General features: G+C 36.6%; 98 protein-coding genes, 3 pseudogenes and 1 riboswitch (1 of these 102 running past the window's edge). Of the genes and pseudogenes, 36 read left to right on the top strand and 65 right to left on the bottom strand.

Translation table 11 applies throughout. The features are described 5' to 3' along the window. From hutI to hutH, 3 genes are all read right to left on the bottom strand, one after another. Positions 1-1,268, bottom strand: partial view of an imidazolonepropionase gene (gene hutI / locus EW028_RS20765; RefSeq protein ID WP_131522202.1) — the 5' portion only. 10 nt of this gene lie to the left of the window's left edge; the window shows 1,268 of its 1,278 coding nt (coding positions 1-1,268); its start codon is at positions 1,266-1,268; its stop codon lies beyond the left edge, outside the window. Beyond that, positions 1,265-2,935 carry a urocanate hydratase gene (hutU, locus tag EW028_RS20760; RefSeq protein ID WP_131522201.1) on the bottom strand — a complete coding sequence of 557 codons (1,671 nt, stop codon included), beginning with the start codon at positions 2,933-2,935 and terminating at the stop codon, positions 1,265-1,267. The genes hutI and hutU overlap by 4 nt, the downstream gene beginning before the upstream one ends. 157 nt (positions 2,936-3,092) lie before the next feature. Next, a complete protein-coding gene (hutH, locus tag EW028_RS20755; protein WP_193767424.1) occupies positions 3,093-4,598 on the bottom strand; it encodes a histidine ammonia-lyase in 1,506 nt (501 codons plus the stop codon). Positions 4,599-4,888: 290 nt separating this feature from the next. Between hutH and EW028_RS20750 the strand changes: the two genes are divergently transcribed. Then, the gene (locus EW028_RS20750; RefSeq protein ID WP_131522199.1) at positions 4,889-6,343 is read left to right on the top strand and encodes a helix-turn-helix domain-containing protein; all 1,455 of its coding nucleotides are present in this window, start codon (positions 4,889-4,891) and stop codon (positions 6,341-6,343) included. A gap of 297 nt (positions 6,344-6,640) precedes the next feature. After that, the gene (locus tag EW028_RS20745; protein ID WP_131522198.1) at positions 6,641-8,146 is read left to right on the top strand and encodes a catalase; all 1,506 of its coding nucleotides are present in this window, start codon (positions 6,641-6,643) and stop codon (positions 8,144-8,146) included. Between the two features lie 123 nt (positions 8,147-8,269). Here EW028_RS20745 and thiC read toward each other — a convergent pair whose 3' ends face one another. The 3 genes from thiC to EW028_RS20730 form a co-directional block, all read right to left on the bottom strand. After that, entirely contained in the window at positions 8,270-10,048 is a 1,779-nt protein-coding gene (gene thiC / locus EW028_RS20740; protein WP_048390718.1) for a phosphomethylpyrimidine synthase ThiC, read from the bottom strand. A gap of 139 nt (positions 10,049-10,187) precedes the next feature. Further along, a riboswitch (TPP riboswitch) is annotated at positions 10,188-10,302 on the bottom strand. Positions 10,303-10,362: 60 nt separating this feature from the next. Beyond that, entirely contained in the window at positions 10,363-11,292 is a 930-nt protein-coding gene (locus EW028_RS20735; RefSeq protein WP_131522197.1) for an AEC family transporter, read from the bottom strand. Between the two features lie 110 nt (positions 11,293-11,402). Continuing rightward, positions 11,403-13,502 carry a methyl-accepting chemotaxis protein gene (locus tag EW028_RS20730; RefSeq protein ID WP_131522196.1) on the bottom strand — a complete coding sequence of 700 codons (2,100 nt, stop codon included), beginning with the start codon at positions 13,500-13,502 and terminating at the stop codon, positions 11,403-11,405. A gap of 254 nt (positions 13,503-13,756) precedes the next feature. On the opposite strand from EW028_RS20730, the gene EW028_RS20725 reads away from it, so the two are divergent. Then, positions 13,757-15,400 (top strand): S-layer protein, encoded by a 1,644-nt coding sequence (locus EW028_RS20725; protein WP_131522195.1) that lies wholly within the window; start codon positions 13,757-13,759, stop codon positions 15,398-15,400. A 40-nt stretch (positions 15,401-15,440) separates the two neighbouring features. Here EW028_RS20725 and EW028_RS20720 read toward each other — a convergent pair whose 3' ends face one another. Further along, the gene (locus EW028_RS20720; protein WP_227744992.1) at positions 15,441-15,611 is read right to left on the bottom strand and encodes a bacterial transcriptional activator domain-containing protein; all 171 of its coding nucleotides are present in this window, start codon (positions 15,609-15,611) and stop codon (positions 15,441-15,443) included. A gap of 407 nt (positions 15,612-16,018) precedes the next feature. Here EW028_RS20720 and EW028_RS20715 point away from each other — a divergent pair, with 407 nt between their 5' ends. After that, on the top strand, positions 16,019-17,296 hold the full coding sequence (locus tag EW028_RS20715; protein ID WP_131522194.1) for a hypothetical protein: 1,278 nt from the start codon (positions 16,019-16,021) through the stop codon (positions 17,294-17,296). Between the two features lie 189 nt (positions 17,297-17,485). On the opposite strand, the gene EW028_RS20710 is transcribed toward EW028_RS20715, so the two are convergent. Beyond that, a complete protein-coding gene (locus EW028_RS20710; protein WP_131522193.1) occupies positions 17,486-19,408 on the bottom strand; it encodes an ABC transporter substrate-binding protein in 1,923 nt (640 codons plus the stop codon). 328 nt (positions 19,409-19,736) lie between these two features. Then, positions 19,737-19,916 (bottom strand): annotated as a pseudogene (locus EW028_RS25700) (hypothetical protein); the annotation flags it as partial. Positions 19,917-20,119: 203 nt separating this feature from the next. Here EW028_RS25700 and EW028_RS20700 point away from each other — a divergent pair. The 5 genes from EW028_RS20700 (at position 20,120) to EW028_RS20680 (ending at position 25,866) form a co-directional block, all read left to right on the top strand. Then, entirely contained in the window at positions 20,120-21,076 is a 957-nt protein-coding gene (locus EW028_RS20700) for an ABC transporter substrate-binding protein (protein ID WP_193767423.1), read from the top strand. Between the two features lie 97 nt (positions 21,077-21,173). Beyond that, positions 21,174-22,808 (top strand): helix-turn-helix domain-containing protein, encoded by a 1,635-nt coding sequence (locus EW028_RS20695; RefSeq protein ID WP_131522192.1) that lies wholly within the window; start codon positions 21,174-21,176, stop codon positions 22,806-22,808. Positions 22,809-22,840: 32 nt separating this feature from the next. Continuing rightward, positions 22,841-24,025: a helix-turn-helix domain-containing protein gene (locus EW028_RS20690; RefSeq protein ID WP_131522191.1), complete on the top strand. Its 1,185-nt coding sequence runs from the start codon at positions 22,841-22,843 to the stop codon at positions 24,023-24,025. A 45-nt stretch (positions 24,026-24,070) separates the two neighbouring features. After that, positions 24,071-25,069, top strand: a complete 999-nt coding sequence (locus tag EW028_RS20685) for an ABC transporter substrate-binding protein (protein WP_131522190.1) — start codon at positions 24,071-24,073, stop codon at positions 25,067-25,069. Beyond that, the gene (locus EW028_RS20680) at positions 25,066-25,866 is read left to right on the top strand and encodes an alpha/beta hydrolase (RefSeq protein ID WP_131522189.1); all 801 of its coding nucleotides are present in this window, start codon (positions 25,066-25,068) and stop codon (positions 25,864-25,866) included. Before EW028_RS20685 ends, EW028_RS20680 begins: the two co-directional genes overlap by 4 nt. A 268-nt stretch (positions 25,867-26,134) precedes the next feature. Here EW028_RS20680 and EW028_RS25385 read toward each other — a convergent pair whose 3' ends face one another. Genes EW028_RS25385 through EW028_RS20670 form a run of 3 tightly spaced genes read right to left on the bottom strand, consistent with a single transcriptional unit; the run spans position 26,135 to position 29,059 of the window. Then, positions 26,135-26,290, bottom strand: a complete 156-nt coding sequence (locus tag EW028_RS25385; RefSeq protein ID WP_193767422.1) for a hypothetical protein — start codon at positions 26,288-26,290, stop codon at positions 26,135-26,137. Positions 26,291-26,304: 14 nt separating this feature from the next. Then, positions 26,305-28,305, bottom strand: a complete 2,001-nt coding sequence (locus tag EW028_RS20675) for an FtsX-like permease family protein (RefSeq protein ID WP_131522188.1) — start codon at positions 28,303-28,305, stop codon at positions 26,305-26,307. Then, complete coding sequence (locus tag EW028_RS20670; protein WP_131522187.1) at positions 28,292-29,059, bottom strand: ABC transporter ATP-binding protein; 768 nt, start codon at positions 29,057-29,059, stop codon at positions 28,292-28,294. Before EW028_RS20670 ends, EW028_RS20675 begins: the two co-directional genes overlap by 14 nt. A 199-nt stretch (positions 29,060-29,258) precedes the next feature. On the opposite strand from EW028_RS20670, the gene EW028_RS20665 reads away from it, so the two are divergent. Further along, positions 29,259-29,921 (top strand): response regulator transcription factor, encoded by a 663-nt coding sequence (locus EW028_RS20665; protein WP_131522186.1) that lies wholly within the window; start codon positions 29,259-29,261, stop codon positions 29,919-29,921. Further along, entirely contained in the window at positions 29,918-30,934 is a 1,017-nt protein-coding gene (locus EW028_RS20660) for a sensor histidine kinase (protein WP_131522185.1), read from the top strand. The genes EW028_RS20665 and EW028_RS20660 overlap by 4 nt, the downstream gene beginning before the upstream one ends. 10 nt (positions 30,935-30,944) lie before the next feature. Here EW028_RS20660 and EW028_RS20655 read toward each other — a convergent pair whose 3' ends face one another. From EW028_RS20655 to EW028_RS20635, 5 genes are all read right to left on the bottom strand, one after another. Continuing rightward, complete coding sequence (locus EW028_RS20655; RefSeq protein ID WP_131522184.1) at positions 30,945-31,679, bottom strand: hypothetical protein; 735 nt, start codon at positions 31,677-31,679, stop codon at positions 30,945-30,947. Between the two features lie 12 nt (positions 31,680-31,691). Continuing rightward, the gene (locus EW028_RS20650; RefSeq protein ID WP_131522183.1) at positions 31,692-32,426 is read right to left on the bottom strand and encodes a hypothetical protein; all 735 of its coding nucleotides are present in this window, start codon (positions 32,424-32,426) and stop codon (positions 31,692-31,694) included. Beyond that, entirely contained in the window at positions 32,419-33,333 is a 915-nt protein-coding gene (locus EW028_RS25695) for an ABC transporter ATP-binding protein (RefSeq protein WP_227744991.1), read from the bottom strand. Before EW028_RS25695 ends, EW028_RS20650 begins: the two co-directional genes overlap by 8 nt. Before the next feature lie 722 nt (positions 33,334-34,055). Then, the gene (locus EW028_RS20640; protein WP_131522182.1) at positions 34,056-38,423 is read right to left on the bottom strand and encodes an S-layer homology domain-containing protein; all 4,368 of its coding nucleotides are present in this window, start codon (positions 38,421-38,423) and stop codon (positions 34,056-34,058) included. A gap of 521 nt (positions 38,424-38,944) precedes the next feature. Next, the gene (locus EW028_RS20635; RefSeq protein ID WP_131522181.1) at positions 38,945-40,513 is read right to left on the bottom strand and encodes a sensor domain-containing diguanylate cyclase; all 1,569 of its coding nucleotides are present in this window, start codon (positions 40,511-40,513) and stop codon (positions 38,945-38,947) included. 503 nt (positions 40,514-41,016) lie between these two features. Between EW028_RS20635 and EW028_RS20630 the strand changes: the two genes are divergently transcribed. Further along, on the top strand, positions 41,017-42,201 hold the full coding sequence (locus EW028_RS20630; protein WP_131522180.1) for a CaiB/BaiF CoA transferase family protein: 1,185 nt from the start codon (positions 41,017-41,019) through the stop codon (positions 42,199-42,201). Positions 42,202-42,813: 612 nt separating this feature from the next. Here the strand turns inward: EW028_RS20630 and EW028_RS20625 are convergent. The 4 genes from EW028_RS20625 to EW028_RS20610 all read right to left on the bottom strand — a co-directional run bounded on the left by EW028_RS20625 (position 42,814) and on the right by EW028_RS20610 (position 47,299). Then, complete coding sequence (locus tag EW028_RS20625; RefSeq protein ID WP_227744990.1) at positions 42,814-44,307, bottom strand: hypothetical protein; 1,494 nt, start codon at positions 44,305-44,307, stop codon at positions 42,814-42,816. Positions 44,308-44,488: 181 nt separating this feature from the next. Continuing rightward, positions 44,489-45,043: an HPP family protein gene (locus tag EW028_RS20620; RefSeq protein WP_131522178.1), complete on the bottom strand. Its 555-nt coding sequence runs from the start codon at positions 45,041-45,043 to the stop codon at positions 44,489-44,491. A gap of 198 nt (positions 45,044-45,241) precedes the next feature. After that, on the bottom strand, positions 45,242-46,600 hold the full coding sequence (locus EW028_RS20615) for an acetamidase/formamidase family protein (RefSeq protein ID WP_131522177.1): 1,359 nt from the start codon (positions 46,598-46,600) through the stop codon (positions 45,242-45,244). Between the two features lie 84 nt (positions 46,601-46,684). After that, the gene (locus EW028_RS20610) at positions 46,685-47,299 is read right to left on the bottom strand and encodes a PH domain-containing protein (RefSeq protein WP_131522176.1); all 615 of its coding nucleotides are present in this window, start codon (positions 47,297-47,299) and stop codon (positions 46,685-46,687) included. A gap of 215 nt (positions 47,300-47,514) precedes the next feature. On the opposite strand from EW028_RS20610, the gene EW028_RS20605 reads away from it, so the two are divergent. Both EW028_RS20605 and EW028_RS20600 read left to right on the top strand, forming a co-directional pair. Continuing rightward, the gene (locus tag EW028_RS20605) at positions 47,515-48,237 is read left to right on the top strand and encodes a response regulator transcription factor (protein ID WP_131522175.1); all 723 of its coding nucleotides are present in this window, start codon (positions 47,515-47,517) and stop codon (positions 48,235-48,237) included. After that, the gene (locus EW028_RS20600) at positions 48,234-49,619 is read left to right on the top strand and encodes a sensor histidine kinase (RefSeq protein ID WP_131522174.1); all 1,386 of its coding nucleotides are present in this window, start codon (positions 48,234-48,236) and stop codon (positions 49,617-49,619) included. The genes EW028_RS20605 and EW028_RS20600 overlap by 4 nt, the downstream gene beginning before the upstream one ends. A gap of 105 nt (positions 49,620-49,724) precedes the next feature. On the opposite strand, the gene EW028_RS20595 is transcribed toward EW028_RS20600, so the two are convergent. The 7 genes from EW028_RS20595 to EW028_RS20565 form a co-directional block, all read right to left on the bottom strand. After that, complete coding sequence (locus tag EW028_RS20595; RefSeq protein WP_004233888.1) at positions 49,725-50,084, bottom strand: YxeA family protein; 360 nt, start codon at positions 50,082-50,084, stop codon at positions 49,725-49,727. A 1-nt stretch (position 50,085) separates the two neighbouring features. Further along, entirely contained in the window at positions 50,086-51,954 is a 1,869-nt protein-coding gene (locus EW028_RS20590) for an ABC transporter permease (protein ID WP_131522173.1), read from the bottom strand. Then, complete coding sequence (locus EW028_RS20585; RefSeq protein ID WP_054548905.1) at positions 51,941-52,708, bottom strand: ABC transporter ATP-binding protein; 768 nt, start codon at positions 52,706-52,708, stop codon at positions 51,941-51,943. Before EW028_RS20585 ends, EW028_RS20590 begins: the two co-directional genes overlap by 14 nt. 150 nt (positions 52,709-52,858) lie before the next feature. Beyond that, entirely contained in the window at positions 52,859-53,335 is a 477-nt protein-coding gene (locus EW028_RS20580; protein WP_131522172.1) for a glutathione peroxidase, read from the bottom strand. Positions 53,336-53,349: 14 nt separating this feature from the next. Continuing rightward, positions 53,350-54,684, bottom strand: coding sequence for an FAD-dependent oxidoreductase (locus tag EW028_RS20575; RefSeq protein WP_131522171.1), 1,335 nt, complete (start codon positions 54,682-54,684; stop codon positions 53,350-53,352). A 13-nt stretch (positions 54,685-54,697) separates the two neighbouring features. Beyond that, positions 54,698-55,843, bottom strand: coding sequence for a VanZ family protein (locus EW028_RS20570; RefSeq protein ID WP_131522170.1), 1,146 nt, complete (start codon positions 55,841-55,843; stop codon positions 54,698-54,700). Positions 55,844-55,994: 151 nt separating this feature from the next. Further along, positions 55,995-56,282 (bottom strand): DUF6509 family protein, encoded by a 288-nt coding sequence (locus EW028_RS20565; RefSeq protein ID WP_131522169.1) that lies wholly within the window; start codon positions 56,280-56,282, stop codon positions 55,995-55,997. Positions 56,283-56,438: 156 nt separating this feature from the next. On the opposite strand from EW028_RS20565, the gene EW028_RS20560 reads away from it, so the two are divergent. After that, positions 56,439-57,614 (top strand): alanyl-tRNA editing protein, encoded by a 1,176-nt coding sequence (locus EW028_RS20560; protein ID WP_131522168.1) that lies wholly within the window; start codon positions 56,439-56,441, stop codon positions 57,612-57,614. Positions 57,615-57,662: 48 nt separating this feature from the next. Here the strand turns inward: EW028_RS20560 and EW028_RS20555 are convergent, their stop codons facing one another. After that, positions 57,663-59,684: a methyl-accepting chemotaxis protein gene (locus EW028_RS20555; protein WP_227744989.1), complete on the bottom strand. Its 2,022-nt coding sequence runs from the start codon at positions 59,682-59,684 to the stop codon at positions 57,663-57,665. A 305-nt stretch (positions 59,685-59,989) separates the two neighbouring features. Between EW028_RS20555 and EW028_RS20550 the strand changes: the two genes are divergently transcribed. From EW028_RS20550 to tatC, 4 genes are read left to right on the top strand one after another with little or no spacing between them, the layout of a single operon-like run. Continuing rightward, a complete protein-coding gene (locus tag EW028_RS20550; RefSeq protein WP_131522166.1) occupies positions 59,990-60,739 on the top strand; it encodes a gluconate 2-dehydrogenase subunit 3 family protein in 750 nt (249 codons plus the stop codon). A gap of 13 nt (positions 60,740-60,752) precedes the next feature. Then, entirely contained in the window at positions 60,753-62,465 is a 1,713-nt protein-coding gene (locus EW028_RS20545; RefSeq protein ID WP_131522165.1) for a GMC family oxidoreductase, read from the top strand. A gap of 27 nt (positions 62,466-62,492) precedes the next feature. Continuing rightward, the gene (tatA, locus tag EW028_RS20540; protein ID WP_131522164.1) at positions 62,493-62,696 is read left to right on the top strand and encodes a twin-arginine translocase TatA/TatE family subunit; all 204 of its coding nucleotides are present in this window, start codon (positions 62,493-62,495) and stop codon (positions 62,694-62,696) included. 11 nt (positions 62,697-62,707) lie between these two features. Next, complete coding sequence (tatC, locus tag EW028_RS20535; RefSeq protein WP_131522163.1) at positions 62,708-63,553, top strand: twin-arginine translocase subunit TatC; 846 nt, start codon at positions 62,708-62,710, stop codon at positions 63,551-63,553. Between the two features lie 14 nt (positions 63,554-63,567). Here the strand turns inward: tatC and EW028_RS20530 are convergent, their stop codons facing one another. Next, entirely contained in the window at positions 63,568-64,383 is an 816-nt protein-coding gene (locus EW028_RS20530; protein WP_131522162.1) for a metallophosphoesterase, read from the bottom strand. 515 nt (positions 64,384-64,898) lie between these two features. On the opposite strand from EW028_RS20530, the gene EW028_RS20525 reads away from it, so the two are divergent. After that, entirely contained in the window at positions 64,899-65,606 is a 708-nt protein-coding gene (locus tag EW028_RS20525; protein WP_131522161.1) for a response regulator transcription factor, read from the top strand. A gap of 49 nt (positions 65,607-65,655) precedes the next feature. On the opposite strand, the gene EW028_RS20520 is transcribed toward EW028_RS20525, so the two are convergent. From EW028_RS20520 to EW028_RS20490, 7 genes and pseudogenes are all read right to left on the bottom strand, one after another. Further along, positions 65,656-67,680, bottom strand: a complete 2,025-nt coding sequence (locus tag EW028_RS20520) for an InlB B-repeat-containing protein (RefSeq protein ID WP_131522160.1) — start codon at positions 67,678-67,680, stop codon at positions 65,656-65,658. 122 nt (positions 67,681-67,802) lie between these two features. Next, positions 67,803-68,000, bottom strand: a pseudogene (locus EW028_RS26100) (InlB B-repeat-containing protein); the annotation flags it as partial. Between the two features lie 917 nt (positions 68,001-68,917). After that, entirely contained in the window at positions 68,918-69,544 is a 627-nt protein-coding gene (locus EW028_RS20510) for a phage tail protein (protein ID WP_131522158.1), read from the bottom strand. Between the two features lie 18 nt (positions 69,545-69,562). Continuing rightward, the gene (locus EW028_RS20505) at positions 69,563-70,081 is read right to left on the bottom strand and encodes a GNAT family N-acetyltransferase (protein ID WP_131522157.1); all 519 of its coding nucleotides are present in this window, start codon (positions 70,079-70,081) and stop codon (positions 69,563-69,565) included. Between the two features lie 14 nt (positions 70,082-70,095). Continuing rightward, positions 70,096-70,491, bottom strand: coding sequence for a hypothetical protein (locus EW028_RS20500; RefSeq protein WP_131522156.1), 396 nt, complete (start codon positions 70,489-70,491; stop codon positions 70,096-70,098). 1 nt (position 70,492) lies between these two features. Next, positions 70,493-71,641, bottom strand: coding sequence for a hypothetical protein (locus tag EW028_RS20495; protein ID WP_131522155.1), 1,149 nt, complete (start codon positions 71,639-71,641; stop codon positions 70,493-70,495). A gap of 276 nt (positions 71,642-71,917) precedes the next feature. Continuing rightward, the gene (locus tag EW028_RS20490; protein WP_131522154.1) at positions 71,918-72,970 is read right to left on the bottom strand and encodes a helix-turn-helix transcriptional regulator; all 1,053 of its coding nucleotides are present in this window, start codon (positions 72,968-72,970) and stop codon (positions 71,918-71,920) included. A gap of 601 nt (positions 72,971-73,571) precedes the next feature. On the opposite strand from EW028_RS20490, the gene EW028_RS20485 reads away from it, so the two are divergent. Further along, positions 73,572-74,276 carry a class I SAM-dependent methyltransferase gene (locus tag EW028_RS20485; protein ID WP_131522153.1) on the top strand — a complete coding sequence of 235 codons (705 nt, stop codon included), beginning with the start codon at positions 73,572-73,574 and terminating at the stop codon, positions 74,274-74,276. Continuing rightward, positions 74,273-75,316 (top strand): saccharopine dehydrogenase family protein, encoded by a 1,044-nt coding sequence (locus tag EW028_RS20480; RefSeq protein ID WP_131522152.1) that lies wholly within the window; start codon positions 74,273-74,275, stop codon positions 75,314-75,316. Before EW028_RS20485 ends, EW028_RS20480 begins: the two co-directional genes overlap by 4 nt. 52 nt (positions 75,317-75,368) lie before the next feature. Here the strand turns inward: EW028_RS20480 and EW028_RS20475 are convergent, their stop codons facing one another. From EW028_RS20475 to EW028_RS20465, 3 genes are all read right to left on the bottom strand, one after another. Further along, positions 75,369-76,091 (bottom strand): amino acid ABC transporter ATP-binding protein, encoded by a 723-nt coding sequence (locus EW028_RS20475; protein ID WP_054548544.1) that lies wholly within the window; start codon positions 76,089-76,091, stop codon positions 75,369-75,371. Beyond that, on the bottom strand, positions 76,084-76,743 hold the full coding sequence (locus tag EW028_RS20470; protein WP_131522151.1) for an amino acid ABC transporter permease: 660 nt from the start codon (positions 76,741-76,743) through the stop codon (positions 76,084-76,086). Before EW028_RS20470 ends, EW028_RS20475 begins: the two co-directional genes overlap by 8 nt. Before the next feature lie 132 nt (positions 76,744-76,875). Further along, complete coding sequence (locus tag EW028_RS20465; RefSeq protein ID WP_131522150.1) at positions 76,876-77,670, bottom strand: transporter substrate-binding domain-containing protein; 795 nt, start codon at positions 77,668-77,670, stop codon at positions 76,876-76,878. Between the two features lie 422 nt (positions 77,671-78,092). On the opposite strand from EW028_RS20465, the gene EW028_RS20460 reads away from it, so the two are divergent. Further along, positions 78,093-81,101, top strand: coding sequence for an ATP-binding protein (locus EW028_RS20460; protein ID WP_131522149.1), 3,009 nt, complete (start codon positions 78,093-78,095; stop codon positions 81,099-81,101). A 14-nt stretch (positions 81,102-81,115) separates the two neighbouring features. Next, positions 81,116-81,832, top strand: a complete 717-nt coding sequence (locus EW028_RS20455) for a DNA-binding response regulator (protein WP_131522148.1) — start codon at positions 81,116-81,118, stop codon at positions 81,830-81,832. Between the two features lie 202 nt (positions 81,833-82,034). Here the strand turns inward: EW028_RS20455 and EW028_RS20450 are convergent, their stop codons facing one another. From EW028_RS20450 to EW028_RS20420, 7 genes are read right to left on the bottom strand one after another with little or no spacing between them, the layout of a single operon-like run. Further along, positions 82,035-82,403: a Na+/H+ antiporter subunit G gene (locus EW028_RS20450; RefSeq protein WP_004233152.1), complete on the bottom strand. Its 369-nt coding sequence runs from the start codon at positions 82,401-82,403 to the stop codon at positions 82,035-82,037. Then, positions 82,381-82,665, bottom strand: coding sequence for a Na(+)/H(+) antiporter subunit F1 (locus tag EW028_RS20445; protein ID WP_131522147.1), 285 nt, complete (start codon positions 82,663-82,665; stop codon positions 82,381-82,383). Before EW028_RS20445 ends, EW028_RS20450 begins: the two co-directional genes overlap by 23 nt. Further along, complete coding sequence (locus tag EW028_RS20440; RefSeq protein WP_131522146.1) at positions 82,665-83,147, bottom strand: Na+/H+ antiporter subunit E; 483 nt, start codon at positions 83,145-83,147, stop codon at positions 82,665-82,667. The genes EW028_RS20445 and EW028_RS20440 overlap by 1 nt, the downstream gene beginning before the upstream one ends. Then, complete coding sequence (locus EW028_RS20435) at positions 83,147-84,652, bottom strand: Na+/H+ antiporter subunit D (protein WP_131522145.1); 1,506 nt, start codon at positions 84,650-84,652, stop codon at positions 83,147-83,149. Before EW028_RS20435 ends, EW028_RS20440 begins: the two co-directional genes overlap by 1 nt. Then, complete coding sequence (locus EW028_RS20430) at positions 84,645-84,983, bottom strand: Na(+)/H(+) antiporter subunit C (RefSeq protein ID WP_004233143.1); 339 nt, start codon at positions 84,981-84,983, stop codon at positions 84,645-84,647. Before EW028_RS20430 ends, EW028_RS20435 begins: the two co-directional genes overlap by 8 nt. A 3-nt stretch (positions 84,984-84,986) precedes the next feature. Next, positions 84,987-85,409, bottom strand: coding sequence for a Na(+)/H(+) antiporter subunit B (locus EW028_RS20425; protein ID WP_004233141.1), 423 nt, complete (start codon positions 85,407-85,409; stop codon positions 84,987-84,989). Continuing rightward, positions 85,399-87,810 carry a Na+/H+ antiporter subunit A gene (locus EW028_RS20420; RefSeq protein WP_131522144.1) on the bottom strand — a complete coding sequence of 804 codons (2,412 nt, stop codon included), beginning with the start codon at positions 87,808-87,810 and terminating at the stop codon, positions 85,399-85,401. The genes EW028_RS20425 and EW028_RS20420 overlap by 11 nt, the downstream gene beginning before the upstream one ends. Positions 87,811-88,374: 564 nt before the next feature. On the opposite strand from EW028_RS20420, the gene EW028_RS20415 reads away from it, so the two are divergent. Next, positions 88,375-89,061, top strand: a complete 687-nt coding sequence (locus tag EW028_RS20415) for an adenine nucleotide alpha hydrolase family protein (RefSeq protein WP_036075307.1) — start codon at positions 88,375-88,377, stop codon at positions 89,059-89,061. A 27-nt stretch (positions 89,062-89,088) separates the two neighbouring features. Here EW028_RS20415 and EW028_RS20410 read toward each other — a convergent pair whose 3' ends face one another. After that, the gene (locus tag EW028_RS20410; RefSeq protein WP_131522143.1) at positions 89,089-90,294 is read right to left on the bottom strand and encodes an MFS transporter; all 1,206 of its coding nucleotides are present in this window, start codon (positions 90,292-90,294) and stop codon (positions 89,089-89,091) included. Between the two features lie 102 nt (positions 90,295-90,396). On the opposite strand from EW028_RS20410, the gene EW028_RS20405 reads away from it, so the two are divergent. Further along, positions 90,397-91,116, top strand: a complete 720-nt coding sequence (locus EW028_RS20405) for a DUF421 domain-containing protein (RefSeq protein WP_082148191.1) — start codon at positions 90,397-90,399, stop codon at positions 91,114-91,116. A gap of 25 nt (positions 91,117-91,141) precedes the next feature. Here EW028_RS20405 and EW028_RS20400 read toward each other — a convergent pair whose 3' ends face one another. Beyond that, positions 91,142-91,846, bottom strand: a complete 705-nt coding sequence (locus EW028_RS20400; protein WP_048395772.1) for a CBS domain-containing protein — start codon at positions 91,844-91,846, stop codon at positions 91,142-91,144. Between the two features lie 175 nt (positions 91,847-92,021). On the opposite strand from EW028_RS20400, the gene EW028_RS20395 reads away from it, so the two are divergent. Both EW028_RS20395 and EW028_RS20390 read left to right on the top strand, forming a co-directional pair. Continuing rightward, entirely contained in the window at positions 92,022-92,792 is a 771-nt protein-coding gene (locus EW028_RS20395) for a MerR family transcriptional regulator (protein ID WP_373565035.1), read from the top strand. Then, complete coding sequence (locus EW028_RS20390) at positions 92,789-93,442, top strand: GAP family protein (RefSeq protein ID WP_131522141.1); 654 nt, start codon at positions 92,789-92,791, stop codon at positions 93,440-93,442. Before EW028_RS20395 ends, EW028_RS20390 begins: the two co-directional genes overlap by 4 nt. A 39-nt stretch (positions 93,443-93,481) precedes the next feature. Here EW028_RS20390 and EW028_RS20385 read toward each other — a convergent pair whose 3' ends face one another. The 5 genes from EW028_RS20385 to EW028_RS20365 all read right to left on the bottom strand — a co-directional run bounded on the left by EW028_RS20385 (position 93,482) and on the right by EW028_RS20365 (position 96,869). After that, positions 93,482-94,270: an ABC transporter permease gene (locus EW028_RS20385; protein WP_131522140.1), complete on the bottom strand. Its 789-nt coding sequence runs from the start codon at positions 94,268-94,270 to the stop codon at positions 93,482-93,484. Then, positions 94,267-95,151 carry an ABC transporter ATP-binding protein gene (locus EW028_RS20380; RefSeq protein WP_131522139.1) on the bottom strand — a complete coding sequence of 295 codons (885 nt, stop codon included), beginning with the start codon at positions 95,149-95,151 and terminating at the stop codon, positions 94,267-94,269. The genes EW028_RS20385 and EW028_RS20380 overlap by 4 nt, the downstream gene beginning before the upstream one ends. Next, positions 95,148-95,351: a PLDc N-terminal domain-containing protein gene (locus EW028_RS20375; RefSeq protein WP_004233126.1), complete on the bottom strand. Its 204-nt coding sequence runs from the start codon at positions 95,349-95,351 to the stop codon at positions 95,148-95,150. Before EW028_RS20375 ends, EW028_RS20380 begins: the two co-directional genes overlap by 4 nt. A gap of 118 nt (positions 95,352-95,469) precedes the next feature. Further along, on the bottom strand, positions 95,470-95,901 hold the full coding sequence (locus EW028_RS20370; protein WP_131522138.1) for a protein-tyrosine phosphatase family protein: 432 nt from the start codon (positions 95,899-95,901) through the stop codon (positions 95,470-95,472). Positions 95,902-95,921: 20 nt separating this feature from the next. After that, positions 95,922-96,869, bottom strand: a complete 948-nt coding sequence (locus tag EW028_RS20365; protein WP_054548551.1) for a carbohydrate kinase family protein — start codon at positions 96,867-96,869, stop codon at positions 95,922-95,924. Positions 96,870-97,025: 156 nt separating this feature from the next. Here EW028_RS20365 and EW028_RS20360 point away from each other — a divergent pair, with 156 nt between their 5' ends. From EW028_RS20360 to EW028_RS20330, 7 genes are all read left to right on the top strand, one after another. After that, positions 97,026-97,589 carry a GNAT family N-acetyltransferase gene (locus EW028_RS20360; protein WP_131522137.1) on the top strand — a complete coding sequence of 188 codons (564 nt, stop codon included), beginning with the start codon at positions 97,026-97,028 and terminating at the stop codon, positions 97,587-97,589. An 18-nt stretch (positions 97,590-97,607) separates the two neighbouring features. Continuing rightward, positions 97,608-98,522, top strand: a complete 915-nt coding sequence (locus EW028_RS20355) for an EamA family transporter (RefSeq protein ID WP_131522136.1) — start codon at positions 97,608-97,610, stop codon at positions 98,520-98,522. 199 nt (positions 98,523-98,721) lie between these two features. Next, complete coding sequence (locus EW028_RS20350; protein ID WP_131522135.1) at positions 98,722-99,828, top strand: extracellular solute-binding protein; 1,107 nt, start codon at positions 98,722-98,724, stop codon at positions 99,826-99,828. 83 nt (positions 99,829-99,911) lie between these two features. Continuing rightward, entirely contained in the window at positions 99,912-100,982 is a 1,071-nt protein-coding gene (locus tag EW028_RS20345) for an ABC transporter ATP-binding protein (protein ID WP_131522134.1), read from the top strand. Between the two features lie 12 nt (positions 100,983-100,994). Then, a complete protein-coding gene (locus EW028_RS20340; RefSeq protein ID WP_131522133.1) occupies positions 100,995-102,701 on the top strand; it encodes an ABC transporter permease in 1,707 nt (568 codons plus the stop codon). A gap of 27 nt (positions 102,702-102,728) precedes the next feature. Beyond that, complete coding sequence (argH, locus tag EW028_RS20335) at positions 102,729-104,243, top strand: argininosuccinate lyase (RefSeq protein ID WP_131522132.1); 1,515 nt, start codon at positions 102,729-102,731, stop codon at positions 104,241-104,243. Further along, positions 104,240-105,187, top strand: coding sequence for an N-acetylglucosamine kinase (locus tag EW028_RS20330; RefSeq protein WP_131522131.1), 948 nt, complete (start codon positions 104,240-104,242; stop codon positions 105,185-105,187). The genes argH and EW028_RS20330 overlap by 4 nt, the downstream gene beginning before the upstream one ends. Positions 105,188-105,205: 18 nt before the next feature. Here EW028_RS20330 and EW028_RS20325 read toward each other — a convergent pair whose 3' ends face one another. From EW028_RS20325 to EW028_RS20315, 3 genes are all read right to left on the bottom strand, one after another. After that, positions 105,206-106,510, bottom strand: a complete 1,305-nt coding sequence (locus EW028_RS20325; protein WP_227744988.1) for a transglutaminase domain-containing protein — start codon at positions 106,508-106,510, stop codon at positions 105,206-105,208. 145 nt (positions 106,511-106,655) lie between these two features. Beyond that, positions 106,656-106,916: a metal-sensitive transcriptional regulator gene (locus EW028_RS20320; protein WP_004233098.1), complete on the bottom strand. Its 261-nt coding sequence runs from the start codon at positions 106,914-106,916 to the stop codon at positions 106,656-106,658. An 84-nt stretch (positions 106,917-107,000) separates the two neighbouring features. Beyond that, a complete protein-coding gene (locus EW028_RS20315) occupies positions 107,001-107,714 on the bottom strand; it encodes a glycosyltransferase family 2 protein (protein WP_131522129.1) in 714 nt (237 codons plus the stop codon). A 238-nt stretch (positions 107,715-107,952) separates the two neighbouring features. On the opposite strand from EW028_RS20315, the gene EW028_RS20310 reads away from it, so the two are divergent. Next, positions 107,953-109,869: an SEL1-like repeat protein gene (locus EW028_RS20310; RefSeq protein WP_131522128.1), complete on the top strand. Its 1,917-nt coding sequence runs from the start codon at positions 107,953-107,955 to the stop codon at positions 109,867-109,869. 44 nt (positions 109,870-109,913) lie between these two features. On the opposite strand, the gene EW028_RS20305 is transcribed toward EW028_RS20310, so the two are convergent. The 8 genes and pseudogenes from EW028_RS20305 to EW028_RS20270 all read right to left on the bottom strand — a co-directional run. Further along, the gene (locus tag EW028_RS20305) at positions 109,914-110,321 is read right to left on the bottom strand and encodes a hypothetical protein (protein WP_131522127.1); all 408 of its coding nucleotides are present in this window, start codon (positions 110,319-110,321) and stop codon (positions 109,914-109,916) included. A 71-nt stretch (positions 110,322-110,392) separates the two neighbouring features. Next, positions 110,393-111,766 carry a HAMP domain-containing sensor histidine kinase gene (locus tag EW028_RS20300; protein WP_131522126.1) on the bottom strand — a complete coding sequence of 458 codons (1,374 nt, stop codon included), beginning with the start codon at positions 111,764-111,766 and terminating at the stop codon, positions 110,393-110,395. Continuing rightward, positions 111,763-112,434 (bottom strand): response regulator transcription factor, encoded by a 672-nt coding sequence (locus EW028_RS20295; protein ID WP_131522125.1) that lies wholly within the window; start codon positions 112,432-112,434, stop codon positions 111,763-111,765. Before EW028_RS20295 ends, EW028_RS20300 begins: the two co-directional genes overlap by 4 nt. A 73-nt stretch (positions 112,435-112,507) precedes the next feature. Then, the gene (locus EW028_RS20290) at positions 112,508-113,605 is read right to left on the bottom strand and encodes a DUF1648 domain-containing protein (RefSeq protein WP_131522124.1); all 1,098 of its coding nucleotides are present in this window, start codon (positions 113,603-113,605) and stop codon (positions 112,508-112,510) included. A 4-nt stretch (positions 113,606-113,609) separates the two neighbouring features. Then, positions 113,610-114,005 (bottom strand): GntR family transcriptional regulator, encoded by a 396-nt coding sequence (locus EW028_RS20285; RefSeq protein ID WP_048395924.1) that lies wholly within the window; start codon positions 114,003-114,005, stop codon positions 113,610-113,612. Between the two features lie 72 nt (positions 114,006-114,077). Beyond that, a complete protein-coding gene (locus EW028_RS20280; RefSeq protein WP_131522123.1) occupies positions 114,078-114,371 on the bottom strand; it encodes a LysR substrate-binding domain-containing protein in 294 nt (97 codons plus the stop codon). 34 nt (positions 114,372-114,405) lie between these two features. Then, positions 114,406-114,756 (bottom strand): hypothetical protein, encoded by a 351-nt coding sequence (locus tag EW028_RS20275; protein WP_131522122.1) that lies wholly within the window; start codon positions 114,754-114,756, stop codon positions 114,406-114,408. 88 nt (positions 114,757-114,844) lie between these two features. Further along, positions 114,845-115,105, bottom strand: a pseudogene (locus EW028_RS20270) (recombinase family protein); the annotation flags it as partial. Positions 115,106-115,343 lie beyond the last annotated feature (238 nt).

The following is a 115,343-nucleotide window of genomic DNA, read 5'->3' as shown; positions in this document are numbered from 1 at the left end:
TTCAGCAGAATTCCGTTTTTTACAACAACTTGCCCATTTTTGATTACTGTATGTGTATGATTCATGCCGTAGAAATATTGCAGTTGCTTGTAATTCGCAACATCAAGGATAAGTACGTCAGCTTTTTTATGTGCTTCAAGGGAACCAATTTGCTCGCCTCGATTTAGGGCATATGCTGCATTAATTGTTGTTGCCGTTAATACTTCCTCCAATGTCATACCCATATGCATGCAAGCTAAATTCATAATGAAGGGTAGGCTCATTGTTGGGGATGACCCAGGGTTAAAGTCTGTTGATATCGCCACAGGCACTCCCTCGTCAATCATTAGACGCCCTCTTGCAAAGGGTGCACGTAAAAAGAATGCAGTACCTGGCAGCAATACAGCAATTGTACCCGCTTCAGCCATTTTTTTAATTCCCTTATCAGAAGCAACTAACAAATGCTCCGCAGAAATGGCCTCTACTTCCGCAGCCAGCTCTGCGCCTTGATAAGGTTCGATTTCATCCGCATGTATTTTCGGGGTTAAGCCTAGTGCTTTTCCAGCCTCTAAAATGCGTCGGGATTGTTCGGGTGTAAAGACGCCTTTTTCACAAAATACATCATTAAATTCAGCCAACTCTAGTTCTGCTACTTTTGGCAGCATCTCATTGACCACCACATCCACAAATTCATCCTCACGCCCCTTATAATCACGAGGAACTGCATGAGCTCCCATAAACGTGCTAATGACATCAATATGATGTGCAGCGTGTAATTCTTTTGCGACCTCTAGCTGTTTCTTTTCCGTTTCCCAATCCAAGCCATACCCTGATTTTGCTTCAACTGTTGTTACGCCATGCTTTAAAAATACATCTAAATGCTGCATCGTTTTTTCATATAATTCATCAAAGCTTGTTTCTCGTGTACGCTTTGTTGTAGCATGAATGCCACCGCCTGCATTCATGATTTCCATATAGGTAGAACCATTTAATCTCATATTAAACTCTTGCTCGCGTGTTCCACCATGCACTAAATGTGTATGACAATCCACTAAGCCAGGCATAACAATCTTACCAGTAGCATCAATCGTTTCTGCCTTCTTTATTAATTCTGGGAAGTCAGCTTCTAGTTGCTCATACGCTCCTACTGCTACAATACGCTCTTCTTCAATTAGAACACTGCCATATTCTATTACTGCAATTTCCTGCATTTGTTCTTTTGTACGTGGTCCTTGTACATTACTTTTCAAGGTAATTACTTCATTTGCATTTTTTATTAGAATAGTCACTTCACATCACCCTTTAACATTGGTATATGGACACCTTTGTTTTTTGCTGTATCGATAGCAATATCGTAGCCTGCATCAGCATGACGAGCAACGCCCATTCCAGGGTCTGAAACTAATACACGTGCAATTTTTTCAGCGGCAAGCTCTGATCCATCTGCTACTAAGACTTGACCTGCATGCTGTGAATAACCCATTCCTACACCACCACCATGGTGTACGCTTACCCAGCTTGCACCACTTGCAGTATTAACTAGAGCATTTAAAATTGGCCAATCCGATACCGCATCCGAACCATCTAGCATCCCTTCTGTTTCACGATTTGGTGATGCTACAGAACCTGAATCTAAGTGATCGCGACCAAAGACAATTGGTGCTGATAATTCACCATTTGCAACCATTTCATTGACCTTTAATGCAAAACGATGACGATCACCATAGCCTAACCAGCAAATGCGTGCAGGTAGCCCTTGCCATTTCACCATTTTTTGTGCCATATCAATCCAATTGACTAGCCCCTCATCTTCAGCGAACATCTCTTTTGCCAGTGCATCTGTTTTATATATATCTTCAGGGTCTCCTGAAAGCGCCGCCCAACGGAATGGGCCCTTTCCTTCACAGAATAACGGACGAATATACGCTGGTACAAAGCCTGGGAAATCAAAGGCATTTGTCACACCCATTTCTTTGGCATAGGCACGAATGTTATTCCCATAATCAAATACTTCTGCGCCTGCCTCTTGGAACTCTAGCATTGTACGAACATGCTCTGCCATTGTTTCTTTTGCTTTACGCTCATATGTTTTTACATCCTCTTTGCGAAGTTTTAGCGCTTCTTCAAAGGTCATGCCATTAGGTACATAACCATTAATCGGATCATGTGCAGATGTTTGGTCTGTCACAAAATCTGGAATAATTCCACGATTCAACAACTCACGATTAACATCAGCACAGTTACCAACAAGGCCAATGGATGCTGGCTCATTTTGGTCACGTAATTTATTAACTAATGCAATTGCTTCATCTACAGTTTCTACAATATAATCACAGTAGCCTTCTTTGATTTTACGTTCAATGCGAGCACGTTCAACTTCAACAACTAAGATTACAGCACCAGCCATTTTCCCTGCTAATGGCTGTGCACCACTCATACCGCCCATACCACCTGTAAGGATGAATTTACCCCGTAAATCAGCAGTACCAAATACCTTTTTTCCTGCTTCTACAAAGGACAGATAAGTGCCTTGTAAAATTCCTTGAGCACCAATATAAATCCAGCTCCCAGCAGTCATTTGACCATACATCATTAAATCTCTTTCTTCTAATTCATAAAAGTGATCCCAATTTGCCCATGCTGGTACAAGGTTTGAATTGGCAATCAGCACTCGAGGGGAATGCTCATGTGTACGGAATACAGCTACTGGCTTTCCAGATTGGATTAATAGAGTCTCATCATTCTCTAATTCTTTCAAAGAGGCAATGATTTGCTCATAGCTTTCCCAGTTACGAGCAGCCTTACCAATACCCCCATAAACAATCAGTTCATCTGGATTCTCTGCCACCTCTGGGTCAAGATTATTCATTAACATACGCATTGCAGCTTCCTGTGTCCATCCCTTACATGTGAGTTCATTTCCACGTGGTGCACGAATATCTGTCTTAAATACCATTAAAAACACGCTCCTTTTCCTATTAAAAATAACGCTGTCTAAAACTCTAAAATAACTGAATATTCAGACTTAATTGCATATAAATATCTTCAAAGCAGAGGCTACTCGGTGTATAACCGAGCCACGCCTTTGCTCTTTCATATTAAATTAATCTAATTTACACATATTCATTTACTAATTCATTACTTGATAGTAAATATTTCGCCAATGCTTCAATTTCATCGCCAATTGGTTGATCGGCTAGTAATGGTGGACAAAATTCTCGCACTTTCTTTAAGAATTTACTTGTAGTAGGAGATAATTGCTCTTCTGCCTTGTCTAAATGAATAGCCTGTGATGCACAAATCAATTCGATAGCTATAACGCGAGCAGCGTTGTGAACAATCTGACGTACTTGTCGTGCCGAAGTTGTTCCCATACTTACATGATCCTCTTGGTTACCTGATGTAGGAATAGAATCCACACTCGAAGGATGTGCTAAAACTTTATTTTCTGAGACAATAGAGGCTGCTGTATATTGAGCAATCATAAGTCCACATTCAATCCCAGGATTTGTTGCTAGAAACGGCGGAAGCCCTTCATTAAGCTGAGGATTTACCATACGTTCTGTACGGCGTTCTGAAATATTGGCCCACTCACATACACCTATTTTCAAAAAGTCCATTGCCAAGGCTATTGGCTGTCCATGGAAATGCCCACCCGATAAAACCTCCCCGCTTTCTAAAACGATTGGATTATCAGTTGTTGCATTCATTTCAGTTTGAACACGATCCTGCGCGTAGAAAAATGACTGCCAAGAAGCACCATGTACTTGTGGTATACAACGTAGTGAATAAGCATCCTGCATGCGAATTTCACCCTGCTTTGTCACACGTTTACTACCATCAAGCCACTTACGAATACGCCCGCCCACTAGTTCTAACTCAGGATGTGGTCTTACTGCTAAAAGTGCTGGATCAAATGCAGAGGTAATGCCCTTTAAAGCTTCCAGTGTTAAGCTAGCAGCCATATCTGCTGCAAGACCAATTCGTTCAGCTTCATTGACCGTTAATACACCTATCCCCGTCATAGCTTGTGTACCGTTAACTAACGCTAGCCCCTCTTTAGCTTGAAGTCTAACAGGGGTTAATCCTGCTTGCTTTAGCGCGTCACTACCACTCATGATCTCTCCGTTAAACTCAGCCTTTCCTTCTCCCACTAACACTAATGCCAAATGTGATAAAGGCGCTAAATCACCACTTGCTCCTACTGAACCTTGTGACGGAACAATTGGATGAACACCTTTATTAATAAAATCCAACAATAGTTGGACAGTTTCCTCACGAATGCCAGAAAATCCTCTGGCCAAAGCATTGGCACGTAACACCATCATTGCACGTACAACATCTGTTGGGAATGGTTCACCAACACCGGTTGCATCTGATCGTAATAAATTTAGCTGCAATAGCTCAATGTCTTCTTCTTCAATTTTTATATGGCTGAGCTTACCAAACCCTGTATTCACACCATAAATTGTTTGGCCTTCAGCTAAACGCTTTTCGATACGCTCTCTACTTAAACGAATACGTTCTAAGCTCTCCGTAGCAAGTGCAACTGTTGCTTGCCCCTTCACGATTTCCTCTATTTGTTGTCTTGTTAATGTATTGCCATCAAGCTCGATGATTGACTTCACATGACATCCCCCTATTCCCTATATGGCTATGTAAATAAATTATCTTCATTCATATTTTCGTAATACGAAAACATCAGTATCAAACTTTCTAAGCGTTTTTATATCCAAAGTTGATTGTTGCTGATGATCAATTACTCTATTTACATTGTACTAACTACCTTTTTCAGAATATAGAGAATTTTAATAGAGAAAACAAGACTTTTTTCAGATTCCTATGTTATTTTTATTAATATAATCGTACTTTTATATGAAACTGTATTTTTTTAAGAAAGGTTGATGGTATGAAGCTGTTATTAATTGATCGCGATCCTACTGACCTAGCAGGAATAAAGTGGTTTTTACATACATACTTCCCTGGAGATGTTGTTATTGAAATGTGTACAAGTATTTCAGAAGTGCCTCAAATTATTCGACAATTTGAACCAGACGCCATACTGTTAAATATCGATTTATTTCCTAATAATCGCTTAGCAGGTCTTTATCGCGATTTACAGAAGCTTTCTGGTGCCATTTTAGCAATGACAACAGAGCCATTATTTAAAAATGCTTTGAAGGCAATTGATTTACAAGTGGCTCATCTTTTTGTGAAGCCTATTGATTTAGAGCTATTAAAGAAAAAACTCACAACCATTTCTCTTCGCACACCCCAGATTACAGAAGATGCTCAAGAGGCTACAAACGATTCCTTTTATAATCAATTATTTTTAGATAATAAATCTAGTTCAATTGAGACCACGATACATTTCACAATGATTGAACCCGAGCATACTGAAACCTTCAATAAGCTTTACAATTGGCTTCAACAAACACCGATTCACTTTCATATGAAAACCTACCCTCTATCTAATAGAATCGTATGTCTTTTTCAAACAAATGATATAAGGATTGTGGAAAAAGATGTACGTACACTTATGAAGGAATGGCGTTTGATTAGTAATAGTTCTTTAAATATCGGCATATATGATGGAACACCTACAACCATTAAAAATATGTATACATTAACAAAGCGTGCACTACATCAAAGTTTTTATGAGGGCTTTGGCCATATTTTTTATGCGAGCAAACAATATGAAACTCAGCCCTTTGATCCCTTACTGACACCTGAAGAGCAACAATTACTAATAAGTAGTTTGGAAGATGGAAACCTAGAGGCCGTTAAAACATTTTTATATCGGCTTTCTAATGAAGGCATATATTATGAGCAAGATGATTTACGCATTCATCTGACGAGTGTCTTAGCACAAATTAGACGCTTTATGCTGAAATATAAATTACATGAAAAAGCGGTTATCGAACAAAACTACCGTCAGCTATTTCACTTAATCATTGAGCATCCTATATTTTACACGATACTCAATGAGATTATTTCTTTCACGCAGACATTAATTGAGTTAGCAAGGGTAGCCCGAATAGAGAAACGAGCTGATTATGTTGAACTAGCTATAGAAATAATTGATCAACAATTTAAAGATAGTGCACTGTCTCTTCCCTTTGTTGCTCATAAGCTTGGAATAAGCCCCAATTATTTAAGTACGATTTTCTCAAGAAAACAAGGCTTGCCATTTAAGCGCTATTTACAGCAAGTAAGAATTCATCATGCCACAAAAATGCTGCTAGAAACAGATTTTGCTATTAGTGAAATTGCTCATTTAAACGGTTTTGATGATCCAAATTATTTTATAAAATTATTTAAGCAACAAATTGGTATTACACCTAACCGATATAGAAAAAAATAAAAGATTGATTAAAATAGTTTTCAATTAGTTGATTTTATTTTCAATAAAGACTCTTATCATGATGCCATTATCCTAATCTTAACGTGAGAATTATCTATAAAATTGAGATTAAATAAAATAATTTTAAGTTAAAAACTATGTATAAACCCTATGTCTAGCGCATATATTTATAGTTTATACTTAAATATAAAAATTCTTTAACGATAATTATTATAATGTACTAGCAATTCTATTTTATATTTGTTATAGTTATAGACGAAGAGTTTGACTCACATTTTTTTCAGGAGGTAAACTAATATGACAAACGCAAATGATCGTAGCCGTCGTTTTACAACAGCAGGTGGCGCTCCAGTAGTAAGTAACCATGACTCTATGTCAGCAGGTCCACGTGGCCCTCTTTTACTTCAGGATGTATGGTTAGTTGAAAAACTAGCAAATTTCAATCGTGAAGTAATTCCGGAACGTCGTATGCACGCAAAGGGCTCAGGTGCATTTGGTACTTTTACTGTAACGCATGATATTTCACAATATACTAAAGCGAAAATCTTCTCAGAGATCGGCAAGAAAACTGAAATGTTCGCACGTTTCTCTACAGTAGCCGGTGAGCGCGGTGCAGCAGATGCAGAGCGAGATATTCGTGGCTTCGCCCTTAAATTTTATACAGAAGATGGAAACTGGGATTTAGTAGGGAACAATACACCTGTATTCTTCTTCCGCGATCCTTTACACTTTACAGATTTAAACCATGTGGTAAAACGTGACCCACGTACAAATATGAAAAATGCCAACTCTAACTGGGATTTCTGGACTTCATTACCTGAAGCACTTCACCAAGTGACAATTGTTATGTCTGACCGTGGTATTCCAGCTGGTTACCGTAATATGCACGGATTTGGTTCTCATACGTATAGCTTTATCAATGCTAATAATGAACGTGTTTGGGTTAAATTCCACTTCCGTACAGAGCAAGGCATTAAGAATTTAACTGGTGCCGAGGCTAATGAGATTATTGGTCAAGACCGCGAATCTTCACAACGTGATTTATATGAAGCAATTGAAAAAGGCGATTTCCCTAAATGGAAAATGTACATTCAGGTAATGACAGAGGAGCAAGCTCGTGAGCTACCATACAACCCATTTGATTTAACAAAGGTATGGTATAAAAAAGACTTCCCATTAATTCCTGTAGGTGAATTCGAGTTAAACAAAAATCCAGACAACTACTTTGCAGAAGTTGAACAAGCTGCATTTGCACCATCTAACATTATACCTGGCATCAGCTTCTCACCAGATAAAATGTTACAAGGTCGTATCTTTGCATATGCGGATGCACAACGCTATCGTCTTGGTGTAAACCACTACATGCTTCCTGTCAACGCACCAAAATGTCCATTCCGTACTTTCCACCGCGATGGAGCAATGCGCTTTGATGGCAATCTTGGTTCGACACTAAGCTATGAACCAAATAGCTATGGCGAATGGGAGCATAATTTAGACCATAAAGAGCCTGAATTACGCATTGATGGTCATGCAGGTATTCATGATTTCCGTGAAGACGATAATAATTACTTTGAACAACCAGGTAAACTATTCCGTCTATTGACTTCGGAAGAGCAGCAACGCTTATTTGAAAATACCGCGAACGATATGGCTTCTGTTGAAGAATTCATCAAACGCCGTCACATCCTTCACTGCTATCTAGCTGACCCAGCATATGGTGAAGGTGTCGCTAAAGCGATGGGTCTTTCCTTAGAAGGTATGGACCTTACAAATCCATATGTAAAACAACCAACAAACGTTTAATATTCCACGTTATTATTGATATCCAAATCCAACTTTTACTCCATGTGAATCCACTATTCACATGGAGTTTTTTGATTAAGAAAAGGCCTATGTCTATTTTTCTGACATAAGCCTTTTCTTTCATTATTGATAAATTTGACTGCCTGCTTTTTTAAACTCCTCAGCCTTTTCTTTCATACCTTGATGGATCGCTTCAGTCGTATTCAAATCCTTATCTTTCGCATAATTACGAATATCCTGTGAAATTCTCATGCTACAGAATTTAGGCCCGCACATAGAACAAAAGTGTGCTGTTTTTGCTCCCTCTGCTGGCAGTGTCTCATCATGATATTCCACTGCACGCTCGGGATCTAGTGACAGATTGAATTGATCACGCCAACGGAACTCAAAGCGCGCTTTAGACAGCGCATCGTCTCGTTGTTGTGCACCTGGATGACCTTTTGCTAAATCAGCAGCATGTGCAGCAATTTTATAAGTGATAACGCCCACACGAACGTCCTCGCGATTCGGTAAACCAAGATGCTCTTTCGGTGTCACATAACAAAGCATCGCTGTACCAAACCAGCCAATCATGGCTGCCCCAATGGCTGATGTAATGTGGTCATAACCTGGAGCAATATCTGTTGTGAGTGGTCCTAATGTATAGAAGGGCGCTTCCTTACAAACCTCTAATTGCTTGTCCATATTTTCTTTAATCAGATGCATTGGTACATGACCTGGTCCTTCAACCATCACCTGAACATCATGCTGCCAAGCAATTTGTGTTAGCTCACCTAGTGTTTCAAGCTCTGCAAATTGTGCCTCATCATTGGCATCTGCAATTGAGCCTGGGCGTAAACCATCACCTAAGGAAAAAGCAACATCATAGGCTTTCATAATTTCACAGATTTCCTCAAAGTGTGTATACAGGAAGTTCTCTTGATGATGATATAAACACCACTGAGCCATGATAGAGCCCCCTCGTGATACAATGCCTGTTACACGATTTGCTGTAAGCGGTACATAGCGTAAAAGGACACCTGCATGAATAGTGAAATAATCCACACCCTGCTCAGCTTGTTCAATGAGAGTATCACGATAAACCTCCCACGTTAAATCCTCTGCTACACCATTTACCTTTTCTAAAGCCTGATAAATTGGCACTGTTCCCACTGGCACTGCAGCATTTCGAATAATCCATTCTCTCGTTGTATGAATATGTTTACCAGTCGATAAATCCATAATATTATCTGCGCCCCATCGAGTTGCCCAGGTCATTTTCTCAACTTCTTCTGCAATGGAAGAAGATACAGCAGAATTCCCGATATTCGCATTGATCTTTACATGAAAATTACGCCCAATAATCATTGGCTCTGCCTCAGGGTGATTAATATTAGAAGGCATTATAGCACGCCCAGCTGCAATTTCTGAACGTACAAATTCAGGATCCATATTTTCACGAATCGCTACAAACTCCATTTCAGGGGTTATAATTCCCTTTCGTGCATAGTGAAGCTGTGTCACATTTTTACCTTTTTTAGCACGCAAAGGCTTTCTCGCCAACTCAGGAAAGACATTTTCTTGAATACGCGGGTCATCAACATGACGAAAGCCATTATCCTCAGGTTTAATGGAGCGTCCCTCATATGCTTCTACATCCCCTCGCTCTTGAATCCATGCATTTCGTAAGGCAGGTAAACCTTTCGTAATATCTACTTGGTAGGCTGGATCTGTATAGGGCCCACTTGTATCATATACTCGAATAGGAGCATTTTCTTCATTTCCAAAGCTGCCTGTTGTCGGACTTAATGCAATTTCTCGCATAGGTACTAGAATATCTGGGCGTGATCCTTCCACATATACTTTTTTGCTTCCTTCAAAGCTAGACATAATGGTAATATTCTTTTCACTTATTGCTGACATGAGCTACTTCTCTCCCTTAAATATATTTTGATACAAGGACCGAATCTAGCTCACCCAACAATCCAAAAAATAAAGGCCGAATCCAAAATAATTATTTGGATCCGGCCACGAATGTAAAGGTCTATTGATTGCATACTCTGCAATAGCTTCTTAACTTTCCCACGCTGGTATGAGCCAGATCAGGTCCAAAGGGTCAAGAAACTTCGTAGCGTTTCCCTCTCAGCCTGACTCATCAGACTCCCCTAGTTAATACTATTTAGTTTGATGCTAGTGTAGCAGATAATACTAAGAGATGGAAGTTATTTTTTATCTTACTAGGTAAATAATATTTCCGCAAAATAGATCACAATGGTTACAGTTATACAGCTTACAATGGTTGAAAATAAAACAGCTTGCGCGGCTGTTGCTGATTCTACATCATATTCCAATGCTAGACTAGAACTATTACGAGATGTTGGAAAGGCACTAGCTATAAACAGTGATTGTGCGACGACTCCATCTAATCCCAATATATAAATAATGGCTAATGCAACAGAAGGTCCAATAATTAATCGCGTAAAACAGCTGATAAAGACGGTTTTATTAAACATTGATTTCATCTCTAGTTGTGATAATTGCGCGCCTAATGTAATTAAGGCCACAGCAATAAATCCATCTGCCACATGTTCTACTGGTATTTTGATAAACTGTGGAATACCAATATCAAAATAATTCATAGCTGCACCTATAATCAGCGCATGAATAATAGGCATTTTAAAAAAATCCTTAATGATTGTCATACCTGACTTTGTAGAAGAAATTAAATTGTATAAACCATATGTATACGTAGTCATATTTTGAAAGATTACGAGCATGACCTGAATGGCTACCCCAATAGGTTGCGTGGCAAATATCATTTGAGCCACTGGAATACCGTAATTGCCCGAGTTAATAAGCACCACACTATTTTTAAAGACAGCTGCCTCTGTTCTAGGTAAACCTAACCCTTTTGCCATAAAATGACTGAGCAACATTTGACTACCGATAAAAAGTACAATAAATAATCCGACCTCTGCCAGTACAGATAACTCCACATGTGTTTCATATAAATTTATAAAAACAGCTGCTGGCATAAAGCAATATGTGATAAGCTGAGACAATGCTTTTAAATTAAAGCGAAATTTCTTTTGTAGTATAGCGCCTATTACAAGTAACACTAAAATAGGTACAACAATTTGAAAGAAAATCATTCCGAGATACATCATTTCAATGTCCCCCTTCCAGTGTGAATAGTAGTGTTGAATTCCTTCTAGGTCAATTTCTCTGGCTTTCACCATAAAGAAGACTGCCTCTATATTGAAGGCAGCCTTTCTTTTTAAGCAAGCTTAAATCGGTTTACAACTTCTTGTAGCTCGTTTGAAATATCGTTCATATTTTGAATAGACTCAGCTACTTTTTGTAATTCTACTTGTTGATCCATTGCAGAAGCACTTACTTGTTCCGCAGAGGCTGCTGTTTGCTCTGAAATAGCCGAAATACTTTGGATAGCCATGATTGCTTGATTTTTATGCTCTAACATGCTAGATAGTTTATTCATTAATTCACTAATAGAATTTGCAATTGAACCTGACAAGTCACTGCTATCTTTAAATGCTAGTTGCGTGCTTTGTACGGACTCATTTTGAGATTGCATTAAATCTGCATTAGATGCAATCACAGCAACCGTCTGCTGAGAATTTTCAAGAATGCTTTCTACTGTACTCTTAATAATTTCTGTTTCATTCTTAGATTGTTCTGCTAGCTTTCTAACTTCCTCTGCAACTACAGCAAATCCTTTACCATGTTCACCAGCACGTGCAGCCTCGATACTTGCATTTAAAGCTAGCAGATTAGTCTGCTCGGTAATACTTTGGATCGAAGCAATAATCTGATTAATATTGGCAATATTGAAAGCTAATGATTCCATTTGCTGCTGAATACGCCCATTCATTTCATTTGTCTCCATATTACGCTCTCTTAAACTTTCAACCTCATGCAATCCTTTTTCTGTTGTTACACCTGTTTTATGAGATAGCTCATCCATTTCATTAGATAGAGCCGTAATCGCATCAATCTGATCTGATAAATCCATCATTCGATAATTTGTTTCTTCTGTATCCTCTGATTGCTTCGAGGCTCCTTGTGCAATCTCGTTGATAGCTACAGAAACCTCTTGACTAGAAGCAACTACCTCATTAAATGCCTCATTTACCTGATTAGAAGATTGGTTCAATAACCTCGTGGAATTTAGTACAGTTTGAATCGCACTATTGGTTTTATCTAACATATTATTATAAGCCACAGCCACTGCACCAATTTCATCAGGCTTAATATATCGCTCTTCTACCTTTTGTGTTAAATCCCCTTCGGCTGCAGTTTCAATCGATGCACGTAAAAATTTAAGTGGTTTTAGTTGTTTATAGATGAATAACACACTTGCAGCTGTCATCAAAACCACCATAATAATGGAAGCAATAATCGTAAATACAAATACATGATTATATGTTTCTAGAATCTTTGATTCAGCTAACACGACTTGAACAGTCCATGTTTCGTCAATACCCTCTAAAATCATTGGAGCAAAAACATTATAGGCCTTTTCCTTCAGTTGATTAGAGTCAACGTACATACTTGTTAGTTCACCATTTTCCATTGTCTTACTAATACTTGTCCAAGTAGGATCCTCTTGCATATTGCGCCCAACTAGCTCATCACCAAAACTGTTAGCTGTTAGCACACCTTTATTCGTAATAATTGCCGCATAACCGCCCTCTGGGGCATTCGATTTTGTTAAATCATTTAAAAAATCTATTGATACATCGGCTGTCAATACACCGAAAAATGATCCGGAAGCATTGATCAATGGCACCGAAATCGTTGTCATTAATACGGATTGTCCGTTTACATTATAATCATAGGGCTCTGTCAAAACTGCACGTCTCTCTTCTTTTGGTACCCAATACCATTCAGAAATACTCTTATCATCAATACCTTCGATTAGAGCAGTCGAGATATCATTTCCGTTCTTACTTAAATAAGGGATAAAGCGATTTTTACTATCTACTAAAGAAGCCTCAGTTGGTTCTAAAATAATAGATTCTTGCTCAAATATTGCTCCTACTCCAAGAATGTCATTATTGCTAGCTAAATTTTTTTCCATTATGTCTATGACACTTTTGGTAGACAACGTATTATTCTTCTCCATGCTTTCTATGATACGCTTTGTTGTTTGTAATGTCGTATTGGCTTTCTTAAATCTTTCACTCATAATAGCTGCAGAGGATTCAGCAGTTTGCAATGTTCCATGCTCTGCGTCTTCAACACTTTGCTTTTTTATAATAATTCCCGTTATGACAGTATAGGATAAAAATAAAATGAGAAATAATCCTATTATAAGGGAAGAAAGTTTTAAGGCAATTCCTCTTGATTTTTTCATAACTAACACCCCCACTTTTATACTAATAATAATAGATGGATGATTGTATCACAATAAATTATTTAGCGAATAAAGTAGAAAATTTACAGAATTATAGAGAAAAATACCGATACTTTGCTAATCAATTATTTTTCAATATGAATGACTAATGACTTATTTGAATTGAGGTTCATAGTAAAACATCCTCTTTGAATTCTAAATTATAGAAAAATATGATATATTAACTATTAAATAGTATGATTGGAGTGACTTACATGAAAAATAAAGCGCTATCAACATTAATGGCCACGGCTATTACAGCGACACTAGTATTACCAATGTCTACTGCGAATGCCGCATCATCTCAAATACAATCAAATTCATATGAGACACATGTAGCAGCAGCCAAAAAAGTAATAGGTGAATCCGTAACGATCAAAAATATAACAAAAGATACTGTGATAACATCTAATGGTACATTTAGAATTCAATCGGCATTAAAGCCCCTATTTGATACTTCAAATAAAGCTGCATTAACCAATGCCCGAGCTACCATTGTAGTAAAAAATGGTCAAATTACGGACGTTACCTCATTAATATTAAACAAAGCAGGTACTAGCAAAAAAACTGTCTATTTTGATGGAGGTGACGCACTAATCTCGGGAGATCTTACTGTAAACGCTGACTATGTAAAGGTTCAAGATGTTAGCGTGGATGGACAGCTTATCATTACAAACAGAGTAAAAAAAGCCGTTACACTCGATGAAGTAGTAGTAGATGAAACAATTACACTAAAACCAATTGTCACGAAAAAGGTAAGTTGGCTATACGTCAACCTAATCGATATGAAATCATCAAACATCAATTTGGGACGTACTAAAGTCAATATATCTTCTGACCAAACTCTTGCCAAAGTAGATGTAGTAGGTAAAGTGGAATCTTTTGAAGCAATGACTAATATAGAAAAGCTTACAATTGATGTAGCGAAAGATTTTAACCTTTATGGTGAGGGTAAAATTGAGCAAATTGTTGTAAAAGGCGGTACTAAAGTAGCTTTAGATTCAGGACATCTGGTAAACAATGTACAGGTGGACGATAGTCGTGTCTCCGTGACGCTTCCTGTCATTGATAAAAAGGAACTTAATACACTTATCGCATCCCCACCATATGTACAAGTATCTGTGAACGGCTATGATGTTTTAAATACGGACAAATGGACAACACAAGCAGACCGTACAGTGTTTGATTCTGCTGTAGCAAGTGCGAAAGCTATAGCAAATAATTCAAATGCCTCACAAGAACAGGTGAAAAATGCCATCAATCAGTATAAAAATGCACTAGCAGTCTACCAAGCTGCTCAGAAGAGTGGTACAAAATATGGTTATGGTGATAAAGCTTCCCTTCAATCTTTAATTAATTCTGTTCAATATGTTACGGTTTCATGGGACGGTTCAAATGTCCCTTATAATTCGCCTTGGACTACTCAGACGGAAAGAAACGCCATCGAAGCTGCTGTTTCGTCTGCACAGTTAATTGTCAATAATTATTATGCGACTCAAACTGATATTGCCAACGCGATCAATAATTTAAACAATGCTATTCGCACTTATAAAAATGCTTATAAGTATGGCACAAATGGTGGTTATAATGTCGAAAAATCTTATTTAGAGTCCCTTATCACTTCAGCCTATAATGACCTTGTGTCAATATCGTACAACGGAGATGGCAGTGATGTACCTTATTACTCAAAATGGACTTCACAAAATGACTGGATCTATATAAATAACTATATTGAACAAGCGAAATCTATTGTAAACAATTATTACGCAACTCAGCTTGAAGTCGTAAGTGCTTATAATAATTTGAACAGCGCATTGAGCTATTACAACTCTGCTAAACGTGATGGTTTATTACACTAAAAGAAGGACTCTGCGTCATGCAGAGTCCTTAAAATTTTAACTAATTAAAAGCATCTACTTGAGACATGGTATTAATCTGTTTCCAGCTTCTATACCAATTCTCAATCTCCTCACTTGGTTCCACTGCCAAATGCTCTTGAAGCGTCTTTTTTAACAGCCAATATTGCTCCTCAACGGCGGCTGTATTATTAAGTAGATCGTAAAGTTTCATTAAAGTAAAATAACCAACCTCAGCATCTTTAATCTATTAACTTCTTATATTTTTTTCCAAAATAACAAAAATCTCTATAACAATAGGCAATTTTAAATTATTCTAGCATTCAGAAATATACATCTTCTATACCACACATCTAAAAACCTCTTCAATCTTATTTCATGGTAGATATTAAGCACATTTGCATATGGTATTTTAAAGCAAAAGTACTTGAAGAAGTTGCAATGTTCCCTTTGTCTCTCCAACCTTTTTCTACTTACTGAGCATTTGCAATATAAACAGCACAAGTTCAACTAATAAATACAAAAAAGATTCTAGACTATGTTAAGATTAAATTAACACCATATATTGTATATATTGCCTTCAATTAACCAAGAACATTAAACACAGGAGGATTCTACATTATGAAATCTAAAAAGAAACTTGTCTTACTGTCTTTAGTGGCAGTGCCTTCACTTCTTTACACCGCGCCAGTATCGGCTGCTGAACTACCAAACTCAGCCTACATAACTGCTAACTACAATGCTAACGTGGCAAATGTTGTACAACTTATTAACAACATTAACAATACAACAGCTACCTTTCAAACAAACTTAGAGGCCGCTTTAAAAGCTTATAATGCTTTAACGGGCACGGAAAAACAGTATGTCACGAACTACTCCACTTTGTCAGCACATCAGCAAACAAGAATTGCTTATCGTAAGCTGGCAGCACAAATTGAAGAGAAATTGTATTCTGTGGATTCTACGTCCCCTAATTATTATCAAAATGTTACTGATACAAAAGATTGGTATAATACCCTGAATGCAGCGCAAAAAACATTTGTAAGTGCATCTGCGCAAAAAATTCTAACTTCCTATATCGCGCCAAATACATCTGTTGACAAGGTGGTCAATAAAATTCAATTGATTAATTCATCTCGTCTCTCGTTCCATAAAGATGTAGCCAATGCCCGAGCAGAGCTTAATGCATTACGAAGGTTTTCAAATATTTCTTTACCTGCAGGTATCGAGCAACAATTACTTGATGCAGAACAGCTGGTTGTAAAGGATAAAGCAGCAGCTAAAGAAGTTGAAAACGCTATTGCAGCTTTATCACCAAAAACATCGACAGCTCAGGATGTGCAGGCAGTCAAAACTTCTTTTGAAGCATTAACACCTGTTCAGCAGCAACTCGTCCCAAATGTTTGGACTTTAGTGGATTTTGTACAAGGAAAGCATACACTTCCTACAAAAGACAACATACCTAAAAAACCTGATTTATCAGATACGGCAGCTATTCCAGGAAAAACAACTGCGATGACAAAAAATAAAAATACTTATAGAGCCAAAATTAATGTAGCCGCATCAGAAATTGACACGGAACGTTATATTCTTACAACAAAGGACAAAATGACCATCATCATTCCGCCACTTTATACACTTGTCAATGAAGATGAAGGAATAATGGATATTCAAGTAACTAAAAAGGCAAACCGAATTACACTTCAAGCGACATTGAATAAAAAACCAGTAACCTTTGATGCCAATATGGAAATCATAATTGAAGGTTTAACAGCAAATTCATCCATCGTCCGCTCAAATGATTTGGGCAAGCGAGTTCCTGCCGATTTCATTATCAGTGGAAATCGCCATATTATCCAAACAACTATATCTGACACATTCCAAATCCTAAACAATTAAAATAAAAGCACTAAAGAAATACCAACCTGAAACGATGTTGGTTTCTTTAGTGCTATCTTTTGAAAGTGGGCTATAAAAACAATAGACAAAGTCAACTAATCGACTTTGTCTGATCGTAAATGAAAATATCTGCTCCATAAATGTTATGTATCAATAAATATTTATGGGGTAAACCATCCATTTTTTAATTTAATTTGTTGTAGCAACTAGTTGATCCACAATGAAATCTAGCTGTTTTGATAATGAATAAATGTCGTTGTAGTAACAAAAACCAAAATTCATTTCAATAAGCCTTCCTTCTTTAATGGCTGGAATATCAGCCCAAACTGGATGATCTGTTAAATCTACCATTCCTTCATAAGATGAGCGGAATACATAATCTCCTGCATAATCTGTTAAAACTTCTAAAGAAACATCGATTGCCTCATTGGTGTTGTATTTATCATCTATTTTCTTTTGAATAATATCTGGTGCTTTCATTCCTAAATACTCATAAATAGCTTGAGAACCACGTCCAAAGGTATAGCTTGTCACAACGGACATTTTTCCTTTGCCGCCCTCCATAATACTAACCGTTTTATCCGAAATACCTGCCTCTTTTAGCTTCTTTTGACTATCCTCTACTTTTGTATAGAAACTAGCTAAAAGCTCTTTTGCTTCTTTCTCTTTCCCTAGTACTTCACCAATCTTTGTTAAACGTTCATCGAGTGAGATTGAGAAATCGATCATGATTGTAGGTGCAATTTTCTGCATTTGATCGTAAAGCTCATCCTTACTTGGAATAATGATGACATCAGGTTTTAATTGGATCACTGCCTCGACATTTGGTTCAAACCATTCACCTAAACTTTCAACTGTTTTTAATTCTTCCTCAAATGCTGCTCCCTCTTGTATTTTAGAAGAACCCACTGGTGTCACATCAAATGCTAGTACATCACCTGTATAATACATCACCACTACTCGCTCAGGGTTAACAGGTATTTCTACGTCTCCTTTCATAGTAGAGACAGTTTTTGTTTGTGATTCGCTTACTGTTTGAGTGGTAGAGGCTTGTTTTTCCCCGCCCTGTGTACTGGTTGATGCCCCACTACTGCAAGCACTTAATAAAAGCGTCAGACATAGAAAGAGTGTTGTAAAAGCTGATAAACCTCTTTTATTCATTGGTTCATACTTCCTTTCATTATATTGATAACCATTCTCAATATAATCTTGGAAGCTCCAATCGACAATGGAGTATCTTTCAGACATTGAAGGACTATCTTTTATCAGATCACTTACTTTTTGCTTTTGACGGAATTTTGTAGGAGAAACGCCTACTCTCTTTTTGAAAAGTCTACTAAAATAATAGACATCACTATAGCCGACACCCAAAGCGATATCGCGTAAGCTAGCATTTGTCCTCTCAAGTAAAATAGAAGCTTTTTCAATACGTAGCTGAATTAAATACTCAATCGGGCTGCAACCTAATTGTTGCTTGAATTGAATGGATAAATGAGATGGACTATAGCGCAATGCCTTCGCAATGGATTCTAAGGTTAAAGGCTGTGCATAATTTTGCTCTAGATAGGCTTTAATTTGACTAGAGACATTTAGCTTTTGAATGTCGTCACTGTCCTGATCTAACTGCATGAAAATTTCATTTAATAATTGATAGAATAGCGATTTAACAGTAAATTTGCTGAGGTTATTGGCATTTTCCCACTTCTTATACATAAAATATATTTTTTCAAACATTGTAATAGGTGAGTTAGGAACAAGACTGTATTGATAGTTGAAAGGATTATTTGTTTGTAACGCCCTTGCTATCATTTTATTTGAGGTTAAAGGAATGGAAGCTCGATAAAATATTAAAAAATATTCAAAGCCTTTGTCTGTAGCCATTATTTGTAGTGTGGTGCCCTTTCCACCGTGAATAAGATGAAAGCCCTCTAGTGTATAGTTTATTAAATCGATTTGAACTTCCGCACCACCACCTGTGGCATAAAGAAACATATTTGCAGGCAATTTATATGATTTTCCAATTTCTCCAGGTTTGAATAGCTCATATCTTATATCGAGCACTTTGATCGTTGCTTGATTCCAAAGAAATAGAAACTCCTCTTTTGGTAGCATCCTACATCATTCCTTCCAATTCTTCACTACCTACAAGCTTATTATAATTGATAATTATTCTCAATATAAACCTGTATAAGCATAGAAAAATCACTCAAACAATCCAATGGCTGAGTGATTTAATGGAATTTCACTTAATTTTGTTTAGTATGTTGTACTAGCATATCCAATTATTTAGCTTATTTTTTATTCGTTAGCCAGTTTGTTAATTCCTCTACCTGAGCCAACACGGCTGTTGGGTCATATACCATGAGCGCTCCTCTGGCCAAACATAAAGATGATCATTTTTTACGGCTGGCAAGCTATCCCATATAGGATCTTTCTTAAAATAACCTAAAAACAGCATTGTTCCTAAGTAACCAGATTGAGTGGTCTTGAAACTCATTCCCTCCTGCATAAACGGCAATATAACTCCATATACCATTCGACCAAATCTCCTAGTTGTAACAATTAATAGCATTCCTGTTATGACAAACCCCAATAATTTTTCATTTTTACCCCCTTTCATTACACGAATCTTAGTCCAATGAAAGGTCCATTCTCCACCAATGGAAGGATACTTATACGGTAAAACGGATTTTAATTTAAGGTTACAGTTAGATTTTTGGATAAACCTTAATGGCCCTTTTTCATTTTATCCATTGTTCTAGGTCACTGACTAATTTATGCTAGCCTATATCGATAATGATTATCATTTACGGAGGAAGAGACATGAAAAAATTAAAGCGACATATGCTCATTTATAGCTTATTACTACTGGTTAGTATCATACTGGCTGCTTGTGGTTCTACCAATGAAGAAACGAAGAAGGAAGAGACAACAGCATCAGCATCAACCACTCGGGTCTATAAGGATTATTTAGGTCATGAGGTTGAAATTCCTGTAGATCCTGAGAGAGTGGTTTATCATGGAGAAGGATACGGTGATTTACTTGCATTGAATATCAAAACAGTTGGTGCTGGCTTCTCTTGGATTACAAATTACGCTTGGGAAGATCGCGTAAAAGATGTGGAGGACGTTGGTTTTCCTATTAATGTGGAAAAAACATTGTCATTAAAGCCTGATCTTATCATTATTGGTACTTCAGATGAAAAAACATATTCACAGCTTTCTAAAATCGCCCCTACTATCGTGTTTGATACTTTTGCACCCTTAAACCAACGCTTAACAGAGCTGGGCGATATACTTAATAAAAAAGAAGAAGCAACTCAATGGATGGATGCTTATACAGAAAAAGCGGATAAAATGTGGGAGTCGCTTGTAGCTGATGACATCATTAAACCAGATGAAACGGCATCGGTTTTAACATATTATCCAGGAGATCGATTATTTGTCATGGCACGTGCTGGACTTTCTCAGGTTTTATACGATTCAAATGTGCTTAAGCCTGGCGACAACATACAAAAAATTCTTGATGATGGAACAGGCTTTGCTGAAATCTCCACAGAACTTCTTCCTGAATATGCTGGTGATCGAATTTTCATCCTTACACCAGTCGATGATGAAGCAAAACAATCGACAAAAGAAATGATAGAAAGTCCAATTTGGAAGAACCTACCAGCAGTGAAGAACGGTCATGTCTACACATTTGATATTGAAAAAAGTGATAGCGATGCCTCAACAAGAGAATGGCTGTTATCACAATTACCTACTATGTTAAAAAAATAACTAACAAGAGACATTTCATCTTTGTTGAAATGTCTCTTTACTTTTTATACAATACAGTTAATTGATAATCATTTTCATTTACTAAGGAAGTGAACAGATGGAAGACAATAAATCAGCTTCTATTAACAATGATTTACTATTTCATTTAGAAGATATTGACTGTATTTCGCAGAGCTATCCGTTTATCTCGACTTCTCATCATACGATGATACTTTTTACAAATGGCTGTGGGACATTAACGATTGATGATATACCCTATTTGGTGACGAAAGGAAAAATTTTTCTTGTTCAGCCCCATTCTATGATTGATTTATCGGATATAAATCATGGTTACCGTTTCTATAAAATTGCCTTTTCAGCCTTTCAGCTAAAACATAAGCACCCTTCCCCACATCTAGGATCTATTTTTTCTGATGAAGTGGAATATACAATTTATCCGTATACACGATTAATTCGTCTTAGCGAAGATCTGTATAATTTAAATCCTAAATTGGATTTTCTTAAACAACAAGGAGTCTTGTATGAACTCTTAAATTTATTATTTGAACATCAGCTTCATATGAACTACCAGTTGACAATGACAAAGGCGGTTGAAGAAACTATCGACTATATACATAACTATTTTCGACAGCCTTTAACAGTGAAAAAGCTAGCGGAACTCGCTCGTATAGCTCAATGGCAATATAGTACGATCTTCCAAACCTTAACTGGGAAGAAACCGCTTGATTATATTACAGATTTACGTCTTACAAATGCCAAGGAATTATTACTACAAACAAATGAGCCATTAAAAGATATTGCGCAGCAAGTGGGATTTGATGATGAATATTATTTTAATCGCCGCTTCCGACAGGTAATTGGAATACCTCCAAAACAGTTTGCACGACAATATAAACAAAAAACTGTTGTAAAAGATTGGACAGGACACGAGGTAGCCATTCCTCGTTCACCGCATCGTGTTATTTATCATGGAGAAACGTTTGGGGATATGTTGATTTTTGATGTGCAGCCAATAGGTGGTAACAAAAACTCTATTAGTAAATCCTTCTATAAAAACCATGTTCCTTATATTCAAGATGTTGCCTTTCCAATCAATCTTGAAAAATCTTCGAAGCTGAACCCTGATTTAATTATCTTTACAAATAATGACGAGCAGCAATATCAAGCACTATCTTCTATTGCACCAACAGTTACTCTAAATTCCTGGGATTCATTGGAGGAACGCGTTCTTTTATTAGGGCAGTGGCTTAGCCAACAACAGCGTGCAGAAGATTGGCTAGAATATTTTAAAATCCAAGAAAATACTATGTGGCAGCAGCTACAAACAGTTGTAGAGCCTGGCGAAACAGCATCTGTTTTGACTTTTGATCATGGCAAACGCCTTTTTATTATGGGCTGTACAGGTCTATCCCCTGCCCTTTTTCATCCAGATGGTTTTCAGCCTCACCCACAAGTCAAAAAGCTACTTCAAGCAGGCGAAGGGTATAGAGAAATACCAATAGATCACTTACCTCAGTATGCTGGTGACCGCATCTTTATGTTGTTATCTGATAAACCCGAATCGCAAATGGCTACGATGGAGTTGATTAATAGCGATATGTGGAAAGGACTCCCTGCTGTCCAAACTAACCATACTTATTTAGTGGATGCAACAAAGTGGAATTACGGAGATGCCTTTACAAGAGAGAAGTTACTCGGTGCATTACCAAAACTATTGGTTACTGCCAAGTAATTCTCATACCTATAATAAGGGGTGACATTTATATGAAAACGGGAAGTATAACAGATACGACAACTCAAATATCATTAAAGGATATTCGAGATTATATTGCTAAAAACCATCATCAACCTCTCACGATTAAGCATCTAGCACTCATTTCGGGTCTGAGTTCCAGCTACTTTGGAGAGGCATTTAAAAAGGCATTCGGTCAAAGTGCCACAGATTATTTAACGGCGCTACGTATCGGACATGCCAAGCAATTACTGCGTGATACCGATTTATTACTTCGTGAGATTGCTAGAAAAGTAGGTTACAGTGACGAATTTTATTTTAGCCGAAAATTTAAAAAAGAAGTTGGGATTTCACCTTCTGCTTATAGTAAGATGGCTCGCCAGCGTATTTCTACTTTTTCGGTCTCCGCTACCGGAAATTTATTAGCGCTTGGTATCATACCAGTTGCAGCTCCGCTGAATGCTAAATGGAGTCCTTATTATTACAATCATTATCAAGAGAAAATTCCCGTGCATGTTAATATATTCGATACAGAATCAGAGGACAACTTCAAAAAATTAGCCTCCGTTAAGCCAGATATTCATATTTTTCAAGAGGAACCCTCCCTCTCCATGCTTAATTGGCTTCAAACTATTGGCATCAAAAGTGTCTTTATACAAGCGAAGGATTGGCGAACACAGCTGAGAGAAATAGCTGTAGCTGTTAAAAAGCAAAGCGTAGGTGAGCACTTCATTCAAACATATGAACAAAAGGTATTACAGGCGAGATTAGAAATTAATCAAGTTGCTGAAAATGATACGTTTGCTGTTCTTCGTTTATGCGGTGATCAATTATTTATGTATTGTAATAAAGGGATTCAGGATGTACTGTATACAGATTTACAGCTTCGCTCTGTCGATGCTCACCAACAAACATATAATGAGCATATTACACTTGATCAGCTAGTAAATATAGACCCTGACCGTTTGCTATTTATCATTTGTCCCGATTCACCAACCCGAAATTATTGGCTTACTCTACAATACCTTGATCGTTGGAAAGAGCTCCGTGCTGTAAAAAATGGACATGTCTATGTTTTACCTTCGAATCCTTGGTTCGAATACTCAGCTATTGCTATAAGCCGAATGCTAGATGAAATGTTACTTATGCTAACCGGAAAAAATCCAAATCCTTTTCCTGTCCCCGTCCATGGTAACGTATCAGACAGTGATTTATAATTTCATTTGAGAATGATTATCACTGGAAGGAGACTTTGATGAACAATGAAACAAAATTGTCCTATTCAATGTCATACAATTATAAAATCTGCCTATTTATCAGCGATGTTTTTGCTTACTATCGGCATACTTTCCGCCTGCAATACCCAATCAAGCAATAAAGTGGAACAGGTAGAAACGCAGGCATCCTCAGAAAGTACAAAGGAGCAAAGTATTTATCCGTTAACACTAAAAGATGAGGTTGGTAATGAGGTAACACTACCAGCTAAGCCTACTAAAATTTTTGCACCTGTCATGGAGGATTCATTACTAGCTCTTGGTATCAAGCCTACTATGCAATGGTCTAATGGTGTTAAGCCACAGCTTTATTTACAAGATCAGCTACAGGGTATACCAGAAATTAGCTTTGCAAGCGGTCCCCCATCAGCCGAAGCCATTATGGCAGATAAACCAGACTTAATTATTTTGCACAATTCATTTTATATGGAAAATGGCACCTATGAAAAATATGCAAAAATCGCACCAACCTATGTTTTTAATAATGCTGCAAGTGATTTAGAAGGCTCTATTAAAGTTTTAGGGCAACTACTTGATGAAACAGACAAGGCTGAGCAAGCCATACAGGATTATCAAGAAAAAGTAGATGCAGCAAAAACAAAGCTATCCTCTATAACAGAGGGTAAAAAAATTGCGTTAATTCGCTTTAATGCAAAAGGTATGTTTTTCATGACAGATGAGTATTTTAGTGGGTATGTCTTAACACATGAATTAGGATTTGAACAAAGCAGCTACGTGAAAAATGGTGCCTTCGAAGTATCATTGGAGATTCTACCTGAACTGGATGCCGATTATATTTTCCTAATCAATGATGGTAATCTTGGGGATGAATTTTTAAATGAGTTGAAGAACAGTAAAATTTGGCAAAGTACAGCAGCCTTCAAAAACAATCAAGTATTTGAGACATCCGCGGATTACTGGCTAAATGGCGGTATTCATGCTCAAGGAAAAGTGATAGAAGATGTATTGGAGTTTTTAGCGCCATGATAACAATGACAAAGAAACCTTATACATCAGAAAACTACTTTGAAGTTGCCATGACATCTCGTCAACAGCTAGATTATCGCATTTTAATTGCAAGCCCAACAGATGAACCACCAGCAGATGGTTATACTGTCATCTACGCCTTAGATGGGGACGCCCTTTTTCCAACACTTGCAGAGGCAGTGAAATTACAAACACGTAAACCAAAAGGCTATGATCCTATTCTTGTTATTGGCATCGGTTATCCCTCAAAGGAACCTTTTGATATGGAGCGACGCTGTCTCGATTTTACACTACCTGTTACCAAAGAACATCTGCCTCCACGTCCAGATGGAACGCCTTGGCCTCCAAATGGCAAAGCTAATGAGTTCTTAGATTTTATTGAACATGAGCTCATGCCTGCTATAGCAAAGGAATGGCCTCTCAATAAAAAGAAGCAAGCGATTGTTGGTCATTCCTTAGGCGGTCTTTTCACACTATATGCTTTATGTGCAAGACCTCACTTATTCAGTCATATTGTAGCTGGCAGTCCCTCTGTTTGGTGGGCAGACAATGCAGTACTAAAAGTAATAGACAGATTTTTTGAAGATTGGAACGGTCAGCATGCTATTAATCTCTTACTTACAATCGGTGCTAACGAGTTGCCAGATATGTTAGAGGGAGCTGATCTAGCGGCTGAACAACTGAAGCGTTTAAGCGACCAAAACATTCTTACTAATTATGTGAAGTTTGATGAGGAGGACCATGTGAGCGTTCTACCCTGTATGCTTGGCCGCCTTCCTCGGTTTTTGGATTCCTAGTAGAAAAACCCAAGTGGTAATCATTCCACTTGGGCATTTTTATAACATTTACTTCTCTTTCTCTAAATGATCCTTAAGTATGCTAGCGATTTCCTCAACTTGTGATTTTAAAGCAATGGATCATAAGGCCAGAAACGCACTGGGTTTAAGTTGATACGCTATTATTTTTGACAGCTTCAATTGTCAATAGTAAAATTGTGAGGAACCAGTCATGTTAGTTCTAAGATCATTTAACCAAGATTAATACTTTTTTAAACTAAATGAATTATTAATTTTTCGCATTCTTTATTTTCTTTTTACGGATAACCTTAAATAAAATTGCTACGATGATTATGATCATTATAAAACTTAAATATGGGATCCACCATTTAATAGTTTCAACTATTCCCTCCGATAATCCAAAACCCATTAGAAATTCAGTCATAATATCTTCTCCTTTTATTTAAGTCTACTGTCTAAAATTACCTGTTTTGCACTCTGATAAGTTGCCATGAAATATATTACATATAGCAACAAAATAATACCAAAGCTTAAAAACATATTCTGTTTGATAGAAACTTCAAAAAATGGTTCTAATTTTTCTAATACAACCTTAGTAGTAAAGATCGATATGAAACTAGCTAAAATTAAAGGTGAAATAAAATAAAATCCAATTTGTCTAAATAACAACCTATTAATCATTTTTTTATCTGCACCAATTTTCGATAATGTCAGGTATCTTTCTTTGTTATCCTGTGTTTCTGTTAATTGCTGTAATGCTAGTATGGATAACGTGACAATCATTAAAATTATTCCTAAGTAACTACTAATAAAAGCTATTACTCCAAATACGCCAAAGTAAGTGTCTTGTATCACACTCTTAGTTACATAATAAATCTCTCCATCAAGAGATTTTTCGACCCATTTATTATTCATTATTTTATAGACCGTACCCTCAATTTCTTGAGAGGGAAAAACGCCATTCAATAAGAAACTATCAGGATTCATATAATTTTTCATATTGTCTGGAACAACCACTGTTCCTACATCATTTGCCCTGGTTGAATTTGTTAAGTAAGTAATGTTACCAAATATTTTTTTGTTTGCAGGAGTGAGCTCCTTATCACCAATTCTTATTTTCCCTTCTTTATTTAAGAAATATTGAATATGTTTATTAAAGGGTTCATAATTTGCATTAATAATGAATTTATTTTCTCCTAACCGAATTCCCTCTTCTCCAGATAGTTCCAATATTTTATTGTAATCTGTTTCAGTTATTAAAGTAACTTGTGACATAAGTATCTCTTGTTCTAAATCAGATAGTTTTACTTGTTGCTCTTTAAACAATTCTCCATAAGTTAAATCTGCATTAAACAACATTATCTCTACATAACTTTTAAGATTTTCTTTAAGTGGAATGCCATCTTGTTTTGCTGTTTCTAAAAGATTTTTGTTATCCTCATATGGTTTTACAATTGTTAAGTCAAATGGGGTAGCCGTGGTAACTTGTTTATTCATAGAACTTGTAACACTAAATCCTGTACCTAGAACAACCAGTGAAGCTATCAGTAATGCACTTAAGATACTTATTACTAGAAAATTGATTTGCATTTTACTTCCGAATTGTCGAAACAAAAATGAATTTAGTTCTTTAAAATATAGCTTTTTGTTTCTTTTAGCCAAGAACACCATCACACCGGAAATTGTATAATAAAACAAAATAATACCAACACCAAGAAGCGAGACTATTACAGTTAAATAATTCTTATCAAGTCCGAATTTCATTAACAATAGTATTCCAGTAGTTATTAAAGTAATTGCTACTAAAAAAAGGCTACTTGTCGCCCATTTGTTATAGACCTTTAACTCTTGATTTTTACGATTCGCAGTTAATAAATCGATAAGTTTAATGTTCATAATATTACGAGTATTAAAAAGTGCTACTATAATATAAATAATTGAAAAACTTATAATAGTTTCTTTTATAGCTTCTTTTGATAACAGCAATTTATATCCTACTGCATCACCTACAAACATTTTTAAAGCTAATATCGAAATAACTTGTGACATTAAAAATCCTAGCCCAAGGCCTATAATTAAAGCAAATAACCCTACCAAAAAGGTCTCACCTACAAAAATAAAGGATATCCGCCATTTACTCATCCCTAATGTCATATAAATACCCATTTCTTTTTTTCTTCGCTTCATTATGAATTGATTGGCATATATGATGAGAAAAGCAAACACAATTGCAATGAACCTTGTTAATAGTCCAATATACGTAACTAATGCATCCCCAAAAATCTCCATAGAATAATTTAAATCATTTAAAGCTGGTTGTGATGATACTGAATTAAATGCATAAAATAGGCTGACACCTAAGACAAGAGTTAGAAAATAGATAGCGTAATCTTTAATACTTCTGCCTACATTTTTATATATCAATTTAAAACTCATCATTGATATTTCCTCCTAGTAGTGCAACGACCTCCATTATTCGATTAAAGAAAGTTTTACGATCATCTTTTCCTCGTATTAGTTCATTAAAAATTTCTCCATCCTTTAGAAAAATAATCCTTCTGCAATAACTAGCATTATAAGGATCGTGAGTAACCATCAAAGTTGTAGCATCTTGTTGCTGATTTAATATTTCTAAATTTTTCAGCAGCATTTTAGCAGATTTACTATCAAGAGCCCCTGTTGGCTCATCGGCTAATAATAATGTAGGCCTTGTAACAATGGCTCTTGCTGCCGCGATTCTCTGCTGTTGTCCTCCTGACATTTGATATGGATATTTGTACAATACTTCCTTTATATCCAAAGCGGCGGCAACTCTATCGACTTCATGTTCAATTTCATTCACTGGGTAATTAATTATAGATAATGCCAAAGAAACGTTTTCAAAAGCAGTTAGTGTATCTAGTAAATTATATTCTTGAAAAATAAAACCTAACTTCTCACTTCTAAATTTTGACAATTTATGTCCCTTTAATTTTGTGACATTTTCGCCATCTATAAATACATGACCAGCTGTAGCAGTATCAATGGTTGAAATACAATTAAGTAAAGTCGATTTACCACTTCCACTTGGTCCCATAATTGCTATAAAATCGCCTTTTTGCACTTCAAATGAAATGTTTTTTAATGCATTGGTTACGTTACCCTTATTACCATACACCTTTTCAATATTCTCAACTTTTAATATTGTATTCACTTCCCATTTTCACTCCTTTTATGGATGACTTATCCTTTTACTACCATAATTTTACCATTCAATGAATTTACAAAAAATCGATTATTGTATCATAATATTACCGTTTTGTAAGATTACTAACTATGCACTATAATATAATGAAAATGTATAAATAATGGAAATAAAACCAGCCATTGGTTCTGTTGGGGAGAGATTAAAAATGAAAATATTCATTATCGAAGATGATCCAATTATCAGAAAGGAACTTTTTGACTTTCTAGAGAGGTATGGGTATGAATGCATAAGTGGCGATGATTTCACAAAAATTGTAGAAGATGCTCTACTAAGCATGCCTCATTTAATTATTTTAGATCTTAACCTTCCTTTTCAAGACGGTTTTCAGGTGTGTCGTGAAATTCGGAAATTGTCTTCTGTACCCATTATTATAGTGACTAGCCGTGACACTTCCTTTGACGAACTATTAAGTCTCCAAATAGGAGCAGATGACTTTATTACAAAACCATATGATTTACAAATCCTTTTAGCTCATATTCAATCCGTTTTAAAGAGAACTTACGAAATTTCCAAAAGTGCTATTCTTTCTTATAAAGATTTAACACTGGAAATATTAAAGAGCAAAGCTATTTATAATAATATAGAAATAGAACTTACAAAAAATGAATTATGTATTCTTAGATTATTGATGATGAATAAAGGAAACGTAGTTTCTAGAGATGAAATAATGAATGAGCTTTGGCAAAACGGAGATTTTGTTGATGAAAACACCTTAAATGTTAATATATCGAGGTTAAGGCGCAAATTGGAATCAATCGGTTTAAAAAAATATTTATTAACGAAGAGAGGACAGGGTTATCAGTTATGAGTTTAATTGAATTTTTTAAGGAAAAACAGTTAGCAATACTTTTTCATTTACTATCATTGCTAATTATCTCTAGTATCCTCTACTTGTATAATGAAAATGGAAGTTTAGTAATAGTAATAGATTTACTTCTTCTATTTTTCTTTTTCACACCAATTATAGTTAAATACTATCAATTAAGGAAATATTATAATGAAATAAAAAATATTTCAAAACAAATCAAAGAAAAAACATATATCGCAGATATTGTAGAGGAGCCCCCTTTTTTTTCAGGGAAATTCTTCTACAACATCTTAAATGAAGCAACAAAATACATGAATGATTGTATGTTCTCTTTGAAAAACTCTCAACGTGATTATACCGACTACATTGAACTTTGGGTGCATGAAATAAAAACACCAATCACTGCCCTAAAATTAATTATAAGTAACCATAAGACACCTGAAAACATCCTTATTCAAGAAGAACTATTAAAAATAGAAGGTTATGTTGAACAAGCTCTATACTATGCAAGAAGCAGTACTTTAAATCAAGATTATAGAATAGAAACATTTACACTTGATAAGGCTGTAAATTTAGCCATTAAATCACTATCTCTAAGTATTATTCGTGCCAACGGTAGTATATATAAGGATAACCTCGATTTGAAAGTCACATCTGATTCAAAATGGATTATTTTTATTTTGAAGCAATTAATAGATAATGCTATCAAATATCGTCATAATCCACTTAAATTATCCTTTATTGCTAAAAAAGTAGAAAACGGTACTTTATTGTTAATATCAGACAACGGTATAGGTATAGCTTCATCTGATATTGAGAGAATTTTTAAACGTGGATTCACAGGAACCAATGGTAGAAACTATGTTAAATCTACTGGTATGGGTTTGTACCTTTGTGAAACCTTGTGCAAAAAATTAGGGTTACGCATAAGTGTAGATTCTCAAGAAGATACTGGCACTACATTTAAAATATATTTCCCTGATAAACTGCGATTATTCCAAGAATCTAAATAATAGAGTTTATTTATTTCAAATCTCTTTTTTTGAGTACATAGAGACCTATTATATAAATTACTACTGAAAAGAAGCTTAAGTAAATAATATCATTAATATTGTAGTATAGAGTAGAAAAACCATCAGAAGCAATGTAAAAAGGTGTATTCTCCATAATCGTCTTTATCCAACTGTCATCTCTTTCTACAATTTGTATACCAATGTTATATAAAAAAATATATAGAACATATCCAATTATTAATGAGTAAACGCGATTGAACGTAATAGAAATTGTAAATATACCTACTGATAAGATAGAAGCGAAATAAACTATATATACAATCCAAACTGAAAATAGCGTACTTAGGATCTCCATACTAGAGAAATGTTTACCTATGAAAAGTTGAACAGTTAATCCAATTAATATATTAAAAATGCCATATAAAGAAGTATAAAATAAAAATGAAACACTTTTAATATGAATTATTTGACTTCGACTGAACATACTACTAAATACCATTTTCGAAGTTCCAAAACTAAACTCGGATCCTATCATATTACTGCCTAAGTAAATAAAGTAAATTTGTATAATAAATAAGGAAATACCAATATTTCCGCTTAACTCTACGCTTTTACTTAAGTTCATCTGATAATAAAGAACATTATCAATAATTGTAGCAATAAATAGTATTATTAAAAAAACGCATGTTGATGTATCAAATATTTTCTTTATTTCCATTCGGCTTATAGAAAACATACCAGTCATATTATCAATCTCCTAAATTTCCCTTTTATTAATAATTATTAAAGCTATTAAAAATAATACTAAGCCCGTTAATGCTAAACAAATATTATTTGACATTGATAAATTATTATATTGCATTCCCTTATAAACCAAAGCCAGTGGATTCTCTTTAATCCAAAGAGCTAATTTTGTTGTAGCGTCTAATTTTATTAAAATAATACCTCTAATCATACTCTCAAATGAAAACATAGAAATAATGGAAACTATTGTTGCAATTTGACTGAACGTAATAAACCCAATGATGAAAGATAAACTAGAAACAAAAAAGGAAATAAGTATATAATTTGTTAGATTAGTAAAAATATCGTGTGTAAGGTTATTCAGAGTAAATTTATTATGTTCCAATATCCACAATAAATTGGCTAGTAATCGGTGAATAGTTCCTACAATACATCCAATTAAAATCAATGAAAGTAATTTTGATAGGACTATATTTATACGTGAAAAAGATCCTGTGAATATAATTCTAGAAGTTTTTAATGAAAACTCTCTGGACATAATAAAAGAAGGCATAATGAGAATAATATAGTATGAAATATCACCAAAGTAATTGAAATATGTATCCAAATCCGAAGGGGTTGGGTACATGGGCCTTTTTAGATAAATTGTAATAGTGTACAAAACTGCAATAAATAAACTTGACCAAATGCCATATCTTTTGAATAATTGTTTAACCTCTAATATTGATATTCTTATAGTGCTATTCAATCTTATTTCCTCCCATTAACTCAAAAAATCTCTTTTCTAAATCTTTGCGAAGTGGATAAATAGCATTTATACTAATTTTATTTTTTACTAAATCTACTATAAGGGAATCAGAATCTTTATAAAGATATTGAAATTTTACTTTATCTTGATCAATTTCTATAAAAGGAATGTTTTGTATATCATTTAAATAGTTTTTTACCATTTCTATTTTTTTAGTTTCTATGATAAATTCATGTAGCTCTCTATCACTCTGTTTTTCTGTTTTTAAATCAATATAATCTACTACTGTTCCCTTCTTCAAAAATAAAACTTTATCACAAACAGTTTCAATTTCTGATAAAATATGGCTGGATATAAGAATTGATATCCCTTTCTCTTTTGAAACTTTTCCTAATATTTCTCTTATTTCAGCAACTCCTTCTGGATCTAATCCATTTGTAGGTTCATCTAAAATCAATAATTTAGGATTATTAACTAATGCCTGTGCAATTCCTAACCTCTGTTTCATTCCTAAAGAATACCTTTTTACCTTCTTATGAACAAAACCTTCAATCCCCAATAAATGGACTACAGATGAAACATTATCTCTATCATATCCCCCTGAAATCTCTGCAAAATAAATAAGGTTATCCATTCCACTCATATGGGGATAAAAACTAGGGTATTCAATCAGTCCTCCAATACGTTTTATATGTTGTAAAGGTTGCTTTTCAATATCAAACCGAACCTCCCCCTCAAACTTCGTTATTAATCCCATAATTATTCGCATAAGGGTTGTCTTTCCTGCACCATTTGGTCCAACTAAACCTATTACTTCACCTTTTGGAACTGAGAAAGAAACATTATTAATTACTTTATTATTTCGATAACTTTTTGTGATATTCGTCAATGTTAAAATATTACTCATTTCTTCTCCTCCTTGTAACGCATTTTATCAATTACACGCAACAATTTTACTGATTTCCCATAAAAATGGTTTATAATAACATTTTATTAAAATAAGTATTTATTGTAAAATAATAACATTTATAAATATTATTCTTTCATAAAAAAGATATAGCAAATTGTAATTTAGTAGTCTTTCTCCCTAGCTGAAAAGCCCAAGTGGATACATCCACTTAGGCTTTGTTGTAACTTCTGTTTGTAGGAAAAAATAAGGTCTAACCTTGCCTCTCCTTCACAGTAGGTAAGGAGTTCCACAATTTCGTATAAATTGGTATATAACTATATTGCAACTGAAAGAGATTACATCATGAGTTTTGCTATTTCTTGATTTGTAGGACAGGCATGGTCGCTTTAAAAAATTCAAATAATACTCCAGCTCATCCTCTTATAGAACAATATCTTAGAGCGTTCCTTTGCTACCATGTATGACTTAAAATAATATACTCAATTTAATCTTCCTAACATAAAGCACTTTGATAGCAGCATGAGCCCACAGATATATAGAATTCAACATCCATAATGCACCTAACTCCTCCTATCTCCTTTCTTGCTACTACTATATTTGAAATGATACTCGAATAAAAGTCTGCGAAATGTTCACAATTTGACAAACGATTGAGCACTGTGAAATTTAATTGACTAAAAAAGCACCCCTCAGTATACGCTGAAGGGTGTTGGTAACTATTATGGTTTAATATCAGAGCCAATTTCAAAGTAACTATTATTCATATTATTTTGATTTTTGGCTAATACAACATTACCGAATTTATCTAAAGTGAATATAAAGAAATTATTTCCTTTTCTAAAGATAGGATTATATCCAGGAGTAGTCGATACAGGAGCAGTTAAATCCAATGTAAATTGCTTTCCTGCAGGGTTTGTTGCTGATAATACACCAGTTCCATAGACTAGTATAGAATTGTTAGGTGTGTTAGGGTCTTTAACCAAATCAATTACTAGCTGTGGATCAATTTTAGTTGCTGAGCCCGTAACTGCATAATAATATCTTTGTTCGTATGATAAATCGGCATCAATATTTACAATAGCACGCATTGTTTTTGAAGCTGGAACATTGCTTGTACCTATATTTGTACCCGTCACTACTGCATCCTCAATGCTATTTGTAACTGTACCTTGATGTACATATTTACCAAAGTCATTGATATCAAATTTATTACCAGTAAAGCCTGTAATTTGATAGTCTACTGCATCATCCTTCATTTTCACTGTAAACGTTTTGTCCATTGTACCAGACGAAGATGGTTTTATAATTAAATAACTTTCATCTGTGGTTTTTGTACCTCTTGTGTAAGAAACAAATTGATATTCTGATGTTATGTCATCACCATTTTCATTTTCAATACTTAACAAACCTAAATCATTTATAGTAGATTTGCCACTTGAATCACGCATAATAGCTTCACTAAATGTGATTGTAAATGTTTCATTAGGATTACGATAAACTATGTTCTGTTTCTTTTTCCCATCGACAATTTTTTCAAACCGTGGTGGTGTACCATCTGAATAAAAGTTTTGTTTCATCCAGCCATTTTCTGATTCATCATGATTATTACCGCCAGAATCAGCTGTGTAAACAGTAAAATTACCGTACGTATCTTGTGCACCAAAGTAGACAACATATTCTGTATGAGGGGTTAAGGAAATTCCACTCATATCTAATATACCCGAGGCACCTTTACCACTCTTTTTAATAGAAGGACTGGATTTTAGTTTATCTTCTAATTGTTTTCTTTCTGCAGCTGTGTTTATTGTAAGTTTTGCATCTGGATTTTCACTACCGTCAGCATTTTTCTTTGGAACAAACCAATAATGAAGTTCTGTTGTCTCATCAGTATTAAAGCTAATAGTAGCTTGTTTATCATCGGGTCCTTTTATAGTACCTGATTTTAACACTAAATCAGAAATTAAAGGCGCCTTAGAATCTCCAATCATTTCTCTCGATGTGATTTTAGAGACTTCTCCACCACGATCTTTTAAAACCATATAAACAGAGTAGCTTATGAATGGGTTAAGTTTGTCTTTCGAAATAGTAATTGGGAATTTTTTTGTTTTTTCTTCTAAATCAGCTGGTCCAGAGCCCATTTCAATATAAATATCTTTTCCATCTATTTGGAAATATCCGGATTTTGATGATGAATCTGAAGCAAATTCATTTACAAAATCACGCTCTGTAATTCCTTTGTCCGTTAAATATTGTTTAAATGTTTTAGTTTCACCATTATCAACAACAGTATCAGGTAGCATCATATAATAGTACGTACCAGCCTTACTTGGTTTAAACTCAACTTCTACTCGTTTGAAATTATCCGATTCATCCGGTTTATTTACAATATTCTCTATTTTAATGACAGGCATTTCAAATTTTTCATGTACGTATTCCGCAAAGTTACGGATATTTTCACCAGATTGTACTGTATTCGAATTCTCAAAGTCATTCCCTGCTAAATCCTTGACACCAGGTAAAATCGTTACACGTAATGTATCCTTGTAAACAAAACCGGTTCCTGAAGGGATGGTAAATAATACTTTTTTGTCACCTTCTTTGTATTCCACAGAAGAAGGTTTAATTTTTTTCTGACCTGTTGTATTAACAATAACTGTTCCGGATAATTCATAATTATTTATATCTCGCGCACTTTCAGGATCTAAAGCCTCATTAAGATAAACATAAAATTGGTTTTCCTTACCAGCAGGTTCGAGTTTCACATTGTCTACAAACGGATGAATACTATCAAGCTCTTTCGTTGTAAAATCCTTTGCTACAGCAGGGTCTACTGAAAAGTTGCCAGACTCATCTTTCATCACAACATAAAGCTGATAGCCTGTTTCAGCCTGTAAGCCTGTTAAAATTTCTGTTATGCCTAATGCGCCAGCCTTTGCTTTCCCTTTACCCGTTGGATTGGCAACAATATCTGCTGTTGTTGGGTCAGGCGCTGTCGTTTTTGGGCGTAAATAATAGTAATAGTCTCCAGGTTCACTAGCAGTGAATTTGAATTCAGCTCTTGTTCCACCATGTAAAGGCGTAACTTGTAAGGATTTTACTGCTGGTGGTGATGCATCTTTCATTTGGAAAGACTGTGATGCAATATCTGATGCATTTTTCGATCCATCCACTACCATAATGTAGATAACATATTCTTTTTTCTCACCTAAATTAGAAACCTTAATAGTATTCTTATCTTTAATGGCTGCACCAGTTCCATGTGCTACGTTCTTGTTTGAAAGACGGTTGACCATTTCACTTTTATTTGGTGCCTCTACATCCTTTTCACGCACAATATAGTAGTAAGTACCGACCTCATCTGAAGTGAAATCTACTTGTATCTCACTACCATTTAGTAATTGGAGTTCCGTAATACTAACGAGAGGTTTTGTTTTATCATCAGGATTCTGGTTCTCATTATCATCTTTATCGATTGGTTTGCCATCTGGATCAGTAATTTCTCCAACATTATCTTTATCATCTAAGAAATCATCAAAGATATCATTTGGTGACACGTCCTTAGGTAAAATAACTTTATCAATATACGTATAATCTCCAATATCAATCTTGCCATATGAATTATCAACAAATAATGTGCCAATTCGGCCATCAATATACAGCTCAAGATCTTTGTAGCTATTGTAATTGATCCAATCGATATTCCCTGAACCATAAATTGTAAGCTTTGTTTCGGTATTTAAATTTAAAGTGCCAATATTCCCTTGAATTTCAAACTCTCGTACATTTCCAATGATATCTACACGTGGTAATTTTGTATTTGTTTCAATTTTTGTACCAGTTTGAGATACTACTAGTCTAGAAACACTGCTGTTATAGAATTCAAGATACTTTTCAACATTTTTCATTTCCTCTTTTTCTTTAGACCAGTTGACGAACGGCTTGTCATTATCATTATTGGGTTTTGTCCAATTTTGAAGATCGTTCGAATTGTTAGTTGACGAATCTTCTCCTTTATTGTTATCTGGATTCGACCAATTGATGAATGAGATATTGTTACTTGCCACACGTCCAAGAGCTAATGGTTGATGGTTTGCAGCCCCTATATGCAATGGTGGGCGAACTGTTTCATTGACAAACATTGTCCCTGTCAATGTCATATTAGAGAATTCGATATAATTACCATTTACTACAATCGTTGCACCTAAAGAACCGTAATTTCCATCAAAATCGAGAGAACGAGAACTTGTTCCACTTGCATTCAGCGTTAGCTTTGAAATGGATCGAATTACTTTCCCTGAAAGATCACCCTCAATATAGGCACCTTTTAAGACAGGTGCATTATAGTCGTTAAAAATATGAGAAAGGTGTTCTGGAATTGTGTAAGATTCACCATTTACATAAACTGTATCATCTTCAACACTTGTAATTTTGAAAGATGTTTCATTGCTCTTCTTCTCCTGTGAACCTACAACAAACGAAGCAAACTGTCCACGGGTTACTGGAGCAAACGGTGAGAAAGTAACTGGGGTTGTACCCTCGGTAATATTTAAGTCAATAACTGTTTGAATATAGAGGGCGTTACTTGTTTGGCTATTAACATCCTTAAAAATATTATTATAATTTTGGGATACCTCTAGATGGAATCCAACCACTACCATTTTGGCAAGTTCGCCTCGAGTAATAACTTCATTTGGCATAAATGTTCCGTTTGAATAGCCCGACATGATGCCTGCGTTTTGCAATGCAGCGACATATTTATAATATTCGCTACCTTTAGGTACGTCTTTAAAATAAGGATCTTGGATATTTTTCGTATCCAATTTTAAAACAGTTGCCAACATTTTCGCTGCCTGTCCACGTGTTACATTCACATCTGGACGAAATGTATTGTCAGCAAACCCTTTAATTACGCCTTGTGAATATAATTTTAAAATATCGTTATAATGATCTGTGTACTGGTTAATATCCGTAAAGGGAGAAGTAGCCGCTGCTGCATTTGGTGGAGGTACTACAACAGCAATCCCACTTGAAGCAAATACTGTTGCAATCAAGGCTTTATTTACTTTTTGGATTTTAGATTTATCCATTCCACTCTTCCTTTCGCTTATGTATTTTGATACGCACAAATATCATTTTGCTCATATCCTTTATATCGACCAAAGGCTAGTGTACCTTCATAGATAAATCTAAAATAGTAGGGTAAATTTTAGGGTATTGCTAAGGAGCAACAAATTTGTTGTCATCAAAAGGAAAGCTAAGTTTTCCTTAAAGGCTCCTTGTACTAATCACCTTTCTATAATTCGTATCAAAACCACAGCTTGCCAGGCTTAGAATATTCCAAAATGCAAAAAAGCCAAGGAGCATCGGTGCTCGCTTGGCTTTTGACGATATATAGGCATACATCTAGTCGTACTTGGGGTGTCATAAGGGAAAGGGGGATAACCTTACGTCTTGTCAAGTCGATCAAGAGATGTGGCCCGAGTTACATATCATTTGAACATAATTTAAAAGTCATGTGGCTGATGACTTATACACAGCTTGCCCAAATGATGTTTGCATTAATCATTACCCCAAAAATTTGGGTTGTAAGCTCTTTTGTTATATTTTTTTATTCTTTTTTTGAGACGCCAACTTTTACCTGATTTCGCCCTTCTTGTTTCGCAAGGTAAAGTGCGTCATCAGCCGCTTCAATTAGCGCTTCAGTTGTACTTGCCATTGCTGGATAGGCCGCTATTCCTGCAGATAATGTTATTGGTCTACCACATGGACTGACCGTATCAGCCAAAGTTTTTCGTAGTTGTTCTGCGACTAGTGTGGCTTCCTCTACAGTCGTGTTCGGCAGAAGCATGACAAATTCCTCGCCACCGTACCGGCAACATACATCGCCTTCACGAGCTACTGATTCCATTTTTTTAGCCAAAAATTGTAAAACTTTATCACCTACTGCATGTCCATATGTATCATTCACACTTTTAAAGTGGTCTAAATCTAGCAAAATAATGACATGTGGTACCTTACTTGCTAACCATTCAGCAAGCATTGAATCCATTGTACGTCGGTTTGTAATCCCCGTCAGTGGATCAACAGTAGATTGATCCTTGAAAAAGGAGACCTGTCCATGTAGAAACGATAAACTTCGAACCAATGCATTCTTCAAAGAATAGGCTTCAAAGTACCATCCACTAACAGATTTTAAACCTTCTACATTTTTCTTATCTAAACTTTCTTCTGTTAATGATGCTAATTGTTGTAAAGGATTCGCAATACGTGCTGCAGCCCAAAGTACAATGATAATGGAAACAAACATAAGAGGGACAGATTTTATAATGACCTCCTGTACACGATCAAAGGAAGGGGCTAATGCTACCTCTAAAGGTTTCTGCGCAACAACTCCCCACCCTGTCGATGCCACTGCACTATAGCCAGCTAGCATTTTCACTCCTTTTGTATTCTCAACTAGTTGGGCACCATCCTTGCCAGATGTAACAGCTTGAACGACTTTGTTTTTTGTTACAATGTCATTAATACGACTTGGATCTTGATGATAGATAACTCGTCCTTCTGAATCAACTACATATACGTAAGAACCATCCTTACTATAATGTTCTCCCAACAAGGTTTTAAAGGCATTAGGTTCCTTTAAATAAATAGTGCCAGCAATCATTCCTAGATATTCATGGGACTCCGAGAAAATAGGATGCGATATAAAAATGATGAGCCGCCCTGTCATCGCCTCATATGGCTTAGAAATAATTGGTGTCTTTTTGGCTAATGCCTCTTTAGCGCCAATTGATGTTAAAATCTCTCCTTTAATTTCTATAGAGGGCGGGGAGACAGATAAAACAAGTCCCTTTGCATTTGTTATAACCACCGAATTGAACATTTGATTTTGCAATCTCAAACGCTCTGTTTCCTGATTCAATACTTGTTCATCATCCATTTTCGTCCTAACCTGCTCCGCGCTATACCCTAATATTTGGAAAGCTTCGTGTAGATAAGAATCAGCAGTTGATGCTAATTTTTGAGCATAAACTCTATTCGTTTCTAGCGCATTTTCCTTAATGGAATCAATGTTCATCCTATATCCGCCCCAAACACTTCCTATGCTTGTTAAAAAGAATGCTGCCATTGCTACGCCCATTATAAGATGCTTTAACTTTAATCGGTGCGATTTCATTTTTCCCCTCCTATTTATGATTTTTTATATGTATATTTTGAGATTCTAAACAATTAGTGCCTATTATAAGCAAAGACTCCTATAGGTAAAAGTAACATGTATTAATTGTGTAAGAAGAATCCAACACACCTCTAGGATTGTATCAATAAACGAGATCGTATCATATAGAATCTGGCAAACAAAATTCCAACTTTTTAGTTACTTAGATTAAAAATTGCAACAATTGACGCTAATTTTCTGAAATTTGATAGAAAATCTAAATTCTAAATTTTTTTACTTTTATTGTTATTCTGACATATAAAAGTTGAAGCGTTTATTTTATAATAAAAATTAGCATAGGCAAGTTAAGATTCAATCTGTTATAATACTCATTAAAATATAATAAACTGTAGTAATACAGTATATAGAAAACGCTTTTCACACAATGGGGATTATGAGAAAAGCGCTACTCGCCATCATCATACAGATGGTTGTGTAGCCTACACAAAAAGGGGTTGGAAGATTTGGGCATTTTAAAGGGGTTAAAAATTCTCGATTTTTCTGCATTACTACCAGGACCAATGGCGACAATGATATTTGCTGATTTAGGAGCAGATGTCATCCATGTTGAATCTTCAAAGCGGGTTGATTTAACACGAATTATGCCTCCCTATGACGATGATCACGAGGCATATATCCATCAACATTTAAATCGATCAAAAAAATCGATCACGCTAAATTTAAAATCACCAGAAGCTATCGACATTGTTAAATCACTTGTACAGGAGTATGACGTTATTATCGAAGGATTTCGACCTGGTGTAATGCAACGACTTGGCATCGGCTATGAAGCGCTTAAAGAAATAAATCCTAAGGTTATTTATTGTGCGATTACTGGCTACGGACAAACAGGGCCTTATAGTAATCGACCAGGACATGATAATAACTATCTATCCTTAGCTGGCTTACTCGACTATTCCCGCCATAAGGATAAAAAGCCTGTTTCCATGGGCGTTCAACTAGCTGACATAGCTGGAGGGACAATGCATGCAGCGATAGGCGTACTGGCTGCTGCCCTTCATCGTGAAAAAACAGGAGAAGGACAGTTCATCGATATTAGTATGACAGATGCTGTCTTTTCACTTAATGCTATGTATGGTGCAGCATTTATTGGAGGTGGACGTGTTCCACAGCCAGAGCAAGAAATTTTAAATGGAGGCAGTTACTATGATTTTTACAAAACAAAGGATGGGCGGTTTTTCTCTGTCGGTAGTTTAGAGCCTCAATTTCGCAAATTACTCTGTGAAGCACTCGATATTCCTGAATTGATCGATAATACCTTCAATGACTCCTACTATACGCAAATTCGTTTTAAAGAGGCTGTTCACGACGCCTTCTTGTCCAAGACATATGAGGAATGGCTTGAAGTGTTTAACGAGGATTTCGAAGGTTGTGTAGAGCCAGTTCTAACATTTCCTGAAGCATGTGAGCATCCACAGCTAAAGGCACGAGAAATGATTGTGACTATACCCAAAAGCGATGGCACTATGCAAAAACAAATTGCCTCTCCGTTTAAATTTGATGGTACGCAGCCTGAATACAAGCATGTTGGTGCTAAATTAGGCGAGCATAATGAGGAAGTTTTACTATCACTGGGCTTTGATGCTGAACAAATCGAGGCTTTGAAGGAAAAAGGCGTTTTAGAGTAAAAAAGGTGTCTAATACTGTGACGTATTAGACACTTTTCATGTTGTTGAAAAAGATCATGTCACTAGCAGAAAAAGATCTTTTAGCAAGGCGAGGGGTTGATTTCCGTTCCGCCAGCGTCCTTTCCAGGGGGCGTCCGATGAGCCGCTTCACTCACTTACGTTCGCTCCAGGGTCTCATCTGTGACGCTAAATCCCCTAGGAGTAACGCTGGCTCCACTCCAATCAACCATTCTGCAAAGTGTCTTTACTTTTCATAGAGATTAAATCTCCCATTATCTGTATTCTTAGAGGGGATAAGCTTTTATTTTCAATGTGGGAAAGTGAAACCATCAATGACATGGGTAGTGAACACTCCATTTTATTTGTGTAACCTTTGCCAAAAAGAAAGCACTTTTGTGGGTTGGAGTGGAGGGCTACTTGACTCCCGTGGGATAGCGAGACAGGCGAAACCCTGCACGGAGCGGTAGCGGAGGAAGCGATTCGGCGCTCGCCCACAGGAAAGCAAGTAGCCTGCAACAGAAACCATTTTCACCTTTCACAAAAATTCTATGGATGTTTTGTTTTTCAACACTATGAAAGGTGTCTAATACTGTGACGTATTAGACACCTTTTTTATACATACGCACTAATAAACATACGAAGGCTTTCAAAGTGATCATCTATTAGTAGATATTTTTTGTAAATCTCCATTAACTTTTCAAAAAGCTCGTACTGCTCTGTTACAAACAAAACTCTTAAAATATTTAACATATGCAGGGAGGCACTTTGTGCTACAACATAGTATGGTGCATTTGGTTGACGATAATTGCGTCGCCACTCTTCCACAGACAAGCCAATATGTTGTAGAGAGTTATTCACATGAAGTGCTATATCCTGTTGAACATATGCTTCAATTGCAATAAGCTGTTCACTACTAAAGTTTTTTTGTACTAATGAAGAATTAATTTTTTTATTCGATGCTAAAACATGCTCTTTTAATAAAAGTAAGCCATCCTCATAACGTGCCATTTTTACATAATGCTCTAGTAGAATGGCATATAAATTTTCTAAATAATTTAACTGATAATTTTTAATAATGGCAGGTGGTGTTGGTTTACGATTTGGTAATAGCTCTTTATACTCTAGTAATATTTCAATGGCATAATTATTTATTCGTTCATCCTCTAATAAATATTCACCATAATGTATAACGTTTTCACTCTGCTGTTCTCTATTTGCTATATGAAATAAAATATAGGCAATTAACACTTTTTCCTTCTCTGATAGTGCATACATTGAGTAGCGCCATTCCGCTTCAAATGAGGTAATAAACGATTTGACACGATTAAAATCACCTTCTGATAAGCAATAATGAGTAACAATTTGATAAAGACGTAACTGTTTCTTTGCCAAACAGCTAGCATTATGCTTATCCACATGAGTTATACACTTATCCAGTATCGCTTTATAGTTATTCACAAAGTTATCCACATGTTCACAATTTTCTCTCACAGAATGCTCGAAATGTCCCATTATTTCATAAAGAAATGTGAATTGCTCTAAAGGTTTGTGGATAAGCAGTGAATAAACTTTTTTTGTGAAAAGCCAATGCCAAAAAGATGCATGCTCTTTATACATCATATGCACTAAATATTCATCTTGAAATTTATATAAAATAATTGATTGTAGCTCATTAACTGGCATAGCTATTTGCATTCTTTTCCCAAAGACTAACCAAATTAATCGTTCTAAGTCTATTGTATGTTGTGCAAAAAGCTGCTCAAAAAAAGTATCTTTACCTTTTTGTGTATAGAAAAAAGCACTGAGACGCTCATTCACAAATTTTGAATCTAAGCCATATTTGTCAAAATATATTTGCATTTCTGTTGATACATGACCCCAATATTTACGTGCTGTGGAAAAGGCAATATTCTTAGCCGTTTCTTCGTTTACTAAAAATAGATTGGGTGAAAGTGAAGTACCAAGTATTTTTGGATCTTCTTGCAGATTTGACTCTGCCTCCAGCCAAGTTGCTAGTATATTTTCAGCACCCTTTTTACTTCTTTGTTTATAAGCCATGAATAATTGCTCATCACAGTCCAACAGCATAAAAATGGATCCTCCCATCAATTTCTACCAACAAAGATCTTCCCCTATCATTCAAATACATGATTTTTACACTCTTTCTTCAATATAACAAATCTTAACTAACATATGCTAAAAAAATATGGGTATGCATAGCAAAAACGTTAACAAATATAAAAAACCATCTATATAAGTGAACACACTACATAGATGGATATCATCTTTACCAAAACAACGGATATTTTCTTTTTTCTCGTAAATTATTGATCAACAAACCGAAAAATACAATGATGATTGCTCCAATTAATACAGGGGTTAGTAAATAACTCCAACCATAACCTCCTAAAATAATAATTATAGGATTGGCGCCTGCTGGAGGATGGATGACCCCTAAAAAGGCCATAAAAAATATAGTTAATCCAACACCAAGACTAATAGACAATATATTGGAGCCTAGTAATGAATACATGGCCAACCCGATAAATGCCGAAATGAAATGACCTCCAATTATATTTCGAGGCTGGGACAAAGGTGCATTCCAGACGACAAATATAAGGACACAGCTACCGCCTAATGATGCCATTAACCATGGTGAATCGGTAAGGTTAGTTAACCATAGCAACACAAAAATGCATATTAATCCTCCCAATGCTCCAGTAAAGGCATCAGCGAAATTTGTTCGAGAAGGAGCATGACCTCCTCCTCTCATTTTTAATATAAAAGGTTTTATACTATTCTTTTTCTCTATTTTGTTTTCTACACCTATAATTTCTGTCATTAGACACCAACTTTTCTCTTCTATACTCATCTATTTTATATAAGGTCCTGTTAATCATTGTTAAACTTTAACTATTATATCAACACAACAATAGATTTCAATCCAAACTTCAAATTTCAGACAAACATTTACTTATCTGACTTGTAGCTCATACAAAAAAGCAAACTTTTAAAAGTTTGCTTTTTCAAGAAATCATTATTAGTCATATTGTTTTTTAATAGTTTTATATATTCTTACCTTTTTCAATACAGTTTTAGGTACTTGGAAAGTGGCTGTAACAACCCCTGGATGGCGTCCGATTTCAATGGAGCCTGTGATAGTTGCTCTGTTTAAAACCTCTGGTTCGCTCATCTCAAATAGCTTCGCAGCTCGACTAATCGCGTTATCAGTCGCCTCATTTAACGTTTTACCAGAACCAACCACTGACACTGGGAATGCATCCTCTACCTGCTTAACACCAAATTCCTCCGCTAGCTCACGTGCGCGACGTTTTTCTTCCTTGGTAAAGGGCTTTGCTGTATAAGGTAAGTCTTCTACGTTTGGTAGTAAAATTGGGCCTTCCAAAGCTACTTTCTTCAATACCTTAACTTGAAGCTGCACAATACCCGCTACATCGGTTGTATGTCCTGCAATCTCGCCGTCCCCTTGCATAGCATGCATGTCTCCAATATATACACCACCGCCTGGTACCTTGACTGGACAAATAATAGTCGCACCTTCTCGTACTCGGCTGATATCCATATGTCCATCGGTACGATGTAAATCCAATTCTTCTTGAGTAAAAGCATATTCATGTGGTGCTCCAATTAAAAATGAACCAAAGTCACCTGCATTATGTGAATCAGGCATCGCTTTAGAAGGGGTTGTCCCAAGCTGACCTAAAAATGGTCGCATTCTCGCCAATACACCTACTAAGTCGCTTGGAGCCAATGCAACAACAGGATTTTGTACAGCGTTTTCAGGTGTTCTCATGTAGTTTCTAGCATCAAGTGCAATTCGTCTAGCACCCTCTCGCCCAACAGTTACACCCATTTGCCCTTTATGATCTAGTGCCATCGTATAGCCGTTTGTCATTTTAAAGGGTGCCGTTTCTGTATCACATGTAGAACATCGAATTGCATGTGGGCCTATTCCTTTTACAACTGTGCTTGGATGAAGCTTGCCACAGCCTGGACATTTTACAGAAACAAATGGATCACCAATGAATCGATCTACAATTGCTTCATCATGGCCAGACGAAGTTGCAAGAGATGTGACCTGAATAGATTTAATTTTTATAACAATGGCGTCTCCCACCTCTGCTCCTTCTACAAACACGGGCTTCGTTACTTCATGTCCTCCACGAATAGTAGGAGTAAGCATGGGTCCCCAACATCCAGGTGTTGTATTGGCAATAATCGTTCCACCATCCTTAAGCGGCCCTAACATCTTCTGTGATGGATCTAAAATACCATCAATAAACTCATTTACGAACAATGTTTCAGCGGCTTGAGGTTGCTGTATAAAATCATCACTTTCTACTTCTTCTTTTTCTAGCACATGCATGTCGTTTGTCATTTTCTAATCACGCTCCTAGAATAATTTTTATGTATATCGTTATATGTTAAAAATGCTCTCTACACTTGCAGAGAGCTATTTTTATCAATTGTTCATATATAAATCAAAAATATGTGAGAAGTCTTCTTTTTTATACTTATCTTTATGATCGATCATCCAAGTATTCGCAAAGCTTGTAATTTCTTTGAATGACGACGCAGGAGATATATTGTCATTGCCAATTCGACCAAGTGATGATGATGCTATGTTTAAACTTTTTTCCGCTACTTCTAGCTTATAAGCATTGTTCTTTTGTTCATAGCTAATGGCATGTAGTGCTTTATATAAATCTTTAATGTCATCAATAAAGCGTTTATGAATGTCGATGGATAGTGGGGAATTGGCGATTGTAAACTTAATTTCGACATCAAGGTCGATTGTTCCTGCTGTTTCGAGAAAAACTTCTGTCACAGTATACATTGAGTAGTCATAGCGTCGCAGTAATCGTTTCTTGCTCATAGCACTTTCGCCATCTACATGAATAATCGCACGATTTGTAAAGCAATACTCATCTGCCTTCGTTTTAATTAAAAAGTAAATTTTTTCATCAATTTCATGTAAGATAAAATCATCTGCATCTGTCTTATCATAGTCCTCTCTTGGCACAACCACACCAATATCTGAAAGTCCAAGTGCATCTGCTGCTATTTTTTTAAACATCGTCATTCCTCCTAATTTGTCATACTCTTTTTACGCTTTAGAATCTGTAAAGGTTTCATCAGGTATTGATTTATATAAAAAATGTTCTTCTTCTCTTGTAGAATAAAAGCATTTACTGGTTAAGCTATATAACCCAACATTTCCTCTTTTCTATACATTTCATTTATAATAATTGTCAGTAAAGATTCTTCCAAATCGAAAGGTCGTGTGAACAAGTGCAAGAACCAACCATTTTAGTAGTGGATGATGAGGCAGATTTAGCGAATCTACTAAAAGTAAGTTTACAAAAAGAGGGCTACAAACAAATTTATACAGCTGGTACCATTCACGATGCTTGGACAAGCTTTCAACAAACAACACCCGATATTATACTTCTAGATGTCATGCTTCCCGATGGTGAGGGCTACGATTTATGTAGACGTATCCGTGAAGTATCCCATGTCCCTGTGCTCTTTATGTCTGCTAAAAATGAGGAAATTGATAAAATTTTAGGACTAGCCATTGGCGGAGACGATTATATTACAAAACCTTTTAGCCCGAAAGAAGTAGCCTATCGTGTGAAGGCGCAATTACGTAGAGCTGGCTATCAAACACAAGATACCCTAACGAATATTGTTGAAAAAGCACTCCAAATTGGGCCATTTCAGTTGAATGCCGATGAAACTGAAGTGCATAAAAATGGCGTATTATTGGAGTTAACAGCTAAGGAAATTGGATTAATGGCGTGTTTTATGCACAATCCCAATCGAATCTTAAGTAAAGAAACATTGTTTGAACGTGTATGGGGAGAGGATTTCTTCGGTTCCGATAACACTGTTATGGTGCATATTCGCCGATTGCGTGAAAAAATTGAGGAAGATGCCTCTAATCCTCTATATATCACAACGGTAAAAGGACTTGGCTATAAGTTTGTCATGCCAAAAGAGGCACAAGAATGAAGTGGAAATTAACCGCTCGCTTTCTCCTTTCTGTACTTTCTATCGTCATCATTGTTATTTTCGTCAATACAGCTATCTTCATGGGACTCCTTACTTATCGGCTAGCAACTGACTCTGAAGGCGTTTCTGCCACCAAAGAGGAGCACTTTGTGCGGGAATTTCAAAAATATATCGAGTTAAAAAATGGAGCAACCTCCATACGTGCAGACGGAATCGAAGAATTGCATCAAAGAAATGCTTGGATACAATTGCTTGATGAAAATGGTCAAGTGATTGATGCTCATTTTGCACCAGCTAAAGCACCATTGCACTATGCACCTATCGACTTAATTCAAGTATATAAATATAAAGAATTCGATTCTGATACTACGGTGTATATCGGCAGTAAGGATTCCATTAGTTATTTAATCGGTATTAAAGGTAGCGGTGTTACAAGGTTTGTTACGCATGTTTCTGGCACATCACTTTTACAGTTTATAGGGAAATTTGGCCTGTTCATCGTAATTGCGGACTTGTTAGTAGCTACATTAGTAGGGTGGCTTTTTGGTCGCACATTAACGAAACCTCTTTATGCGATGATAGATCGCATTCATCATTTAAAGAACCATGATCATACGTCTATTAAGTCTCCTGGTGGTGTCTACAAGCCGGTTTTTGAAAACTTAAATGAAGTATCACGAGAATTGGCAGCCCATGAACAGGAGCGAAAGAGACTAGAGATTATGCGTGAAGAATGGATTAGTAATGTCTCACACGATATGAAAACACCACTTGCCTCTATTCGAGGTTATGCAGAACTATTGAATGATGCACAAATAACAAATACTGAGCAAATGGAGTATGCTCAAATCGTAGAAAAGCAATCATTGCATATGCAAAATCTGCTGGATGACTTAAATTTAACGATGCGTTTAAGACATCAACAGCTTCCACTTACACTAAATGAAGTGAACATGGTGCCTTTTATTCGAGAGATAGTGATTGAAACATTAAATACACCACAATATGAACAAGCTAATCTTATGTTTGAGGCGACAACCGAGAAAAGTCTGCATCAAATCGATGAACATTTTATGCGCAGAGCTATCATGAACTTTTTACACAATGCATTGCTTCATAATGCTCCCGATGTATCTGTCCATGTGTCTGTTGATGAGCATACTCTTACAATTTCTGATAATGGCAAGGGAATAGACCCAGAGGATCTAGAACATATTTTTGAACGCTATTACCGAGGCACAAATACAGACAATACTGCTGGGACTGGTTTAGGTACAGCTATTGCTAGAGATATCATTGAGGCCCATGGAGGAACAGTGACCATCACCTCGGAAAAAGGAAAAGGTACATGCGTTATTATTGATCTACAAAAGGAATACTAAATAAATAAACCAAATTTAACCAGTTGAATTTAAACGCTAAATACTTTGCACTGAACTTTCGTGTGGAAAAGAAGGAGTCTCAAATGTTGAGACTCCTTCTTTGTGCTATTTCATTTGATCCTGCACTTTAGCAGGTAATTCATGGAATTTCACTTCATCAAATGAAGTAACTTCTGTTTCCTTTTTCACGTAAAGCTTTAAATAAGCATCCTGGCGTAAATTTTTATGAGCAGAAAACTTTAATGTTTTCTCTTCCCCATTTTTATCGTAAGTAGGTAGCTCGTACCAATACATTTTAAAGATTTCACCACTATCTGCTTTATACTCCTCTACCTCACCATCAGCCGTGATATGAACATAGTAGGTATCTTTATTTAATCGGTTAAAATCTACAGTCATCAATACAATTAACCCTGCTACGAATAAGATAAACAATGCACCTATTCCGAAAAATACTTTTTTCATATTAATTCCCCTGTCTCACTATTTTATAAAACGAACGAACGGTAAAGATATAATAAATAAAGTAAATAGCTGAATATGCAATCATCCACAAGATGACTGGTTTTGTAATATTCATGTTAAATAGCTGTGAAAATGCTAGTAATGCAAACACACTATGTGCAATACCCACAATAAGCGGCGCACTAAAGATAACAGCGACCTGTCCTGCTACTGTCTTTAAGATTTGCTTACTATTTACACCAATTTTATTTAAAATAGCATATTTTGCCTGATCTTCTTCGGCTTCCGTTAAAATTTTGAAGTAGATAATACTGCCTGTTGCCGCTAGGAAGACCAATCCTAGGAAGCTTCCCACAAACAATAGGGCACCAACTGTTGCTAAACTATCCTCATAGCTTTGCGGTACACTAGAAAATGATTCTTGTTGTTCAGAAGACAACTGCTGGTAAATGTCTTTCGACACGTCCTGTTGTTTCAAATCATTGTCCAATCCAACAACCTGCATCATAATCTCATCGGCATCAGTAGCTTTAAACTCTTGATCATTCACAACGAGAACTGTTCCAGCTGCTATAAAGTTTAATACGCTTTCCGTGTACATCTTCTCTACATGGAAGGAGTCTCCGTTTTGTAGCTTAAAGTCCTCACCTGTAAAATCATGTGAAAATCGTTCATCATAGGCTGCATCCAGTAAAACCGTAGAACCCTCTGGAATGTGTAGCTCTTTATCCTTGCCTTGTAATTTCGCTAAGCGATTATAGTCCGATTCCTTAAGTAATGTATATTCGAAAAATGAGAATTCATTATCCACACGTAAATTTTTCACAGCCAGTGCTTCATTATATAAGACATCCTGTTGTGAAAATTCTACTGTCTCGCCTTTCCACATAAATGTGTTTGGCAGCATCTGACGTACAGAAGCTTCTGCATTATAATACATACCGAAGACACCGCCACCTGCTGTAATCGTAGTGGCACTTAAAATTGCAATGATTGACAACGATTTGGCATTGGCTCGAATACGATACAATAGCTGAGAAACACCGATTAAATTTAAACCCTTCCAGGACCATGATGTTGCTTTCTTTAATGCTGTTAATACAAAGACACTCACACTATGGAATAGAAGGTATGTCCCTGCAATTGTTACCCCTATAACCATTAATGGCGTACCTAATACCGTAAAGAATCTCCATATTTCACTCGTAAACATATCAGAGGCAGCTGTATAATAACCAAATGCAATAAGTACAGTGCCAAGTAAAGCAGCTACTAATGATGCACGTGGAATTTGCTCTCCCTGTTTGTCTGCATGGAATAAGTCAATTAGTTTAAATTGATAAATCACACGGTAACCTTGTAAGGATGTGAATAAAAACAGTAGTGTAAAAATGCCCGTTGTATTAATTAGCGCCTCCATTGAAAATGTCAGGCTACCAACCACTTCATAGCCCATTAAGCGTACTAGTATCATTAATAGCCCTTGGGACATAAAGAAACCTAGAAGGATACCAAACACAAGAGAGACAAGCCCTATGACTAAATTTTCAAAAAAGAGCATTAAGCCAATTTTTTGCTTACGTACACCTAGTAACGAGTAAAGGGCTACTTCCTTTTTCCGCTTCTTCATAAAAAACGAGTTGGAATAGGCCATAAAGATGACAATGAAGAACAGAAGTACGACTGACGAGGCACTCATTAAACCTTTAATTTGTTGTGACGATTGCTTTAAGGCTGAAAGATCATCATTATATTTGAGCGTCACAAACGTAAAGTAAATAACGATACTAAATACCATTGAGGCAATATATAAAAAGTAATTCGATAAATTGCGTTGAATATTTTTACGCGCTAAACTAAATAACGTCATTTACTCCACCCCCGATGCTAGATAGCACCTGCAAGATCTCTTGGAAAAATTGCTTCCTCGTTAGAGTCCCACGTTGAATTTCCTTAGATAGCTGTCCATCCTGAATAAATAGAATGCGCTGGCAGAAGCTAGCGGCAAAGGCATCATGTGTAACCATCATAATCGTTGCGGCTTGAGATTGGTTTAAATCACTTAAGCTTTCTAATAAATCGGTTGCAGATTTTGAATCTAGCGCACCTGTAGGCTCATCGGCAAAAATTAGTTTTGGTTCTGTCACTAATGCTCGCGACGAGGCTGTACGCTGCTTTTGCCCACCTGAAATTTGATAAGGATATTTGTTTAACAAATCACTAATTCCAAACAATGCAGCAATTCGATCAACTCTTGCATTAATAGCCTTTGTCGGCATTTTTGCAATCGCTAGTGGTAAAACAATATTTTCTCGCACTGTTAAAGAATCGAGCAAGTTATAATCCTGGAAAATAAACCCTAAATTGTCTCGACGAAAATCCGCTAATTCAGCATCCTTCATACGTGCCAAATTAGTATCTTCAATAATAATTTCACCAGTTGTTGGCGTATCAATCGTTGCTAATACATTAAGAAGCGTAGATTTTCCAGCCCCAGAAGGACCCATTACTCCAACAAACTCTCCCTTTTCTACTTCAAATGATATATTCGATAGCGCTGTAAAAGTATTTGCGCCTTTGCCGTAATTTTTCCCAACGTTTTGTACCTTTAATAATGGCGTCATATACGCTCACCTCTTCTTTCTGACTTTAGTATACGACCTCAAACTTACAGCAAATTTGTCGCAAACTTACAGCAACCTTAAATCATCTGCTTTTTGAAATGTGTAGACAAAAAAAGATTCATACACAAACTGTGCATGAATCTTTTTAATCTATTGTGCTAATACTTTTTGAACATCTTCCTCAAAGCTACTTGGCTTATCTGCTGAAGCGTATCGTCCAACAACCTCTCCATTACGGTTTACAAGGAATTTTGTAAAGTTCCATTTAACACTATTGCCTAAAAATCCTTTGGAGTGGGAAGTAAGATAATCGAAAATAGGATGTGCTTCTTTACCATTCACCTTAACAATCTCATGCATGGGAAATGTCACACCATATGTTAATCGACATTGGGAGGCCGCTTCTTCAGCTGTCGCTAGCTCTTGTTTAAATTGATTGGATGGGAAACCAAGTACAACCAGACCTTGCTCCTGATACTTTTCATAGAGACCTTCTAATTCTTCAAATTGTGGTGTAAAGCCACATTTGGAAGCTGTATTAACAATTAGCATCGGCTTTCCTTTATAACGTTCAAGGCTATAGATAGTACCATCTTCTAAAGTTACATTAATATCATAAATGCTCATCTCTCTACCTCCTATTATAAACGTCCATTCATTCTTGCCACCTGCTGCAAAGGGTCCCAAACACCATTGAATGGTGGTGCATAGGCCAAATCTAAGTCTAGCAAATCAGGTAAGGTCATTTTACTATATAATGCTGTCGCAAACACATCGATACGCTTATCGACTCCCGCTGGTCCCACGATTTGTGCACCCAATAACAATTGATCACGCTTGCGAACGACCACTTTTATAAACATACGTTGTGCACCTGGATAATAGCCGGCTATGTGGCGTGCAGATAATTTAAATGCCTCATAGTCAAAACCAAGCTCTTTAGCATCGCGCTCATTAATACCTGTTGTAGCAATAGTTAAATTGAAAAATTTTAAAATAGAAGTGCCCACAATTCCTCTAAACGGGGCAAATTTGCCTGACATGTTGAGACCTGCTAAACGGCCTTGCTTATTGGCAGTCGTTCCTAAAGGTATATAATCTAAACGTTCTTTCACAATATTAAAGTGAGTTGCACAATCGCCAGCTGCATAAATATTTTCAAGGGAAGTCTCTAAATGGCGATTTACAATGATCGCTCCATTTTTTGCAAGTGCAATCCCAGTATCCTTTAAAAACTGTGTATTTGGTTTTATGCCAGAAGCGACAATGACTAAATCCGTCTCTAGAACGCCGTTATCTGTAATCACACGTTCCACTCGTTTATTTCCTTCAAAAGCTTCAACGCTCGTATTTAATAACAGCTCTACATCGGTCTTTTTCGCTTCCTCATGAACATGCTGAGCAAGCTCTTCATCTAAAATACGAGCCACATGACTTCCGCGCTGAATAAGTCTTACCTTTTTCCCACAGGCTTGTATGGTTTCAGCCATTTCTAAACCAATATAGCCACCACCTATGATTGTTACCTGCTCAATCTCTGGTGTTAAATCTGCCATCAAATCTTCCAGTTGAGGAATTGTTTTTACCGTATGGATACCATCTAGCTCATTCCCCCTTTTCACAGGCATGACTGGACTAGCCCCCGTTGCAATAAGAAGTTTATCGTAGGCAATCTCAAATTTATCGCCACTTGCTTGTGTACCTGTAATAACCTTCTTCTCTATATCTACATTCTCTACCTCATAGCCAACTCTTGCATCAATGCCATACTTATCTCGAAAAGTTTCGACATCTCTTGCAATTAGACGTTTGGTTGATGAAATACGACCATCTACAACATAAGGCAATCCACATTGCCCATATGAATAAATAAAACCACGTTCTAAAGTAGTTATTTCTGCTCCTGGAACATTCCGATAGATTTCCATTGCTGCAGACATACCTGCAGCATCTCCCCCAATGATGACGTATTTCATTCTACAAGCCCCCTTATTTTTTCCTTGTTGCCATTAAATCTGCATATTGATCGATATACAAACGTCGTTTTCCACCACTTACGATGACCCGTACCACATGAATAGCTATTATCATTGTAAGTGCAAAACCTGCTATTGCAGCAAGTAGAGAAATGACAATTTGTAGAACATAAAATGGTGAATCCATATCTAATTGGATGTCACCTAATGTTGTAATGGCTTCTGATAAACACAAGGTAGCGATAATAGCAATACAACGACGCCATGATTGCTTTACAATACTTTTGCCATTCTTGTTGACCATTGTAAAACGCATCACCTTCATACCGAGTGTTGCACCATTCATCATACTTGGTAACACCCCAAAGAGTACCACGTACAGAGCCATTTGCACTAAGAATTCAAAAGTACCGCTATACCCTGTCAGAACACCAATAATCATCCAAACTGATTGGACGATAAATAAATCAATGGCCAAAGCTAATAAAATAGAAATCGGCTTAACAATATCATTTTTTTCCATTTCAGCAGCTTTAGCCTCAACCTCTTCATGAGAGGGGAATAATGCCCAAACAATTGGTGCTAAGAAGAAACCTAGGAGCGCACCTACACTGTTTAGTAATAAGTCATCAACATCAAAGATTCGGTATGCACAATTAAAGATGCCATATATGCCTGTTCTTTGTGTGACCTCATAAAACAATGTTAGCAAAAAGCTAATTAAAAATGCACGTTTCCAGTACCTTCTTTCTTTAAGAAAATATCGCAAGTAAACGCCGAAAGGCATTAGTAGTAAGAAATTAAAGAAGGCTTGAAAAAATGCCTGTTGTTTTGTGATAGCAAGCCATGTAGATGGATTTGTTACTACAACGCCACTATCCTTTAAAACATCATCAACAAATTGAAAAAGTCGCAAATTAGTATGAACGGTGTCCGCGGATTGAAGTGAGCAAGTATCTCTTGTAGACGGAAATGGTAGTAATACTAAACAAAGCGCAGATAAAAAGTAAAAAATAAATGAGAACATGATAATGGTTTTGGACATCGATAAGTATCCATACTTGCGATACGTATAAATCAGCCATGGTATAAAAAGTACAAAGGATAAAATAATGGTTATGAAAAATGCTATAAAAATGGATTGCGTGTACGTTGACATAGAAACACCTCTCTCTTTAAATTGCCCTATTTTCTGAACACTAAAACTAAGTTTAGTCCTTCAATACGACATGTATATTTCATCAAGCTTACATAATCCTTAATTCAATAAAAAAACAGGTAAAGAATATTTACTCTCTACCTGTTACTTACTATGCTTTCGCTATTTCTTCTTTACAGAATGTCAAAATTCCTTCTAGTTCATCATCCTCTAATGCAAAGTCTAAATATTCACCTTCAGCCTTTTCCATGATGAAGTAATTTAATATAAATGGTTCTTCGTCTTTTTCACCAATTAGGACACGAATTTCAATGCCAGCTTCGTGATAAAGCTCATCCTCTTCATCAATTTCTACATCCAGAATAAATTCATAACGCTTACCTTCAATAATATTTGTTGGGTCTAAAATTTCTTCCATTGAGAATTGTGTAATTTCCATTATATTTGCTCCTTTTTCTTTAGCTGTTCTTTTCTATATTAAATCAATTTCAGCATGGGTCAACTAGAAAACCCGTATACACTTGTAGTTAATTATGCCACAATGAAATGGAATTAATTTAGAACTAAATTTCCCTACATACAAGGAGGCTTTTTCATGAAAGAGCTATTATATTATCAAGACGTTATGTTACAAGAGTTTGATGCAACTATTATTAGTAAAGGAACTGACGAATCCGACCGTCATTATGTTGTACTATCGAACACCGCTTTCTATCCAACTGGTGGTGGTCAACCTCACGATACAGGTACATTGAATGCGTTGGAGGTCATAGATGTTGAAAAAGTGGATAATGAAATTCGTCACTATATTGAAGGTGATCTATCGACTTTAGATGGTGTGGTACATGGCAAGTTAAATTGGCCAAGACGATTCGATCATATGCAGCAGCATGCTGGGCAACATATTTTAACAGCTGCTTTTGTAGAGCTTTTTAATGCGCAGACTGTAAGCTTTCATCTAGGCAGTGAGCAAGTTACAATTGATCTTGCTATAGAAACGATTTCTGAACAACAGCTTGCAGCGGCAGAAGCAAGAGCCAATGACATTATTTTAGAGAACCGCCCCATTCAAACTATCTGGGTTACAGAGCAAGAGCTGGGCAACTATAATCTTCGTAAAGAAGTTGCAGTGACGGGAGACATTCGACTTGTGATTATCCCTAATTTTGATTACAACGGTTGTGGTGGCACTCACCCTACATCCACAGGGCAAGTTAGTACCATCAAAATATTAGGGACCGAAAAAATGAAGGGCAATGTGCGCGTTTCTTTTGTGTGTGGTCAACGCGTTTTGACTGAGCTTGACATGCGGAAAAAAGTATTAGCGGACGTTGCTCGCCAATTAAGTGTCCCTGAGATTGATGCTGCCACAGCACTTACAAAAGTTTTATCTACTCAAAAAACTACAGAAAAAGCACTCGCTGCTGCGAAAGAGGAATTACTCACGTATGAAGCAAAGGCACTTGTTAATAGCGAAGGTGTCGTAACGGCTGCTTTTAATCAGCGAACAATGCAAGAGCTACAAAAAATAGCCCGTATGATTGTTACGGAACAGAAAGATGTAATAGCTCTACTTGTGTCTGAAAATGAAGGCAAACTACAATTCGTTGCAGCAAGAGGTAATAATGTTTCAAAAAGCATGAAGGATGTTGCCCAAAAGGCACTGCCGCTTATTAATGGTAAGGGTGGCGGAAATGACCAAATGGTACAAGGCGGTGGCGATTGCGCCATTTCTAAAGAAGAATTATTAGCAGCGATGCAAGACGCTTAATTGCATTATAATAGAGGAGCTGTTATTAATAGACAGCTCCTCTCTAATTTAATATTTAAATTTTTGAATGGCTTCATATAAACGTTTTGCCATTTCTGATAGTTTTTCAGTTTGATTGTTCATTACTGCTACCGTCTTCAACTGTTCCGTTGTTGCATCTGTTACCTCATGCACATAATCACTTGCCGCATGTGCAGTAGCTGCCATTTCTTCCATAGATGCGGAAACTTCCTCCGTATTGGCAGACATTTGTTCAGCTGAAGCATTCATTTCTTCAATTTGACCTGCTATTTCTCCTACTGCTTGAACCATTTCCTCGAAGCGTTCTCCTACTGCCTCAATGGAAGCTAAACCACGCTCAACATTATCTTCACCAGATTCTGCTGCTTTCACTACTTCTAATGTATAAGATTGAACTTTTTCAATGAGCACATTAATTTTAGTAGCTGATTCTGCTGTTTGCTCCGATAGCTTGCGAACTTCTTCTGCTACAACGGCAAAGCCTTTACCAGCATCTCCTGCCCGTGCTGCTTCTATAGAGGCATTCAATGCCAATAAATTTGTTTGATCGGAGATATCGGTAATCATTTTTGAAATTAAGCTAATTTCTTCTGACTCTTTTTCTAGCTTGTGAATAATTGATAGTTCATCTGTTGTGCCTTGCTGAATCTCATTCATACGTAAAACGGATTGTTGAACTGCATGATTGCTTTCACTAATTTTCTGGGAAATAAAATCTGTATTACAAGCAATTGTGGAGGCAACTTCAGCTACGTTTTGTATCCCTATCGCCATTTGTTCCATTGCTGAGGCACTTTCCTCTGCCATCACAGTTTGGCTTTGTGCCCCTCGATCTACTTCACTTATTGCACCAGCAATTTGCTTTGAACGCTTTGTTACTCCATTTACATCTCCCATTAAATCACACGCAGCTTCATTCACTGCCGTTGCTTCTCGACTCACTTTGGCTATCATTTCCCGCATATTATCAGTCATGCGATCTAATGCACGTGCCATCGTTCCCATTTCATCAATACGTTTCAAATATTTTTCTGGAATTTCCTGTGTAAAGTCACCTTCCGATAAGCCCTCACTAATGCGAAGTACATGTCGAAGTGGTCTACTAACAGAGCGAGAAATGGCAAATGAGATGCATAGCCCAAGTATTGAAACTATGATCGTAGTGACAATGAAGTTCGTCTTAAGCTTAGAAAGCCCTGAAAACATCTCATCTTCTAATGCGATAACCCCCATTTTCCAACCATTATCGAGGGTATGATAGCCCATTAGACTAGTTCCTGTATCTTCCGTTTCAAAAGAAAAATAACCGTTATCATTAGCAATCATTTCTTTAGCAGCCATTGCTCTGCCTGTCTTGATACCTGTTTCGTCTGCTTCCTTAATTGGATTGTATTGCTCCTTCACATACGAGTGATTATTATGTCCAATAATTGTTCCGTTAGCGTCTAACATAAATGCATAGCCACTGTCTCCAACCTTAATGCCTTCTACAATTTTAGATAGGTAATAGCCGTCAATACGTGCTAATAATAAAGCTTTTTCACCTGTCACTGTGTCAATTGGAGAAACGATTAAAATGACTGGTTCACCTGTTACACGACTAATCGTAATGTCAGACATGACAGACTTACCAGTAAAACCTTCTTTTACATAATCACGATCCCCTAGATCAGCTGTTGTATCATCCAGATAATGGGCAACTCCATTAGCATTGATAATGCCAAAACCTAAGTAATTTTCATTACTGGCAAGACGTTTCGATAGATACTGTTTCTGCTTTTCAAAGTCCATGCTCCGAACTGCCTCTTGCTCTGCAATTGCTTCCACCTCTACAAGTGTTAATTGGAAGTGTTCTTCTATGTATTGGGAAACATCCTCTGCTCTAGATACCAAATTAGATTCCACCTGCTCATTCACAGCTTTTGTACTATTTATCCAAGTAGAGAGCCCAAGCGTGCCACATGTTACAAATACAAGAGCTATAATTGCAACTATTAATTTACCGCCAATACCTTTTAACCACATTTCTCTTTTTCTCACTTCTTCCATTATTAGCTATGCAATTCGCAAATTTTCACATAACTTCAGAGTAAAGTCACTAAAAGTAGAAGTCAACAAAAGTTTTCCAATATGATTAATAAATGTATAATAATACCATTTTCACTATCTTTATAGTGCTAACAATTTTCTACAAAATTTTCAATTCATAGATCCATCTTGTCATTAAAAAAGAGAGTACATCATGCTAATGGAGGAAATTAAAACATTTTCCAACAAAAATTGATTATAATTCACATTTTTTGCTGATTATTAAAGATAGGATCCGTTTAACACATTTTGAGGGGAGGATTTCCATGAGTTCAGACAAAAATAATGTTTCTCGTCGAGATTTTTTAAAAACTACTGGTATTGCTGCTGGTACATTAGTCGGTGGTGGTCTAATTGGAGGATTAGTAGGTTACAACATCAATGGTAAAGGTACTTCTACCCTAGAGCATGGTGGTCATGAAACAACGAATGAGGCCACAGGCTCACCAAAAGCTAAGATGTTTTTCAGAAATGAAAAAGATTTTAGTATCTTATCAAAGGCCACGGAACGTATCTTCCCAGAGGACGATTTGGGACCAGGAGCTATTGGTTTAGACGTTCCCTATTTTATCGATCATCAACTTGCAGGAAATTATGGGAGTAACTCTAAAGAATATATGCAAGGTCCATTTGATGTAGGTGCCCCAACTCAAGGCTACCAGAGCCGTTTAACGCGAGCAGAAATTTTTAGACAGGGTATTCAAAAAATGGAGGATGAAGCACAAAAGCGTTATAAGAAAAGCTTTAACGATTTAGATGGTAAACAAATGGATGAAATATTAACTGCCTTCCAAAAAGGTGACATAGAAATGGTTGGGGTTACTTCCGCTTTCTTCTTTACATTATTACGAGCGGCTACATTAGAGGGAGCTTATTCTGACCCTATGTATGGAGGAAATCGCAATATGGATGGCTGGCGTATGAAGGGCTTCCCTGGTCACCAGATGGCTTATATTACACAAATAGAAGATGCCAAGTTCCAAAAAATTGAGCCTAATCCATTAGGCAATCACTAAGGGGGGATACAAAATGGCTAAAACATTACCGAGTGTAGACGTTGTAACAGTTGGTGTAGGTTGGACTGGCGGTATTGTCGCTGCTGAATGTGCTAAAGCTGGCTTAAAGGTAGTTGGTTTAGAGCGAGGTCAAAAGCGTGGGACCGAGGATTATTTAAATGTTCATGACGAATACCGTTATGCCATCCGATATGATTTAATGCAAAATCTTTCTAAAGAGACCGTAAGCTTTCGGAATGATCGCAATATGAAGGCATTACCAATGCGTCAGCTTGGCTCCTTCTTACTTGGAGAAGGTCTGGGTGGATCAGGAACACATTGGAATGGAATGACTTATCGATTTTTACCCTATGATTTTCAAATCAAGACATTAACAGATAAACGTTATGGACCAAATAAGCTTGGACCAGATTATCTGATTCAGGATTGGGGATTAACATATGATCAGCTTGAGCCCTATTTCGATAAGTTCGAGAAAACAGCTGGTATTTCGGGTGATGATAAAAATAAATTTAGTGGAAAGCGTTCGAATCCCTATCCAACACCGCCTATGAAAAAAACGCCTATGCTTTCACAATTCGAAAAAGCTGCAACAAACCTGAAGCTAACACCTTATATGGTTCCATCAGCTAATGTATCAGAGGTTTATAAAAATCCTGATGGCGAAACAATCAACGCTTGCCAATATTGTGGTTTTTGTGAACGCTTTGGATGCGAATATGGTGCAAAGTCGTCCGCAGAAATTACTGTTGTCCCTACAGCCCTGAAGACAGGGAATTTTGATTTACGCTTTAATTCCAATGTTGTTGAAATTTTAAAGCAGGGTAACAAGGCTACAGGTGTAAGATATATCGATACTGTTTCGGGAGAAGAATTTATTCAGCCAGCTAATGCTGTTGTATTAACTAGTTATGTCTTTAATAATGCCAAGCTATTAATGGTCTCTGACATTGGTGAAAGGTATGACCCTACTACTGGCAAAGGAACACTTGGCAGAAACTATTGCTATCAAATCTTGCCTGGTGCCGCTGGGTTCTTCGAGGAACAATACAATACATTTATGGGTGCAGGTTCGTTAGGCATGTGTATAGACGATTACAATGGGGATAATTTTGACCATAGTGATTTAGATTTTATTCACGGAGGTAATATTGCACTTACACAGACAGGTACGCGACCAATCGGCTCAAATCCAACACCGCCTGATACGCCTACTTGGGGACCAGAATTTAAAAAGCAATCCATTTATTACTATACACGTTCATTTGGGATTGGTGCGCAAGGTGCATCTATGCCACATAAGGAAAACTATATATCACTGGACCCTACCTATAAGGATGCTTATGGGCTGCCATTAACTCAGTTAACATACAATTTTACTGATCAGGATCGAGCTCTTCATAAATATATCTCTGCACGTGCAGCTGACATTATGAAGGAAATGGGTGCAAAAACAATTGTCCCTAACGCGGAAATTACTGATTACAATATCGTGCCTTACCAAACAACGCATAATACAGGTGGTACGGTAATGAGCTTAACACCAGAACAAGGTGTTGTGAATAATTACTTACAGCACTGGGATGTTGATAACCTTTTCGCAGTAAGTGCTGGCAACTTTGCACACAATAGTGGTTATAATCCAACAGGCACATTAGGGGCACTTGCCTACCGTTGTGCTGAAGGAGTCATTAAATACAGTCAATCAGGTGGTTCATTAGTATAAAAAATCATTCTAAAGGAGGCAAGACTTATGGGAGGTCTAGGAGCAATTGGAGTACCTGGGTTAATCATTATTTTAGTGATTGTATTAATTGTATTTGGCCCAAAAAAATTACCAGAAATCGGTGGAGCGGTTGGTAAAACGTTTGCCGAATTTAAAAAGTCTACTAAGGGACTTATAGATGATGAAGATGATACCGTGAAAAAGGCCGAAAAAAAATCTGATGCTTCGTAGGAGGGTTTCCTATGGATCCATATGAAGACGGAAAAAGAAAATATTTAAGCCCCCTAGATAAACCACAAGCCGAGCCTCCAAAGCCAGTGGAGGCTTTAGTTGAAATACCTACGGTAGCAATTGAAGAGGATCATGTGTCAGATGAACCCCTGATACCTGTTACCTCATTATTGGAGCATCTTAGTGATTTACGTAAGCAAATTATCAAAGGGTTAACGGTTTTTATTTTATTTTTCATTGTTGTCTTTTCTACTATTAATATTTGGTTTCCATTCATAACGCGAGGCCACTCACTCGTTATTTTAGGACCACTAGAAGTAGTTAAATTTTACATGACGATTTCAACAACTTTAGCTTTTGGTCTTGCAATGCCTTTCCTCGTCCACTTTCTTTGGAGCTTTATTAAACCAGGCTTAAAAGAAGAGGAAAGTCGATTTTTAGGCCTCTATGCACCAATCATGTTAGTTCTATTTTTAGTAGGAGTAGCTTTTGGCTATTTCGTCGTTAACCCACTTAGCTATACATTCTTAGTAAGCATTGGGGCTACCAATTTCGATGTCATGGTATCAGCAAATGAATATATGCACTTTTTAATCATGACTACAGTACCGCTTGGTCTATTATTTGAGTTACCGATTGTTGCCCTATTCTTATCAGCCATTGGTGTACTGACTGCTGAATCCATGAAAAAAATACGAGGCTGGTCTTATATCACAATGGGCGTAGGCTCCGCTGTTATCACGCCACCAGACTTTATAAGTCAGTTACTCGTATTAATACCAATGATTATTTTGTATGAAATAAGTATTTACCTCGTTAAACGTATAGAACGCAAACAAATTGAAAGCACTGCGTAAATTTTACGCAGTGCTTATTTTTTCTTTAGATCCATCACAATAATTTCTGGTAGATTAAAAATGCGATATGGTACTGAGCTATTACCCAGCCCTCTACTAACTACCATTTTCGTCGCGCCCGCTTCGTAGACACCAGCTGTATATTTTGGGAACAGACCCTGTCCTGGTGCAACAAGTCCTCCAAGCCCAGGAATACGAACTTGCCCACCATGCGCATGTCCCGAAAATACTAAATTTATGTGATAATTTACATACGTATTAAATATTTCTGGTCTATGTGCTAGTAACAACTTAAACATATCGTCTGGCAAATTGGCCGTTGCTATGTCCAGCATATCTTCTGTTGTTCTACCCATTAACGGATCCTCAATACCAACAATCGCCAAGCGCTCCCCGTCGCGCTCTAACACGGTCGATTCGTTGGCCATAATATGTACCCCTAACGATGACAGCGCCTCATAAATTTCATTCACCTTATTCGTCGCTACCTCATGGTTTCCTAGTACATAATAAACATCCGCTATTTTTACTAGTCCTTCCACTGCTTGTAGACTTTGTTTTAAATTATAGCGATTACTATCGATTACGTCACCTGTGATAAAAATATAATCAGGCTTTGTATCTTTTACCTTAGCAATCAATTTTTGTTGCTTGTCACCAAAGACAGCGTCATGTAAATCCGAAACTTGTACAATGCGTAGCCCATCAAAGCTGTCAGGCACACTTTCTGATTCAAACACATGCTTACTTACGACTAGCCAGTGATTGTTTACGTACAAAAAAATGACTATAAAAACAACAAAGAAGATCCCATATAATAATTTTTTCAATCGCAATCGCTCACTTTGTGGCTACTTTTTTCAGAAATATTTCTGACTTTCTTATTATAAGCAAAAAACAGAGTGATTGTAAGTATATGCACTTTAAATACACAAAATGCACAAATACACTGAGCTTTAAATTTTTCTCATTAGCTTATGATACACGGTTTAATCTATTTTTTGTTAACTATTGCATGCTATACTATGGGTAGAAAGGCATATTTTATTATCCACTCATAATACGCCACGATTTGGGAAATGCATCTCATTTACTAAAGTGCGAGAATACTAATAAACTTAAATCAGTTAAAGGAGAAAAAATTGCTGTACTGTAGGTAATGATCCAATTAGATTGGACGGTATATGGTGTTTTACCACCTAATAAATTACATAATTTTCAGAATTGAGTGATTTCAGAGTCCAGCTTCCATCGCTACATGCAAGTAGAAAATTGATGAAGAAAAATTATTTAAAGCCAGTTACGCTACATAATATTCTAAATTTAGATGATAAGAGGTGAAAAAATGTTAAAAGCCATCATAGTAGATGATGAAATTTTAGCAATTAATTTATTAGAAGCCACGTTACATGATAATAGCGCTGTTACTATTATTGGAAAATTCATAAATCCACTAGAAGCTATAGCAAACATTCCTACACTTAAACCTGATATTCTTTTTTTAGATATAGATATGGCCGAAATGAATGGTATTGAATTTGCTAATAAGATTGCAAACTTTCCTTTTTTAATGGACATTGTATTTGTCACTGCCTATGAGCGTTTTGCAATAGAAGCTTTTAATGTACAGGCTGTTGACTATATTTTAAAGCCTATTGAGAAAGAGCGTTTAATGAAGACAATCAAGAGAATATTCATGCGTAGAAAGCAATTTCAAGTTAAAGCTGCTGTACACCACATAGAGGAAGATGCTCATATAATAGAGGATTTTCACTTTCATGTTCATTCTGGAAGAGTATATATCGGTAACACAGCATTAGCCCTATCTACAAAGGAATTTCAAATTTTTTTCTTTCTAGCACAACGACCAGGACAAATTTTTCCCCCATCAGAGCTGTATAAGCTTATTTGGGCAGAGGAAAGTATCGGGCATACACAGGCATTGAAGGTTCATATTAGTAATTTACGAAAAAAGCTAGAATCCGTTGCGGGCCATAGAGCAAAGATTATAACAGTGAGGGGTTCGGGATATAAATTCCATTTCGAGCCATGAAAAGAAGGGCACTGCGATTACATTATGAATCGCGTACCCTCTTTTTTGGTTATTTTTTTGCGGCTTCTTGAATCTCATAAAATGCCCAATGGTGTTTTGGAACATCTTTAAATAATGGTGTTTGATCTTCAATGAGGACTTGACGTTCAAACAGTCGATTTAGTACCTTCACTGCTTGTGCACGTGTTAACAATCCATCTGGATTGAATGTATCTGCTGTTATTCCTGTCATAATTTCCGCTGCATTGACAGTATCAATTGCTTTTGCTGCCCAATGATGGACGCTCACATCTTTGAATGCTGCACTTTGTGAGGTTGGTGGACAGAAATCTGCATCAGGACGTTCTACACATTGCTGTTCTATCCAGCGCGCAGCCACTGTAGCCATCTGTGCACGTGTAATCAAGCCGTTTGGATTAAAGTTAGTTGCTGTAACCCCTTTAAACAGACCCTTCTCCTTCGCAAATTCGATTGCATCTTTAGCATCGTGTTGGAATGTATCTGTATAGGTTGCCTTTGCTTGCGGAATGGCATTACCTGTTAATTGACGAGCAAACATACTTGCCATCTGTGCCCTTGTAACAGGTGCATTTGGACGGAAGGTACCATCTGGATAGCCTTGAATGTAAGGTAGATGTGTAACACCCTCAGTAGTTGGTTCCTTCACTTCTTCTTCCTTCTCTAGTAAGTAGAGAATGGAGAAGGTGGAGAACTTATTCACCTCAAACTGTAAACCTGTTATTCCCTTTTGATATTCTACACTCTTCCCACGCACAACTTCTTTTGTGCCATCACTATGCTCGATAAAGATCGCCAAATTGGCAAGTTGTTCATCTGTTAAATCTGTAGGCAATGGCAATGTTAATTTAACAGGACGGCTTTGCATATTGGTTTCAATGGTCATTGGGCGACCAAGCAACTCAACAACCGCATTTCCTGCCAACTGCTGTACAACCCTTTCCTTTTTAGCTTGTTCTTTAATATCCAATTGATCAGCCAGCCCTTTTATAGGGACAAGTCGGAAATAGAGATTATCATTAAACGTTTCCAACGAAGTTTTCGGCACTTCAATTCTAACGTTATCGGTAACAATTTCGAGATGGACTGCTCCATTTTGCAGAAGTGACAGCACATTTTTCGGAATGGACACCTGGACTTGATTTACTTGATCCTTCTCATCTGGAATGATAATCCTTGCTTTATCATTCCCTTGTTCCTTTAATTTCCTAATTGTCTCTGTTGCGCTCTGGGCCGTTAATGTCACTTCATCGTTTATAGTGTTATCTACATTTTTTTTTCGTTTTATTGTTGTTTTAGAAACTAGGTCGCCATCACCAGACTCAACATCTACCACAATTTCCTCTACATTGGTTGAAGGTGTTGATGCACCAGAATCAGGATTCGCTGAAGGATCGGTATTACCGCCACCTGTATCATTACTAATCCATTTTGCATAGATTACTGTGCTAGCTGTAATTGCAGTATCAAATTTAAATGGTGTTGTATAGGCATTATTTGTATACCAGCCAACAAATGTATAGCCGGCTTTCGTTGGCTCAATCGTAGGCTGACTTGCTTTTTTACCATGTTCTACCGTTTGATTTGAGATAGCACTACCGCCGTCGACATCAAAACTCACTGTATACATCACAGGATTCCATTTTGCATAGATGGTTGTGCTCTCGGTAATGGCACTATTAAAATCATATGATGTTGTATAAGCATTACTTGTATACCAGCCACCGAATATATAGCCCGCTTTCGTTGGCTTTTGGGCTGGCTGACTTGCTTTTTTCCCATGCTCCACCGTTTGATTTGAGACTGCACTTCCTCCGTTGACATCAAAACTCACCGTATACGTTATTGGTATCCATTTTGCGTATATCGTTGTGTGCTTAGTAATGGCACTATTAAAATCATATGGTGTTGTATAGGTAGTACTCGTATACCAGCCACCGAATGTATGTCCCGCCTTGGTTGGAGGCGGTGGCTCCGTCGCCTTCTCACCATGAGCTATTGTTTGTGAAGCAACCGTACTTCCTCCGTCTACATTAAAGCTCACTGTATGTGTCACAGGACTCCATTTGGCATAAATCGTTGTGTCTCCTGTTATCGCAGTATCAAAATTAAAGGGTGTATTTCCCGTACTGCTTGGGTACCAGCCACCGAATGTATGACCCNNNNCGTTGTGTCTCCTGTTATCGCAGTATCAAAATTAAAGGGTGTATTTCCCGTACTGCTTGGGTACCAGCCACCGAATGTATGTCCCGCCTTGGTTGGAGGCGGTGGCTCCGTTGCTTTTTCTCCATGAACTATTGTTTGTGCTGGGACTGTACTTCCTCCGTCTACCTCAAAGCTTACAGAATATGCTTTAAGTGTAGTTACATTCACCATAGTATAGGCTGTTTTATTTCCTGCTGAATCCTTCACTATGATGTTAAAATAGTAGGTTGTATTTTGTAATAAATCAGGTATATCAAATGTTGCGATATCCTTTGAATAGTTTCCTAAAGCAATGCCATTTGTCTCTATATGACTAACTGTATCAATATTGTTACTTGTAGATTGATAAACTTGATACTCTAAATCTTCTGTAGAAGTAATATTATCTGTTGCTTTTAGCCAGTTTAATCTCACGCTATTATTACTATTATTCTTAACAAGAATAGATGGATTGCTTATTTCTGGAGGTATTAAATCTTCTATACTCGTAACTGGTGCACTTACATCCAAATGATAAATCCTCACAAATATATCTGCAACTCCATCTGTTCTACTAATTCTAATTTCATCGATATTTTGCCATGGTTCTCCCGTTAATGGAACTTCAATTTTTTTAAAAGGCATGTACTGATTTATAACTACAGCTCCGCTAACAAATGTATTATCTCTATATCCTTCTATTTTGAGTTCTACAATTTCATTAACCGCACTTTCTAATCGTAATGAGTTTAGCTTAAAATTTCCTTTAATAGACTTAATAGAAGCTGTAGTAACAATACCAGGGTAACCCGACATCCCTAAACTCTTATCAGTTGGATAAAAATCGTCAATATCATTGTTACTATTATTTGAATCATCAAAAGTACCATCAATTTTTAATAATGCAAATTTCCAATCTCCTATAATACGGGGATTTGTTCCCACGCCGTCACTAGATTCAAAATCCTCGCTTGATGGAAATGTAGTTGCTGAAACTCTTGGAACCTCTACAATTGTCATCGAAGAAAGATTTAGTACCATCATACAAATGCACAGAATGCCTATCTTTAACCTAGAAAATATTTTCATCATAACACGCCCCTAAATTACTAAGGTCTCGGTGGATATAGTCCTTCGATACAAATAATATAGTTCACTGCTAAATAAGGTTGGCGATTATCAAATGAAGTACCACTACCTGTCTCTCCTATTATCCCACTAATTGATACATCACCAGTTACCGGGGCATCAAAGGACTTTAGAGTGCCGTTTGAAGTATTCTTACTATAAATATTAGCGTCCCTGCCATTAGAAATGCCTTTTCCGAGGGTACTGTTATCATCTGGAATATTAGTCGTACCATCATTATTTACAACTGGAATAGCCACACTAGCACTAGCGTTTTTAAGGATACCACCTGCGCTACTAAAAAGATGATTGTGTCTTGGTAAATTATTTATACTTAAAGTCGTCTGCTCTGTACCACCCTTACTACCATTCGAATAAGATGATATTCCTGCATCTCTTTGTCCCCCCATATCGGCACCTACTGGAACACGGCCATTAAGGTTGGGCAAATTAAAAACCGTTTTTCCATCCCCTCCGTATTGAAATCCAATCACTGCATACAAAGCTTGGTATTGATTAATTTGTAATTGTTGTCCATTACAAAATAACCATCCTCTTGGGGCATATGTTCCTGCCCAAGGTAAAATTACACCTATAAATGCTTCCATAAATATCTCTCCTTAAGTTTATTTTCTCCAGTACATATCAAATGTTGCTTCTTTATCCATGACAATCTTAAACCCTAGCTTTTTATATAACTGATAGGCAGCTATATTAAATTTAGCCACTTCAAGTTCTATGCCCTTCATATAATGAGTTGCTTCCTTCATCATAGATTGAATAATATACTTCCCAATACCTTTGCTTCTCCACGTATGAAGGAATCCTATCCAAATTAATCGATAGTCTGTATTTGTTTTATCAATGGTATATCTCCCGATTGGCTTCCCTTTATATTGAACAATTATCTTTTCTGCCCTCGGGAACATCTTCTTAGTTTGCACATCATCTAATTCATATTGTTGTTGTACAATACTTTTCCTTACATTTTCATCCTCTATATAGGATAACTCCATTCGTGATTCTTCAAATATTCGATATAATACCGCTTGGTCTTCCTTTGTAGCGAGACGTAAGCTTATTTCACCAAAATTTATCGAATTATCAGAAAAATTAGATGTAATTCCTTTCATATTTATCACCATACAATCAATTACTCTTAGGAGTTCTTATTTGTAACAATGATGGAACGCACAAAGTTATGCCCTTTTTCCGGTAGTTTTTCCCAACTATCTATATGAAATTGATGATCAGCCAAGCATTCAGCTCTATTTTGACTTTTTTGCGGTACGTCTAATGATAACGAGATGGTACCATAGGATTTTTCACCTGGCTGTACCTTATCTCGCCAAGAGCACGAACATTCATAGCCATTAGGCCCTGTTGAAGCCTTAATTCCTAAAGCCTGAATAGTTGTATTAGGCGGAACATTCATAGGCTCTTTGCCCTCAATATCCTCTGTATTCCAAATACCCCAAGTTCTCTCCTTATGAAAAACTTCTAATTCACGATCTGTTGCATTTGTTATCATTAACGAAAAAGTCCAAGTTGCCATTTTAATTCTCCCCTCCTGTTGTTACTTTTATCTTTGCATTATCCATAACATCGAATTCATGTGTACGGTTCAAAATTGCGTAATCCCATTCGGATGCTCCGATTAAGGTTGTCACATTTTCTTTATCAGTTCGATATAAAAGAATCATCTTACTAAAAATCCAAGGTATAACATCCATATCTTTATCGTTTGGTGCTTCAAATTCTCTATCAATTGACTTTCTTTCTGTTTGTTGTTGTTCTGTAGTCACAGAATTTAATATATTAAACTTCGCTCTTAATTCCGTCTGTAATTCTTGCTCAACACTCGCCTTCACTATCTTATCTTCAGAAACTGAAGCTTTTTCCGAAAATTTCAGTGCGGTTTCAATCGTGCTAACCTTTTCTATTACTTTTTTACTTGTAGTCGATATAAATCGTTCATCTTTTACTTTTATTTTTCCTCTTCTAGTGACAGTTTCAATTTTTGAAGCATCTGCTCTTATGCAAGTAACCTCAACAGAAAAATAATCATTAACTTCACGCTTTTTTAAATAAAGGCTATCAAAATCTACATCATTAACCCCATCCCAAAGTTTTTTCGAAATTTTAAATATAGATGTTTTAAATATTGCTTTCTTTTCAAAGTTAACTCCGCTAGGAATATACTGATTTAGATCAATAGTTTCTACATTCTCGACAACTTTTAATGAGTCTATTTTGGACCAATCTGTATATAAACTATTAGGTACTTCCTTTTTTCTAATCCTGTCCATCTTATTCGAAATCTGTATATCTCGAACAAAGTTATGTCCATCATGAGTAATACCCTTCCATCCATTCACTTCAAAATACCCATTCGCTCTGCAAGTTGCTTCATTGGGATTGTTATATGGCACATTAACATAAAGGCTTACTACACCATATGGTTCCAGCATATTCCCTTCATAATTCTTGTTATTATCCTTCCATGAACAAGAAAATTCGTAACCATTCGGACCAAAGGCAGATTTGACCCCAACGGCCTGTATTGTTTGTCCTGCTTTAATTGATTGGGGTGCTTTATCCTCTTCACCATTTGTATTCCAGTATCCCCAGTGCAATTGTGATTCCACCAATTCTAAATCTCGATCTGTGTCATTTGTAACGTTTAAACTAAATGTCCATGCCATAGCTTGGTACCTCCGATTAAAATATTTTAATATTCAGAAATCGATTTATATAAAAATAATTCTTATTACCTAATAAAAAATCTGAATGTCATATTTTTTAGTTCTTTATAACTTTTTTTCATTATATTATAGGTCCATAGATTCCGCTATGAGTTTATTCCATTTTTTAGGTTAATTTTTCTTAACCTTTTAACTTCTAATCAGAAATCTACTGATTAAAATGCTAATAAACAAAAGAATCTGCTAGAGAGCTAGCAGATTCTTTTGTTCAACTTATTAATCTAATTGGAAGCGGGAGAAGATCTTCCATACTAGCTCATTCCGATTTGAGACATTTACTTTTTGAAAAATTACCTTTAAATGATCTTGTACCGTGTAGGTTGAAATATCAAGATTATAAGCAATCTCTTTTGTAGGAATCCCTTTAATAACTTCAAATACTACTTCCTTTTCTCTAGGGGTAAGATTATAGGCCGTTATTAAGAAATTGAGCATTTCTCTTGATGGTGCTTCATTTATTAATAAAGCAATTTGCTGTTCTTTTTGGCTCGTCAGCAAAAGTGATGCCCGAATAGCGATATAGCCTGTATCTTTGATAGGTACTATTAAAGAAGTATTTGAATTGTAATTGTCAGCAAGTAGTTTTGCGCAGATAGCTTGAATAGGCTTAGGAACTTGAATTTCTGCTAAACTTTCATACTTTCTTAAAATGGATAGCAATTCACAAGCTTTGGTATTACTTGAAAGAATTTTTAACCCTTTATCAAAAATAACAATGCCTTGTTCTCCTTCTACAGCTGGAATTCTCTCCTCAATAATATAATGATGGAACTTCTTTAATGATTCGCCCATAATTGGCATCAGTCTTTTTAAAAGCACTAGATCTTGATCTTTAAATAAAGACTGCTCATTTTTAGCTCTTTTGAAAAGTGTTAAAAAACCATAGCATTGTCCTTGGTAAGTTAATACGGCTCTTACTTCATCACTAAAACCATTGGGCATTAAAACTTCTCTATAGCGAAAGCTTCGACTTGAGGAATCACTTAACCTGCCTATGTTTTGCCCACTGTGCACTAAGAATCCATATTTATTTACATCTTCTGTCGTATATTCCAAATCCATAATTTCCTGATGAATCGCCTCTATTGATTGTTCAGTGACTGCTCCTACAGAAAAAAGTGTATGTGTATCCGTTAATGTACAGCAATACGCATCAAAATTTATATGTGTCCGTAGAGCTTCGATCATCAATTGGCGATATTCGAATGAATTTTTGCTGTGCTTTAAGCAATGGTCAGATTTTTGTTGCCAATATTGTGTTTCCTTCATAAACACCTACCTCCCCCCAGAAATATGGGATAGTTCTTTTTTTCTGAAAGTTTATAATTGAGAATAATTCTTAATTGAATTGTACAGAAGTTCAACAAGGAGGAATACTATTTTGAAGTAAATGTTTACTTTTTATTGTCTTGCTAGCTACTTCCGTTATTAGTGGCTGCTCAGAGAAATCGTCTCAAGCAATTGTGGGTGGTGAGAATTCAGATTAAAGCTACTATTAGTGCCCCTAACTCACCTGCTATTTTTCCAAGCATCCTGTTGGCAGAACAAAAGAGGATATTGAACTTATTACCTGGGAAACAGTAGATACCCTTTTAGCTCAAATACAAAAAACAAGCACAATTTATGGTACTTCCTCTTAATATGGGAGCTAATCTATATGCAAAAAGAGTGCCATTACAACTTATAGGAGGTTTAGCACATCAAACTATTTTCGTACCTAGTCAAGGTGGTCTACCAGATATTTTTATGGAATAGTCCACACAAATACTAGGTGACTTCACTAAACAATCATCAAAATGATTGCTTAAAGATGAAGAAATTGCTCTCAAAATCTTAACGCATAAAAATAAATTGTTTTGGAGGTATTTTAATGAATAGATCTATACATAGCTGGGACAGTCCTTCTGTCAACAATTATCAACAGTCCATTCGACAAAAAATCATAGGCTATGATCTTATTTATGACATGATGGTCAATATACTTCAGAATTTCACTCTTGCAAATAAATTTTTAGTGGTAGGTGCTGGAGGTGGACAGGAATTACTCACTTTAGGCAAATCATTTCCTTCTGCCCATTTCACAGCAGTCGATTCCTCAAAGGAAATGCTGGAGCTGGCTGCTAAACAAATTGAATCGCTACCACATCGACCTACTATTATGTGGGTTGAGAAGGATCTACTATCCTTAAGAGTAAATGAGGTCTTCGATGTAGTTAGTTGTCATTTGGTTTTGCATTTTATAAAAAGCCTTGATCAAAAGAGAACAATGCTTCAAAAGATTGCGGATAGCTTAAAAGAAAATGGAGTGTTATTTATTTCATCGATAAATGCTGATTTAACTTCACAAACGTTCAAACATGAGCTTTGTTATTGGCGAAGCTCCATGCTTCATAACGGAATAGGTGAGGATCATTGGCAACGCTTTGAGCAATCCTTTAGCGTCACAACCCATCCTATTAATCTTGAATTGCTTATTAATTTACTGAAAGAGGCTGGCTTTACAACAACCCTTCCCTATTTTAAAACACATATGATTGACGCTTTAGTCGCTATTAAGGGAGAAACTACTATATGAAAAATGGGAATATCTTAATCATCGGAGGCTATGGTGAAGTGGGAGGGAAAATTGCAAAATTATTGTTGCAAAGCTATCCCAACAGAATATGGATTGCCGGAAGAAATATAGAAAAGGCTAAGGATTTCTGTGTCCAGCACAAAAACTTAGTAAGACCTCTTCAATTGGATGTGTCAGAAAAAATGCATCCAGAGCAATTAGAAAATGTAGCAATGGTCATTATGTGTCTAGAGCAAAAGGATACTGCATTTGCACAGCTCTGCTTAAATGAAGGGATTATCTATATCGATATTACTGCAAGCTATACCTTTCTTAAAAAGTTAGAGGCACTCCACTCACTAGCGGTACAAAAACATTCTACAGCCATTTTTAGTGTTGGTATGGCTCCAGGATTGACCAACTTAATGGCCATGCATGCTGCAAGGCAATTATCCTCCCTCGAGAAGATGCATATTTCCATCTTACTTGGGGCAGGCGATACACATGGCACTGCGGCAATTCTTTGGATATTACAACAATTAAATAAACCCTTTAGTAGCTACAACAATCAGAAGGTTGCTAATTTTACTAATAAGAGAACCGTGAAATTTAAAAAGATTGGGAAACGAAGTGTGTATCAATTTAATTTCTCTGACCAGCATACATTAACAAAGCATTTCCCTTCTATTCCTATCGTCACAAGATTAGGCTTTGATGTTGAGCCACTCAATAAATTCGTATCCTTTTTACAAAAGAGTAGAATTGCTTACTTATTAAAATTTAACCGTATACAAATCTTGCTCGCTTCACTTATTCAAAAATTTAAAATTGGTTCTGATGTGTGTGGCATACAAATTGAAGCCATTGGGAAAAAACACCATAAAGAAGTAATATTTACATTAGACTTTCTTGATCGCGATGAATCTCTCGTAACAGCGAAAGTAGCAGCATTTATAGCTAAAGAATTTCTTAACAATAAACATCCAGCAGGAGCCTATCATATTGAGGAATTATTTACATTAGACACCTTACAGACTCAATTTGATATGTCCCTTCAATAAAAAAGGCATTTAGCTCTCATCTAAACGGAGAAGCTAAATGCCTTTTGTTTTTTTATAAAACCTTCTCTAAAAAATCCTTTGCACGCTGTGTTGATGGCGCTGAAAAAAACTGTTCTGGAGGAGCATCCTCAATGAGCTTGCCGCCATCAAGGAAAAGAATACGATCAGCAACCTCACGAGCAAAGCCCATCTCATGTGTCACAATCAACATGGTCATCCCAGAATCTGCGAGGTTTTTCATAACAGCCAATACCTCTTTAACCATTTCAGGGTCAAGTGCCGATGTAGGCTCATCAAATAATATAACTTTAGGGTCCATGGCAAGTGCTCGCGCAATAGCAACACGTTGCTTTTGTCCTCCCGATAAACGATTTGGATATTCTAGACGCTTCTCAAACAGACCTACCTTCTTTAGTAACTCTTCTGCTTTGTTGATAGCTGTAGCCTTATCCAAACCCTTCACATTGATTGGCGCATATGTTAAATTTTCAAGCACAGTTTTATGAGGGAAAAGATGAAAATGCTGAAATACCATACCTACTTCTTCACGTATTTTCATTATATTTGTCCCTTTATCTGTCAGGACATCCCCTGCAATCGTTACCTTCCCACTTGTCGGAGTTTCCAATAAATTTAAGCAACGAAGAAATGTCGATTTACCTGATCCTGAAGGTCCGATAATAGCAATTACTTCTTTTTCTTTAACTTCAGTTGATATACCCTTTAGTACTTCATTCTGCCCATAAGATTTGTGTAAATCTTCTATTTTAATCACTTTTTCTCATTCCTTTCTCGATTCGTTTACCAAGGAACGTTAAAACAAGCGTCATAATGTAATAGATTATCCCTGCAAAAAGTAATGGCTCAAGATAACGGTATGTCGAACCTCCTACAATATAGGCACGACGCATAATATCTAATGCACTGATTACTGTCACAACTGCTGTTTCTTTATTTAATGTAATAAATTCATTTACTAAGGATGGTAAAATATTTTTTACTGCTTGCGGAATAATAATATCCTTCATCATTTTTGCATATGGAATACCCAATGCTTGTGCAGCTTCCATTTGTCCTTTATCAACTGCATTGATACCAGCACGGATAATCTCCGAAATATATGCACCTGAATTTAAACCAAAGGCAATAATAGCTGTTGGTATAGGCTCAATTTGGATATCTAGTAATTGCGGTACTGCATAATAAATAATTAGTAATTGTAATACAAGAGGTGTACCGCGGAAAATCGACGTATAGAAATCAGCAAACCAACGTAAAAAATTCACTTTACCAATTTTACATAATGCTAAAAGTATACCTACGATAAAACCAATGATGGATGCACCAATTGCAATTTGAAGTGTAACACCTATCCCTTTTAAAATATAAGGAATAGAGGGAACGATAGCTGTAAAATCTAAATTCACAGCGCTCCCTCCTTTCTTTTTCATCATGATGAGCTTTGTTTTTTGTACCAAACACAAATTTAGAAGAGGCTTAAAGGATAATAATGAAAAGCACAAGCGATAGCCCAAAAGTAGAGCTATCGCACGCAATTATTATTCAGCTTTTTCTAACCATTTTTCTTCTAGCTCTTTGATTTTGCCTTCTTCAGCTAGCTCTTTTAAAGCTTTATTAATTTTATCTTTTAAATCGCTTCCTTTTGGAACAGCGATTGCTTTGAAATCTTCAGGCTGTTCTTCTACAGGAAAAGCTTCTAATTGATCATTCGTTTTTAAATAGCCTTTCGCAACGCCACCCTCTAAAATACCTGCGTCTAAACGTTTAGACATCATATCTTGCACAATCTCAGGGATTCGCGTACGTCCTTCTACTGTTACATCAACCTTTTTCGCAATTTCATTACCTAAGTTTTCCTGAATAGATGCAGTTTGTACACCTATTTTTTTACCAGCTAAGTCAGCTTCTTTTTTAATACCGCTATCCTTTTTAACAAGGATTACTTGCTCTGTTTCATTATATTTATCTGAGAAATCTACCACTTTTTCACGCTCTGGATTCGGTGTCATACCAGAAATAACGACATCAATTTTCCCTGCTTGAAGTGCTGGCACTAAACTGTTAAAGTCCATATCTTGCACTTGCATATCAACGCCTATTTTTTCTCCAACTAATTTGATTAGATCAATATCAAATCCAATAATTTCTTCGCCTTTTGCTGCATCCACATATTCAAATGGCGCATAGTCAGCTGATGTACCAACTTTTAATACTTGCTTACCCTCTGTATCCGTAGTAGATCCTGTATCGCTTGCATTATTGTCTTTAGTGCCACATGCTGCAAGTACACCTATTACTAGTACCAGCATCATGATGAATAACTTGTTCTTCATAAACTGTAACTCCTTTTATTTATAATTTATTGTGTATGAGAATACATTTCTCGAATATAGTTGATTGGATATTTATTCATGTTGAAGAATAAAAAATCTATCTGCTAATTAAGATATACTCTTTTGAAATAATAATCAAGATAAACTAAAAAAATTTTAGCTAAATATTATATGCATAATTTTCTGATAAGTCAATTTATTTTTGTTTTCATTCATTTTACATAGTAACTTTACTATTTTCCGTTTTAGCATTATTTATTCCTCCATCATAAAAACAACTTAATTTCAACAGTTCAGAGATAGAGATTATCGCCATCCTTTAAGCTCGCAATATTTAGATTTCATCGCTAGTAGGAATTTTGTATAAATGCCGTAAGTTATCTTGTATAATCCAAATAAATCATTTGAAAGGGATTTTTACGATGAAAAAATTATCGTTATTGCTCGCAATTATTATTGGCTCAGTGCTGATAGCAGGCATTACCTTTTTCTTAACTCAACCTAAGTCGCATGGGCCGCAAGCGATTGAAGGTGTGATGGATTTACGTCATCATTCATTTCACGATAATACGCCTATCAAATTAGATGGGGAGTGGGAATTTATCCCGAATCATTTAGTGGACGGTGAAGCCTTTGATTCCTATCAAAGCTATCTTGTTAATGTCCCTTCAGCTTGGACAAAATATACAATTGATGGGCAACAAATACCTGTATTTGAAAGTGGGACTTATCGTCTCAAGGTTTTAATCGATGATACCGAAGATATTTTAGGAATTAAAACGAGTAACATTCGAATGTCGAACGCATTGTATATTAATGGAAAGCGAGTTGGACATAGTGGAGAGCCAGCTGAGGATAACAGCTATACACCCCACAATACCCCATATACCGCTTATTTTTCGCCTGATAAAAAAGAACTTGAATTAATTGTTCATGTAGCCAATTTTGATTATGCGCCAGGAGGAGGAATTATTAGCTCCATTTTTTTAGGGGATCAATCTAGTATTGCAAAGCTTCGAGAGGGTGCCATATTCTACGATTTAATTACCCTAGCAGGTTTTTTAACAATGTTTATCTACTTTTTTGGCTCATATCTTTATTCAAAATTTGGTATAGAACAGCTTTACTTCTCTATATTTTGTTTCGCAAGTGGGGTTTACACCCTTACTCATGGCGAAAAGTTATTACTAGACTTTATAAATATTTCCTATGCTCCATTTCAGAAAATGCAAATGATCTCTAGTATAGCTGTAGGCCTTTTTATATTGTTGTATTTTTATCGTGCTCTAATAAAACATATGAATCGTTTAGTTGTGAAAGTGTTTTGTGCAATAGGTACCCTTCTAATGCTGGTTGCATTGCTTCCAACATCCATTAATTCACTATTTCAGAATATCAACTCATTGTATGTATTCGCAAATATTGTTTATATCTTCTATGTACAAATTATAGCAATTTACAAACGTGCTACTGGAGTAATGTATTTAACATTAAGCTCTCTAGCCATTTTGCTTTATTTTATCGTTGCTACTTTAAATACAAATATTAATCTTGAACTGAGTGCTCTACCACCATTGTTGCCATTTATTTGCCTGACAATGCTTTCCCTATATATTTCTCATCGTTTTGCAGATTCTTATTTAGAAAAAGGCAAGCTAACGGAGGCACTGATACGTGTAGATAAATTAAAGGATGAGTTTCTAGCTAAAACATCTCATGAATTCCAAACGCCCTTACATGGCATTATAGGCATTTCACAATCTATGCTGAAGGATAATAGTTTACCTATCTCAGCGGACGAACAAAAAGAAAAAGTATCACTTATTTTCAATATTGCAGAACGTCTATCCTATTTAGTCAATGATTTACTTGATTTTTCAAAGCTGAAGGAGAATGAATTAACATTGCGGATGGCATCTGTTGATTTATATGCCATTACACATATGACTGTTGAAGTGCTTTCCTACACGATTAGCAAGAATGTCAAAATTTATAATCATATAGAACGGGGAACCTTTGTCCAAGCTGATGAAAACCGTCTTCGCCAAATTTTATATAATTTAATTCATAACGCAGTGAAGTATACAAATGAAGGAAAAATTGATATAACTTGTTATGAGAAACAGTCATTCCTTGTGGTTGAAGTTAAGGATACTGGGTGTGGGATAGCACCAGAAAATTTAAAAACCATTTTTAACCCGTTCCAACAATTCAATTATTCAATCGGTGGCAGTGGATTAGGTTTACATATTACAAAGGAGCTTGTCGAGCGGCAGGGTGGAAAAATATTTGTGGATTCTATTGTCGGACAAGGTACTACCTTTTCATTCAAATTACGAAAAGGTCTGCCGACAAATGAGGAATTACCTTCAATGCCAATCCAAACATACCAGCATCCTTTCCTAACATTCCCACATATTGTTGAAAAAATAGGAAAGAAAAAAATTCTTATTGTGGATGACGATGCTGTTAATTTAAAGGTACTAATAGATATATTGACCCAAGGAAACTATTCCATTATAGCAATTGATAATGGACATCATGTATTTGAGTACCTTACACAACAACCTAGTATTGATTTATTAATTTTAGATATTATGATGCCCTCTATTTCTGGCTATGAGATATGTCAACAGGTTAGACAAAATTACACGTCTACAGAGCTACCTATTCTAATGTTGACTGCGGCGGTTCGACCAGAGGATATGATTGCAGCCTTTCAATCTGGTGCAAATGATTTTTTACATAAACCTTTAGATGCTACCGAGCTAAAGACTAGGGTTCGCAATCTTCTTTTATTGAAGGAGTCTGCAGAAACAGCTGTGAAAATGGAGACCGCGTTTTTACAAGCACAAATTAAACCTCATTTTATTTATAATGTCTTAAATTCCATTCTGTCCCTAAGCTATTTAGACTTAGATAAATCACGGGCAATGATTACAGATTTTGCTACATTTTTACGTAATAGCTTTGCCTTTGAAAATGCCAACAGTCTTGTCCCTTTGGAAAAGGAGCTTAGTCTTATTGAGGCCTATGTAAATATTCATCGCACTAGATATCCTGAGCAATTAGAATTTAATATTTGCATGGATGAGCCTATCCAATGTCTTATTCCTCCTTTACTGCTTCAGCCTTTAGTTGAGAATGCCCTTCTTCATGGTTTGAAAGTCAGAAAAGAGCTTAGCGAGCTACAATTAGTTATAAGGCAGGAAGAGCATATGGTGATTTTCCAACTGATTGACAATGGCATTGGTATATCTTCAGAGCTTTTAAGACAAATTCAAAATGGTGAAAAAACAGCTAGTCAAGGCATTGGTATTTTAAATATTTCCAAACGATTAAAAAAATTCGACAAAGCTACTATCCATTTTGATAGCCACGAAAACAAAGGAACGACTGTTGAAATAAGATTTCCAATAATTACTTTATAGAGGATGTGAGCAGCTTGTTAAAAGCAGTTATTATAGATGATGAAATTTTAGCCATTCGTTTATTAGAATCCATGCTAAAGGCAAGTGGCTCTATTGAGATTATTGGAACCTTCCAGAATCCAAAAGATGGTTTAGTAAATATCGGCATGTTAAAACCTGATATTTTGTTTTTAGACATTGAAATGACTGAAATGACTGGTCTTGAATTTGCTTCTAAAATAGAAGATGTCTCAAGCTATATAGATATTGTCTTTGTTACAGCTTATGAAAATTATGCGTTAGAGGCCTTTAATGTTCAGGCTATAGATTATATTTTAAAGCCAATTGACCACACCCGACTCTTAAAAACAATTGATAGGCTACTTGAACGAAGGCAGCAAAAAAAGCTGATACAACCAATTGATCATGCTTCTGTAAATGAAGGGACCAAAATTATTCATACATTACACTTCCATATACACTCAGGAAAAGTTTCAATTGGTGATACTGTATTAACTTTATCAACAAAAGAATTTCAAATTTTGTTCTTTTTAGCACAGCATTGCAATCAAGCTTTTCCAGCTGTCGAGCTGTACCGACTTATTTGGGACGAGGATAGCTTTGGACAAACACAAGCCTTACGAGTTCATATCAGCAATTTAAGAAAGAAACTCGAAGCAATTCCAGGACACACAGCTAAAATTTCTATGGTAAGAGGCTCTGGCTATCAATTAATTTTTCAAGCTGAATAATTTAAAAGGGAAGTTGATTAAACCGAGCAACTTCCCTTTTCCTCTTGAATTGCCCAATGATTACTGATTAGAATCCACTGCTCTCTCATCTAGTTCAAAAATTTTATCCCCTTGGAACAATCAATTCATCAATTTTACAATTCTATTTTTCATTTTTTTTGCACTAAAAAGACTGTTTGCTTTAGGGCAAACAGTCCTCCTTCTATTTTATCGTATGTTCTTCAGGGAACAATTTTGACTTTAATTCATCTTCACCAGAGCCCTTGGCTAGTGGAACGCGAGAACGATAGGCTGCACGACAAATTAAATGCCCTGCAACGGGTGCTGTCACAAAGACGAAAAGAATACCTAAAATGAGCCGTACACTAACAAAACCATCATGTACCCAAAAATAGATAAACGCTCCTAACAAACAGGTTAAAACTGATAATGTAGAGCTTTTCGTAGCAGCATGTGATCGTGTATAGACATCTGGTAGGCGAATCATTCCAAATGCGCTAATAACACTCACAATGGAACCTATAAGAATAAGGATAACTGCTGCCCATTCAATCATTTGATTTACGTTCAACAATCACACCTCTTTCTATATATTTTGTAAATGCAATCGTTCCGATAAACGCTAAAATGCCCAAAATAAGAATAGCTTCTAAATATGCTTTAGTCTTCAATATTATAGAGACAATCGCAATAGCTGATAATAAATTAACTCCAATTGTATCGAGAGCTATCGCTCGATCAGGCAGTGACGGACCACGGATAACACGATATAACGACAGCGCAATGGAAATACTGAAGAAAGCAAGTGCAAGAAGTAATATATTGTTAATCATTAGCGTGTCACCTCCATTATTGCTTGTTCGAATTTTCCAATTGATCGTATAACTGCATCCTTTGACTGTTCGATGTCCATAGCATGGATATAAAAGACATCTCCCTCTTCCGATACCTCCATGACGACAGAGCCAGGTGTTAATGTTAACAATAAGGCAAGAGCTGTAATCTCCCAATCACCCTTTAATACAGTTTTATATGTGAAAATACCAGGTGTAATATTTAGCTTAGGCGTAGTGATTTGTCTTAATACACTATAGCTTGATAAAAATAGCTCCCAGTTAAACAGCCATAATAACTTGATAATGGAAAAGACTCTCCGCATGTAAAATTGAGTACCATAAAAGCGATGCATCGCATATAGAATACCCATACCTACTACAAAACCCATTAGAAATGTCGAAAATTGTGGTGTCACTTCATCCTTTAGAAGTAACCAAAGTGTTGCGATAAATAAATTTAAAATAAACTGCATCGCCATTATTTATTCACCTCACCTTGCCATTGTTCGCCATCTAAAACTGCATCGATATAGATAGATGGTGTATAAAGTGTTTCAGCTGCATCTGTGACAAATGGTGCCAGTTTTTCTGCCCCAATCCCTAATCCAAATGTGCAAACAGCCAGTAATGTTAAAGGCAACAATATACGTTTAGGTAAAGGTTTTTCATCCTCTAAGCTAATAATGGTTTCGCCGAAAAAGGAAGAAAGAAATATCCTTAACAATGAATATAAAACAATTAAACTAGAGAAAAACCCTAGACCTAATAGAACGAAATGGCCACCTTCTATCGCACCTTGTCCAATTAAAACCTTTCCTAAAAAACCACTCAGTGGGGGTATACCAGCTAGTGAACACATTGCTATAAAGAACAACCATCCAAAAATGGGGTAGTTACGAATAAGTCCACTCATCTTATCAATTACTGTTTCCCCAGTGAGATATATCATCATGCCAACAGCTAAGAACAACATAGCCTTAGCTATCATATCGTGCATTAAATAGTAGATAACACCTTGTAAGGCTGACTCTGTGCCTACAGCTAGCCCAATTATTATAAAACCAACGCCAATTAGTACATTGTAAGAGGCTATTGTTCTAACATCACGACCTGAAAGTGCACCGATACAGCCTGCTATAATTGTGAGTCCAGCCATGATGCCAAGAGCTGTGTGTGTGACTTCAGGATTGTTAGGGAACAGCAATGTAAAGGAACGTACAAGTGCATACATCCCTACCTTTGTTAATAAAGCAGCAAATAAAGCAGCAATGGCAGTTGGTGGTACACTATACGAGCCTGGCAACCAGAAGAATAATAAAAGCCCAGCCTTCAAGCTAAAGACGATTAAGAAAATAAGCGCTACTGTTGTAATAAGAGGATTAGCTCCTGCCTCCATTACACGAACTGAAATATGTGCCATATTTAATGTGCCTACCGTTCCATACAGAAAAGCTAGTGCCACTAAGAAAATCCAAGAGGCAACAATGTTGATGAGCACATATTTCAATGCTTCACGTAGCTGAATTTTTTCGCCACCTAAGCTAATCAATGCATAGGAAGCGAGCAACATTACTTCAAAACACACAAATAAGTTAAAAATATCGCCCGTCAAAAATGAGCCATTGACACCTGCTATCATCAGCAAGGTAAATGGATAAAAATACATTTTTTCATATCTTAGCTCCATTGTAAAAATTGCATATAGCATACAAATGAGGGCTACAATATTTGCAACTAACACTAATAGTGTCGCAAATGAATCGGCTACAAATGAGATTCCAAATGGTGGTGCCCATCCACTAAAATCAATGCGCATCACTCCCTGTTCTTGAATCTCTACTAATAAAATGACGCTAATGATAATAATAAAGCTCAATGTCAATAAGCTGATGATACGTTGTAGCGTCACATGCTCTTTTAAAAACACCAGTAAAATAGCCGTAATTACTGGTACAATTAATGGTAAAACAATCATATTACTCATCAGGCGTACCTCTCAATTCATCAAAATTCCCTGAACCATTTGTTTTGTACGCGCGATACCCTAAAACGAGAACAAAAGCAGTGACAGCAAAGCTAATCACAATCGCTGTTAATATTAATGCTTGAGGTAATGCATCTGTATATGGTCCCTCTGATTCTCCTAATAACGGGACATCCCCTTTTTTTAAACCTCCCATAGTCAAAATCAGTAAGTGGGCAGCATGAGATAAAACAGCGGTGCCTAAAATAACACGCAATAACTGCTTCGAGAGGATTAAGTACGTCGCAACAGCTACTAATATACCTACTAAAACAAGTATTAAAGACTCCATTGGCTACTCATCCTCACTTATACTTAAAATAATTGTTACAACAACCCCCACCACTGTTAAAGCCACACCTGCTTCAAAAATAGTGACAGTTGAAAAGCCCATTTTCCCAAAGATAGGAACATCTATATACGTATGTGCTTGTGTTAAAAATGGGACATCAAAAAACAACGAACCTATTGCTGTTCCAGTTGCTAGCAATACACCAAGAGCTGCAACTTTTTTGAAGTCGAAAGGCATCCCTTTATGAACAGTTTCAATATCATAGGCTAGATATAACAAAACAATGCCTGAGGCTAACACCAGACCACCTATAAAGCCACCACCAGGAGCATGATGCCCAGCAAAGAATAAATACACGCCGAGTGTTAAAATAATGAACACAACGGCTTTGGTGACGGTTCTTAAAATCACATCATTAATTTTCATGATCTGCTTCCTCCTTTCGTGGCTTAAGCTTTGTCAGAGCATAGACCCCTAAGCCAGCAATTAGAAGAACAACAACCTCTAGCATCGTATCAAAAGCACGGAAATCCCCTAGTATTGTATTAACGATGTTGGAACCGCCAGCCAATTCATAGGCATCATTGAAGTAAGTAGCCACTGGTTCAAAGCGATCATAGTGTACGACGGCTAAACCAACAATAGTTACGGTTGCACCAACAAAAATAGAAATTAATGCTTTTGACCATTGAACCCTTTTACGTGGTAGCTCTGGCATTAAATCTGGCAAATATTTAAAACATAAAAGGAATAAAGCTGTTGTGACCGATTCAACAACTAGTTGTGTTAAAGCTAGGTCTGGTGCACGGAAAATAACAAAGAAGAAGGCAATAGAATAGCCTAGTACACCATTTAGCAACATGGCTGTCACCCGACCCTTTGCGAAAATCATCCAAACAGCAGCAAAAATCATGACAAACACAAGGATTAACTCGTAGGATTCTATAGCGGAATCTTTGTCAAAATTAAAGGTCATGGCATCTGACCAAACAAAATAACCAGCGATAAGTGCAACAAAAAATACATATATATAGACAAAATAATGTGTTAAATTACCTGTCATATATTTATTGGTAAGCTTCTGTGAGCCATTTTCACTCATCTCTATCATTCGATTGTAATACGTATTAAACGTATACTTTTGTGAAAATAGACGATAAAGTGGCTTCCAGCTTTTTAATGTTTTAAATAGGATAATTCCAATAATAATGACACCTACTGTCATCAATAACTCTGCATTGATGCCATGCCATGCATGAATATGTGGTGTTAACTCACTTGTAGTTGGGAATGTTGGATAAATACTAGCCATAGCAGGCTCTAAAATATAATGACCTAATATATTAGGGAAGAAAAAGATACCAACTACCAACAAGCATAAAATAATTGGCGATATTAACATGCCAAGTGGAGCCTCGTGTGGTTTTTTATCAATCTTCTCTGGCTGTAGTTTACCCAAAAATGTACGACTAATTAAAATCAAACTATAGACAAAGGTAAAGATACTTGCCACCCATGCTACTATCGGGAAAAACAGCCCTATATCAGCAATAGAGAATGCTTCTACATCACGAATAGCCAATACTGCTGCAAAAAACATTTCCTTACTTAAAAAGCCATTAAATGGTGGCAATCCTGCCATTGAGAAGCTACCTATCACTGCGATTGTAAAAGTGATAGGCATGAAAGACATTAAGCCACCTAAACGACGAATATCACGAGTACCTACTTCATGATCGACAATTCCAACCATCATGAATAAAGCTCCTTTAAAGGTCGAATGATTCACAAGGTGGAATAGCGCTGCAAAGCTTGCTTGAGTGTAAAGAATTGAGTTTTCCTCATAGCCATAATAATGACCAACAGACCCAAGACCAAAGAGACTCATAATTAAACCAAGCTGACTCACTGTTGAAAAGGCTAATAATGCTTTTAAATCCGTCTGACGGACAGCATTAAATGAGCCCCAGAATAATGTAACAAGGCCGATAACACTAACTAGCCAGAACCATACTGCCTCTCCTCCAAAAACTGGTGAAAAACGAGCAACTAAATAAATACCTGCCTTCACCATTGTTGCGGAATGTAAATAAGCACTAACTGGTGTTGGGGCCTCCATAGCATCAGGCAACCAAATGTGGAATGGAAATTGTGCAGATTTTGTAAAGGCCCCTAATAAAATTAGAATAAGGGCTGGCGTAAATAAGGCATGATCTCGTATAACCTCTACATTAGCTACAATTTCACGAATACTAAATGTATGAGAAGCCACATAGAGCATTAAGAAACCCGCAAGCATTGAGAGTCCGCCAAAGACTGTAATCATCATCGCTTTTTTAGCTCCTGCGCGAGAAGCCTTTCTATGATGCCAAAATGCGATTAATAGGAATGATGACACACTTGTTAATTCCCAAAATGTGTATAATACCATTAGGTTATCTGAAAAAACAACGCCAAGCATAGCGCCCATGAATAGTAATAAATAGCAGTAAAAATGATGAAGAGATTCTTTCGTTGATAAATAAAAAATAGAATATAAAATGACTAAACTACCTACACCTGTAATCAGCAGACCAAAAATCATACTGAGTCCATCTAGGTAAGTTGTGAAATTTATATTAAAAGAGGGAATCCACTCATATGTATGAATAACGGTTTTACCCTCGGCTAATTGAGGAATATAGCGAGCGAGTAAAAGAAACAAGATGAATGGAACAGATAAAACAAACCAGCCAAGATGTGTGACACGCCTTAGTCGCCTGTAAAGCAATGGAATTAGAGCAGCACAAACAAATGGCAAAAGTATCGCAATGAGAACTGTGACCAAATGAAAACCTCCTACTATCTAAATCATCTAGCAAATTTTTGTGGTGATGGGCATGTAAAGTGCTAAGACTTTAGAAATTTGTTCAAGCTAAGTAACATATTAGATGTATTCTTGAAATTATTTAATGGAATATGGTGGGGTGTTAAAGTGCTTAATTGTTTATTAAAAAGGTTATTTTAGTTATTTAGTCACTTCTAACCCGATGCAAGCCTAAATAACTTGTGGAAAATCAGATAATTTATACAGTTACAATTCAGTTAATATCAGCATGATGAAGACACTTGACTATCTATTTAACTCACTGCATAATAGTGTGGCATATGAAAGCAAAGTAGCATAGATGCACAGAATGCATAAATTAAATATTCTCTAATTATCGATTTAGGCTTAATCCTTCAAGGGTTTTCCAATACATTTTCGTTAACTTTTATACATTTTTAAGTATACAATATAAATGAGCATAATGCACTGTAACAGCATCGATTTTAGCTGTTTTAGGATAATTTTTTCAAAATCAACAGTGAAATTAACAAAATACCAACAGATAAGAGGTGTACATTTTTTATGAAGCATGTAAAAGGGCGTTTGGATGAAAGTATATTAGTTTGTGTTTACTACGGCTTAAATGGCGAACGTTTGATTCGTCGTGGTCATAAGATGGCCACAATGCTTGATTGCCCACTCTATATTCTTTCAGTCGATTCGCAACCCCTTGATGCATTTGACGCAGAGAAATCTAGTTATATAGAGCAATGGAAAAAGTTATCAGATGAACTTGAGGTTGAAAAATTTATTTTGCAAGATAATGAAAAACGCCCCATACAAAAGGTTATTGCAGAGGTCGCAAAGAATTATAGTATTTCGCAAATAATCGTAGGGCAAAGCGCACAAAGCCGTTGGGAGGAAATCACTAAAGGCTCGTTCTTAAACGTACTGTTAAAGGAAGTTCCTTTTGTTGATTTTCATATCGTAGCTGTTCAACGCCCAACCGATGATGATGCAAATGAAACATATGAAAAAGGAGTACGTGCTTACTTAATTAAAGAACAGGAGAACTTTAAAGTAGCATTTACATGTCCTAAGTATGTATCGATTGAAGGTATATTCTTTAAAGAAATTGGCACAGATTTTGACAACGGCATCTTTAAATTTACTTACAACGATAAAATGCATGAAGTTCATATTTCAGAGGGCTATGTAATTGATCAGGAAAAATTGCCAGCAGAATTTTTAGCTCCATTAAGACAATAAAAAAACGCGTAGATACGCGTTTTTTTATTAGACAGCAGCTGAAGCAGGTTTATCTTTCGGTAAGAAGAAGGCAACTAGTAATAATAAAGGTAATAATGAAACAACAATCATTGTAAAATCAATGCCTTTATGATCCATTAAAACGCCGATAACCATTGCCCCTATTGCGCCCATACCAAAAGCAAATCCTGTTGTTAAACCAGCCATTGTGCCAATTTTTGTTGGGACTAACTCTTGCGCATAGACCACTGTTACGGAGAAGCTAATCATAATCAACGTACCAATAATAATCAAAAATATCATAGCCGCCCATAATGGTACATATGGCAATGCTAAACAAAATGGCATAGGGCCAACTACAGAAAGGATAATAACATTTTTCCTACCAATACGGTCTGATAAAGAGCCTCCGAAAAAGGTACCTACTACACCAAATGCCATGAAGGTGAAGATTAATATTTGCCCTAGTCGAAGGCTGACTTCATAGTGATCCATTAGATAAAACACATAAAAACTTGTTATATTTGTTGTATAAAATGATCGTGCAAAAATAATTGTAAATAATAATGTTAATGCGATTCCAACTTGTTTTTTTGTTAATGGAGGCAATGTTGAAACGAGTACACGCTTTTTCTTGGTTGTACGCTCCTGCTCCAATTGTTTTTTATACCATGTAGCAATTTTACTTAATAAAAGGATACCAAACGTTGCAATGACTAATATGATCGCAGCCCCACGTTGTCCGAGAATATCAAAGATGTAAGCACTAATTAATGGTGCTAGTGCTTGCCCTGAATTTCCCCCCACTTGATAAATTGACTGTGCAAGTCCTCGTTTAGATCCAGCTGCCATAAAGGAAACTCTCGATCCCTCAGGGTGAAAAATAGCTGACCCAAAGCCTATAAATAATACCGCAATAATAATAATCCAATACTGCGTTGTGAACGCTATAATAGCAATCCCTATAAATGAACTAATCATACCGATAGGTAAAGCATAAGGCATTGGTTTTTTATCACTGATAAAGCCTACCGCAGGCTGCAATGCAGAAGCAAATATGTTTAATACAAAAGAAATCATTCCAATTTGTGTAAAGGTCAATCCTAATTCACTCTTAAATATCGGAAACATCGCTGGGATAACAGCTTGCATCGTATCATTTATTAGGTGAGCAACACCGATTGCAATCATTATTGGATAGATTGGATTGGTTACATTTAATTGTTTATTCATGTTGCCACCTCACTCTTATTTTGTTTAAACATGATTGTCGCATACTATCGACCATTTTGCACAAGCTATAGTTCGACAGCTGTAAAAGGAGTTGATATATGCATGGAAAGCTTTATTCATGCTCACTTTTGGGAAATGATTCTACGAACAACACTTTCGTTTTTTGCCTTACTAATTCTGGCACGTCTACTTGGTAAAAAACAATTAGGCCAGTTAACGTTTTTCCATTACATTACAGGTATTACATTTGGGTCGATCGCTTCAGAAATTGCCTCTCAGGAAGAAACACCTTTTTTAGATGGTTTGATTTCTCTCGTTTGGTGGAGTGCTTTAACGTATTTGATGACCGTTATTACGATTAAATCTAAAAAAGCTCGCGTTCTCATTGATGATAAACCAACAATTGTTATTCAAAAGGGTCTTATTTTAGAATCAGCACTACAAAAAAACCGTCTTCATCTAGATGAGCTTACAATGATGTTACGTGAACAAGCCATTTTCTCCGTACAGGACGTTGAGTATGCTTTACTAGAAACGAATGGAAAGCTCAGTGTGCTACAAAAAACCTCTGAACAAGTGGCTACAAAGCAGGATGTTAAAGCCGATGTATCACCACCTACCTACCTTCCTACAGAAGTTATTTCTGATGGTCAACTTATTACCGAGAATATTGTTGAACTTGAGCTGACAGAAGACTGGGTAATAAAGAAATTGAAAAAGCAAAATGTGCATTCTGTAGAAGAAGTTTATTTTGCTCAAGTCCAAACAAATGGTTCCTTGTACATCAGCTTAAAAGATAAAGCGAGACATTCAAGCCCTTAATTGCTTGTCTAGTCTCGTTTTTTTGTTAATCAATTTTGACAATATCTAAGGGCGTAATAATACCGAGTAATCTTTGATGTGGTTGACCATGCTCCGTTATTAATAATGCCTCAAAGCGTCTCCCTCTTTCGACTCCTTGTTTAAATATTTCCTCAGCCTCATAGATGGATATCGTTCTACTGACAAATTTGTAATTCACTCTATTTTTCTCATGCAATAAGATATCATGCAGTGTTGGTATTCTTTTCGGTAAATGATCACCACCCATCTTTGACGCAAGCCAATTTGTGATTCCTACTGTTGTGATGAGCCCCTTAAACTGCTTATTATAATAAACAGGAAATTGTGTATATTTGCGCTGACGTATCACTTTTAAAACATGTTTTAAAGAATCATTTTCTTGAAAAATCAATACTCTTTTACGGAACATTTGCCCCACAAGCGTTGGCTTAGCAAGGGTAGCATCTATGTATTCAATTCGTTCTACAACATCAGTATGTGGCTCTGCAATCACATAATGTAATGATGTACGATGATGCACAATCGCATTTCGTAAGTCTGCATATGAGCGGAGATCATCTTCATATTTCTTCACCAAGACATCCTTTTTCTTTGCTTGATCAATCAGCCGATAAAAAGGCATAAAATCCTTCGCACCTACAATATCTCTCAGTCTATGATCTATTCGATTAAACGCTGTCAGGAAACGATCGGAATTTTCAGTTCCCACTTTTCATGTCCCTTCTTTCTATAGTAGTCTATATATTTTCCGAGTTATTTGACAAATTTCGAGTTACACACCCATTATATTCCTAAGTTATAGAGATTCCAAGAAAGGAGTTTTACAATCCCTCTTGAAAGTGACGTTACGTCATTTTATATAATGTCATTAACAGAGAGGAGGAGTGATTACCTTGCTTACGATTCACAATGTATCAAAACAAACTGGCATTTCTGTTCGAACGTTACGTTACTATGAGGAGATCGGCTTGTTACTTCCTATAGCAAAGACTGAGGGGGGACATAGGATTTACGGAGAGAACGAGCTCAAAACGTTACAACAGATTGTATTTTTAAAGGCATTGGGCTTCAAGTTGAAAGAAATTCAGACACTTATCAATAATTCATGGAACTGGGAAGCAAGTTTAGACCATCAGTTAGCTTTTGTAGCAGAAGAGCAAAAGAAACTACAGCAAATGAAGAACACTATTCTTGGATTAAAGAATGCTTCGTCTATCGAAGGTGGGTTGACAGAGTCCCTTATCCAAAAGTACATTAAGCTTTCAAATCAAGAACGAGATAATAAGCAAGCCTTCCGCCAGCAGATTTTCGCAGCTACAGAAATGGAACTACTTAGAAAATTACCCAATTTAAATAAAAATGATCCTAATTCTTTAGAGTGGATTGGTTTATTAGGTCAATTAAAGCAGCTTCATAAGGAAAGTCCTGAAGCCGATTCCGTTCAGTTTATTATTAAACGAATGATGGAAAAAGCCGAGGTAGAATATAACGGAAATGATGAATTTTTAGAGAAGATGTGGACCATAAGAAAATCTACTTATAAATCCAAACAAATTGGATTATATCCTTTAGAGGAAGAATTTCTACATTTTATAGAGCAGGCTTTTCATGTTTATGAAACAAAAAAACAGGCGTTAGGAAAATCACAATCATGAACATAGAAATGTTGCTACTGATTGGTACTTTAGCTTTGTTAGACATGTTTAGTCCTTCTATAATTGGCGTATCCGTCTATGTATTGCTTGTGGCTAAAAAACAGCAGTCCCGCCTTTTATTAACCTATTTAATGACTGTTGGGTTGTTTTACTTTAGTACTGGGATTTTTTTAATGTTAGGTCTAGGTGTCATATTCAACCCTATTTCTAATTTGCTAGATAGTTACTCAGCTCGATTAATCATGACCATGGTAGGGGGAATTTTATTTATTGGCAGTTGGTTAGTTCCAAAAAGAAAGGCAAATGAATCCCCTAAACCAAAATCTTTACATGTGAGCTCTATGGTAGCTTTAGGTTTCACAACTTCTATTTTAGAAGTTGCAACTGCTCTTCCTTATTTCGCGGCAATAGGTATTTTAACGAGTAATCAAATAGTGTTTTATGAATGGTTACCTTTATTGGCAGGATACAATTTAGTAATGATTGCACCAGGGATCATCCTACTATGCTTTCATCTATTATTCCGCCGATTTATGAATAAACCTTTAAGAAAAATTCAAACGCTTTTTGATCAAAGAACAAGCTCGACACTTTCTTGGATGATGTTCTTTGTAGGATTGATTTTGCTTATAAATGGTAGGATGATTTAAAATAAAAAACGGTAAAAATCCATTTTTACCGTTTTCTCTTCAGATTTTTGTCATAGACGCATTTCTTTTCATCATCACGATACCAATGCCGATGCAGATAATTGTCAATGCTAGCGTAATGACTAAGCTCCACCAGTAATCTGATATCTCTATTGTTCCTCGAAATTTTGCAATTCCGTAGCTTGCTAGTTTCCACGGTGATATTGTCCAAAAGATTCCTATAATCATATCGATAATTTGCCCAACAAAGATCACTGTAAAGGCACATGTTGTAGCAATAACTGTTTTAAAGCTGGCACTCATCATTAACGTAACAGCTATCACAAATAGCAACCAAATATAGTACGTAGAAAAGCTTACTAACAGTGCACCTATATCCAACGTTCCATATAAAATAGTTGTATAATAGACACTTGCACCAAACCCAGCTAAAATACTAACAAAACAAATGGTGCTCATAACAACAAATTTACTCAAAAAATATGCGCCAAATGAAATAGGCCGAGCATATAGTAATGTTGCCATACCATTAGCACGTTCCTTACTAATAGCTCCTACAAACGAAGCCATCATCACCAATAAGCCAATTGTTTGAAATTGCCCGATAGATGCTTGAATTAAATCCAGTGGCATTAATTCTGGCATCAACATTTCAAAGCCCTCTGGAACATTCCCAACAGCCTTTAAAATATCCATCATATAATAGTTTGTTAGTGGATCACTCATTCCAAGCAAAGCAAACACTAGAGGAATCCATAGAAACTTCCAACTCCGCCATGCTTCTCTAAATTCCTTTTGAAGAAGTACATTGAATCCTAATCCTCTCATGCCTTTTTCGCCACCTTCATGAAAATTTCTTCCAAAGATGCTGTCTGTCGCTCTACCTTTCTAATTGTATAAGGACATTCACTTAACCGTTGAAGCAACATTTTCATCGTCGGCTCTTCATTCACGATCTCAATATACACATTACAACCTATTACATGATTAAATGGATTTGCAAAAAGCTTAGCCTCTTCTTCACTGCCAAATTCAATGACATAATTTTGCTCATCATAACGTTGCCGTACTTCACGTAATGTTCCCTGCTCTACTAGTTTCCCATTTTGCAAAAATAATAGTTGATCTGTCATTTCTTCAGCATCATTTAAAATATGCGTTGAGTATAAAATAGTCGTCTCTTGCTGTAGTCCTTTTAATAAATCAAGTACTTCTCTACGACCAACTGGATCTAATGCTGAAACAGGTTCGTCTAATAGCAGTAATTTAGGCTTATGCACTATTGCTTGGGAAATACCAAGTCGCTGCTTCATTCCACCTGAAAAAGAGGCTATTTTTTTATGTTGTACGTCCCCTAACCCTACAAATTCTAAGGTTTTTTGTGCTTCTAATTTAGCTTTTTTGGCTGCTACACCATTCAACTTTGCAGCCATTTCTGTAAACTCTAACGCAGTTAGCCAAGGATGAAATTGTGGATATTGGGGTAAAAAACCTATATTCGCACGTAAATCATTACCTAGCATCTTTACATTTCCAGCAGTCGGTCTTAAAAGCCCCGTTAACATAGATAAAGTGGTTGTCTTGCCAGCTCCATTTGGACCAATTAAAGCCGTAGAGGTTTTTTCCTCTAAGTTGAAATGAATGGCATCTACAACTTTGTGCTCTGCAAATTGCTTGGTCAAACCTATAACTTGAAGTAAAGTTGTCATGACTGCTTTCTCCCCACTATAAAGTACGCAATTGACCCTAATAGATTAGCAAAAAGAATTATAAACACCCAAAGAATTTTAGGGCCATTTGTTGCATGAATTTTTCGTAAATCAATAAGTGCTACGATCATCAAAATAATTTGAACGATGATGAGCGGTGCTATAACTGCCCATGGAACTTTTGCTAATTCCTCCATCATACAGATCACCTCATTATTTGTTATATACTAACTATAACAAATTTGTTCTAATATGTATAGAACAATCTATCTCTTACATCATAAAAAAAGATGTACCTTAATTAGTACATCTTCTCAATTATTTATAAAGTTTTTGCAGAGCATCTTCCATTTTAGGGCGTATAGTTACCACTGGACGAGCTTTTTTGACAGCTGCCTGTGCTGCTTCTAATGAATCAGCTATTCCCAACTCCATTAATATAGCGGTAGCTGCAACCCCTGCACGTCCACCACCACTTCCACAGTGAACATATATTTTCTGCCCTGTCTCAAAGGCTTTAGCAGCTTCTTGCGCGACTTGTTGGATGGATGATGCTACCTCACTATCTTCATCTGCTATAGGCATATGTTTATAAGAATAAGGAACTGTCTCCTGGTCTTGAGGGGATAGCCCTTGAACACGAACATCTATCACAACATCAATGGATTCTTGTGTAAATGCAGCCTCTGCATCTTTTGCACCGCCAAAGAACAGTTGATCCTTTACTAAAACATCGTAGTCTTTCCCCATATTCTCCACGCCTCACATGTTTATTTTAGTAAATGCTTAATATCCTCATAATATGGTAGAGCCGTCAAAGCACCTGCTTTTGTTGCGGCAAACGCTCCTAATTTGTTGCCAAAGCTTGTACAACGCACTAGTTCTTCTTTTGTTGTAGGTAAACCATTGTAATGGACATCACGTAGGACACCTGCCATAAATGCATCTCCCGCACCTGTTGTATCCACAGGCACTACTTTCTCAGTCGGTACATGTATAACTTCACCATTAAGGACTGCATAAGTCCCGTTTTCTCCTACGGTAATTAAAATAATAGGCACTAAATAGCTATTTAATTGCTCGATACCTTCTTCTAAGCTACTTGTCTCTGTCAGGAAGAATAGCTCATCATCCGTCACCTTTAAAATATCGACATCCTCAAAAAATGATGTAATCGTATCTCGACAAATTTCTTCACTGCTCCAACGTAAAGGACGAATATTTGCATCCATTGCAATAATCGCACCCTTGTCCTTAGCCATTTCTACTGCAGCTCGTGTTGTAGCAAGAGCTGTTGGATGGAACATTGTGCCTGAACACACCGTTAAAGCAGAGGCATGCTTAAAAGCTGCTTCATTTAGCTGTGATGGTTCAACTTGTAAATCAGGTGTTTCATCAACATAATCCTTAAAAATTCGCTCACATGCTTCTGTTAGATGCACATATACACCACTTACTCGTTTTGCTGGATCAAATACGGCATAATCCAGTTTCACACCCTCTTGGGCAAGCCCATCTCGCACAAATTGTGAGCCCTCGTCATCCCCCGTAATTGTAATCAATGCGGAAGGTGCACCAATGCGGCTAATACCCGCTGCAACATTAACCGTTGCGCCACCCATATATTTAGTAAATGATGTGTTTGTTACATCATCAGCAATATAGTCAATAAAAGCATCTCCATAGACTAATATAAAATCCTTCTCTTGCTTTGTCATGATAGTCCTCCTGAAAGTCTAGTCATTATAGATTAACACGAAAATTGTCATTCTATAAAGGTTTTTACTTTTGGCATTTCTTTATGAGAGGATGGATAACTTGAGTCATCCCCTATCTTTGTTATACTTGCCTATAGAAAGGTAGGGATTATCAAAATGAGTATTACAATTCGACAAGCGCAACCACAAGATGCCCATGCCGTTGTGCCTTTAATTATCGACGCCATTGGCGATATTGCTAATCGCTTAACTGGTGAGCAATCAACGGAGGCTGTTATGCAGGAGCTGACTGTTCTTTTTCACCAAGAAGACAATCGACATTCTTATTTAAATACTTTTGTTGCTACTGAAAATGAACAGATTTTGGGGATTCTCGTTTATTATCACGGCGAACAAGCCGTTCACATGGACGCTAACCTTGTTAAATGGCTTGAAGCAAAAAATGCGCCATCCATTGTTATTGACCAAGAAGCCCATGAAGATGAGGCTTACATTGATACAGTTTGTGTTGCACCAGCTGCACGTGGTAAAGGAATCGGAACATTGCTATTACAATTTGCCGAAGAGCTGACAAAGCAACGCGGCTATACAAAATTATCATTAAATGTTGAAACCCAAAAAGAAGAAGCGCGCCGTCTTTATGAACGACTAGGCTTTGTTATTACGGAGCCTTGGTCAATTATTGATGAGCCTTTTCATCATATGGTTAAACAGTTTTAGGAAGTGAATAACTAATATATGAAAAACAATTTGATTTACCCTCTTTTGATTGTTATTGCATCTAGTAGTTACGGGATATTGTCGACTATTGTCAAAGTAGCTATGCAGCATGGCTTTACATCAGCGGAGGCTGTATCAAGCCAGTATATTATTGGCTTTTTACTCGTAATATCCATCTTTATTTTTACTGACAGAAAATTACCAAGACCGTCCAAGAAGGGCTTACTTATTTTAATATGTGCAGGAATTTTTACAGGGACAACAGGTATCGTATACGGAGAATCTTTAAAGTATCTTCCTGCTTCTCTTGCAGTAGTCATGCTATTCCAATTTACATGGATTGGTCTACTGATTGATTGTGCCCTCCATAAAAGATTACCAAGTAGACCTGAAGTAATTTCGATCGTGATCTTATTTATCGGAACGATTCTAGCTGCAGGTGTATTAAATGTAGATTTAAGTGACATTCCTATTCAAGGATGGCTATTCGGTTTTACAGCAGCCGTTACTTTTGCATGTTTCATTCAATTTAATTCTCGACCTGTCGAGGGCGTGACTACCACATCAAGGGTATTAATCGTTTCCTCTGTGGCGCTTATTATGATCAGTATTTTCCTAAGTCCTGAGGTTATTTGGAACGGTAAACTATTCATGCAAGGCCTGTGGAAATACGGACTAGCACTAGGTCTTTTCGGTATCATTTTACCAATTTATCTATTTTCAATTGCTATCCCTAAAATCGGTGGTGCGCTTGCTTCTATTTTAAGCGCCATTGAATTACCAGTGGCTGTTACTGTTTCTGTTATTGTTTTGCATGAACCTTTAACTACTGTACAAATTATCGGGATTGTACTGGTGATTGCTGGCATGATGCTGCCAACCATTGTTGCACAACGTCAACAAAAGGATAGCTTATTAGAAGCACATTCATAAAACGACAAAAAACTCCCTAAAAATGGAACGATTCCTTTTTAAGGAGTTTTTTTGAACTTTAATGAAATGCCATTGCTTACCATTATGCACTTCGCTATGATGAATGCAAATGTAATTTTTTAATAATTCTAACATTAATGTTCCCCTTCAGTATTATACTGCAATATGCAAGTAACTTACTTTAAGAAAGGGGAAGTTGATGAAAAAAGCCTATGTTCTTGGTTTTTTCCTTATGTTAATGCTTTTCGTTTTAGCTGCTTGTAATGGCAAAGATCAGCAAAATTCTACAAATGATGCAGCAAGTAATGACGAGGCATCGGATGGTAAAAAAACAGAAGTAGCAGCAACGTCGCCTTCAGGCAAGCTAGTAATTTACACTGGACGTGACGAAGAAATGGTGCAAAATGTGATCGATCAGTTTAATGAAAAATATCCAGACATTGAAGTAGAATTTCTAACGATGGGTGCTCAACAAATTTTAGAACGTCTTCGTGGAGAGAAAGCCAATCCTCAAGCAGATTTTTGGTGGGGCGGAACGCAATCAGCGCTCATTGTTGGCGCCAATGAAGACTTACTACATGCTTGGCAGCCGAGCTTTATTGACGCTATTGATACCACACACAAAGATGTAGATGGACGATGGTTCGGCGAGATGCTGTTACCAGAAGTAATTATGATTAATAGTGATTTACTAACAAAAGAAACTGGTCCACAGGACTGGGATGACTTATTAGATCCTAAATGGAAGGATCAAATTTTAATCAGAGGTGTACTTGCGTCAGGCACAATGCGTACGATTTATTCTTCCATGATCGTACGACAAGGTGCAGATTCACCTGATAAAGGCTATGAATGGTTACTACAATTAGATGCCAACACAAAGGAGTACACACAAGACCCTAATGCCTTGTATTTAAAGCTAACACGTCAAGAAGGCAGTGTCTCCCTATGGAATCTACAAGATATTTTGTTAAAAAAATATACGACAGATTATCCTTTTGATTATATTTATCCTAAAAGTGGAGCACCTATTTTAGTAGACGGTGTAGCAGTTGTAAACAATGCGAAAAACCTAGAAAATGCAAAACTATTTGTAGAGTTTTTATTTGAAAAAGAGATGGTAACACAATTAGCTAATGATTACTATCAAATTCCTACACGTTCTGATATCGACAAAGCCTCCATGCCAGAATGGTATCAGGAATTAGATTTAAAAACATTTGATATTGATTGGCAGCTAATGTCTGACAAAGAAGCAGAATGGATGGAATACTGGGATAACAATATTAAAGGGCGCGGTAAATAGTAGAACGGGTAAAAATTCGGCTTATACAGCGAATTTTTACCTTCCTGTATTATCTAGATTCTTTGTTAGAGAGGAGTTAATGATTGAGAAGTGTCAGAATCGAAAACGTCTCGAAACAATTTGGTCAAGTGTATGGTGTGAAAGACTTAAACCTTGAAATAAAAGCTGGTGAATTTTTTACTTTTCTCGGTCCTAGCGGCTGTGGCAAAACAACCACTTTAAGAATGCTTGCAGGCTTTTATTATCCTACTAAAGGCAAAATTCTTTTTGATGATCGAGATGTCACTCGACTTCAGCCCAATAAGCGCAATATCGGCATGGTATTTCAAAATTATGCCCTTTTTCCCCATATGACGGTTGATGAGAATATTGCATTTGGTTTACAAGTTCGAAAATTTTCAAAAGCTGAGATTCAGCACAAGGTTGATCGAATTAGAGGTCAAGTGCATCTTGCTGCTTACGGCAACAGAAAAATAAATGAGCTATCTGGTGGGCAGCAGCAGCGTGTTGCTTTAGCTAGAGCACTCGTGATAGAGCCAGATATTTTATTGCTTGATGAACCTCTCTCCAATCTAGATGCAAAATTGCGTGAGGAAACACGTATTGAAATCAAACGAATCCAATCTGAGCTTGGAGTCACAACGATATACGTTACTCACGATCAAATGGAGGCCATGTCTATGTCGGATCGAATTATGGTCATGGAAAATGGCTATATCAAACAAATTGGGACTCCTCAGGAAATTTATCATCAACCCAAGGATCGTTTTGTGGCAAATTTTATTGGGGAAACTAATTTAATTGAATGCTCAATCCAAGCTATTGATGGGGAAAATGTACAAGTACGAACAGTGAATGGACATAATTTAACTGGGCGAAAGCAACAAAGCTCTCCCTCCTTAACGCATATGATTGGAGACAAAGTATTTATTTCTATTCGTCCAGAATCGATTCAACTTGGTACTGGTGAAAACACATTAACAGGAAAAATTACATTTGTTGAATTCACAGGTATTAGCGTTAATTACATTGTAGATTTTACTGCGTTCTCACTTAAAGTAATGCTTATTAATTCTTATGACCAAATCAAAAAGATCGGTGAAGATATTACAATCCATATGGCACAAGATTCACTATACTTTTTAGGGGAATAGGAGGAAGCCAATATGGGGAAACAGTCTGAAAGTACGTGGACGCGAATTTTTCATGCTAATTGGTTTGTCTATGTTTTAATATCGCCATTATTTTTAGTGTTATTCGCCTATGTGGTTTATCCCTTCTATCAAACTTTCATCCAAAGCTTTGCTGGCGATGAAGCATTCTTTCACTATAAGAAATTTTTTGATATAGCTAGTCCAGCAAATTTAGAGGCCTTGTGGACCAGTATTTATATTTCATTTATCAGTGTTATTTGCTGTGCACTTGTTGGGGTAACAATGGCCTTTTTACTAGAACGCTATAATTTCCCTGGGAGACGGATATTGTCTGTTTTAGTTTTGGTTCCAATGGCACTTCCTCCTCTAGTAGGTGTTTTGTCCTTTTCATTTTTATATGGTGATAGCGGGATTTTTCCACGAATTTTTCAGCATCTATTTGGGTTGGATCACGTTCCTTTTGCCTTGAAGGGAATATGGGGCGTCATCGTTGTTCATACATTCACAATGTATACGTACTTCTATTTGACTGCCTCTGCTGCTATTAAGGGGCTTGATCCTGCTCTTGAAGAGGCAGCTACTAGTCTGGGTGCAGGGCGTATTCGCGTATGGACAAAGGTTATTTTACCAATGCTCACACCTTCTATTGTTGCCTCATCCTTATTGGTGTTTATGATTTCTATGGCTTCTTATACTGCACCTTTGATGTTTGGTGTAGAGCGTACTATGACGATGCAAATTTATTTATCACGTACAAATGGGAATCTTGAGATGGCTGCAACACAGTCGATGATATTATCTTTTGTATCTATCACTTTTTTAATCATTATGCGCTGGTATCAAAATCGCAGAAATTATCAAAATCTAAGTAAGGGAATTAGTGTTCATCGTTCAGAGGTATCCTCAAAAAAAGTAAAAATTATCGCAACAATTGCTTCTTTTGTTGGCACATTAATATTGATACTGCCTATTTTAGTGTTGATATTGATCTCTTTCTCTGTGGATGGAGCGTGGAAAACGCAAATTCTCCCAACCGACTATACAATCGATCATTATATTGCCCTTTTTACTGATGAACGCACATGGCGACCTATTTGGAACTCCATTCAAATGGGTGTTATTGCAACACTGGGCAATATCATCTTTGGTGTCGCGGCTGCTTATGCTATGGTGCGCTTAAATTTTAAAGGGAAAACCATGCTCGACATTTTGATAATGGTACCTTGGGCTTTGCCAGGAACAGTTGTTGCTGTTAATTTAATTGCTGCCTTTAGTACAGAAAGTATCTTTAGTTTTAATCAAGTATTGATCGGGACATTTTGGATTTTGCCATTAGCCTACTTTATTCGACATTTACCACTTGTTTTTCGATCAACATCCGCCTCTCTTGTACAGCTAGATCAATCAATTGAAGAGGCATCACGTGGCTTAGGGGCCAACTGGTGGTATACATTTAGACGTATTGTCGTGCCTTTAACATTCACCGGGATTTTAGCAGGGACACTCTTAGCCCTCGTGCAAAGCTTTGGTGAATTTGTTGCATCCATTCTAATTTACAGTACATCCACTATTCCATTGTCTGTAGCGATATTCCAAAAATTATATGCATTTAAATTTGGGACCGCCTGTGCTTATGGTGTCTTACAAATTTGTTTAATTTTAGTTGTCCTTATTATTTCTGAAAAACTATCAAAAGGCAGTGCTGGTACAGCCATCTAGCTGCCAATCTATTAGGGGGCCATGACAATGTTTGAAGATTTTCGCAATAAAACACAGCTGGAAGATGGGATGATATTCCCTTCTAACATCTATCGAAAAATTGTTTTACAGCCAGCTTATGATGAAGCAAAGAAAAATTTTTTAACAATTATGCTACAAATCAATATTGCTCATTTAAAAATGTTAGAAGAACAAGGACTTGTAAAAAAAGATGAAGCAAAGCAAATTGGGATAGCTCTAAAAAAAATTGACTTAAACTATTATCGTATAGAGGATTACAGTCCCCAATATGAGGATTTATTTTTCCGCATTGAAAATAAATTAATAGAGCTTGCTGGTGATATTGCTGGAAATCTTCACATTGGCAGAAGCCGAAATGATATGGGTATCGCCATCTATCGAATGACATTAAGAAAAAAATTATTATTATTAATGCGCGAGTTACTAACATTACGTGATGATTTAATCGCTGCTGCAGAGGAACATGTCGATACCATTATGATTGGCTACACACATACACAGCAGGCCCAGCCTACAACCTTCGCCCATTATTTAAAGGCCGTCATCGACCAGCTAGAGCGTGATTTTGAACGAATGCAGCATGTCTATAAAACGGTCAATCGTAGCAGTATGGGAGCCGCTGCCTTAACAACGACAGGCTTTAATATTAGTAGAGAACGTATGCGTGATCTACTAGCCTTTGATGATATTATCGAAAATGCATGGGATGCGGTTGCAGGGGCAGATTATATAGCTGAGGCTGCAAGTATTATACAGCTCGCTGCACTCAACCTTGGCCGTACTTCTCAAGATTTTTTATTATGGGCTACTCAGGAGTTTAATGCGTTTACACTCGCAAGTCCATATGTGCAAATAAGCTCTATTATGCCTCAAAAGCGTAATCCTGTTTCTATAGAACATACACGCTCATTACTATCTGCGGTTGTAGGAGATGCAAGTACAGTATTACAGATGGTACATAATACACCTTTTGGAGATATCGTAGACACTGAGGATGATATGCAGCCTTATTTATGGCGTGCCATTGACCGCTTAATTGGTATTTACAAGTTGTTTGGTTCGCTTGTTGTTACAATGGATGTCAATAAGAAGAAGTTAAAAAATCGCGCTGAAAATAGCTTTGCGAATGTCACTGAGCTAGCTGATACATTAGTCCGTTCAGAGGGAATTTCCTTCCGGCAAGCACATAGTATTGTTAGTAAATGTATTAAGGTTCTACTTGCTCATGGAGAGGAATCATTAGCTAGTCTTACATGGGGACTTGCAAATACACAATCGAAATTGATCACGGGCAAGGAATTAACTATTTCAGAAGAGGATTTCTATAAGACATTAAAACCAGAATCTTTTGTTGGTGTACGAACATTACTAGGTGGACCCGCTCCAGCCACTATGAAAGCTGCTCTTGAACGCTCCAAACTGAATGCCCACGATTTTTATGAATGGATTCGCTTAAAGGAAAATTCCATTATTGAAGCAGAAAAAGAGCTAACAGCCTTTCTAGAGGAATGGAATCAATGAAGCAATGGTTATTAATTATTGATGGTGGGGCGACAAAAACAGCATGTGCAGTTGTTCATGCTGAATCTGGTGACATTGAATATTCTATATCCGCTAAAGGCTCTAATTATCAAGCCATTGGTGTTGAATCAGCTACAGCAATTTTACAAGAGCTTTTAGCAAATGTTGAAACATTTTTGCAAAAGTATCCTAATTCTCAAATTGCTGTAGCTACCTTTGCTCTAGCGGGTATTGATTCTCCGAAGGATCATGCAGCTGTCGTAGCTATTGTTCAAAATGCTCTTAAGTTCACACAGCTACAAATAGACACAATGATTATTGAAAATGATGCGGAGGCTACACTATTAGGTGTGACTGCTGGACAGGCAGGTGCACTACTCATCGCTGGAACAGGAGCTATTGCCTATGCCTTTGATGGGCGGCGGATTGTACGTGCAGGAGGTTGGGGACATCGGGCTGGCGATGAGGGAAGTGGATATTGGCTAGGGCAGGAAGTCGTAAGAGCTATATTTAAAATGGAGGATGGTCGCGGGAAACCAACACTCTTAAAGGAAGCTGTCTATCAATCTTTAGGTATACAAGATGTTACAGAGCTCGCTGAATGGCTCTTCCGCCCTTCCTATACAAATGCACAATTGGCCAAGATGGGTTCCTTTGTGGCAAAGGCAGTCGAGCAAGAAGACGCATGCGCCATCCAAATATCTCAGCAAGCAGCCCATGAACTAGCTATTCTGGCGAATGCTGTATTGAAAAAAATTAACTATCAGAATTCACCATTTACTCTATATTGTAATGGTGGAGCCATTAAACATAATCCACTCATTTTAAAGAATTTCACAGATGAAATAACCTGCATGTATCCTCAAGTGGACATTACCCTTTGTCAGCATCAGCCTATTACTTATTTAATTGAACGAACTAAAAGGGCATATGACTGTTTATAAGTCATTGCCCTTTTCTTTTTAAAGTGCCAGTCTCTTCAATTCATTCGTCGTAAAATAGAGATACCCATCCTTTATAAATAAATCCTTCGAATCCTCCCTATTTAGTACCTCTTCTCCACTACCATCCGGACGAATCTTTGTTAAATACGCCCCTCGGGAATAATTACTAAAGTAGAGCCAACCATCCGAATAAACAATATATTGTGCACGAGAATTTGTGACACGCTTCGTTTTACCAGTTTTCATATCTAGTACATATAGCTTATTATCATCTGCAATATTACTATAAAACAATTGGTCTCCAACCTGTGCTGGGAAGTCTATATCATGATAATAACTATATAGTGTGCTTGTTGCTTTTGGATAGTCTTCAGCAATCCACGTGTGATCCTTCGCCATTGTACGGTCATCTACTAAAAAGTATTGATAGCGTATTGCGCCCTTACGATCTGGTACTGGATCATTCCATGTTGTATCAAGATGATACCACTGTCCATCCAACTTGACTAGGTTCCACGCATGTCCCTCTTGACCTACATAGCCCACGATATATTTTGTTTCAATACCCAATTTTTGAAGCATAGAGTGAGCAAGTAAAGCATAGCCCTGACATACTCCCCCGTGCTCGGCAAGAACCGTATAAGCGCTGTGTGGGCTAGAATTCGTTTGTTCTGTATAGGAAGTATTGGCCACAATATAGTCATTGACAGCTCGTACCTTTTCTACATCCGTCATAGATTTTTTACTAATCTTAGCGATAATTTCTTGAACATTCATCTCTACATATGCCGCCTGCTCTGGCGTCATTAAATAGCTCTGTTCTCCAAAAATAGTCGCTTTATTTCGCCCATATTCATATCGAATTGAATGTTTACTTACATGGCCGTAAACATAGTCATCGCGTTTGATAGCATTGTTATAGGCCTCTTCTACAATTTGTTCAATTCGCTGTGTATTCCCTTTATATTGAATTTCAAACTTTGGTGAAAAGCTATTATAATACGCATACATCGCATCAGCTAGCTCCTTGGCATTTGTCACCACTAACTTTGTTTCAGGTTTCTGTATAGGTGGAGCTGTAGGGGCTACCTCCGCTTCATGTACATCTTCTATAGGTAGGGCTGTTTCAATTGAGGCATTATCTGAAAGTCTTGCAGTAACATCTACGATCTTGTCCTTTGTTGACAGTAGCATAGTTTCTATTTCATCATTATTTGTCCAATCGACCACCTGCTGAACAACAGCCTTACCAGCCGTATAAATAGGATCAATAAAAATAATAATAATGGCAATTATAGCCAATTTCTTCCACAAACTCCTCACCTCCAACCGTCTTCCTTACATTATATACAAAAAAAGCACAAAGAACTCACTTAAGGGCCCATTTGTGCTTGTTAATATTTGTTTGTTGATTTCAGAAAGTTTTTAGTCACTCTACTTTATATTGTTGTTACGAAATTCATATCTTTTATCTACTTTTCACCACTAAATTAACTGCTTCCTGAATGGCTTCGTTCATTTTTTCGCCATCCCCTTCAGCATTCTGTACACATTCCAATAGGTTTGTGCTAACAATAACCCCAACTGTACGGTCTACAGCAGAGCGTACTGCTGATAATTGTGTAATGACTGCCTTACAGTCTTTTTCCTCCTCCATCATTTTCAAAATGCCACGTAGCTGTCCTTCCATCCGTTTCACACGATTTTTCACTTGATCTGAATATTCCATATACATTGCTCCTTCTCTTATACTCGCTACGCTCTAATGAGTGATCGTTATTCTTTATCCTAGCTCATTATTTTAAATTTAAACCTAGCCGTTACTATTCCTTGGCTTTAAATAATTTATGAGCATTCTCGTAATAATCGTACCAGCGTTTGTTATTTCATCGTACTGAATTATTGAATTCTTCTTTATACGTAATTGCCCAATTTCTACCTCGAAAACTGGACATTTTCTTTTAAGTGCAGCAATTAACATGTTTGTATCATAATCATAGCGTTCACCTTTTACTTTCATTAACCAAGGCAACTCATTGATGGAAATATAACGTAAACCTGTTTGTGTATCCATTAATTTCTTATGATACAGTATCTCGAAAAATAAGCTTGTTGCACGATTTCCCCAGTAAGAAAGAAATGTACTATCAGTTGAACGAAAGTTACGTACACCAAGCACAATCCCTTCAGAAAACACCTTTGTCATTGTTAAAACAAGCTTCACATCTTGTAAAGTATGTTGCCCATGGGCCCCCACTGTAAGGACACCATGGCACCTTGCTTGTTGTTCTCGTATATATGCAAAGGCGGTCTTAAGTGCGCTACCCTTACCAATATTGCAATCATGCTGGAGTACTTGGCAGCGTTCAATTTTATCTAGGTTTTCAAAAATATCTTTATATTTTTGATCACTCCCATCATTGACAATGATGATTTGAGTAATAGTCGTTGCTAATAATTGATGTACATAGGTAATGAGTGATTGTTGTGGATTATATGCTGGTATAATAGCTGCAATATTTTTCATTTCGATCCCCCACCTAAAGGCTGACAGGTTCTCCGTAGCTACGAATCTCCCTTATATCAAATAGTATCATGTAACAGCAACAATTCAACTGATGAATCCCATTAAAACATATCAATAATATCGATTTTTCTCCGATATATGAACAAAGAGATGAAGAGGCGCTTTGTAAAAAGGTTTAATAGGAAAATGCTTGCAATGACGCCGAGGTAATTAACTGAAAGAGGTGAGTACTTTCGTCATGCATTATGAAAATCTTGAAGAACAATGTCAAAAATTAAGACAGCTGTCCTTCACAATATTAGCTAAAAATTTACAGGATGCTAGTTTGCTCGCCATTTCAACCCCAGCAGAATCCTTACAGAAGTCACTTTTTGTATTAGAGGAAATTTTATATGAGATTTATCGATTGGAAATGCATACCGAACCTAAATTCAAAAATGTCCGAATGCTATTAAATAATCGAAGTTTTGTAGGGCAAATTCATCCTCGTCGGATTTATTTATTGATGAATCTAATTCATAAAATGACAAGCCATACTAGTAATGACATTGTAGAAGCCAAAGCAGCTAAAATTGTTTTAGATTATCTTAGCGATATTGTTGAATGGTTTATGAAGCGCTATGATCGTAGCTTCAAATCCAACCGCCTGCCTTCTCATATCACAGAACTTCCTTCAATATTTGATGAAAATATACTTCAGCATGAGCAGTCTCAAGAGGCTTACGAACATGCTGTCAAATGGTTTGAAGTAGCTGCCCAGAACGGAGATGCAAGCGCTCAATATAACTTAGGTGCTCTTTACAATCATGGTCGAGGGGTAAAAAGGGACTATAGGCTTGCAAAAATGTGGTATGAACGAGCTGCCGCACAAAATGACGCAAATGCTCACTATAGCCTCGGTGTACTTTATCATCTAGGCCAAGGTGTTATACAGGATTATCTAGAGGCTGCACGTCATTACCAAATAGCGGCTGATTTAGAGAATGCTGACGCCCAATACAATTTAGGTGTACTCTATAATCAAGGCTTAGGCCTATCTCAAAATTTTAACGAAGCTGCCAAGTGGTATACCTTAGCTGCCAATCAAGGTAATACTAGTGCCCAAAACAATCTAGGCTTTCTTTATCATAATGGCACGGGTTTGGAGCAAAGCTATGATAAGGCCGTCGCTTATTTCAAAATGGCTGCCCTAACTGGAGATGCAAGTGCTCAATACAATCTCGGCTATATGCATCTTAAAGGGCGTGGTATTCCCCAAAACCAAGAAGAAGCGGCAAAATGGTTTCATATGGCTGCTTTACAGGACCATGTGAATGCAGAGTTTCAACTGGCCATGCTCTATAATACTGGGCAAGGAATGATGAAAGATCATATAGAAGCTCTAAAATGGTTTAAGCTAGCGGCACATAAAGGACATTTAAATGCTCAATACTGTCTTGGCCTGCTGTATGAAAAAGAGCAGAATCTTGTGTCAGCAGAAAAGTGGCTACTACTAGCTGCTGACAATGGCCATATCAGCGCTGGCTTCGAGCTAGGACGTCTATATGTATATCAGCTTCAAGACCCAGCCAAAGCAATGTCATATTTTAGGACAGCGGCTGAAAAAGGCTATGCAGATGCACAGTATGAGCTTGGCCTATTACTGACATCTGGCACTGCTGTTCCTATAAATTATAAGGAGGCCGTGAAATGGTGGCGAGCAGCAACCGATCAATCACATATTCAAGCAGAATATCAATTAGGCCTACTATATGAACAGGGATTAGGGGTAGCCTTGAATCTTGAGGAGGCCCGCAGATGTTATCGCCTTGCAGCCATTCAAGGACATGCAGGTGCGCAGTATCAACTGGGCAATTTATTTGATAAAGGTAAAGGGGTAGAACAGGATTACACAGAGGCAGCTAAATGGATTGAACAGGCTGCGTCACAAGGACATATGAAGGCACAATACCAATTAGCCCAAATGCACATTCATGGACAGGGCGTACCAAAGGACTTTGCAAAGGCTGCCCAGCTTTATCGACTATCTGCTAATCAAGGGCATCAAAAAGCTCAATTCCAGCTTGGTATGCTCTACAAAAAAGGGCATGGTGTTGCACAAGACTATCAAGAGGCGACAAGATGGCTGAAAAAGTCACTTGAAGAAATTAAATAAATATTTTAAAACCTACCGCATCACATAAGACACGGTAGGTTTTATTAATGACTGCTAGTATCCTTTTGTTGTTGAATCATAAATGTTACAACAATAAATAAAGCAAAGCTAATTAATAGCGTAGTTCCTCCTACAATAAAGAAGACTAATGTAAAAGTGCTACCAAAATTAAATGGATTTATATTGTAAAACCACATGCCTAACGTTAAGCCCAGAACACCTACAATAGCTGTCCAACCATGAATGGTTACTAATTTTTGTGATTTCACTTTGAAGGCTCGATAAAAAATACCCCAGGCAAACATACTAAGCCAGCCAACAAGTAAAATATGTGCATGTATCGGTCTATATTCATAGCTACCTGATCCCGACATATGTGAACCTAAATACGTGCCGATTAAAGCAAAAATTGCCGCTAATCGAATAAGGCGTATGCTCCACTTTTGTTCCATACGATAACCCCCTAGTTATGTTTCAACTAAGTAGCAGTTTATCGTGTGAACATGAACTTTATATGAACTCCTTATGACAAAATTGGTAGATGGATATAAACCTTTGTGCCTGCATGCACCGTACTTTGCATCTGTATGGTCCCTCCATGTAGCTCAACAATTTGTTTGACAATCGCTAATCCTAGTCCTGTCCCTTGCTTGGTTCTAGACGCATCAGCGCGATAAAAACGGTCATATACTTTTGCTAATTGATCCTCAGTCATTCCTATCCCACTGTCCTCAACAAGAATTTCAAGTGAAGTAGATCTTTTTTGTAAACGTAGATGTATTTGTCCACCCTCTACATTGTATTTAATGGCATTTGTCAGTAAATTATCCCATACATTTTGTAAAAGCCCTGCATCGCCATCAAAAATAATTTGCTCAAGCTTATACGATATTTGAAGCTGTGACTCTTCCATTTGCCAACGATACTTTCGTACGGTTTCCTTGAGCTGTTCATCTAAACGATAAGACTCACGTTTTACAATTCTTGTCGATTGGTCAAGGGAGGTTAATAATAATAACTGCTTGGTTAATGTAGATAGGCGTTTTGTTTCTAGCTCAATGATTGCTGCATATTCCTGTCTTTCCTGTTCAGTAAGGGAAGGATTTTTCAGTAAATCTACATACCCTTGAATATTTAATAAAGGCGACTGAAAATCATGTGATACATTACTAATAAATTCCTTCCGTGTACGATCAGTTTCCTGTAATCTCTCGGTCATCCTATTAAAGCTTGATGCTAATTGGCCAATTTCATCTGCACGATCAATATCTAGAACTGTATCAAATTTTTCATGCGCTAGCTGTTGAGTGGCTGCTGTTAATTTCGTAATGGGGCGAATTAATGCTTTAGCAAATAGTAGCATGGCAAGAAGGCTCAGTACTGTCATAACCAACATTAATCCTGCAAGTATTGTATGCACCTCAGAAAACAATAAACGAATATCTGGTCTTATGAACAATGCATAGGACTTGCTTTCATAGGTAAATGGCACACCAATTGTATTATTCAGTTCGTTAGCAAAAAATCCTGTTACAAAGGTTTCTTTAGGAAAATCTCGCATACCATGATAGGTTTCCCCATTTAAAACATGCTCCACAACAGATGTTGACAATGTTTTATCACGATATGGACCGCCAAAAAAATGCCCCTCCTCACCAGTTGTCACATATATTTGATAGCCGATTTCACCCAATGTTGTTAGATAGCTATTTAAATCTTCTGGTTTGTTTGTCTCAATATAATGCACAATATCCTGTGCTATGCTAACGTTTTTCGCATCATTTTTTTCTTTTACAACTTGATGGTAATAGGTATTCGTTGCCAGAAAGCCCATACATAAGCTTCCGAGCATTACTAGCATTGTGGTTACAACAAACTTACTATATAACGTTTTCATGTTGTTTCCTCTAGCTTATAGCCAACACCTCTTACTGTTGTAATTTCAACAGCCGTGTCATATCGGTTTAATCTTTCACGAATCCGCTTCACATGCGTATTTAACGTTTGCTCATCTCCATCATAGTCATAGCCCCATACTTGTTCCATAATATAGCTACGAGTAAACACTTGATGGGGTCGTGATGCTAACAAAGCCAGTAATTCAAATTCCTTTAAAGGTAATATAAGTGTATCTTCCCCTATTACAACCTCAAAGCTTCGTCGGTCAATTACTAGTTTACCTACTTGAATGGTTACTTGATTTTTTTTATCAAATCTCCTCAAAATTGCAGCTATACGAAATAATAATTCCTTTGGTTCAAAGGGCTTTACAACATAATCGTCAGATCCTGCTAAAAAGCCACGTTCTTTATCCTCTAGCTCACCTTTTGCTGTTAATAATAAAACAGGAATATCATAATCTTGAGTTAAATACTCTGTTAGTGTAAAACCATCCATTCCTGGCATCATCACATCGACAACAGCTAAATCAGGCAGATTCCCTTCGAGTAAGGCTAGTGCCTGCTTTGCATTTTCAGCAAGTAGCACCTGGTAGCCTTCCTTTGTAAGATAAATATTGACTAGCTGTAAAATATGAACATCATCATCGACAACAAGGATCTTCATCTGCCCACCTCCAGTTAATAAGAAAAAATCCGATCATATAGAACGAATTTTTTCAGCACAAATTACTATTATTTTATAACGAAAATATAGAAATCAACAGCAATAAGAGAAAAGGTAAACCAATTACAATATAGCCTCTAGGATTGGCAAGGTTCATGGTCCATCCTACCCCGAAGCGTTTCTCCACAAAAACGGATGGGTCTTGTCGATTCATATAAATTAAGCCGCCCTTCCAATAACGATCCTCATCCACGTCCATTACTTGGGAATCTATATTTGCTTCATAGCGTACTTTATGTTTATACTTTTTCACCACATATATCAGTAATGAACCCAGCAAAACAACTAAGAACAAAATAAATACTGGTAATAGCTTATAGCCTACTGTCATAGAAGGATAGATGTTGCTTAATTGTAAAATTGTTAATAAAGCTGTTAATGCAGAACTTATCAGTAGTATTTGCCAACTCATGTATTTTCGTGTTTTTAGCTGATCCTCCAACGATTCCTCTTTGCGATTTACAGCTAATTTAATTGCCGAACGTTTAATGGAGTCGGTAATTCCCCACATCATACATTGCATCATTAGCATTACCAGTGGCAGTGAAATAGCCGTAAAATAGGTCTTGCTTCTCCAGGCATCCGCTTCGCCACTTGGCCCCCAATGTACTGCTATATTATTTGGCATGAGATCGTAATGAAGGTATGTGTAAATGATCAAAAATACGGATATTCCTAATGGTACAGCAAAAAAAGACCAAGGAAGCATTTCATCACGGCTTCTTGCAGTTAAATCCACTGCCCGTACTTGTTTAATATTTGCACCCCACTGCTCTTGTTTTTTCAACTTCGATACCTTTTGATGATTTATCCAATACAACGCCATACTTACTGTAAGCATACTAAACAAACAGCTTAATAAAACAATACTTTGAATAGCTTCAGAAGGAGCAAATTGATTGTAACTTATAATCATGATGATTAGAAATACTATACCTGTGCCCCCTACGAACTGCACATACTGTTTTTTCAACTGAGCTAAGAGGGGATGCTTAATAATTTGATCAGGCACTGTGACTCCAAAAACGATAGTCTCTCTTACAATATAGGGAACGACTATTTGCAAAGCTAATGTCATGATGTAAATGGTTATAAAAACGCCAAGTAGCATTTTGCTACACTCCCTCTGCTGGAATTTGCAAATCGGCAAATACTTTTTTCATCATGTGCTCAATTTGTTCAGCTGTTGCGCCGAGCACCATTCCTTCTGCCACAACAGGTTTCAAATTCTTTTCGATTTGACGTAGTTGCTCAGGTGATAAAGCTCTCTCCTCTGCTGAACTTATAATAGCTCCAGATTTTGGCCGAATGGTAATAATCCCTTTCGCCTCTAATTCATGATAACTCTTATTAACAGTATGCATATTAACACCTAAATCGGCAGCTAAACTCCGCACAGACGGCAAAGTATCACCTGGCTTCATTTCTCCTCTAGCAATTCCTTCGATAATTTGACGTGTTACCTGCTCATAAATAGGTACGTCTGATTGAAATTCTATTTGAATAAACATGTTTATCAGCTCCAGATTTGTTATATAACTAATATAACAAATTTCTCTACACCTTGCATGAGATTCAAATGTTTAAATGGGGGAATTTTTTATGGTTTCAATAAATCTTTGCACAAGTAAATTCTGCTTCTCATTATTCCTTGTACAAATTGCAATTTTATGTTTAATGGCATGTATATCCTTCACATAAACTCTCGCCAATTGCCCACTCTCTACATACTCTCTAACCGCAAGAGGAGAAATAAAATTTGCACCATAGCCCGCCATGACTGAACGAATTGTTTCATGAATGCCATTAAATTGGAGTGCGATATTTGATGGTCTCACTTGGTAGGTTTGACATAATGAGAAAAGATGCTCTTTCATTTTAAAATGCTTTCAAAATTGATATGTTGCGCATCTATAATGACACGACAACCACTATTCGTTTTTCCTGATTTGTTTCTGGAAAGGATAATAGCTTTGATTGCTCCATATACTTAAAAGCTGTTGAGATTGTATTGAATCCTACCTCTAATTTGTTACTCATATGCTCTCGGCTTACTTTAATAATGCCATTGTATGTAAAATCATAAATCAATTTTTCTAGCACCCTATGTACTTTCCCACCAGGATAAATACCTTGTGCTACTAAAGTTTCTTCTAGTTGCTGCAGGCGTTCTTCTTTGAGTTGCCGATCTCCTTTTTGATTGCCGTATGTAATAAATGTTTGGACTGCTTGGTTTGGTGTAGTTTTTAGTTTATTTTTCATGATAGTTGCTCCTTTTTTGAAGCAAAAAAGCATTTTACATCGCTGTAGTAACGATACAAAACGCTTTCGATGACGGAAATTTTTTTAATAAATTTACGCATTTGGCGAATAACCGTTCAATGATCTCGATGCCTTCTTTAGTGTTTTGAGCAAATCGATCCAATTTGGTTACAACAAGCTTGTCACCTTTATTTAATTTAGACAGCAGCTCATTTAATTGTGGCCGGTCTGTTTTCGTTCCTGTGAATTTCTCTTTATAAATAACAGTCGCTCCTTCACTCTCCAACGCTTGAAGCTGAACCTCTAATTCCTGTGATACAGTCGATACCCTTGCATAACCGTAAATCATAGAAAAATACCTCATTTCTGCACTACACTTATAGACCTAAGTTATGACACCTTTTTACACCTTGATATTACTGCATCAACATTCTGGTGTCAAAACTATATTAAGTTTTGGCACTGTATAAATAAAAAAGACCACCTCGTATGAGATGGATACATCATTCTATCTATTCAATTAAAGCACCACGTTTGTTGAACAAGGAATTTTGTTTACCCTTCAACAATTGCAAGATATTTTTTGA

The sequence above is a fragment of the Lysinibacillus sp. OL1 genome (assembly GCF_004332175.1).
In the GTDB taxonomy this organism is placed as follows: domain Bacteria; phylum Bacillota; class Bacilli; order Bacillales_A; family Planococcaceae; genus Lysinibacillus; species Lysinibacillus capsici.
The sequence above is the reverse complement of the archived record's forward strand: the minus strand, read 5'-3'. Positions and strand labels throughout refer to the sequence as shown.

What these genes read in the sequence shown, in the direction of transcription:
- EW028_RS20490 (WP_131522154.1), bottom strand. Translation starts at nt 72,970, where the DNA reads ATGAAGGAAACACAATATTGGCAACAAAAATCTGACCATTGCTTAAAG.
- EW028_RS20575 (WP_131522171.1), bottom strand. Translation starts at nt 54,684, where the DNA reads ATGAAATACGTCATCATTGGGGGAGATGCTGCAGGTATGTCTGCAGCA.
- EW028_RS20485 (WP_131522153.1), top strand. Translation starts at nt 73,572, where the DNA reads ATGAATAGATCTATACATAGCTGGGACAGTCCTTCTGTCAACAATTAT.
- EW028_RS20690 (WP_131522191.1), top strand. Translation starts at nt 22,841, where the DNA reads ATGAAAACGGGAAGTATAACAGATACGACAACTCAAATATCATTAAAG.
- EW028_RS20370 (WP_131522138.1), bottom strand. Translation starts at nt 95,901, where the DNA reads ATGGGGAAAGACTACGATGTTTTAGTAAAGGATCAACTGTTCTTTGGC.
- EW028_RS20310 (WP_131522128.1), top strand. Translation starts at nt 107,953, where the DNA reads ATGCATTATGAAAATCTTGAAGAACAATGTCAAAAATTAAGACAGCTG.
- EW028_RS20745 (WP_131522198.1), top strand. Translation starts at nt 6,641, where the DNA reads ATGACAAACGCAAATGATCGTAGCCGTCGTTTTACAACAGCAGGTGGC.
- EW028_RS20510 (WP_131522158.1), bottom strand. Translation starts at nt 69,544, where the DNA reads ATGGAAGCATTTATAGGTGTAATTTTACCTTGGGCAGGAACATATGCC.
- EW028_RS20315 (WP_131522129.1), bottom strand. Translation starts at nt 107,714, where the DNA reads ATGAAAAATATTGCAGCTATTATACCAGCATATAATCCACAACAATCA.
- EW028_RS20615 (WP_131522177.1), bottom strand. Translation starts at nt 46,600, where the DNA reads ATGACAAACGACATGCATGTGCTAGAAAAAGAAGAAGTAGAAAGTGAT.
- EW028_RS20480 (WP_131522152.1), top strand. Translation starts at nt 74,273, where the DNA reads ATGAAAAATGGGAATATCTTAATCATCGGAGGCTATGGTGAAGTGGGA.
- EW028_RS20290 (WP_131522124.1), bottom strand. Translation starts at nt 113,605, where the DNA reads ATGCTACTTGGCGTTTTTATAACCATTTACATCATGACATTAGCTTTG.
- EW028_RS20555 (WP_227744989.1), bottom strand. Translation starts at nt 59,684, where the DNA reads ATGGAAGAAGTGAGAAAAAGAGAAATGTGGTTAAAAGGTATTGGCGGT.
- EW028_RS20500 (WP_131522156.1), bottom strand. Translation starts at nt 70,491, where the DNA reads ATGGCAACTTGGACTTTTTCGTTAATGATAACAAATGCAACAGATCGT.
- EW028_RS20600 (WP_131522174.1), top strand. Translation starts at nt 48,234, where the DNA reads ATGAAGTGGAAATTAACCGCTCGCTTTCTCCTTTCTGTACTTTCTATC.
- EW028_RS20300 (WP_131522126.1), bottom strand. Translation starts at nt 111,766, where the DNA reads ATGAAAACGTTATATAGTAAGTTTGTTGTAACCACAATGCTAGTAATG.
- EW028_RS25695 (WP_227744991.1), bottom strand. Translation starts at nt 33,333, where the DNA reads ATGAGTAATATTTTAACATTGACGAATATCACAAAAAGTTATCGAAAT.
- EW028_RS20355 (WP_131522136.1), top strand. Translation starts at nt 97,608, where the DNA reads ATGAAAAACAATTTGATTTACCCTCTTTTGATTGTTATTGCATCTAGT.
- EW028_RS20620 (WP_131522178.1), bottom strand. Translation starts at nt 45,043, where the DNA reads ATGACAGAAATTATAGGTGTAGAAAACAAAATAGAGAAAAAGAATAGT.
- EW028_RS20660 (WP_131522185.1), top strand. Translation starts at nt 29,918, where the DNA reads ATGAGTTTAATTGAATTTTTTAAGGAAAAACAGTTAGCAATACTTTTT.
- EW028_RS20550 (WP_131522166.1), top strand. Translation starts at nt 59,990, where the DNA reads ATGAGTTCAGACAAAAATAATGTTTCTCGTCGAGATTTTTTAAAAACT.
- EW028_RS20595 (WP_004233888.1), bottom strand. Translation starts at nt 50,084, where the DNA reads ATGAAAAAAGTATTTTTCGGAATAGGTGCATTGTTTATCTTATTCGTA.
- EW028_RS20725 (WP_131522195.1), top strand. Translation starts at nt 13,757, where the DNA reads ATGAAAAATAAAGCGCTATCAACATTAATGGCCACGGCTATTACAGCG.
- EW028_RS20465 (WP_131522150.1), bottom strand. Translation starts at nt 77,670, where the DNA reads ATGAAGAACAAGTTATTCATCATGATGCTGGTACTAGTAATAGGTGTA.
- EW028_RS20695 (WP_131522192.1), top strand. Translation starts at nt 21,174, where the DNA reads ATGGAAGACAATAAATCAGCTTCTATTAACAATGATTTACTATTTCAT.
- EW028_RS20425 (WP_004233141.1), bottom strand. Translation starts at nt 85,409, where the DNA reads ATGAAAATTAATGATGTGATTTTAAGAACCGTCACCAAAGCCGTTGTG.
- EW028_RS20385 (WP_131522140.1), bottom strand. Translation starts at nt 94,270, where the DNA reads ATGAGAGGATTAGGATTCAATGTACTTCTTCAAAAGGAATTTAGAGAA.
- EW028_RS20320 (WP_004233098.1), bottom strand. Translation starts at nt 106,916, where the DNA reads ATGGAATATTCAGATCAAGTGAAAAATCGTGTGAAACGGATGGAAGGA.
- EW028_RS20445 (WP_131522147.1), bottom strand. Translation starts at nt 82,665, where the DNA reads ATGATTAACAATATATTACTTCTTGCACTTGCTTTCTTCAGTATTTCC.
- EW028_RS20635 (WP_131522181.1), bottom strand. Translation starts at nt 40,513, where the DNA reads ATGAAATCGCACCGATTAAAGTTAAAGCATCTTATAATGGGCGTAGCA.
- EW028_RS20730 (WP_131522196.1), bottom strand. Translation starts at nt 13,502, where the DNA reads ATGAAAAAATCAAGAGGAATTGCCTTAAAACTTTCTTCCCTTATAATA.
- EW028_RS20720 (WP_227744992.1), bottom strand. Translation starts at nt 15,611, where the DNA reads ATGAAACTTTACGATCTACTTAATAATACAGCCGCCGTTGAGGAGCAA.
- EW028_RS20295 (WP_131522125.1), bottom strand. Translation starts at nt 112,434, where the DNA reads ATGAAGATCCTTGTTGTCGATGATGATGTTCATATTTTACAGCTAGTC.
- EW028_RS20665 (WP_131522186.1), top strand. Translation starts at nt 29,259, where the DNA reads ATGAAAATATTCATTATCGAAGATGATCCAATTATCAGAAAGGAACTT.
- EW028_RS20525 (WP_131522161.1), top strand. Translation starts at nt 64,899, where the DNA reads ATGTTAAAAGCCATCATAGTAGATGATGAAATTTTAGCAATTAATTTA.
- EW028_RS20460 (WP_131522149.1), top strand. Translation starts at nt 78,093, where the DNA reads ATGAAAAAATTATCGTTATTGCTCGCAATTATTATTGGCTCAGTGCTG.
- EW028_RS20495 (WP_131522155.1), bottom strand. Translation starts at nt 71,641, where the DNA reads ATGGCATGGACATTTAGTTTAAACGTTACAAATGACACAGATCGAGAT.
- EW028_RS20430 (WP_004233143.1), bottom strand. Translation starts at nt 84,983, where the DNA reads ATGGAGTCTTTAATACTTGTTTTAGTAGGTATATTAGTAGCTGTTGCG.
- EW028_RS20710 (WP_131522193.1), bottom strand. Translation starts at nt 19,408, where the DNA reads ATGCTACCAAAAGAGGAGTTTCTATTTCTTTGGAATCAAGCAACGATC.
- EW028_RS20680 (WP_131522189.1), top strand. Translation starts at nt 25,066, where the DNA reads ATGATAACAATGACAAAGAAACCTTATACATCAGAAAACTACTTTGAA.
- EW028_RS20505 (WP_131522157.1), bottom strand. Translation starts at nt 70,081, where the DNA reads ATGGTGATAAATATGAAAGGAATTACATCTAATTTTTCTGATAATTCG.
- EW028_RS20565 (WP_131522169.1), bottom strand. Translation starts at nt 56,282, where the DNA reads ATGGAAATTACACAATTCTCAATGGAAGAAATTTTAGACCCAACAAAT.
- tatA (WP_131522164.1), top strand. Translation starts at nt 62,493, where the DNA reads ATGGGAGGTCTAGGAGCAATTGGAGTACCTGGGTTAATCATTATTTTA.
- EW028_RS25385 (WP_193767422.1), bottom strand. Translation starts at nt 26,290, where the DNA reads ATGACTGAATTTCTAATGGGTTTTGGATTATCGGAGGGAATAGTTGAA.
- EW028_RS20655 (WP_131522184.1), bottom strand. Translation starts at nt 31,679, where the DNA reads ATGACTGGTATGTTTTCTATAAGCCGAATGGAAATAAAGAAAATATTT.
- EW028_RS20340 (WP_131522133.1), top strand. Translation starts at nt 100,995, where the DNA reads ATGGGGAAACAGTCTGAAAGTACGTGGACGCGAATTTTTCATGCTAAT.
- EW028_RS20750 (WP_131522199.1), top strand. Translation starts at nt 4,889, where the DNA reads ATGAAGCTGTTATTAATTGATCGCGATCCTACTGACCTAGCAGGAATA.
- EW028_RS20585 (WP_054548905.1), bottom strand. Translation starts at nt 52,708, where the DNA reads ATGACGCCATTATTAAAGGTACAAAACGTTGGGAAAAATTACGGCAAA.
- EW028_RS20280 (WP_131522123.1), bottom strand. Translation starts at nt 114,371, where the DNA reads ATGAAAGAGCATCTTTTCTCATTATGTCAAACCTACCAAGTGAGACCA.
- EW028_RS20735 (WP_131522197.1), bottom strand. Translation starts at nt 11,292, where the DNA reads ATGATGTATCTCGGAATGATTTTCTTTCAAATTGTTGTACCTATTTTA.
- EW028_RS20360 (WP_131522137.1), top strand. Translation starts at nt 97,026, where the DNA reads ATGAGTATTACAATTCGACAAGCGCAACCACAAGATGCCCATGCCGTT.
- EW028_RS20415 (WP_036075307.1), top strand. Translation starts at nt 88,375, where the DNA reads ATGAAGCATGTAAAAGGGCGTTTGGATGAAAGTATATTAGTTTGTGTT.
- EW028_RS20275 (WP_131522122.1), bottom strand. Translation starts at nt 114,756, where the DNA reads ATGAAAAATAAACTAAAAACTACACCAAACCAAGCAGTCCAAACATTT.
- EW028_RS20700 (WP_193767423.1), top strand. Translation starts at nt 20,120, where the DNA reads ATGAAAAAATTAAAGCGACATATGCTCATTTATAGCTTATTACTACTG.
- EW028_RS20380 (WP_131522139.1), bottom strand. Translation starts at nt 95,151, where the DNA reads ATGACAACTTTACTTCAAGTTATAGGTTTGACCAAGCAATTTGCAGAG.
- EW028_RS20285 (WP_048395924.1), bottom strand. Translation starts at nt 114,005, where the DNA reads ATGTTTATTCAAATAGAATTTCAATCAGACGTACCTATTTATGAGCAG.
- argH (WP_131522132.1), top strand. Translation starts at nt 102,729, where the DNA reads ATGTTTGAAGATTTTCGCAATAAAACACAGCTGGAAGATGGGATGATA.
- EW028_RS20685 (WP_131522190.1), top strand. Translation starts at nt 24,071, where the DNA reads ATGAAACAAAATTGTCCTATTCAATGTCATACAATTATAAAATCTGCC.
- EW028_RS20305 (WP_131522127.1), bottom strand. Translation starts at nt 110,321, where the DNA reads ATGGAACAAAAGTGGAGCATACGCCTTATTCGATTAGCGGCAATTTTT.
- EW028_RS20590 (WP_131522173.1), bottom strand. Translation starts at nt 51,954, where the DNA reads ATGACGTTATTTAGTTTAGCGCGTAAAAATATTCAACGCAATTTATCG.
- EW028_RS20375 (WP_004233126.1), bottom strand. Translation starts at nt 95,351, where the DNA reads ATGATGGAGGAATTAGCAAAAGTTCCATGGGCAGTTATAGCACCGCTC.
- EW028_RS20365 (WP_054548551.1), bottom strand. Translation starts at nt 96,869, where the DNA reads ATGACAAAGCAAGAGAAGGATTTTATATTAGTCTATGGAGATGCTTTT.
- EW028_RS20560 (WP_131522168.1), top strand. Translation starts at nt 56,439, where the DNA reads ATGAAAGAGCTATTATATTATCAAGACGTTATGTTACAAGAGTTTGAT.
- thiC (WP_048390718.1), bottom strand. Translation starts at nt 10,048, where the DNA reads ATGTCAGCAATAAGTGAAAAGAATATTACCATTATGTCTAGCTTTGAA.
- EW028_RS20715 (WP_131522194.1), top strand. Translation starts at nt 16,019, where the DNA reads ATGAAATCTAAAAAGAAACTTGTCTTACTGTCTTTAGTGGCAGTGCCT.
- EW028_RS20570 (WP_131522170.1), bottom strand. Translation starts at nt 55,843, where the DNA reads ATGTCAACGTACACGCAATCCATTTTTATAGCATTTTTCATAACCATT.
- EW028_RS20610 (WP_131522176.1), bottom strand. Translation starts at nt 47,299, where the DNA reads ATGTTTAAAAAAATAGCAGCAGATGCACTTGGACTTTCAGATATTGGT.
- EW028_RS20390 (WP_131522141.1), top strand. Translation starts at nt 92,789, where the DNA reads ATGAACATAGAAATGTTGCTACTGATTGGTACTTTAGCTTTGTTAGAC.
- EW028_RS20545 (WP_131522165.1), top strand. Translation starts at nt 60,753, where the DNA reads ATGGCTAAAACATTACCGAGTGTAGACGTTGTAACAGTTGGTGTAGGT.
- EW028_RS20350 (WP_131522135.1), top strand. Translation starts at nt 98,722, where the DNA reads ATGAAAAAAGCCTATGTTCTTGGTTTTTTCCTTATGTTAATGCTTTTC.
- EW028_RS20405 (WP_082148191.1), top strand. Translation starts at nt 90,397, where the DNA reads ATGGAAAGCTTTATTCATGCTCACTTTTGGGAAATGATTCTACGAACA.
- EW028_RS20410 (WP_131522143.1), bottom strand. Translation starts at nt 90,294, where the DNA reads ATGAATAAACAATTAAATGTAACCAATCCAATCTATCCAATAATGATT.
- hutU (WP_131522201.1), bottom strand. Translation starts at nt 2,935, where the DNA reads ATGGTATTTAAGACAGATATTCGTGCACCACGTGGAAATGAACTCACA.
- EW028_RS20440 (WP_131522146.1), bottom strand. Translation starts at nt 83,147, where the DNA reads ATGGCGATGCAGTTTATTTTAAATTTATTTATCGCAACACTTTGGTTA.
- tatC (WP_131522163.1), top strand. Translation starts at nt 62,708, where the DNA reads ATGGATCCATATGAAGACGGAAAAAGAAAATATTTAAGCCCCCTAGAT.
- EW028_RS20675 (WP_131522188.1), bottom strand. Translation starts at nt 28,305, where the DNA reads ATGATGAGTTTTAAATTGATATATAAAAATGTAGGCAGAAGTATTAAA.
- EW028_RS20625 (WP_227744990.1), bottom strand. Translation starts at nt 44,307, where the DNA reads ATGGGAGGATCCATTTTTATGCTGTTGGACTGTGATGAGCAATTATTC.
- EW028_RS20580 (WP_131522172.1), bottom strand. Translation starts at nt 53,335, where the DNA reads ATGAGCATTTATGATATTAATGTAACTTTAGAAGATGGTACTATCTAT.
- EW028_RS20330 (WP_131522131.1), top strand. Translation starts at nt 104,240, where the DNA reads ATGAAGCAATGGTTATTAATTATTGATGGTGGGGCGACAAAAACAGCA.
- EW028_RS20640 (WP_131522182.1), bottom strand. Translation starts at nt 38,423, where the DNA reads ATGGATAAATCTAAAATCCAAAAAGTAAATAAAGCCTTGATTGCAACA.
- EW028_RS20435 (WP_131522145.1), bottom strand. Translation starts at nt 84,652, where the DNA reads ATGAGTAATATGATTGTTTTACCATTAATTGTACCAGTAATTACGGCT.